The 111,788-nt window shown below is 63.3% G+C and carries 112 protein-coding genes and 1 tRNA gene (1 of these 113 running past the window's edge); 47 read left to right on the top strand and 66 right to left on the bottom strand.

The genetic code is table 11. The features are described from left to right. Positions 1-184: 184 nt before the first annotated feature. Together LZ016_RS10950 and LZ016_RS10955 are read left to right on the top strand one after the other, a co-directional pair. The gene (locus LZ016_RS10950) at positions 185-805 is read left to right on the top strand and encodes a hypothetical protein (RefSeq protein WP_241447516.1); all 621 of its coding nucleotides are present in this window, start codon (positions 185-187) and stop codon (positions 803-805) included. A gap of 383 nt (positions 806-1,188) precedes the next feature. Continuing rightward, positions 1,189-1,707 (top strand): tyrosine-type recombinase/integrase, encoded by a 519-nt coding sequence (locus LZ016_RS10955; protein WP_241447517.1) that lies wholly within the window; start codon positions 1,189-1,191, stop codon positions 1,705-1,707. A 419-nt stretch (positions 1,708-2,126) separates the two neighbouring features. Here LZ016_RS10955 and LZ016_RS10960 read toward each other — a convergent pair whose 3' ends face one another. The 7 genes from LZ016_RS10960 to LZ016_RS10985 form a co-directional block, all read right to left on the bottom strand. Next, positions 2,127-3,626, bottom strand: coding sequence for a CoA-acylating methylmalonate-semialdehyde dehydrogenase (locus tag LZ016_RS10960; RefSeq protein WP_241447518.1), 1,500 nt, complete (start codon positions 3,624-3,626; stop codon positions 2,127-2,129). 127 nt (positions 3,627-3,753) lie between these two features. Continuing rightward, complete coding sequence (locus LZ016_RS10965; RefSeq protein ID WP_241447519.1) at positions 3,754-4,104, bottom strand: RidA family protein; 351 nt, start codon at positions 4,102-4,104, stop codon at positions 3,754-3,756. A 23-nt stretch (positions 4,105-4,127) separates the two neighbouring features. Further along, positions 4,128-4,562 (bottom strand): alpha-isopropylmalate synthase regulatory domain-containing protein, encoded by a 435-nt coding sequence (locus LZ016_RS15720; RefSeq protein ID WP_366512913.1) that lies wholly within the window; start codon positions 4,560-4,562, stop codon positions 4,128-4,130. 5 nt (positions 4,563-4,567) lie between these two features. After that, positions 4,568-5,800, bottom strand: a complete 1,233-nt coding sequence (locus LZ016_RS10970) for an NAD(P)/FAD-dependent oxidoreductase (protein WP_241447520.1) — start codon at positions 5,798-5,800, stop codon at positions 4,568-4,570. 158 nt (positions 5,801-5,958) lie between these two features. After that, complete coding sequence (locus LZ016_RS10975; RefSeq protein WP_241447521.1) at positions 5,959-8,181, bottom strand: TonB-dependent receptor; 2,223 nt, start codon at positions 8,179-8,181, stop codon at positions 5,959-5,961. Between the two features lie 179 nt (positions 8,182-8,360). Then, positions 8,361-9,641 (bottom strand): spinster family MFS transporter, encoded by a 1,281-nt coding sequence (locus LZ016_RS10980; protein ID WP_241447522.1) that lies wholly within the window; start codon positions 9,639-9,641, stop codon positions 8,361-8,363. Beyond that, the gene (locus LZ016_RS10985; protein ID WP_241447523.1) at positions 9,638-11,356 is read right to left on the bottom strand and encodes a DUF885 domain-containing protein; all 1,719 of its coding nucleotides are present in this window, start codon (positions 11,354-11,356) and stop codon (positions 9,638-9,640) included. The genes LZ016_RS10980 and LZ016_RS10985 overlap by 4 nt, the downstream gene beginning before the upstream one ends. A gap of 111 nt (positions 11,357-11,467) precedes the next feature. On the opposite strand from LZ016_RS10985, the gene LZ016_RS10990 reads away from it, so the two are divergent. Beyond that, complete coding sequence (locus LZ016_RS10990) at positions 11,468-12,079, top strand: TetR/AcrR family transcriptional regulator (RefSeq protein ID WP_241447524.1); 612 nt, start codon at positions 11,468-11,470, stop codon at positions 12,077-12,079. Here LZ016_RS10990 and LZ016_RS10995 read toward each other — a convergent pair. From LZ016_RS10995 to LZ016_RS11015, 5 genes are all read right to left on the bottom strand, one after another. Then, positions 12,076-13,254, bottom strand: coding sequence for an alpha-hydroxy acid oxidase (locus tag LZ016_RS10995; protein WP_241447525.1), 1,179 nt, complete (start codon positions 13,252-13,254; stop codon positions 12,076-12,078). The genes LZ016_RS10990 and LZ016_RS10995 overlap by 4 nt on opposite strands. Before the next feature lie 61 nt (positions 13,255-13,315). Continuing rightward, positions 13,316-14,245 carry an alpha/beta hydrolase gene (locus LZ016_RS11000; RefSeq protein WP_241447526.1) on the bottom strand — a complete coding sequence of 310 codons (930 nt, stop codon included), beginning with the start codon at positions 14,243-14,245 and terminating at the stop codon, positions 13,316-13,318. Positions 14,246-14,295: 50 nt separating this feature from the next. Further along, positions 14,296-15,543 carry an NAD(P)/FAD-dependent oxidoreductase gene (locus LZ016_RS11005; RefSeq protein ID WP_241447527.1) on the bottom strand — a complete coding sequence of 416 codons (1,248 nt, stop codon included), beginning with the start codon at positions 15,541-15,543 and terminating at the stop codon, positions 14,296-14,298. After that, complete coding sequence (locus tag LZ016_RS11010) at positions 15,540-16,781, bottom strand: metal-dependent hydrolase family protein (protein ID WP_241447528.1); 1,242 nt, start codon at positions 16,779-16,781, stop codon at positions 15,540-15,542. Before LZ016_RS11010 ends, LZ016_RS11005 begins: the two co-directional genes overlap by 4 nt. Next, on the bottom strand, positions 16,778-18,292 hold the full coding sequence (locus tag LZ016_RS11015; protein ID WP_241447529.1) for a M81 family metallopeptidase: 1,515 nt from the start codon (positions 18,290-18,292) through the stop codon (positions 16,778-16,780). The genes LZ016_RS11010 and LZ016_RS11015 overlap by 4 nt, the downstream gene beginning before the upstream one ends. 217 nt (positions 18,293-18,509) lie before the next feature. Here LZ016_RS11015 and LZ016_RS11020 point away from each other — a divergent pair, with 217 nt between their 5' ends. Then, entirely contained in the window at positions 18,510-20,102 is a 1,593-nt protein-coding gene (locus LZ016_RS11020; RefSeq protein ID WP_241447530.1) for a serine hydrolase domain-containing protein, read from the top strand. Positions 20,103-20,510: 408 nt separating this feature from the next. Further along, positions 20,511-22,529 carry a serine hydrolase domain-containing protein gene (locus LZ016_RS11025; protein WP_241447531.1) on the top strand — a complete coding sequence of 673 codons (2,019 nt, stop codon included), beginning with the start codon at positions 20,511-20,513 and terminating at the stop codon, positions 22,527-22,529. A gap of 151 nt (positions 22,530-22,680) precedes the next feature. On the opposite strand, the gene nrtS is transcribed toward LZ016_RS11025, so the two are convergent. Beyond that, complete coding sequence (gene nrtS, locus LZ016_RS15725; protein ID WP_366512914.1) at positions 22,681-22,902, bottom strand: nitrate/nitrite transporter NrtS; 222 nt, start codon at positions 22,900-22,902, stop codon at positions 22,681-22,683. A 333-nt stretch (positions 22,903-23,235) separates the two neighbouring features. Between nrtS and LZ016_RS11030 the strand changes: the two genes are divergently transcribed. Beyond that, positions 23,236-24,069 carry an alpha/beta hydrolase family protein gene (locus LZ016_RS11030; RefSeq protein WP_241447532.1) on the top strand — a complete coding sequence of 278 codons (834 nt, stop codon included), beginning with the start codon at positions 23,236-23,238 and terminating at the stop codon, positions 24,067-24,069. A gap of 66 nt (positions 24,070-24,135) precedes the next feature. On the opposite strand, the gene LZ016_RS11035 is transcribed toward LZ016_RS11030, so the two are convergent. The 8 genes from LZ016_RS11035 to LZ016_RS11065 form a co-directional block, all read right to left on the bottom strand. Then, positions 24,136-25,014 (bottom strand): sigma-70 family RNA polymerase sigma factor, encoded by an 879-nt coding sequence (locus LZ016_RS11035; protein WP_241447533.1) that lies wholly within the window; start codon positions 25,012-25,014, stop codon positions 24,136-24,138. After that, the gene (locus LZ016_RS11040; RefSeq protein WP_241447534.1) at positions 25,004-25,474 is read right to left on the bottom strand and encodes a carboxymuconolactone decarboxylase family protein; all 471 of its coding nucleotides are present in this window, start codon (positions 25,472-25,474) and stop codon (positions 25,004-25,006) included. The genes LZ016_RS11035 and LZ016_RS11040 overlap by 11 nt, the downstream gene beginning before the upstream one ends. Positions 25,475-25,850: 376 nt before the next feature. After that, on the bottom strand, positions 25,851-26,651 hold the full coding sequence (locus tag LZ016_RS11045) for a YagK/YfjJ domain-containing protein (protein ID WP_241447535.1): 801 nt from the start codon (positions 26,649-26,651) through the stop codon (positions 25,851-25,853). A 168-nt stretch (positions 26,652-26,819) separates the two neighbouring features. Beyond that, on the bottom strand, positions 26,820-27,074 hold the full coding sequence (locus LZ016_RS11050) for a hypothetical protein (protein WP_241447536.1): 255 nt from the start codon (positions 27,072-27,074) through the stop codon (positions 26,820-26,822). 420 nt (positions 27,075-27,494) lie between these two features. After that, entirely contained in the window at positions 27,495-27,671 is a 177-nt protein-coding gene (locus LZ016_RS11055; protein WP_241447537.1) for an excisionase family DNA-binding protein, read from the bottom strand. A gap of 249 nt (positions 27,672-27,920) precedes the next feature. After that, a complete protein-coding gene (locus LZ016_RS15730; RefSeq protein WP_436286363.1) occupies positions 27,921-28,799 on the bottom strand; it encodes a tyrosine-type recombinase/integrase in 879 nt (292 codons plus the stop codon). Beyond that, a complete protein-coding gene (locus LZ016_RS15735; protein ID WP_366512916.1) occupies positions 28,733-29,092 on the bottom strand; it encodes an Arm DNA-binding domain-containing protein in 360 nt (119 codons plus the stop codon). Before LZ016_RS15735 ends, LZ016_RS15730 begins: the two co-directional genes overlap by 67 nt. Positions 29,093-29,241: 149 nt before the next feature. Then, a tRNA-Ser gene (locus tag LZ016_RS11065) sits at positions 29,242-29,332 on the bottom strand. An 87-nt stretch (positions 29,333-29,419) separates the two neighbouring features. Between LZ016_RS11065 and LZ016_RS11070 the strand changes: the two genes are divergently transcribed. Genes LZ016_RS11070 through LZ016_RS11080 form a run of 3 tightly spaced genes read left to right on the top strand, consistent with a single transcriptional unit; the run spans position 29,420 to position 31,001 of the window. Further along, positions 29,420-29,818 (top strand): metallopeptidase family protein, encoded by a 399-nt coding sequence (locus LZ016_RS11070; protein WP_241448356.1) that lies wholly within the window; start codon positions 29,420-29,422, stop codon positions 29,816-29,818. Next, complete coding sequence (gene ccmA, locus LZ016_RS11075; RefSeq protein ID WP_241447538.1) at positions 29,815-30,366, top strand: heme ABC exporter ATP-binding protein CcmA; 552 nt, start codon at positions 29,815-29,817, stop codon at positions 30,364-30,366. Before LZ016_RS11070 ends, ccmA begins: the two co-directional genes overlap by 4 nt. After that, complete coding sequence (locus LZ016_RS11080) at positions 30,363-31,001, top strand: heme exporter protein CcmB (RefSeq protein WP_241447539.1); 639 nt, start codon at positions 30,363-30,365, stop codon at positions 30,999-31,001. The genes ccmA and LZ016_RS11080 overlap by 4 nt, the downstream gene beginning before the upstream one ends. Here LZ016_RS11080 and LZ016_RS11085 read toward each other — a convergent pair. From LZ016_RS11085 to LZ016_RS11115, 8 genes are read right to left on the bottom strand one after another with little or no spacing between them, the layout of a single operon-like run. Next, positions 30,998-31,858 (bottom strand): class I SAM-dependent methyltransferase, encoded by an 861-nt coding sequence (locus tag LZ016_RS11085; protein ID WP_241447540.1) that lies wholly within the window; start codon positions 31,856-31,858, stop codon positions 30,998-31,000. The two genes, LZ016_RS11080 and LZ016_RS11085, sit on opposite strands and share 4 nt — an antisense overlap. Further along, positions 31,855-33,084, bottom strand: a complete 1,230-nt coding sequence (locus LZ016_RS11090) for a M16 family metallopeptidase (RefSeq protein ID WP_241447541.1) — start codon at positions 33,082-33,084, stop codon at positions 31,855-31,857. The genes LZ016_RS11085 and LZ016_RS11090 overlap by 4 nt, the downstream gene beginning before the upstream one ends. After that, the gene (locus tag LZ016_RS11095) at positions 33,081-33,683 is read right to left on the bottom strand and encodes an SURF1 family cytochrome oxidase biogenesis protein (RefSeq protein WP_241447542.1); all 603 of its coding nucleotides are present in this window, start codon (positions 33,681-33,683) and stop codon (positions 33,081-33,083) included. The genes LZ016_RS11090 and LZ016_RS11095 overlap by 4 nt, the downstream gene beginning before the upstream one ends. Continuing rightward, positions 33,680-34,036: a DUF983 domain-containing protein gene (locus LZ016_RS11100; protein ID WP_241447543.1), complete on the bottom strand. Its 357-nt coding sequence runs from the start codon at positions 34,034-34,036 to the stop codon at positions 33,680-33,682. The genes LZ016_RS11095 and LZ016_RS11100 overlap by 4 nt, the downstream gene beginning before the upstream one ends. Before the next feature lie 14 nt (positions 34,037-34,050). Further along, positions 34,051-34,881 carry a cytochrome c oxidase subunit 3 gene (locus LZ016_RS11105; RefSeq protein WP_241447544.1) on the bottom strand — a complete coding sequence of 277 codons (831 nt, stop codon included), beginning with the start codon at positions 34,879-34,881 and terminating at the stop codon, positions 34,051-34,053. A 35-nt stretch (positions 34,882-34,916) separates the two neighbouring features. After that, positions 34,917-35,462, bottom strand: coding sequence for a cytochrome c oxidase assembly protein (locus LZ016_RS11110; RefSeq protein ID WP_241447545.1), 546 nt, complete (start codon positions 35,460-35,462; stop codon positions 34,917-34,919). Continuing rightward, positions 35,459-35,590 carry a cytochrome c oxidase system small membrane protein gene (locus tag LZ016_RS15560; protein ID WP_277622767.1) on the bottom strand — a complete coding sequence of 44 codons (132 nt, stop codon included), beginning with the start codon at positions 35,588-35,590 and terminating at the stop codon, positions 35,459-35,461. The genes LZ016_RS11110 and LZ016_RS15560 overlap by 4 nt, the downstream gene beginning before the upstream one ends. After that, a complete protein-coding gene (locus tag LZ016_RS11115; RefSeq protein WP_241447546.1) occupies positions 35,587-36,492 on the bottom strand; it encodes a heme o synthase in 906 nt (301 codons plus the stop codon). The genes LZ016_RS15560 and LZ016_RS11115 overlap by 4 nt, the downstream gene beginning before the upstream one ends. A 70-nt stretch (positions 36,493-36,562) precedes the next feature. On the opposite strand from LZ016_RS11115, the gene LZ016_RS11120 reads away from it, so the two are divergent. Beyond that, positions 36,563-37,153 (top strand): peptidylprolyl isomerase, encoded by a 591-nt coding sequence (locus LZ016_RS11120; protein WP_241447547.1) that lies wholly within the window; start codon positions 36,563-36,565, stop codon positions 37,151-37,153. Between the two features lie 3 nt (positions 37,154-37,156). Here the strand turns inward: LZ016_RS11120 and LZ016_RS11125 are convergent, their stop codons facing one another. The 4 genes from LZ016_RS11125 to coxB form a co-directional block, all read right to left on the bottom strand. Further along, on the bottom strand, positions 37,157-37,951 hold the full coding sequence (locus LZ016_RS11125; protein WP_241447548.1) for a PEPxxWA-CTERM sorting domain-containing protein: 795 nt from the start codon (positions 37,949-37,951) through the stop codon (positions 37,157-37,159). Between the two features lie 96 nt (positions 37,952-38,047). Continuing rightward, positions 38,048-39,034 (bottom strand): L,D-transpeptidase family protein, encoded by a 987-nt coding sequence (locus LZ016_RS11130; protein ID WP_241447549.1) that lies wholly within the window; start codon positions 39,032-39,034, stop codon positions 38,048-38,050. 119 nt (positions 39,035-39,153) lie between these two features. Continuing rightward, a complete protein-coding gene (gene ctaD, locus LZ016_RS11135; RefSeq protein ID WP_241447550.1) occupies positions 39,154-40,827 on the bottom strand; it encodes a cytochrome c oxidase subunit I in 1,674 nt (557 codons plus the stop codon). Between the two features lie 24 nt (positions 40,828-40,851). Next, positions 40,852-41,949, bottom strand: coding sequence for a cytochrome c oxidase subunit II (gene coxB / locus LZ016_RS11140; protein WP_241447551.1), 1,098 nt, complete (start codon positions 41,947-41,949; stop codon positions 40,852-40,854). Positions 41,950-42,115: 166 nt separating this feature from the next. Between coxB and pyrE the strand changes: the two genes are divergently transcribed. The 5 genes from pyrE to LZ016_RS11165 are packed head-to-tail and all read left to right on the top strand — an operon-like array spanning position 42,116 to position 45,826. Then, the gene (pyrE, locus tag LZ016_RS11145) at positions 42,116-42,700 is read left to right on the top strand and encodes an orotate phosphoribosyltransferase (protein WP_241447552.1); all 585 of its coding nucleotides are present in this window, start codon (positions 42,116-42,118) and stop codon (positions 42,698-42,700) included. 29 nt (positions 42,701-42,729) lie between these two features. Beyond that, positions 42,730-43,440 carry a pyridoxine 5'-phosphate synthase gene (locus LZ016_RS11150; RefSeq protein ID WP_241448357.1) on the top strand — a complete coding sequence of 237 codons (711 nt, stop codon included), beginning with the start codon at positions 42,730-42,732 and terminating at the stop codon, positions 43,438-43,440. Then, complete coding sequence (gene acpS, locus LZ016_RS11155; RefSeq protein WP_241447553.1) at positions 43,437-43,844, top strand: holo-ACP synthase; 408 nt, start codon at positions 43,437-43,439, stop codon at positions 43,842-43,844. Before LZ016_RS11150 ends, acpS begins: the two co-directional genes overlap by 4 nt. Next, the gene (lepB, locus tag LZ016_RS11160) at positions 43,845-44,723 is read left to right on the top strand and encodes a signal peptidase I (RefSeq protein WP_277622768.1); all 879 of its coding nucleotides are present in this window, start codon (positions 43,845-43,847) and stop codon (positions 44,721-44,723) included. A gap of 2 nt (positions 44,724-44,725) precedes the next feature. Further along, positions 44,726-45,826, top strand: a complete 1,101-nt coding sequence (locus tag LZ016_RS11165; protein WP_241447554.1) for an AI-2E family transporter — start codon at positions 44,726-44,728, stop codon at positions 45,824-45,826. A gap of 1 nt (position 45,827) precedes the next feature. Here LZ016_RS11165 and LZ016_RS11170 read toward each other — a convergent pair whose 3' ends face one another. Both LZ016_RS11170 and rpsU read right to left on the bottom strand, forming a co-directional pair. Then, positions 45,828-46,418, bottom strand: a complete 591-nt coding sequence (locus tag LZ016_RS11170) for an FKBP-type peptidyl-prolyl cis-trans isomerase (RefSeq protein ID WP_241447555.1) — start codon at positions 46,416-46,418, stop codon at positions 45,828-45,830. A gap of 29 nt (positions 46,419-46,447) precedes the next feature. Then, positions 46,448-46,654 carry a 30S ribosomal protein S21 gene (gene rpsU / locus LZ016_RS11175; protein ID WP_187478788.1) on the bottom strand — a complete coding sequence of 69 codons (207 nt, stop codon included), beginning with the start codon at positions 46,652-46,654 and terminating at the stop codon, positions 46,448-46,450. A 332-nt stretch (positions 46,655-46,986) separates the two neighbouring features. On the opposite strand from rpsU, the gene LZ016_RS11180 reads away from it, so the two are divergent. Next, on the top strand, positions 46,987-47,610 hold the full coding sequence (locus LZ016_RS11180) for a murein L,D-transpeptidase catalytic domain family protein (RefSeq protein WP_241447556.1): 624 nt from the start codon (positions 46,987-46,989) through the stop codon (positions 47,608-47,610). Positions 47,611-47,686: 76 nt separating this feature from the next. Next, complete coding sequence (locus tag LZ016_RS11185; RefSeq protein WP_241447557.1) at positions 47,687-48,358, top strand: alpha/beta hydrolase family protein; 672 nt, start codon at positions 47,687-47,689, stop codon at positions 48,356-48,358. On the opposite strand, the gene LZ016_RS11190 is transcribed toward LZ016_RS11185, so the two are convergent. Further along, a complete protein-coding gene (locus LZ016_RS11190; protein WP_241447558.1) occupies positions 48,355-49,719 on the bottom strand; it encodes a L,D-transpeptidase family protein in 1,365 nt (454 codons plus the stop codon). The genes LZ016_RS11185 and LZ016_RS11190 overlap by 4 nt on opposite strands. A gap of 248 nt (positions 49,720-49,967) precedes the next feature. Between LZ016_RS11190 and LZ016_RS11195 the strand changes: the two genes are divergently transcribed. From LZ016_RS11195 to LZ016_RS11205, 3 genes are all read left to right on the top strand, one after another. Continuing rightward, entirely contained in the window at positions 49,968-50,219 is a 252-nt protein-coding gene (locus LZ016_RS11195) for a PilZ domain-containing protein (protein WP_241447559.1), read from the top strand. Positions 50,220-50,243: 24 nt separating this feature from the next. Continuing rightward, positions 50,244-50,552 carry a PilZ domain-containing protein gene (locus LZ016_RS11200; RefSeq protein ID WP_241447560.1) on the top strand — a complete coding sequence of 103 codons (309 nt, stop codon included), beginning with the start codon at positions 50,244-50,246 and terminating at the stop codon, positions 50,550-50,552. Between the two features lie 141 nt (positions 50,553-50,693). Then, positions 50,694-50,933, top strand: a complete 240-nt coding sequence (locus LZ016_RS11205) for a hypothetical protein (RefSeq protein ID WP_241447561.1) — start codon at positions 50,694-50,696, stop codon at positions 50,931-50,933. A 1-nt stretch (position 50,934) separates the two neighbouring features. Here the strand turns inward: LZ016_RS11205 and LZ016_RS11210 are convergent, their stop codons facing one another. Continuing rightward, positions 50,935-51,819 carry a peptidylprolyl isomerase gene (locus LZ016_RS11210; RefSeq protein WP_241447562.1) on the bottom strand — a complete coding sequence of 295 codons (885 nt, stop codon included), beginning with the start codon at positions 51,817-51,819 and terminating at the stop codon, positions 50,935-50,937. Between the two features lie 66 nt (positions 51,820-51,885). Between LZ016_RS11210 and purT the strand changes: the two genes are divergently transcribed. After that, complete coding sequence (gene purT, locus LZ016_RS11215) at positions 51,886-53,058, top strand: formate-dependent phosphoribosylglycinamide formyltransferase (protein ID WP_241447563.1); 1,173 nt, start codon at positions 51,886-51,888, stop codon at positions 53,056-53,058. A gap of 47 nt (positions 53,059-53,105) precedes the next feature. After that, on the top strand, positions 53,106-53,501 hold the full coding sequence (locus LZ016_RS11220; RefSeq protein WP_241447564.1) for a hypothetical protein: 396 nt from the start codon (positions 53,106-53,108) through the stop codon (positions 53,499-53,501). On the opposite strand, the gene LZ016_RS11225 is transcribed toward LZ016_RS11220, so the two are convergent. From LZ016_RS11225 to LZ016_RS11245, 5 genes are all read right to left on the bottom strand, one after another. Continuing rightward, complete coding sequence (locus LZ016_RS11225; RefSeq protein WP_241447565.1) at positions 53,498-53,782, bottom strand: hypothetical protein; 285 nt, start codon at positions 53,780-53,782, stop codon at positions 53,498-53,500. The two genes, LZ016_RS11220 and LZ016_RS11225, sit on opposite strands and share 4 nt — an antisense overlap. 138 nt (positions 53,783-53,920) lie before the next feature. Next, positions 53,921-54,046, bottom strand: coding sequence for a type B 50S ribosomal protein L36 (gene ykgO, locus LZ016_RS11230; RefSeq protein WP_006833921.1), 126 nt, complete (start codon positions 54,044-54,046; stop codon positions 53,921-53,923). A gap of 107 nt (positions 54,047-54,153) precedes the next feature. Next, complete coding sequence (locus tag LZ016_RS11235; protein ID WP_241447566.1) at positions 54,154-55,764, bottom strand: M20/M25/M40 family metallo-hydrolase; 1,611 nt, start codon at positions 55,762-55,764, stop codon at positions 54,154-54,156. Beyond that, a complete protein-coding gene (galE, locus tag LZ016_RS11240) occupies positions 55,761-56,762 on the bottom strand; it encodes a UDP-glucose 4-epimerase GalE (protein ID WP_241447567.1) in 1,002 nt (333 codons plus the stop codon). The genes LZ016_RS11235 and galE overlap by 4 nt, the downstream gene beginning before the upstream one ends. Before the next feature lie 80 nt (positions 56,763-56,842). Beyond that, positions 56,843-66,379, bottom strand: a complete 9,537-nt coding sequence (locus LZ016_RS11245) for a cadherin-like domain-containing protein (RefSeq protein ID WP_241447568.1) — start codon at positions 66,377-66,379, stop codon at positions 56,843-56,845. Positions 66,380-66,805: 426 nt separating this feature from the next. On the opposite strand from LZ016_RS11245, the gene LZ016_RS11250 reads away from it, so the two are divergent. Next, positions 66,806-67,948, top strand: coding sequence for a M14 family metallopeptidase (locus LZ016_RS11250; RefSeq protein WP_241447569.1), 1,143 nt, complete (start codon positions 66,806-66,808; stop codon positions 67,946-67,948). Between the two features lie 2 nt (positions 67,949-67,950). Then, entirely contained in the window at positions 67,951-68,643 is a 693-nt protein-coding gene (gpmA, locus tag LZ016_RS11255) for a 2,3-diphosphoglycerate-dependent phosphoglycerate mutase (RefSeq protein WP_241447570.1), read from the top strand. 9 nt (positions 68,644-68,652) lie between these two features. Here the strand turns inward: gpmA and LZ016_RS11260 are convergent, their stop codons facing one another. Further along, positions 68,653-69,231 carry a GGDEF domain-containing protein gene (locus LZ016_RS11260; RefSeq protein ID WP_241447571.1) on the bottom strand — a complete coding sequence of 193 codons (579 nt, stop codon included), beginning with the start codon at positions 69,229-69,231 and terminating at the stop codon, positions 68,653-68,655. A gap of 156 nt (positions 69,232-69,387) precedes the next feature. Between LZ016_RS11260 and purE the strand changes: the two genes are divergently transcribed. The 5 genes from purE to LZ016_RS11285 all read left to right on the top strand — a co-directional run bounded on the left by purE (position 69,388) and on the right by LZ016_RS11285 (position 72,514). Further along, complete coding sequence (purE, locus tag LZ016_RS11265) at positions 69,388-69,870, top strand: 5-(carboxyamino)imidazole ribonucleotide mutase (RefSeq protein WP_241447572.1); 483 nt, start codon at positions 69,388-69,390, stop codon at positions 69,868-69,870. Beyond that, positions 69,867-70,931, top strand: a complete 1,065-nt coding sequence (locus tag LZ016_RS11270; RefSeq protein ID WP_241447573.1) for a 5-(carboxyamino)imidazole ribonucleotide synthase — start codon at positions 69,867-69,869, stop codon at positions 70,929-70,931. Before purE ends, LZ016_RS11270 begins: the two co-directional genes overlap by 4 nt. Continuing rightward, positions 70,928-71,665 (top strand): glutathione S-transferase family protein, encoded by a 738-nt coding sequence (locus LZ016_RS11275; RefSeq protein WP_241447574.1) that lies wholly within the window; start codon positions 70,928-70,930, stop codon positions 71,663-71,665. Before LZ016_RS11270 ends, LZ016_RS11275 begins: the two co-directional genes overlap by 4 nt. 56 nt (positions 71,666-71,721) lie before the next feature. Continuing rightward, positions 71,722-72,174 carry a PilZ domain-containing protein gene (locus LZ016_RS11280; protein WP_241447575.1) on the top strand — a complete coding sequence of 151 codons (453 nt, stop codon included), beginning with the start codon at positions 71,722-71,724 and terminating at the stop codon, positions 72,172-72,174. Positions 72,175-72,313: 139 nt separating this feature from the next. Further along, complete coding sequence (locus LZ016_RS11285; protein WP_241447576.1) at positions 72,314-72,514, top strand: hypothetical protein; 201 nt, start codon at positions 72,314-72,316, stop codon at positions 72,512-72,514. 6 nt (positions 72,515-72,520) lie between these two features. Here the strand turns inward: LZ016_RS11285 and LZ016_RS11290 are convergent, their stop codons facing one another. Further along, on the bottom strand, positions 72,521-73,345 hold the full coding sequence (locus tag LZ016_RS11290; RefSeq protein WP_241447577.1) for a hypothetical protein: 825 nt from the start codon (positions 73,343-73,345) through the stop codon (positions 72,521-72,523). Between the two features lie 170 nt (positions 73,346-73,515). Here LZ016_RS11290 and LZ016_RS11295 point away from each other — a divergent pair, with 170 nt between their 5' ends. Both LZ016_RS11295 and LZ016_RS11300 read left to right on the top strand, forming a co-directional pair. Next, complete coding sequence (locus tag LZ016_RS11295; RefSeq protein ID WP_241447578.1) at positions 73,516-73,659, top strand: hypothetical protein; 144 nt, start codon at positions 73,516-73,518, stop codon at positions 73,657-73,659. A gap of 27 nt (positions 73,660-73,686) precedes the next feature. After that, complete coding sequence (locus LZ016_RS11300) at positions 73,687-74,040, top strand: hypothetical protein (RefSeq protein WP_241447579.1); 354 nt, start codon at positions 73,687-73,689, stop codon at positions 74,038-74,040. Between the two features lie 21 nt (positions 74,041-74,061). On the opposite strand, the gene LZ016_RS11305 is transcribed toward LZ016_RS11300, so the two are convergent. From LZ016_RS11305 to LZ016_RS11320, 4 genes are all read right to left on the bottom strand, one after another. Further along, entirely contained in the window at positions 74,062-74,658 is a 597-nt protein-coding gene (locus LZ016_RS11305) for a transglycosylase SLT domain-containing protein (protein WP_241447580.1), read from the bottom strand. Next, positions 74,655-74,858 carry a DUF350 domain-containing protein gene (locus LZ016_RS11310; RefSeq protein WP_241447581.1) on the bottom strand — a complete coding sequence of 68 codons (204 nt, stop codon included), beginning with the start codon at positions 74,856-74,858 and terminating at the stop codon, positions 74,655-74,657. The genes LZ016_RS11305 and LZ016_RS11310 overlap by 4 nt, the downstream gene beginning before the upstream one ends. A 640-nt stretch (positions 74,859-75,498) precedes the next feature. Beyond that, complete coding sequence (locus LZ016_RS11315) at positions 75,499-78,351, bottom strand: M16 family metallopeptidase (RefSeq protein WP_241447582.1); 2,853 nt, start codon at positions 78,349-78,351, stop codon at positions 75,499-75,501. A gap of 117 nt (positions 78,352-78,468) precedes the next feature. Continuing rightward, positions 78,469-79,671, bottom strand: a complete 1,203-nt coding sequence (locus LZ016_RS11320) for a hypothetical protein (protein ID WP_241447583.1) — start codon at positions 79,669-79,671, stop codon at positions 78,469-78,471. Between the two features lie 77 nt (positions 79,672-79,748). On the opposite strand from LZ016_RS11320, the gene lepA reads away from it, so the two are divergent. After that, complete coding sequence (lepA, locus tag LZ016_RS11325) at positions 79,749-81,566, top strand: translation elongation factor 4 (protein ID WP_241447584.1); 1,818 nt, start codon at positions 79,749-79,751, stop codon at positions 81,564-81,566. Between the two features lie 141 nt (positions 81,567-81,707). Here lepA and LZ016_RS11330 read toward each other — a convergent pair whose 3' ends face one another. From LZ016_RS11330 to LZ016_RS11360, 7 genes are all read right to left on the bottom strand, one after another. Beyond that, on the bottom strand, positions 81,708-83,420 hold the full coding sequence (locus LZ016_RS11330; protein WP_241447585.1) for a DUF3732 domain-containing protein: 1,713 nt from the start codon (positions 83,418-83,420) through the stop codon (positions 81,708-81,710). Between the two features lie 193 nt (positions 83,421-83,613). Further along, positions 83,614-84,123 (bottom strand): three component ABC system middle component, encoded by a 510-nt coding sequence (locus tag LZ016_RS11335; RefSeq protein ID WP_241447586.1) that lies wholly within the window; start codon positions 84,121-84,123, stop codon positions 83,614-83,616. Continuing rightward, entirely contained in the window at positions 84,116-84,550 is a 435-nt protein-coding gene (locus LZ016_RS11340; protein WP_241447587.1) for an ABC-three component system protein, read from the bottom strand. Before LZ016_RS11340 ends, LZ016_RS11335 begins: the two co-directional genes overlap by 8 nt. After that, a complete protein-coding gene (locus LZ016_RS11345) occupies positions 84,474-85,265 on the bottom strand; it encodes a hypothetical protein (protein ID WP_241447588.1) in 792 nt (263 codons plus the stop codon). Before LZ016_RS11345 ends, LZ016_RS11340 begins: the two co-directional genes overlap by 77 nt. A gap of 7 nt (positions 85,266-85,272) precedes the next feature. Then, positions 85,273-85,611 (bottom strand): hypothetical protein, encoded by a 339-nt coding sequence (locus LZ016_RS11350; RefSeq protein WP_241447589.1) that lies wholly within the window; start codon positions 85,609-85,611, stop codon positions 85,273-85,275. 91 nt (positions 85,612-85,702) lie between these two features. Continuing rightward, complete coding sequence (locus LZ016_RS11355) at positions 85,703-85,867, bottom strand: hypothetical protein (protein ID WP_241447590.1); 165 nt, start codon at positions 85,865-85,867, stop codon at positions 85,703-85,705. Beyond that, complete coding sequence (locus tag LZ016_RS11360; protein ID WP_241447591.1) at positions 85,864-86,823, bottom strand: hypothetical protein; 960 nt, start codon at positions 86,821-86,823, stop codon at positions 85,864-85,866. The genes LZ016_RS11355 and LZ016_RS11360 overlap by 4 nt, the downstream gene beginning before the upstream one ends. A 277-nt stretch (positions 86,824-87,100) precedes the next feature. Between LZ016_RS11360 and LZ016_RS11365 the strand changes: the two genes are divergently transcribed. Beyond that, a complete protein-coding gene (locus LZ016_RS11365; RefSeq protein WP_241447592.1) occupies positions 87,101-87,502 on the top strand; it encodes a hypothetical protein in 402 nt (133 codons plus the stop codon). Between the two features lie 101 nt (positions 87,503-87,603). Here LZ016_RS11365 and LZ016_RS11370 read toward each other — a convergent pair whose 3' ends face one another. Together LZ016_RS11370 and LZ016_RS11375 are read right to left on the bottom strand one after the other, a co-directional pair. Further along, a complete protein-coding gene (locus tag LZ016_RS11370) occupies positions 87,604-88,527 on the bottom strand; it encodes a calcium-binding protein (protein ID WP_241447593.1) in 924 nt (307 codons plus the stop codon). 278 nt (positions 88,528-88,805) lie between these two features. Further along, entirely contained in the window at positions 88,806-88,970 is a 165-nt protein-coding gene (locus LZ016_RS11375) for a hypothetical protein (RefSeq protein ID WP_241447594.1), read from the bottom strand. A gap of 144 nt (positions 88,971-89,114) precedes the next feature. Here LZ016_RS11375 and LZ016_RS11380 point away from each other — a divergent pair, with 144 nt between their 5' ends. From LZ016_RS11380 to LZ016_RS11395, 4 genes are read left to right on the top strand one after another with little or no spacing between them, the layout of a single operon-like run. Continuing rightward, positions 89,115-92,654, top strand: coding sequence for a hydantoinase B/oxoprolinase family protein (locus tag LZ016_RS11380; RefSeq protein WP_241447595.1), 3,540 nt, complete (start codon positions 89,115-89,117; stop codon positions 92,652-92,654). Beyond that, on the top strand, positions 92,651-93,322 hold the full coding sequence (locus LZ016_RS11385; protein WP_241447596.1) for a DUF969 domain-containing protein: 672 nt from the start codon (positions 92,651-92,653) through the stop codon (positions 93,320-93,322). Before LZ016_RS11380 ends, LZ016_RS11385 begins: the two co-directional genes overlap by 4 nt. Further along, positions 93,319-94,272, top strand: coding sequence for a DUF979 domain-containing protein (locus LZ016_RS11390; protein WP_241447597.1), 954 nt, complete (start codon positions 93,319-93,321; stop codon positions 94,270-94,272). The genes LZ016_RS11385 and LZ016_RS11390 overlap by 4 nt, the downstream gene beginning before the upstream one ends. Then, a complete protein-coding gene (locus tag LZ016_RS11395) occupies positions 94,269-95,270 on the top strand; it encodes a DUF2891 domain-containing protein (protein WP_241447598.1) in 1,002 nt (333 codons plus the stop codon). The genes LZ016_RS11390 and LZ016_RS11395 overlap by 4 nt, the downstream gene beginning before the upstream one ends. Here the strand turns inward: LZ016_RS11395 and paaD are convergent. From paaD to hppD, 3 genes are read right to left on the bottom strand one after another with little or no spacing between them, the layout of a single operon-like run. After that, a complete protein-coding gene (paaD, locus tag LZ016_RS11400) occupies positions 95,257-95,718 on the bottom strand; it encodes a 1,2-phenylacetyl-CoA epoxidase subunit PaaD (RefSeq protein ID WP_241447599.1) in 462 nt (153 codons plus the stop codon). The genes LZ016_RS11395 and paaD overlap by 14 nt on opposite strands. A gap of 10 nt (positions 95,719-95,728) precedes the next feature. Then, on the bottom strand, positions 95,729-96,931 hold the full coding sequence (gene pcaF, locus LZ016_RS11405) for a 3-oxoadipyl-CoA thiolase (RefSeq protein ID WP_241447600.1): 1,203 nt from the start codon (positions 96,929-96,931) through the stop codon (positions 95,729-95,731). Positions 96,932-96,936: 5 nt separating this feature from the next. Continuing rightward, positions 96,937-98,025, bottom strand: a complete 1,089-nt coding sequence (hppD, locus tag LZ016_RS11410; RefSeq protein ID WP_241447601.1) for a 4-hydroxyphenylpyruvate dioxygenase — start codon at positions 98,023-98,025, stop codon at positions 96,937-96,939. A gap of 92 nt (positions 98,026-98,117) precedes the next feature. Here hppD and LZ016_RS11415 point away from each other — a divergent pair, with 92 nt between their 5' ends. Together LZ016_RS11415 and LZ016_RS11420 are read left to right on the top strand one after the other, a co-directional pair. Further along, on the top strand, positions 98,118-98,603 hold the full coding sequence (locus tag LZ016_RS11415) for a hypothetical protein (RefSeq protein ID WP_241447602.1): 486 nt from the start codon (positions 98,118-98,120) through the stop codon (positions 98,601-98,603). A gap of 97 nt (positions 98,604-98,700) precedes the next feature. Further along, positions 98,701-99,309, top strand: a complete 609-nt coding sequence (locus LZ016_RS11420) for a DUF6445 family protein (RefSeq protein WP_241447603.1) — start codon at positions 98,701-98,703, stop codon at positions 99,307-99,309. Here the strand turns inward: LZ016_RS11420 and LZ016_RS11425 are convergent. The 3 genes from LZ016_RS11425 to LZ016_RS11435 all read right to left on the bottom strand — a co-directional run bounded on the left by LZ016_RS11425 (position 99,306) and on the right by LZ016_RS11435 (position 101,671). Beyond that, on the bottom strand, positions 99,306-100,697 hold the full coding sequence (locus LZ016_RS11425; RefSeq protein WP_241447604.1) for a HAMP domain-containing sensor histidine kinase: 1,392 nt from the start codon (positions 100,695-100,697) through the stop codon (positions 99,306-99,308). The two genes, LZ016_RS11420 and LZ016_RS11425, sit on opposite strands and share 4 nt — an antisense overlap. A gap of 17 nt (positions 100,698-100,714) precedes the next feature. Further along, positions 100,715-101,395 (bottom strand): winged helix-turn-helix domain-containing protein, encoded by a 681-nt coding sequence (locus LZ016_RS11430; RefSeq protein ID WP_241447605.1) that lies wholly within the window; start codon positions 101,393-101,395, stop codon positions 100,715-100,717. A 117-nt stretch (positions 101,396-101,512) separates the two neighbouring features. Beyond that, on the bottom strand, positions 101,513-101,671 hold the full coding sequence (locus LZ016_RS11435; RefSeq protein ID WP_241447606.1) for a hypothetical protein: 159 nt from the start codon (positions 101,669-101,671) through the stop codon (positions 101,513-101,515). 113 nt (positions 101,672-101,784) lie between these two features. On the opposite strand from LZ016_RS11435, the gene LZ016_RS11440 reads away from it, so the two are divergent. Continuing rightward, positions 101,785-102,039 (top strand): 4a-hydroxytetrahydrobiopterin dehydratase, encoded by a 255-nt coding sequence (locus LZ016_RS11440; protein ID WP_241447607.1) that lies wholly within the window; start codon positions 101,785-101,787, stop codon positions 102,037-102,039. Here LZ016_RS11440 and LZ016_RS11445 read toward each other — a convergent pair. Both LZ016_RS11445 and LZ016_RS11450 read right to left on the bottom strand, forming a co-directional pair. Continuing rightward, positions 102,036-102,809, bottom strand: coding sequence for a sulfotransferase family 2 domain-containing protein (locus tag LZ016_RS11445; RefSeq protein ID WP_241447608.1), 774 nt, complete (start codon positions 102,807-102,809; stop codon positions 102,036-102,038). The genes LZ016_RS11440 and LZ016_RS11445 overlap by 4 nt on opposite strands. A gap of 66 nt (positions 102,810-102,875) precedes the next feature. Then, entirely contained in the window at positions 102,876-104,786 is a 1,911-nt protein-coding gene (locus LZ016_RS11450; protein ID WP_241447609.1) for a potassium transporter Kup, read from the bottom strand. Between the two features lie 125 nt (positions 104,787-104,911). On the opposite strand from LZ016_RS11450, the gene LZ016_RS11455 reads away from it, so the two are divergent. Together LZ016_RS11455 and LZ016_RS11460 are read left to right on the top strand one after the other, a co-directional pair. Beyond that, on the top strand, positions 104,912-106,243 hold the full coding sequence (locus LZ016_RS11455) for a DUF4118 domain-containing protein (RefSeq protein ID WP_241447610.1): 1,332 nt from the start codon (positions 104,912-104,914) through the stop codon (positions 106,241-106,243). A gap of 77 nt (positions 106,244-106,320) precedes the next feature. Beyond that, on the top strand, positions 106,321-106,869 hold the full coding sequence (locus LZ016_RS11460) for a flavin reductase family protein (RefSeq protein ID WP_241447611.1): 549 nt from the start codon (positions 106,321-106,323) through the stop codon (positions 106,867-106,869). Here LZ016_RS11460 and LZ016_RS11465 read toward each other — a convergent pair. After that, positions 106,866-107,819 carry a DUF808 domain-containing protein gene (locus LZ016_RS11465; protein ID WP_241447612.1) on the bottom strand — a complete coding sequence of 318 codons (954 nt, stop codon included), beginning with the start codon at positions 107,817-107,819 and terminating at the stop codon, positions 106,866-106,868. The two genes, LZ016_RS11460 and LZ016_RS11465, sit on opposite strands and share 4 nt — an antisense overlap. Positions 107,820-107,873: 54 nt before the next feature. Between LZ016_RS11465 and serS the strand changes: the two genes are divergently transcribed. From serS to LZ016_RS11490, 5 genes are all read left to right on the top strand, one after another. Beyond that, on the top strand, positions 107,874-109,133 hold the full coding sequence (gene serS / locus LZ016_RS11470) for a serine--tRNA ligase (protein ID WP_241447613.1): 1,260 nt from the start codon (positions 107,874-107,876) through the stop codon (positions 109,131-109,133). A 212-nt stretch (positions 109,134-109,345) separates the two neighbouring features. Next, complete coding sequence (locus LZ016_RS11475; RefSeq protein ID WP_241447614.1) at positions 109,346-109,831, top strand: alpha/beta fold hydrolase; 486 nt, start codon at positions 109,346-109,348, stop codon at positions 109,829-109,831. A gap of 48 nt (positions 109,832-109,879) precedes the next feature. Beyond that, complete coding sequence (locus LZ016_RS11480; RefSeq protein WP_241447615.1) at positions 109,880-110,704, top strand: alpha/beta hydrolase family protein; 825 nt, start codon at positions 109,880-109,882, stop codon at positions 110,702-110,704. 71 nt (positions 110,705-110,775) lie between these two features. Continuing rightward, entirely contained in the window at positions 110,776-111,474 is a 699-nt protein-coding gene (locus tag LZ016_RS11485; RefSeq protein ID WP_241447616.1) for an ImuA family protein, read from the top strand. After that, positions 111,398-111,788, top strand: partial view of a DNA polymerase Y family protein gene (locus LZ016_RS11490; RefSeq protein ID WP_241447617.1) — the 5' end (the start) only. 1,118 nt of this gene lie beyond the right edge of the window; only the first 391 of its 1,509 coding nucleotides appear in the window; the start codon lies at positions 111,398-111,400; the stop codon falls past the right edge of the window. Before LZ016_RS11485 ends, LZ016_RS11490 begins: the two co-directional genes overlap by 77 nt.

Here is a 111,788-nt window from a genome sequence, read left to right on the forward strand (position 1 = left end):
GAACTTGCTTGTGCAGCTCGCGGCTCGTTACGGCTTTTCCAACACCAATGTCGCCCAAGAGTGGTTGGACGCTGACGCCGCAGCGCAGAGGGCGATAGAACTGGCGCCGCAACTTGGCTCCGCATACTCCGCTCTCGCCGAGCTCCAGATCGGCCGGCTCGATTTCGCGAATGGGCTCGCAAATTTGAACCGCGCCATCTCGCTTGTCCCAAACAATGCGGAAGTGCTTGCCATTGGCGCTCGTGAGCTGCCTTGGCTCAGCGACGCGAAGGAGGGCCTTCGGCTTGCAGATCAGGCCATTGCCCTCGATCCACTGAACGGGCCAACTTACCAATGGCGAGCATATGCACTGATCGTGCTTTGCCGCTTCTCGGATGCCATCGCCGCCGGAAGGAAGGTCCTGGAGGTCGCGCCCAAACAACTCACTGCGCACGCCCAGATCGGCAATTCGCTTATCGCGCTGAACCAGCTCGAAGCTGCAGCGGCTGAGTTCAAACAGATGCCAGTGGACCATCCACTGCGCATGGCCGGTGAGGCAATGATCGCCGCACGCAGAGGGCAGATCCAACAAGTCGACCGCATGATTGCGCACATGCGCTCGCTGGTGGGCCCAGCTCGGTTCCAATACGGACAGGTTTACACCCAGACAGGAAATCTGGACCGCGCGTTCGCCGAGTTCGATAAAGCAGCCGCGGCAAAGACGCCGGGAATGATCTACCTTCGGGCAGATCCGCTGATTGAGCCAATCAGACGAGATCCCCGGTATTTCGCTCTGCTTAAGCGGCTGCGCTTCCCGACCGTCTGAGAGCCTAGCGGCAGCTTTCCACCGTTGCGGACAGTCGTCATGACCGCCACGATGATCGAACGATGTCCTTCTCGTTTGCAGCGAAAACCGGCTGCGCAGTCCAACGGCCGAGCAAACTTTTGCCTCTCACCCTGGTATCAACGTCGCGTCAGCCGGGACGAACGCCGACGCCGACATTCCTCGAAAGGACGAAGGTCTGGTCCGTCTTTTTGAGGGCTCGGGTCACTCGCTTCCTTCCGATCTGAGTGGCAGCTTTCGACCCATTCCTGCCACTAGACGGTTGAACGAAGCTCCTAGCTAGGAGCTAACCCATGTACCGACCTCCGCAAGTCATAGTGGGGGCGAAGCTTCCACTCCGGCCGATGCACGTTTGGGCGGTCCGCGTGCGCCTTCAGATCGAGCGGCGCGTTCGAGACCTGGCGCTGTTCGACATCGCTTTGGACAGCAAGCTGAGAGGCTGCGACGTCGTGTCGCTATGCCTGCCCGATGTTCTTAGGGGCGGAGCATTGCGGCGGCGTGCGATCGTTATCCAGCAGAAGACCGGCAGACCCGTGCAGTTCGAGATTACTGAGCAAGCGCGGCGCTCCCTGGCGGAATGGCTCAAGGTTAGACGCGGAAATGCGAGCTGGCTCTTCCCGAGCCGAATGCATCCCGACGCCCACCTGTCCACGCGCCAATACATCCGGCTCGTGAAGTCGTGGGTTGCTCGCATCGGCCTGGAAGCAGCCGACTACGGGAGCCACAGTCTCAGGCGAACCAAGGTTTCGATGCTCTACAGGAAGACTGGCAACCTGCGGGCGTGCCAGTTGCTGCTTGGCCATACCAAGCTTGAGAGCACCGTCCGCTACCTGGGCGTCGAGTTGGATGATGCGCTGGAGCTGTCGGAGGCACTGGAAATTTAATCGTCCGGCCGATTCCTGACTAGCCATGTGTTCGCTGTCTGTTCCATCGATCCAGCGATGCGAATCGAGGATCCTTCCGACAACGGCGGCCGGGGCTGGCGGCGATTGAACGCGGAAGAGGTCCGAGCCCTCGCCTATTTGGCGATACGACTGATCGGTAAAGGCGTGAGAGCCGACCTGGCTGGTCGTAATGCGCAGAAGGCTGACGAGGCCGCCAGGAAGCTCGCTGAAGCTGTTTCAGCTCGGCTCGCTGCATACCCAATCTTTGGACCCGCGCGAGCCGCTAGAGGCCATTCGGCTGGCTCACAGCCTGACGAACACTCCTAGTGGCAGGAATGGGTGGAAAGCTGCCACTAGCGAACCGTCCGACCGAGCGAGTAGAACACGCTCGAAACCTTGGCTCTCTAGCGCGAAGCCGATCAGGCGAACGTCGGGATGACGAAGGCGCTCTCGCCATGCGCTTCGCCGTCGGGCCAGCGCTGGGTGACGATCTTGTTCTTCGTCCAGAACTTCACGCCTTCCATGCCGTACTGGTTGATGTCGCCGAAGCCCGAGCGCTTCCACCCGCCGAAGCTGTGGTAGCTGACAGGAACGGGGATCGGCACGTTCACTCCGACCATGCCGACGTTGACGCGCGCGGTGAATTCCCGGGCCGCGTGGCCGTTGCGAGTGAAGATCGCGACGCCGTTGCCATATTCATGCTCGGACGGCAGCCGCACCGCCTCCTCAAAGTCCTTGGCGCGGACCATCTGCAGAACGGGGCCGAAGATCTCTTCCTTGTAGGTCTGCATCGTCGGCTTGACGTGGTCGAAGAAGGTCGGGCCGATGAAGAAGCCTTCCTCGTGGCCTTGGAGCGTGAAACCGCGGCCGTCGACGACCAGCTCCGAGCCTTCGTCGATCGCCATCTGGATGTAGCGTTCGACCTTTTCCTTGTGCGCCTTGGTGACCACCGGGCCATAATGAGCCTCCGGGTCCGTCGAGACGCCGACGCGCAGCTTCTCGATCGCCGGGATCAGCTTTTCGCGAAGGGCGTTGGCCGTTTCCTCGCCGACCGGAACGACGACCGGGAGGGCCATGCAGCGCTCGCCCGCCGAACCGAAGGCCGCGCCGGTCAGGTCGGTGACGACCTGGTCGAGGTCGGCGTCGGGCATGACGATGCCGTGGTTCTTGGCGCCGCCGAAAGCTTGCACGCGCTTCCCGTTCGCCGTGCCGCGCGAGTAGATGTACTGCGCGATGTCGGACGATCCGACGAAACTGACCGCCTTGATGTCAGGATGGTCGAGAATGGCGTCGACCATTTCCTTGTCGCCGTGGACGACGTTGAGGATGCCGTCGGGAAGGCCTGCTTCCTTCATCAGCTCGGCAAGGCGGATCGGAACGGTCGGGTCGCGCTCGGAGGGCTTCAGGATGAAGGCGTTGCCGCAAGCGATCGCCATTCCGAACATCCACATCGGGATCATCGCCGGGAAGTTGAACGGCGTGATGCCCGCGCCGATGCCGAGCGGCTGGCGCATCGAATAGACGTCGATGCCGGGGCCGGCGCCCATGGAATATTCGCCCTTCAGCGCCTGCGGGATGCCGGTCGCGAATTCGATGACCTCGAGGCCGCGCTGAACGTCGCCCTTGGCGTCCGCAATGACCTTTCCGTGCTCGGACGAGAGCGCGTGAGCGAGCTCGTCCATGTGCGCTTCGACCAGTTCCTTGAACTTGAACATGACGCGGGCGCGGCGCTGCGGGTTGGTCGCGGCCCATGCGGGCTGGGCGGCCTTGGCGGCATCGATCGCACGCTCGAGATCGGCGGCGGTGCCGAGCCTGACCTTGGCCTGCACCTGACCCTGGTTGGGGTCGAAAACGTCGCCGCTGCGTTCGCCCGAGGAAAAGCTCTCGCCGCCGATGAAATGGTCGATGCTTCGAAGCATGTGTGAAACTCCTAAACCGCGACCGTACCCGAACGCGCTCGCGCTTCGGCGATTGTTTTGCGTGCGAGGTCGTCCGCCACGATGTTGGTCGCGCTTTCAAGCTGGCGGGCGTCCCACCAAATCAAGCTCAGCGCTTCTCACTCGGCTTTTTTGCTACAAACTCAATTTCAATGAGGGCGCCCTCGAGAACCAGACCTGCAACCGTGGTCGAGCGTGCGGGTCGATGGTCGCCGAAGTACTGTGCGTAGGCTTCGTTGGCGGCCTCAAAGTTTTGCGCGTCTGTAATCCAGATGGTCGTCTTCACCACGGTCTCCCGCGTCATGCCGAGTTCGGCAAGATAGACATCGAGATTGCGGAAGATCTGCTGCGCTTGGGACGTTATACCGCCTTCAACTAAAACACCTGGTGCCTCGAAGCCAATTTGGCCTGAGAAAAACACGAACTCATCGGCGACTACGAACTGAGATAAATGAGCCACTTAATCTCCTCTTCCATCAAATCCTAAGCGATCGCCGCCTTCTCGATGTTCATCTCTGCGGCACGGCCAAGCGCGTCTAAGTAGGCACCGCAGGAAGCCGTCAAAGCGTCAGGGCCACTATACCACCCGGTCATTTCTACAGTACCGAAGCGAACACTCACGCAGGCGCTTACGTGCCATTCGCCGTTGTTCCTCCGACCGCCCGAAACGTTGAGCCTTTCCAGCCTTCCATTGGTCCCCAATATCTGATTGATCGCGCGGAACGCTGTCTCGACACCTCCTTCGCCACTTGCGAGATCCGTCAGCTTGCCTCGGATTTCGTGAAGGAGCTCAATCCTGACGGCCACGTCATTCCCGCGTACCATCCGTGTCCGAATGTCGACACGTTTGAACTTCCACGGTGACCGAGCGTGCTTGGGGCCGGTCCCTCCGAGATTGCGATGAATCACCGGAGCCACGTCGCCTAGGCCAGCACGCTTTGCTGAGCTAATTCGATTGGCCTGCGATCGAAGCTCAGAAAGGTTCTCGGAACGGCCGTATCGAAGGCATGCTTACTACCCGCTATGGCTTGGGCAATAAGCGACCCGATGGCAGGCGCCAGCTTGAAACCATGGCCGCTGCACCCGTTAGCGACGAAGAAGCCACCGAGTGGTGTTTCGCCCACAATTGGATGAACGTCAGCCCAGTTCATGGTGTACAGACCGCTGTACCCGCGAACACCGCGCAGCGGGCCAATTGACGGCATTCGATGTTGAACGGCGTGAAGCTTCGAGCGAACAAAGCTGTCATCAGCGGAACGGTCAAATTCGTCCGGGTCGTCCACCGTCTCGCGTTCGTCTTCTGGCAATACGGAGCCAACGATGATGTGCTTCCGCTGACCTTGGGTTCGAAAGTAAATTCCTCCGGCCAAATCGGCACACACGGGCATGCTTCCGGGCAGATGCGGGGGCATGTCAAACTGGGCCATCTGAATCCGGGTGGGTCGTAAGGGCCAGCGATCTGCCAGCCCCACCTTGGCCAGGAGTTGATTACACCACGGGCCACTCGCGTTTACTACTAGGCCGCACGCGTACCCTGACCCGTCCGCAAGCGTCACGCCCGCGACCCGATCAGAGATTGTTTCTATACCAGTCACCCGCGCGCCGAACTGCACTTCGACACCATTGTTACGAACAGCGGTCAGCAGATCCTGAAGGGCGTCCGTCGGCTCGATATACCCACCCTCACTTTCAAGGATGTATCTCTCACCTGAGCGACACTCGTGAGGTTCGCCAGCCAGAAGATCAGGCGGAATTGTGCAGGGGCTCAGGGCTGGGAAATTATCCTGAACATCGGCGTCATCGAGCAAGGTGGCTGCGACCCCCAGACGCTGCAGCCGAGCAACCTCGGCGCTGCTGCCTATGCCGCCGCCCAGCCAAATGACGCCCGTTTGATGGAAGCGAGCAACCGGCGCTGTCAGCTCAAGGAAATCGCTCCAGTTGCGGTAGGCTCGTATGCCGTCTTTTGCGAGCTCGACCATCTCGTCGCGAGAATATCGGAATCGACAGACAGCCGAGGATGCACCTGTCGAGCCTTCGCCCAGTCCTGCCCCCTTCTCTAAGACAAGAATCCGGTCCGAAGTTCTCAGCGCCAGTTGGTACGCTACACTCAGGCCAATAACGCCTGCGCCAACAACGACGATGTCCGTAGATTGCATTTCGCACCTTCACGCATGAGACGGACAACAACGAACTCGTTCGGCGGTGACGATTCCGACTTGGCCGATGAGATTCCGACGACGTGTGAGCCGAGCCTGACCCAGACAGAGCTACCGCGTCGCTATTCGGGGCAGGCCCAGGCTTCCTAACCCTCCGGTTAGAAAGCGTATTCCGCAGCAAGACCGAACGTGCGCGGCTGAACTGGAATCACGGTGTATTGAATCGGAAGTCCAAGCAGCAGCGTCCGTGAAACCGCCCCTTTCGAACCCGTGAGATTCCGACCGTAGATACGCACGGTCCAGTGCTGATCCACCGTAAGTTCACCGTGAGCATCCAGGGTTGTGTAGGCGGCTGCGGGTACGGACCCGGGACTACTCTCCACAAGTGACAGGCGCCGCCCGATATGGCGAACGCCAGCGCCTACGTTCGCGCGGTTGGAGCCGACGTCAAAGCTATAATCCGCGGTGAGCGACCCGCTCCATTTGGGAGCATTCGGAAGGCGGTCCCCGTCAAGCCCTCCGATCGGCGGCGCATCTTCGGTCAGGTATGCATCCACATAGGAGCCATTTGCCGCGAGGCTAAGAGCAGGCACGGGATGAAAGATCAGTGAACCCTCGATGCCCCGACTTCGGGCACGGCCGCCGTTAACCGCGGCGCTGACCCCGCCGATGACCTCGGTAAGCTGAATTTTTTTCCACTCCAGATCATAGGCAGCAAACTCGAAAGAGAGGCGGGGGTCGATGAGAGTTCCCTTGATCCCGATTTCATAGCTGGTGAGCCTGCTTGACTGAACCTGTGGCGGCACGCCCGGAACTGCGACGTTCGGGCCGCCGGGGAGATACCCGGTCGCAATCCGCCCGTAGATCATCGCAGTCTCGCCGAGATGAATTTGCGGGCTCACGCTGAAAGTGAACACGTCCTCGTCTGATTGGCCGGGTATATTCTTCGGAGTTCCGAAAAGCAGACCACTCGTGATCTGGCGGAAGTCCTGCTTATTTCGCGCCCAACGCATGCCGCCTGTAAAGTCAAACGAGTCCGTGAGGTGGAAAGTACCGTTCCCGAAAATTGCGAACTCGCGGTAGGTCGTGGGAAGAGAAACCTCTGCCAGCGGATTGAGCGCTGGGATCGGCTCTTCATTCATGGTCAAGGCGGGTACGACCTGGCGGTTCTCTGTCTCTTCATGAGTATAGAAGCCGCCGACCAACCATTCGAAGCGGCCGCCGTTTGGCGAGGTGAGCCGGACTTCTTCCGTAACCTTATCCAGGTCGAGGCTGAGGTCGAATGGCGCTAATCCGGCTGGAATCGCACCTCCCGTGAGCAGCGGATACAGCGACCCGTAAACCCGGCTCGCATCGATCGTCTGGCGGATTTTCGTACTGCTGTAGCTTGTCGCGGAAGTGAGTGTCGCAAAGCCGAAGTCATAATCCAGGGTGCCTGAGTAGAACTGGAATTTCTTGGTGAAAGGCTCGTCGAGGTAGTTGTTATTCGCATATCCGTCGCCGAGACGTTCGCCAGTGGATATTTCCTCCACGACCTGCGCATTGTTGTCGGAATCGACCTTCTGGTAGATTGCCGAGAAACGCGCCGAGAAACGATCGTTGGGCTTGACCAGCAGGCTGAGTCGGCCGCCCAGCTGATCATAATCATTCTGGTCGCGGCGCCCGGTCTGGACGTTGTTAACGTAACCCGGCGATTTCCGATAGGCGATGCTCGCGCTGAGCCCGACGCGGTCCTGCACCACGGGCGTGTTGATGAGTGCTTGACCCGCGTAACCGAAGCCGTGGGCGTGATCGATGTCGAAGACCTCTCCACCGACTACCCCGCTGGTACGAGTTAAGCTGGGAGTCACCGTGACATATTTGATGAGGCCACCGATCGAACTCGCGCCGTACAGCGTCCCCTGTGGTCCGCGGAGGATCTCGAGCCGATTGATGTCGTAGGGCAGCAGATCGAGAGAGAAGATGCTGCTCCGTGCGTAAATGCTGGACGACCCAACCGGCGCATCGTCGACATATATCCCGACGGTCTGGGCTCCCGTTAGAGGAGTCACGCCACGCAGAGTCACTGTGGTCTGCCCGGGAGTACCGGCACTGTCGACCTGCAGACCCGGAACGTAACCGGAAAGGTCGACGAGTTGCGTCGCGCCAGCCTTGCGCATCTGGTCACCGGCGACAACGCTGATCGAGATCGGCACGTCCTGGAGGATCTCTGGCCGCTTCTGCGCCGTGACCACGATCTCGCCCTCGCTGCCAGCGAGCGACGGCTGATCGGGAGACTTCGGTGCGCTAGCGTCGGCAGGCTGGCTCGACGACGCCTGTTCTGACTGCGCGTGTGCAGCTGTACCGGCACACAATGCAGCCGCAGCTGTCGTCAGGCTCATCCACCGAAGGCGAACTTGGACACTACGCTTCATGCTTTCCCTCCCACTTTTCCAAGAACGCGAAACACGGCTACGGCGGCGGCATGGCCCACGAGATGGACGGTTCGCCCCAATCGTCTCCCCAGGATGTATGGGCACAGCCTCTCCCAAAGCGGGATAACATGCAAGACCGTATTTTATTAGTCCTCGGTGTCGCGTTCGACGGACGTGGCGGCCGCCCATAGGGCCATCCCGGAAAGCACTAGGGCCGCGAACGCGATCATGAGCGAATATCGTAACCCAACCGGACCGTAGGCCGCGCTGAAATGATCGCTGAGCACACCGGTGAGAACTGGGCCGAGGCCGAGACCTACCAAGTTCGCGAAAAAGAAGAGGATTGCGACTGCCATCGAGCGCCGGGGTGACCCACAAATCCGATGCAGCAACGTAAAGAAAGCAGGCACTGCGGCACTAAGGCCCACCGCTCCAACAAACGATGCCGCATAAAAGAGGACGGGTTCGTTACTGAAAAGCGCGAGCTCATAAAAAGGAACCACGCCAATCATGATCAGTGATGGCACGCGCGCAGCGTAAGCCCCACCGCGCCTCGTCGCGAAATCGGTAATAAGACCGCCGAAGACACTGCCCACGAGAGAAGCGACGGCGCCGAGTGCCCCGAAGATGGCACCGACCGACACGAGGTCGAGATGGAGGACCCGCACCAGATAGGAAGGGAACCAGATCACCGCCCCATAGGCGACAAGAAAGTAAAGTATGGTGGCGACGCAGAGGAGTACGAATGTGCGCTTGCCTGCCAATGCTGCCAGTGTCGTGCGAAGCGACTCCTGCTGCGGCCTTTGATCCTTCTGCGTTCGCAGCCTCGGTTCTCGAAGTCCAAACAGCGTTAGGACACACAGGAGCAAACCGGGTGCTCCAAGCGCAACGAAGGCCGACCGCCAGCCATGAGTCGCTGCTAGCCATGCACCTAAGGTGAAAGCCAGCAGGTAGCCGGCCGTTGACGACGAAATGAATACGCCAAGTGCACGCGCGCGTTGATCGGGAGGAAAGTAGTCCGCGATGAGCGACTGCGCGGGAGGCATCGCCCCCGCCTCGCCTGCTCCGACACCGACGCGCGCCAGGACAAGCTCGGGCAAAGTTCGTGCCATGCCGCAGAGGAGCGTCATTATACTCCAGACGGCCAATGCCGCAGAGATGACCAGCTTACGGTCACCGCGATCGGCAAAGCGCGCCACCGGGAGGCCGAGTGTGGCGTACAAGGCGGCGAAAGCGAAGCCGCCAAGTAAGCCCATCACCGTGTCGGAAGCGTGAAATTCCGCCTTTATCGGCTCAATCAGTACCGACATGACATGCCGATCGATGGAGCTCGACGCGGAAGCGAGAAACAGGATACCAAGAAAACCCCAGCGCTGCGACGGACGGTACAAAGTCCACGCAGGTGCGCGGTCAGCCTCGCCGCTCATGCAACCAACTGCTCCGTAGCGCTGGCAATATTCTCGGCGACCAGCGGGAGCGGCAGGGCGCCAGGCTTGAGCACCGCATCGTGAAAGTCGCGAAGATCGAACCGCTCCCCAAGACGCGCCCGCATCTCTTCACGCCTCGCTGTAAGAAAGTGCTCGCCAATCTTGTAGGCGAGCGACTGTCCCGGAATGTCGCATGAGTAACGGATGCTCTCGGAGCGGATCTCCGTCTCGGGCACGAAAGCGTTCTCGCGCATAAACGTGCGCGCCTCTTCCAGCGACCAGCCCATGGCATTCATCCCCGTGTCGACGACCAGGCGACAAGCAAGAAATGCGTCCATCATGAGCCGCCCAAAACGCTCCTCCGGCGCCTGGTACATCCCCAGCTCCCCCGCAAGGGTTGCGGCATATTCGGCCCAACCCTCATTGAACGCATTGAACAAAGCGTTGGCCCTCACGGGATGCAGAGCCTCGTTCTCCCGCTGGGAGGCCAAATGAAAATGATGTCCGGGAACAAGCTCGTGGTAATTTAGGGACGCGATATTGCCGAGCGGACCGCCGGCCAAGTTGGTGGCGTTGAAGAGGTATCGGCCAGCCGGCTGGTTCGGCCCGGGTGCGTCATAATATCCGAACGTCATCGAACCGGCGAGCATCTCCGGGAGCGGCGCTGCGGCGTGCGGTGCATTCGGCTTGAAACGAAACACGTCGTCCAGAAGAGGCGCGATTCGTTCGATGTAGCGATTGAAGAACGCCTCAATTTCCTCGGAACTTTGTGCACGCCACGCGGGATCCCGCCCGGTAGCGGCCAGGTAATCGGACGGAGAGCCCTCGAATGGTACTTCGCGGATCAGTTCCGCCATCGCCGCGCGGACGGCCGCCACTTGCTCGAGACCTTGAGCGTGCACTTGCTCCGGGGAGACGTCGAGCGTGGTGTGCTCGTGAACCAGCTCCCGGTATAGTGCTTCACCGCCTGGATACTGGGCTATGCCGACGGTTTCGGGCGCGCGTGCGTCGTAGTCCGCTTCGGAAAGCAGCGAGAGTAATGTTTCGAAGGCGGGGTCGACGGCGCGATCCAACCGCTCCCGGATGAGGTCCGCGGCTCTGTCTGAGCCCGCCCCCTGGAGCCGATCGGACGATGGTACCAGGGCGGTCACCCCACGGCGGAACCGCGAGACCAGTTCGCGTGACTGTTCGAGCTGCGGGCGGGGAATTCGTATGCCACGTCGGGCCTGACCGGCGGTCCGTTCCCGCAGCTGATCGATCAGGCGCGCATAGTCCTCCAGCAATCCGAGATAACGATGAAGATCGCCCTCCGTCTCGAAGGCGAACTTGGCAAGCATTCCGCCGACGTGCCCGAGCAAAAAGCCCCCGCAGTAGGCCGTGGGCGCGAACATCGCGAAGAACCCGATGCCGAGCGGATCAAAGGCCAGCCAGTAGCGATCTGCCTCAGCTGCCATCCGCGCTGCGGTCAGCCTGGCGACGGTGTGCGTTAACTTCAGTTCGCGAGGCAGAAACGCCTCGTTGGCGCGGTCGAGAGCGTATAAGGCCTCTGCTGCGCGACGACTACGAGCGGCAACGGCAGCCTCGCCGATGTCCGGAAGCCTATCAACTGGCAGTCCTAAATCGCGCTCGACCCAAGGCGTGCGTCGAACCTCTGCCCACACCTTGTCGATGCCGACTAGCGCCAGTGCAATCGCCTCTCCCGTGGCATCGTCCATTCACCGCTCCCGATTTTGTACACTAGTGTATCTCGTAGGCGAGTAAAGCTTGGCAGGACAAGGCACGGGTGGCAGGGTGAGAGAAATGTTCGCTCATATGGAGAGCCCTTAGTGGGACGCGCCCAAAAAGTTTCATCTGAGACGTGGGTCGACACAGCACGACAGGTGCTGGTTGAGGAAGGGATCGCGGGGGTTAAAGTTGATCGTCTGGCCCAGCGGCTGGGGGTAACACGCGGAGGTTTCTACCATAATTTCCGCGACCGCGAGGACTTGCTCGATGCATTATTGCAGCGTTGGGAAGAGGAATGTCGCTTCCTGCCTGATTTCCCAACTAGCCGAAGCTTAGCAGCGGTTGGCGCTTGGTTTGACAGGGCCGTAGCCAGGTTAATCGAGGAAGACGGCTACGACCACGATTTCGATATGTCAGTCCGCGAATGGGCGCGGTCAGATCAGCGCGCGACTTGGGCCGTTGAGCGATCTGATCGCGAACGCATGGCAACCCTGCAACGCTTCTTCGACGCGCTCGGCTATTCAAAGGACGAAGCGCTGATGCGCGCTCGCGTTTTCTACTATCATCAGATTGGATATTACGCGATCGGCGTTCGCGAAAGCACGGCCGTTCGCAAGCGAATCGCGCACCTTTATATCGATATTCTTTGCGGCCAAGACGTGATGGAACGCGTCCGCTCCGCCGTGCGCCGAGAGGCCAAACTGAGCGCCTAACGCGTACGTTCGATTAGGTCGCCGGAGATATCGCGAACAGAGGTGCTTCCCAAGAGCGCCATCGTCCGCGCGACTTCGTCGGCGAGCAAAGTCAGTGCACGAACGACACCCGCTTCTCCTCCGGCAGCAAGGCCGTAGAGGTAAGCGCGGCCCAAGGAGCAGGCATTAGCGCCGAGAGCGAGCGCTTTGACCACTTGGCTTCCACGACGCACGCCGCCGTCCACGATGAGCTCAGGGGCGTCTCCGACCGCATCGCGAATCCCAGGCACGAGGTCGACGGGCGCGACGGCTCCGTCGAGTTGGCGACCGCCATGGTTCGAGATCATTATTGCATTTGCCCCAATCTCGACCGCCCGCTTCGCATCGACGATAGATTGCACGCCTTTGATAACGAATGGTCCGGGCCAAAGCGCACGAAGCGCGGCAGCATCGTCCCACCCCACTGTCCTATCGAACTGCCCGTTGACGTAGTCGATCAGGCTGACGCTCTTTCCTTGGAGCGCGTCCACCCGATGTGCGACGTTCTTGATATCGAAATCGGGATTGCGCAGGAAGGCTAGCAGCCAGGCGGGATGGCTGGCGAAACTGACCAAGCTTCTTAGGGTGAAGCGCGGCGGCATTTCCATGCCCGTCACCCGGTCCCGCTCCCTGTTCCCAGCTACCGGCGTGTCGATGGTGAGGCAAAGCGCGTCGTAGCGCGCCGTCACGCACCGTTGAACCAGCTCCGCCGTCAGTCCTTTGTCCTTGAACAGATAGACTTGGAACATTTTCGGGCCAGCAGTCGTGATCGCGATGTCTTCCAGCAAGGTCGTGGCCATGGTGGACAATGAGTAGAAAGTCCCGGTCTTCCCCGCTGCGCGCGCGACCGCCGGCTCCGCGCCATGATGAAACAGCCGCGACATGCCCGTCGGAGACAGAATGAAAGGGACCGCGATGCGCTGGTTCAGGAGAGTTGTGGACGTGTCGATCGCTGAGACGTCGCGAAGCGTTCGCGGCAGAAAGCTGTAGTCATCGAAAGCCGAGCTGTTTCGTCGAAGCGTAACTTCGTCGTCCGATCCGCCGTCGATGTAGTTAAACAGAGCAGTTGGCAGCTTGCGCCAAGCCAGAAAGCGCAGGTCCTCAATACTAAAGCAGCGCTTGAGCGACCTGGGGCGGCGGGCGGGTTCCAGCGTCATGCAACTGTGTCTCCCGCGTAGGCGCCGGCGCCAAAGGATGGATTGACCTTACGAAATCTCATCATGCCGCGAGCGGCGATCGACCCGGCTGACCTGGGAGGCAGGTACGCAAATAGTCGGCCCAGGATGCAAGACCACCCGTCGCATGCGATTCCAAAGGAATAATGCGACTGGTCAAGGTCAGTCCCTTGAGGGGCTGCGTGCCGGCGAGCATCAGGAACTCGCTAACCCCTGCGCCGATCGCCGCTTGATAGTACCCGGGCACGGTGAGTTCGGTCTCGCAGACGGTGAGATGCAAACGGCGACCTCCATGATCGACGTCGTCCTCGCGATCCTTTCTGTACAGGTCGAAAATCCGCGAACTGCCTGCCAAGATTCCTGGACTGCCAGCTCCAATGCGAGTGACGAGCGTTGGCCGCCGAAGGGCGGCATAGGCGGCGAACAGGCCGCCGTAAGAATAGCCGAAAAGACCGTGATCGCCGGGTTTCACGCGCCATTGTGCCGCAATCATCGGAAACAGTTCGTCGGTGATGAAAGCGAGGAATTTGTCGGCAGCGGGCGCGCGCAGATGGCGTAGATACAGGTCCGCCCCCTCCTGATCCAACAGCCCCATAGCCACGATTTTGCTCATGCTCTGCTCCACACCCTCGGGGAGAGCCTCGCCGGGCGGGAGGAGATCCCGTGCTCTCACGGCGAGCGTGCGGCCGGCATCCTTACCGCAATACCCAATGCACACCAGGATGAACGGTTCGATCGGGGCGATCGGGTCGGTGGAGAGCATCTGCATACGCGGCGCCGCTCCAGGGGCCATACCGTTACCGTCGGGCGCGAAGACAAGAGTGTAATGCTCTTCGCCGTTCAACTCATATTGGGGCGGCACAGTCACCCACACAGCGTAGCGAGCGCCAGCGCGGGCGGAGTCGACTTCGAAATAACGCGTGTTTGGAAGAAGTGCCCATTCCGGGAATTGCTGTTCGACGAGACCGCTCATCGCCTTGCCTTCATGGTGAGAGCCAATTTCGAACTCCGCTGCACAGAACGCTAATTAAAGAGCCGCGAAGGAGCGAGAGACGAAATGGTGTGAGCGGAACCCTTAGACATCGCGTCCGCCAAAAGTTCTCCAGTTGTCGGTCCGAGTGTGAAACCTTGATGACCATGCCCGAAGTTGAACCACAACCCACGATGTCGAGGCGCTGCTCCTACAACTGGCATCATGTCCGGCATGCACGGGCGCACGCCGGTCCAAGGTGACTTTTCGATCGGTTCGCCGATATCCAGTAATTCACGGGCGGCGGCTTCAGCGCGTCGAAGCTGCCGTGGCTGACAATTGCTTGTCGCTGACAGGTCAGCCCCTGTGGCAATCCGCAGTCCCGCCCGCATCGGGGAATAGATCGCGCCGAAAGCGGCGTCCAAGAGCGGGAGATTAAGACGCGGGACACTCTCATCGGTCGGATAGTCGAAATGCAGGTGGTAGCCACGCTTTCGAACCATCTCGACCTTGTAGCCCAGTGGGGCGAGCGCTTGCGGCGCCCAGGGCCCTAAGGCCACCACCACATGCTCGGTGTCGAAGGTACCCTCGCTGGACCGCAACTTCCACCCGATGGCACTTGGTTCGAAACCAAGAAGCTCCACCTTGAGCAGTTCTCCGCCCTGCTTCTCAAACAGTGCAGAATAGGCTCGGACCAGCGCGCCAGGGTCGCTGCACGTCCAAGCATCCCGCCAGTGAATGGCCCCGACTAGCGGCTGGCGCAAAGCAGGTTCAGCGGCAGCGAGAGTTGCGCTTTCTTCCCGCTCAAATTCGATGCCATAAAGGTCCCGTAGTCGTTCTGCCTGGCGCGTTTGCAATTCGAAGGCAGCGCCGTCACGAAATGCAATGCGATACCCGTCCCTTCGGATCAGGGTTTCAGCCCCGGACGCCGCAATCCACCTCGCATGATCGTGCGTCGCACGGCGTGCTAGCGTTGAATATTGCGCGCCAAGTGTCCGATGGTAGTTGGGCGCTGAATGGCGCCAGTACGACACGAGGGACGGCGCCGAACGCCAAAGGCCGGCAACGTCCCAATCTACGCTGTTGTCGTCCTTGAACGCGATACGGCACAACGTTTTGATGTCGCGCGGTAATGAATAGGGTTCGCAGGCCTCTCCTTGGATGACGCCTGCATTACCGTAACTCGTCTCGCTGCCAGGTGCAGAGCGGTCCACAAGCACGACGCTAAAACCGCGGGCCTGCAGGGCGAGGGCGGTTCCTGTCCCCACCATCCCGGCGCCAAGAACCACGACGTTCTTCACGGACGAAGTTCGTTCTTGTGGAAGGCGCCAGCCTTCATGATGACCGAAAGATTACTGCCCCCGCGGCCGAGGATGCGCACGTCCTCGAGCGGATTCCCGTCGACCAACAATATGTCCGCATGAGCTCCGGGTGCGATGACCCCGAGGCGCCCTTCCTCCATCAGAATTTCAGCAGCGACCGACGTCGCGGAGATCAGGACGTCGAAGGGGTCGAGCACTTCCGCTCGGATGTCGAACTCAATGCCTTGTCGTTCGTGATGTTGCGCGAGAAGGTCGGTACCAAAGCCGATCTTCACACCGGCTTCCTTCATGATCGTCAGCCCGGCAAGCATGGCATCAAACAGGTTCGCCAACTTGTCTATGCTGGGCTGCGGCAACCCGAACTTGGCGCCGTCATCGTTGAGGGCCTTCACGACGGCCAGCGTGGGCACCCCGTAGGTGCCATTCTTCGCCATGATGGCAGCGGTATCCGGTGTGAGCATGCTTACATGTTCAATGCAACGCACCCCGAGTTCCGAGCACCGGCGGATCGCTGCGTCGGGATGACAATGCGCAAAGACGTAGGAGCCGCGCCTGTTTGCTTCGTCGACCGCGGCCAGGATCTCCTCGTCGGTGAACTGGAGCTTGTCGAGCGGGTCCGTGGGGCTGGCGACTCCGCCGGATGCCATGATCTTGATGGCTCTCGCCCCGCGACGGAACTCTTCCCGGACAGCCTTGCGGACCGCATCCGCCCCATCGGCAATTGCGGTGAAGCGCTCGTGCCTTGGCGGGCAGCACATGCAATCCGTGAACGCCTGCTCGTGACCGGCTCGGAAGTCGCCATGCCCCCCGGTCTGGGAGATGTAGCGCCCGCTGTGGTAGAAGCGAGGACTCGGGATCCACCCCTTCTCGATCGCCATTGCGAAGCCGGCATCCGTGCCACCGGCGTCGCGCAGGGTGGTGAACCCGCGATTCAGGCTCGACTGAAGAAAGTTTGCGGCAAACAGGCTATAATACTCGGCCGGCATCTGGCTGAGCTTCACAACGTCCATGTCGGCGGCCCAGATATGAACATGCAGGTCGATGAGACCCGGCATGAGGGTGCGCCCGTTAGCTTCGACCCGGACATCGACGGGGGTGTGGATTGGGGCGTCCGACACTTCCCTGATGAACCCGTCCTCGACCAGGACGTGACCCTCCTGAAGCGCGCGGGATACACCATCGAAAATCAGGGCGTCTGCGAAGAGGACTCGCGTCATCGGTTGTGCGCCGCGAGGCTCGAGGCACGGACTGCATCGCGACTAAACACCTCCGGCTCAGGGGCGCCGCTGGCCCAAGGATCCGCCTCCCGTGGGAAGAAGTTCAGGTTCCTCTTGGTGTATGGCATTCGTGCGAAGTCGAGCCGCAGCGTCCCTGGCGAGGTCACATGCCAGAGGTGATCAGCGTCGGCTCGAAACCCGGCCTGGTAGTGGTTGCTCGACTTCACGACGATCAGCCGCCTGTCCTCGAGCGGGATGCCGAGCCCGGTGAAAGCGTCGCGCTCGTAGACTTGGGTTCTGATCGAGCACACGGCGATGTCGATCCCCCGCGAATGCAGCCAGACGGAACGGCCCATCGGCTGCCTCTGCCCAAACACTCCGGCGCTATGGTTTTCGACGACACCTCTGACCTCGACTTCGAGATCGATCGGCTCCCCCGAAGTCGGGCCGCATTTCCCGCCAAGTCGCACATCAAGGATCGCCCCAACGCCGGCCTCTGCGCAGACCTGCGCGACGAGCGGATCCCAGAAAGCGCCGATGACGACATCACTCAGTTCACGCTCCAGCAGCGCGCGGAGGATGAACGTGCTGTCTCCCGGAGCGCCGCCGCCCGGGTTGTCGGCGAAATCGCCCAGCACGACCTGTCCGTTCGACTGACGAAGCCGATCGATGGAGTCATCGACCCCCGGGTAGTCGGGAAGCAGCGCGTGGCGTTGCTCGTAAAGCGTGGCGGCGACGTCCCGGGCCACGGTCACGGCCGCGTCTTCATCCTGATCCGCGTAGACCAGGACCCTGGTCCCAACGTCCTCCACGTCGGCCCAAGGGAAACCGTGAGCGAGGCTCATCGACAGGATTGGACCTGTTTCAGCCGCCGTCAGCCCGTCAACGATCTGGCGCATCGGCGGATCGAAAGTCGGATAAAAGCCGACCATCTTGGTGTCCAAGAGGACCGCGACCGGGGCGACCTCGCCGAGCGCAATGCGGCGGCAGAGCGCGTAGAGTTCCCGCGCGCGATCGTCGAAATCGATGTGCGGATACTCTTTGGCGATGATGATGACATCTGCCTCTGACACCATCTGCGAAGTGAGGTGACAGTGAGGATCTAACTCGACCCCTACGACGGCATTCGGAGCGATCCCGCGTACGCGCGTTATGAGATCGCCCTCACAATCGTCGTAACCCTGCGCGACCATTGCGCCGTGAAGCATCAGGACGACGATATCGACAGCACCGGCGGCGCTTAGATCGTCCAGAATTGTGTCGCGGAGACGCTCATAAACGGCGCGCACCGTCGGGCCGCCCGGCTGTGCGAAGCTCGTGATCGTCTCGACCACGTCGCATCCGTCGGCCTCGGCACAGCTACGGAAGACTTTCAGAGGCCCACCCAGCGGCGAGCTGTCGTTGAGCGACGTATCGCGTCCAATGCCATATTCCTCGAAAGCGGACAGCGCCGTCGGAAACGGTGCGAAGGTGTTGGTTTCGGTCGCGAGACCGCCGATGAAGACGCGCATGGATGCTTCCCGATCAGTCTTCCAGCGCCCGCCAGGTGGGCGCGGCGACTAGCACGGATGTGGAGCCTGGCTTTGTAGTGCTCATACGAATGGCGAACTCAGCATCGGTCAGGATCAAGCCGTTCATCCTCAGCTATGCAGAAATATCATACAGTAGTGTATATTGACTTGACCCGGATCAAAAGGGAAGACGCAATCTGCGCGAAGGAGGATGCCCATGACCGACGTCCTAACTGAAGAGATGTCGTTGCAGCCCGGTTCGCGGGGAGCAGCTCGCGTCGATCCCGCCGAACTAGATAAGCTGCTCGATCCTTTTGACCGGACTGGTCAGCCAGGATTCGCGGTCGGAGTCAGCCTTGGAGGGGTGCCGCTATATCGCCGTGGAGTGGGCACCGCGAGTGTAGAGCTCCCGATTGCCCTGTCCCCACAAATTCGGATGCGCATCGGATCGACAACCAAGCAGTTCTGCGCCCTCGCCATCATGCTTTTGGCCGAAGACGGGCAGCTCAGTATCGAGGATACGCCGCGTAAGTATGTCCCGGAGCTGCCGGATTGGGCGGATGAGTTCACCATCCGCCAGCTCCTCTCCCACACGAGCGGAATGCGGGACAGCTTCGATCTTCTGTTTCAGACATGCGGACCCGGAATAGTGACGCCGCCCGACACACCGCTGAAGATGCTGCTCGATTTCGATGACCTGAATTACACGCCGGGAGCCAGCTGGCGCTACAACAATAGCGGCTATGTCCTGCTCAGCGAGATCGTTGAACGCGTAAGCGGACAGACTTTCGGTGATTTCCTCCGCACCCGCATCCTCGAGCCCGTTGGAATGTACCAAAGCCTCCTCCGCCCCCTCGACACGGACATGTTGTCGAACAGCGCCTCGCTTCACTCGCCCCTGCCGGGTGGCGGTTGGTCGAGGGGCGTGTTCGGCGTCCCACTCCGCGGCGAAGGGGGCCTGGTGTCGACCGTTGACGACATGCTCCAGTGGCTCAGGCACATGTCTGACCCAGTGGTCGGCAGCCATGACAGCTGGCAGCAGATGCGCACGGCCTGCTCCACCCACGGCTATGGGTTCGGACTGTTCATGCAGAAGCATCGTGGTCTCGACACGGTACATCACGCCGGCGCAGTCGCGGGCGGAAGCAGTCAGGCGCTCAAAGTTGTCGACTACGACCTCGACATTGTCGTGCTGAACAATAACGGCCTGAACGTCCTGGCGATGTACCAGCTCGTGGACGCCATCATCGACGCGTGCGTGCCAGGCCTGCCTCCCATTCCGGCGGATAGCGGAGCAACCCCGTTAGGTGGGACTTTCTACTCAAAGGCCACTGGGCGCGTGATGGCCCTCATCCCGCACGAGGGAGCTCAACTGGTGAACCTTTCCGGAATGATGCTGCCGACCAACCGGGACTCGGACGGCGGGATCACGGTCCAGATTGTTCCTACTGACCTTGTCATTCGCCCAGACACCGAAGGGTCCAGGCTGGAAGTTCGTGAGTTTGGATCCGACGATATACTTGACCGAATAGAGCCTTCACCGGGCGAATCTCTCGACGAGTGGGTCGGCGACTACAGCATCGTTCCCGGAAAGATTTCGGCTGCCTTGTCCCGTAGCGGCGACGGGTTCCAACTCAGTCTCGTTAACGGCCTGGGATCTCTGACCTATCCTCTTGTGCCCTTGGGCCCGCGACTCTGGCAAATGGTGTCGCCAGTGCCGATGCCGCTAGGTGGGACTCTGGAATTCGAAGAAGGAGCATTCCTGTTCTCAACCGCTAGCACCACACGCCTGCGGTTTCATCGTTCCTAATGCTTTACGGAATGCCGTCCCGGTCTTTGCCCATCGAAGGAATTGCAGATGGCGAATAAGCGAGAGCCCTGGCAGACCCGCTGGGGATTTGGCGAACCAGACACCCCGGGCGAGGATGACGCCAAGCTATGCCCACATTGCGGATCAGATCTCGGCGATCCTTCAAACAAATGTCACAACTGCCAATCCCGGCGATCACCTGACTGAACCTGCGAGCGGTTTGAAAGACCTGTTAGCAATCTCCTCGCCAGATAAATCAGTAGATTGCGTCCGCTTTGCATCGAAAACAGACACTGTGCTGACCTTGGGAAACTGCCCTGCTTGGCGCTCTTGTGTCTGCACTGGACCGGGTCAATACAGCGGATCGCGACGGTAGCTGGGCTGGCAGCTTGTCGAGGGGGATTTGAGATGGCGCTATCGATTTCGCGCTGGGCCAAGGAACTCGTTAGCAAGGCCGCTGTGGGTGCGGCGGGACTGATTGCAGTTATTTCGCTTCCGCTGCTCGCGCAAACGCGAACTCCGCAGCCGCTGTCCCCCGTTGCCGAGACGGCGAGGCCAGACGTCGCCGTTCCTACAAGCGAACCGTCGCTGCCTACGGGCCGGTCGTTAACCGCCGACGACGTCAATGCCTGGCTTGACGGCTACATGCCCTATGCACTCGGCAAGGGTCAGATCCCGGGCGCCGTTGTCGTGGTCGTCAAGGACGGCCAGATCCTTACTCAGCGCGGATACGGCTTCTCTGACGTTGCCAAACAGAAGCCGGTCGACCCGCGCATCACCCTGTTTCGGCCCGGATCGATCTCCAAACTGTTCACCTGGACCGCGGTCATGCAGCAGGTCGAGCAGGGCAAGATCGACCTCGATGCGGACGTCAACAAGTACCTCGACTTCAAGATCCCGCCCTATCAGGGCAAGCCAATCACGATGCGCAATATCATGACGCATACGTCGGGCTTCGAAGAGCAGATCAAAGACCTGATCGTGACCGATGAAAAACAGTATGTTCCGTACGAGAAGCTGCTGAAACGCTGGGTGCCGCACCGCATCTATGCGCCGGGTGAAGTGCCGGCCTATTCCAATTATGCCACCTCGCTTGCCGGCTACATCGTGCAGCGCGTCTCGGGCGAGCAGTTCGATGCCTATGTAGAGCGGCACATCCTTGCGCCCCTGGGAATGACGCATTCCACCTTCCGCCAGCCCGTGCCGGCCAATCTGAGGCCATTCGTTTCGGAGGGTTATGTTCCTGGGCAGGACAAGCCCTACGGCTACGAATATGTCAGTTCGGCTCCAGCGGGCGCCCTTTCGGCAACCGGCGAGGATATGGGCCGCTTCATGATCGCCCATCTGCAGAACGGCGCAGGTCTCCTGAAGCCGGAGACGGCGCAGCTAATGCATTCGCCCGCCAACCGGTCGATTCAAGGGCTCCACGGCATGTGCCTTGGCTTTTACGAGGACGATATCAACGGGCGCCGGATCATCGCGCACGCCGGCGATACGAGCGCCTTCCACAGCGACCTTAACCTGTTCCTCAACGAGGGCGTGGGCATCTACATCTCCATGAACAGCCCGGGCAAGGAGGCTTCCGCCTATTCCGTGCGCGGCACTCTCCTCCAGGAGTTCGCGGACCGATACTTCCCCGCTGCGAAACCCAAGCCGCAGGCGCTCGATAGCAAGACGGCTCGCGAGAATGCCGAGAAGTTGGCGGGCACCTGGACGAGCTCGCGCCGGATAGATTCGAGCTTCCTCTCGGTCGCCAATCTGTTCAGCCAAAACAAGATCAGCGTGGGCAAGGACGGCCAATTGATTGCGCCCGTCGCCGACATCCTCCAGGCGAGACCATCAAAGTGGATCGCGGTAGGGCCTATGCTTTGGCGCGACGCCTACAGCCATGAACTGCTCGGCGCGAAGCTGTCGGACGGAAAGGTCACGCAGATCAGCGTCAGCACCATCGCGCCGTTCACGGTCTTGCTGCCGACGCCCTGGTACCTGAATTCGGCCTGGCTACTGCCTCTCCTGTATCTAAGCCTTGCAGTGCTTGTGATCACCATGCTGCTATGGCCGACCCGAGCGATCGTCCGTCGGCGCTTCGGCGCCACGCTGGCGCTCGAAGGCCGCGACCTTCGCGCGTTCCGGTGGAGCCGCATCTCGGCGGTCGCGATCATTGCCGTTCTGATCAGTTGGTTCATCACCGTGTCCCTGATCTTCAAGGACATGGATCTCAGCGCGCTTATTCTGTTGATGGGATTCCTCAGCCTGGTCGCCTTTGTAGGCGGTTTCCTGGCAATGCTCTGGTATGCCTTGAGGGTCTGGCAGAGCGGCGCGCGCTGGCCGGCCAAGGTGTGGAGCATCGCGCTGGTGATTGCCTCCGCGACTGTCCTTCACATCGCGATCAACTTTCACCTGATCGGCTTCAGAACGAACTTCTGATCGGCGTATACTCCGCTGATGTCCTGATCTCGAACCTAGCGATCGGCTCTATCTTGGCTCTCGACCGCAGCGGTTTTGATAGGACCCAATCATAACCGCCGGTAAATAAGTCGCGGCATTCGCGATGACCGCTTTGGGTCGAAAGCTACCGCTAAGAAGGGTTTCGAAACGCGGCGAAGCTCCCATAGCTCGCGACTAGGAAGGGCACGACATAGGTGAGCCCAAGCTTCCAAATGACCGGCCACTTGCCTGAGAGCATCTCGGGACCTTGGTTTATGAGATTGAGCGCTGTCCCGACAACAAGCGCGACCATGAGCGAGCGCCTGAGGGAGTTGCCGGTCAGAGTGCGCCTTGCAGCTTCGCGAACTTCCATGCGCGACCTGATAGGTCCGGCGCGTGCGACCGCAATGGCCGTCAGCCCGCTCTAGGCTTCAAGGTTGAACTGTCTGCGAAGAGATGACAGCTTCGATTTCGTTTGAGGCAACGACTGGGAGGGGCAGTGCGGCGCTTATCTTTCGGCTTGATCGCCGCGATCGCAGTAGCATCGGCAAGCCCTGCAACAGCTAATACTGACGCAAGAGACGGGACACTTCTCGGCTCACGACCGTGTCCCTCGAACTCCGTGAGGAGCTACGAAGACTACCTAAGATCTGTGGGCGCAGAGTTGGACAGTGAAGCAGCGTACGCTCGGCAAGAGAGCAAGGACATGCCGAGGATTAGCGAAGCGCGCCTTGTAGCTTCGCTACCCACCCGCGAAGAGGTCGAGGAGCACCTCGCATTTCGGGGTTTCGAGTGCCGGGTCATCACCTACGCGAGTGGGGGGCTGAAGATTGCCGGCCTCCTCTGGAAGCCGATCGATACGACCGGAAAGAAGCATCCGCTCATTATCGCCTTGAGGGGCGGCAATAATAAATTCGGACCCATGGAGCCTTGGCGGTACTGGGGCTGGCACGATTTTCTCAAAGCCGGCTACGTCGTGCTTTCCTCTCAATACCGTGGCGGTCCTGGAAGCGAGGGCAGCGACACCTTTGGCAGTGAAGCAGATCTAAACGATGTCCCGAACCTGATCCCACTGGCGAAGAGCTTGGGCTACGTGGACACGGATCAAGTCTTTGCTCACGGCGGCTCTCGCGGCGGTATGGAACTGTATATGCTCGCGCACACGGGCCTTCCGTTAATTGCGATGGCCATCCGTGCCGGCCTGGCCGATATTCGAAGGGCTTTTGAGGCAAGACCTAAAGGCCTCGGCTCGCTGACCGAGATGATGACCGATTACTCGGCTGATCCCGATGCCGCCTTGGACCGTCGATCTGCCGTCAAATGGGCGTCTGAACTGAAGGTGCCGACGATCATCTTTCACGGCACAGATGATTGGCGGCTATCTCCACAAGACTCCCTAGACGTGGCCAATGAATTGCAGCGGGCGCACATCCCTTACGAGTTACACCTCTACGAGGCGGACACCCATGCAATCGACCTAAACCAGGCTGACATGATCAAGCATACACTCGCTTTCTTCGAGAGTAGGCAAACGCGCTAACGCCTTTGCTATGTCTGCTTTGGGTGGAAGGCGGACGTTCCCTCGGCGGCTGCCACTTTCGCATTGTCAGGCCATTTGCTCGGCCAGTATCGCTTCGACATGGCGCAACTTATCCGGGTTGCGTACGATGTAGAGCGCGGTGATCTTTCCGCCGCGGACTTCGAGCGCCGTGGTCTGCAGCACCTCTCCTCGATCGATGCTAACGAAGCCGGGCAGGCCATCGATCATCACGTTGCGTAGCAGTTGCGGCCGATACGCAGCCTTTCGCGCCAGCCCTTGAAAAAGGCGCAGGACCCGGTCAATTCCGCGGACGACGTTGCGGAAGGCAAGGACCTTGCCGCCCCCGTCGGAAAAGACAGCGACCTCGTCGGCAAGGATACCGCTCAACATCTTGATGTCGCCTTTAGTGCTGGCCTCATGGAAGGCCCGCACGAGTTCCGACGCGCTTTGCGGCGAAAGCGTAAAGCGCGGTCGCGCCTCGCGGACGTGGCGGCGGGCGCGGGATGCGAGCTGTCGAACCGCTGCAGGCTCGCGTTCCAGCGTAGCCGCGACTTCGTTCAGCGGTGTTTCGAAGATGTCATGCAGCAGGAAAGCGGCGCGCTCGAGGGGGGAGAGCCTCTCCATGGCCATCATGAGCGTCAGGGTAACGTCGTCCGCGATGGCCTCCTCGCCGGCTTGCTGCAACAGCGGCTCCGGCAACCAGGCGCCGACATATTCCTCGCGCCGCGCCCGCGCCGATTTCAGCTGGTCGAGGCACAAGCGGGTCACGATCCGGGTGAGATAAGCCGCCGGCAAGTCGACTCCGCCGCTTATTGCTGCCCAGCGCGGCCAGGCATCCTGCACCACATCCTCGGCCTCGCTCAGCGTCCCTAGCATGCGGTAAGCGAGGCGCAGCAACCGCGGCCGCTGCGCCTCGAAATCGGCTAGGCGCTGGTCAGGCGGCATCAGCGCGCATCGCTGCACCACGCGGCGGATGAGCGACGTGGAAGCCGACCTGAAGCCGATTCCAGACGTTGATCGCGCCAATGGCGAAGGTCAGCTGCACTCGCTCTTGATCACTGAAATGTTCGGCGAGCGCATTGTACTCGTCATCGGGTGCGCCTTCATTTGCGACACGGGTCAGGACTTCAGTCCACGCAAGCGCCGCTCGCTCGCGTTCGGAAAAGAGGTACGAGTCCCGCCAGGCATTCAGCAGATACAGCTTCATCTCGTCCACTCCGCGCTTACGCAAGTCGCTGGTGTGCATGTAAATGCAAAAGGCGCAGCCGTTCATCTGGGACGCGCGTAACTTCACAAGTTCCAGCAATTCCGGATCGATCGCTTGGGCCAGCGCTTGCTCGAGCGCGACCATTGCCTTGAAGCCGGCGGGGAACAGTGCAGACGGGTTGTCGAGGCGAGGGGTCATCAGGGGTCTCCTTGTAACGAGCATCGAAGCGCTCGGAACAATGACGAGACAGGCCCGACCGGTGTGACATCGGTTCGGGAAATGTTGAAAGAAGCATTCTCACATCAGGTGCCAGCAATGTCGGCAATGGGTCGAAAGCTGCCACAAGACACTTAGATGGACAGGGGGTGTCGAAATCCTTGAAATCTTTGGACCGGAGAGCGGTCCAAGACGGCGGCTTAAACGCTAACTGGAGATTTTCCCCTCGCGCGCGCCCGCGCGTACGGGGCATCCAATTACCGGGAAAAAACTGGTTTAGCGTTGAAACGGCGGACTGGAGCCGCTCTCCGCTTCGAAGGGCGCAGGGATCCGGACACCCCCTCCCCTCTATTCTTCACTATTTTATTCCGCCGAAGCGGAGCCGAGCGGCTCGGCCGATGTTCTCGGTCGTGCCACATCGCTTACCCCAGAGCTCGCCGCCATCCTGGCGCTTGCTGATGCGATGCGCGGCCCTTGCATGGGTGTCCGCGCCTTTCAGCAGGTAGTGCAACGCACCTGTTAGCGCCCGTTTATACAGGTCGGTCGTGGCTTGATTAAATGCGAGCTTGTGGCTCCCGCCGATCGGCCGGCTCTTATAGACACCCCTTTTCCAAGCGGCCCCGATCTTCTTGAACCAGCCTCGCTGCATGCGCGTAAACGAGCCTAAGACAGGCGGAGGGATGCTGAGCAGGATATGCACGTGCTCGCCTTTGGTGGAGCCTGCCTCACGCACCCACACCGCTGTTATGCCGGTGTTATAACACCGGAGCCAATCGCCCATGAGCTTCAGCAGTTGGCCCGTGGCTTTGACTGGGTCGCAGATGCCCGCCGCATCGAAGTGGACCGTCAGCATCCGGTTCAAGGGCTTGCCGATGCCGATTGCATGCTCGGCAGCGAGCAGCAGGTTCTCGCAGTCCCTCAACCGTAAGGCGGTGGAGCGGCGTCCCTTTCGATAGGGCCGAGCAGAGCCATGCAGCGCACCCTTACTATTACTGTAAATTGCAACGACCGTGCCAAGCGGTCGGCTGGACCAGTCAGCTTGATTTTTTGATTGTTTTTCAAAGCTGTTGCTGCGCGCCGGAGGTGCCCCGTTGGCATGCGCGCGTAATGCTTTCGAAACTCTGGAGCGAGCGGGGGAAAAAGCGGCTGTACGAGGCACCCGGACACCTGACGGCTCGCGCTTGGCTAGTGGCCATTCGCAAGTTTTGAATGCTGTGAGATGACGGCCGGATCGACTGTATCTTGGCTGTTGAAACAGCCATGCCGCAGATACGCGCTCGCGTGCGCGCGTCACCTGCGCAACCGACCCGGGCCGCCGTCGTTAAGGCTAGGCTGCCATCGACCCACGAGTGGCGCGAACGTGCTCAGCCATGGCGCTCAGCGCTTCAGCCAGTTCTTCCACGCGCTCGATGGGAACGATGCAGCCATTGGCATCACGCCAACCGCCGCACGGCTTCCAGTCACCGCTCTGTCGATCCTGGTAATGCGCCCAGATCGAAAGCCGTGGCTCGCCGCGAAACTCTGACAAGGCGATCCGCCACAGCTTGTCCCGATAGATGACCTCGAAGGCTGCACTGCTCATGCTGCCCTCCCGAGGTCCGGCGTGCCGTCGTTAAAACCAATTGTCGGCGCTAAGAACGCGTCCAAATGGTCATTGGCTGCCTCAGGTGCCAATTCGACGTCGCGCCCGTCCTTGGCTGATTTTGTGGCCCTTACGGGCAACGGGCGAACGGGATGCAGCGGACAGTTGCTCGATGAGCAGCCCTGGACCTGTTCTCGCCAAGCACCATTGCCGTTGCCGGGGTCGTACAGGCAGCTCTTGCACATGGCGTTGATCGCAGCTCGAAGCGAGGGGCGACTCATATGGCACCTCCCCGCCGTTCGAACGTGCTAGCGTCACGTCCGGGTTCCGGGCTATGGAGCACTGTCGACTTTCCTGAGGCGACATCACCGGCCTTCGGAGCGGCGGCAACCGCTTCGGAGGCCATTTGCTTTTCGGCATTCATCCGGCAGTCCCTCCGCTTGCAATTGCGCGAACGCTGTCGGCGCGGACCAGCCGCCGCCGCCCGATATTCACCGTTAGCAATCGGCCTTCGCTGATCAGCTGATAGGTCTTCGACCGGCCGATGCTGAGTGTCTCGGCTGCCTTGTCGATTGAGATAAGGATAGGCTCGTCCATACTCGTCCTTCCATTGCTGAGTGCACGTGTCGGTGCGCGTTGAAGATGGAGCACAACTGGCCACCCTCCAACGAGAACAATTGTACGTCAGACATCATCAGCTGTGGATAGAATGTGGGCCCTTAGCGGTCTGCGTGAGAGGCCGTCACTCAGAATGCACAGACCGGGACATCCACAGAATAATTAGCCGGAAAATCGCCTGCCGGAATCGCAGTTCTTCATATTGAAACTCGTTGCTGACGAGACGGCCTAGGCTGAGGCAAGCCTCACGACGGTCGCGTTCGATGCCGAACAGAAGGCGGCCCAACTGTCCATCAGCTTGCGGCGTTTTTCGAGAAAGTTAGTCCGCCGATATGCCGCTTCGACCTTGTTCGGAATTGCATGTGCCAAGGCGGCCTCTGCAACTTCTCCGGAGAAGCTGGTTTCCTCCGCGCACCAGTCACGGAACGATGACCGGAACCCGTGGACCGTGGCGTCCACCTTCATGTCGCGAAGGATCTTCAACAGGGTCATGTCGCTGAGCGGGCGCCCCCGTTTCGCACTCGGAAACACGAGGTCTGTCCCACCTGTTCGAAACTCTGTGGCGCGCTTGAACACGCTCAGCGCCGCTTCTGACAATGGCACAATATGGGTCTTGCCTGCCTTCATGCGCTCAGCCGGAACGGTCCATGTCGCCTTGTCCATGTCGATCTCGCTCCAACGCGCCAACCGCACCTCGCCGGAGCGGGCAGCTGTCAGGATCAGCGCTTCAAGCGCCAGCCGCCCAACGCTGACCCGCTCACGCAGCTTGGCGAGGAAGGGTGGAACATCGGCATAGGGCAGCGCCTCGAAGCGACCGGACTTGCGCGGCTGCTTGGGAAGAGCCTTGTTCACCGCTGACATCACGAATGGCTCGCGCCAGCCCTTTCCGTGGGCGTAGTCCATCACGGTGCCGATGCGTTGCCGCACGCGCCGCGCAGTCTCGGGCTTTGTGAGCCAGATGTCCGCTAGAAGGTCTCGCACGTGACCAGTCGTCACGGCATCGACCCGAAGAGGCCCAATTGTAGGGAACGCATAGGTCTTCAATGTGGAGAGCCACTGAGCGCCATGCTTGCCGTTGCGCCACCCGCGCTTGTGCTCTTCGTGCACGGTCCCGGCCGCCTCAGCAAAGGTGGGCGTCCTGCTAACGGTGCGCCGCGCGGCAACGGGTCCAGCCCAAGCCGCAACTTCTTCCTGTAGTCTCGCGCCAGGTCGCGGGCTTCCGACAGCCCGATATCCTTGAAGGAGCCAAGGCCGTAGTCGCGGCGCTTGCCGCCTGCCTGGAGCCGAACCACCCAGCTTTTTGATCCGCTGGGTTTCACTTCCAGCATCAAACCGTCGCCGTCCATGTAGCGGCCAGGTGCAGTCAGGCTCTTTACTTGGATCGGATTGAGCTTCCCCATTGCCGCGGCTCCGTCATCCCAACGTCTCTCCCCACACTTTGCGTCGGATGCCTACAACTGTCAATGGACGCCGGCAAACGACGCTCCGCGTCTTCCTCTTGATAAATCTTGATTGTTTTCATGTCCGCGAACATCAGCGAATAAGTAGTTGGCGGAGCGGGAGGGATTCGAACCCTCGATACGGTTTTGCCGTATACTCACTTTCCAGGCGAGCGCCTTCGACCACTCGGCCACCGCTCCGCATTCGCTGGAAGGCCGCCCCTGTAGGCAAGGCTGAGCGCTCTAGCAACCTTGCCGCGCTCGCCCGTCAGCCCCTATGCCGCGAACATGCGGCCGTTCGGACCCCCGCCCTCCGCCGAGGAGATGGAAGCACTGGCGCGGCGCGCCCTTTCCGCGCTGCCCGAGCCCTTCGCCGAACACCTCAACGACGTCGTACTTCTCATTGAGGATTTCGCCGATGATGAGACCCTCGACACGATGGGCATCGAGGATCCGTTCGACCTGACCGGCATCTACGAGGGGATCCCGATTACCGAGCGCAGCGTCGATCACAGCGGCACCCTGCCCGACCGCATTCGTCTCTTCCGACGTCCGATCCTGGACGAATGGGCCGGAAGCGAGGACACGCTCGAACATCTGATCGCGCACGTCCTGGTACATGAGGTCGGGCACCATTTCGGCCTATCGGACGAGGACATGCACGCGCTCGAGGAAGCCGTGGAGTGAGTTCGCTCCTGCGGTTCGAAGGCGTGACGTGCCGGCGCGGCGGACGCATCCTGTTCGAAGATCTTGATCTGGAGCTTCGGCAGGGAGAGGCGCTGCATCTTTCAGGACCCAACGGCAGCGGCAAGTCGAGCCTGTTACGCCTCGCCGCCGGTCTGCTCCATGCGGAGAACGGTGGAGTTCATCGCGGTAGCGTCGCGCTTGCAGACGAGCATTTGGCGCTCGACCGCGAGTTGCCGCTGGCCCGGGCGCTCAGCTTCTGGAGCGGGCAAGTGGATGAGGCGATCGACGCCATGGGCCTGCGCCGGCTCGAGGCGGTCCCCGTGCGCCTCCTGTCCACCGGCCAAGCCATGCGCGCGACACTGGCTAGGGTAGCCGCGTCAGACGCTGCGTTGTGGCTTCTCGATGAGCCGCTCAATGGCCTGGATGCGGACGGCGTCGAAAGGCTCGACGCGCTCGTTGCCGCGCATCTGGAGCGGGGAGGCGCAGTCCTCGCGGCCTCACATGGACCGCTCGGCGGGACCTGGTCCCGGATGGAGCTCAGCGCTTGATCGGAAAGCTGATCGCCCGCGACGTTCGGCGCGCGATCGGCGGTGCGGCGTGGCTGCCCGTCGGCTTCTTCCTCGTCGTCGCGACGCTCGTGCCGTTCGCGGTGGGTCCTGACGCCCGCCTGCTGGAACGCATTGCAGCCGGTGGTCTGTGGATCGCGGCGCTGACAGCGGCTCTCCTGCCGATCGAACGCCTCGTCGAGCCGGACAGGGCCAATGGAACGCTGGACCAACTCACCATCCACGGCGTCTCTGAAGAAGCGGTCGGCGCAGCCAAGGTGGTGGCGCACTGGCTGACCTTCGGGCCGCTCCTTCTCGTTGCTGCTTTGCCTGGATCCTTCATCCTCGGAATCGCGCCGGGCGCATTGGGGCGAACGCTGATTGCATTCGCCGTCGGCACGCCAGGGCTGGCCGCGCTGGCAGTCATGGTTGCCGCGTTGACAGCGGGACTTCCCCGCGCGGGCGCGTTGGCCGGTGTCCTGCTGCTGCCGCTGGCGGTTCCGCTCCTGATCTTCGGAGCCGCCGCGGCCGGCGACGCGACGTCCGGCGCGCTGCTCCTCGAAGCGGCGATTTCGCTTTTGCTGGTCGCCCTATCGCCCTTCGTCGTGGGCGCCGCGATCCGGGCGTCGAGGACCTAGCGCGACCAGCGCGCGAAGATTGCCGTCGGCAGCAGCAGCCCGCGCGCTTCCTCGCGTACGGCCATCTCACCGAGCTCCACCTTGCCACCGAGGTCCGAGAGCATCTGTTTGACCAACTCACCGATCGCGAGCGCGGACATCCGGACGGCATAGACGGTCAGCACGAGGAAGCGGCTATTCTCGTCGAGCAGCCTTCGACAATCCGCGAGCAGCGGCGCCAGATTTTCCTCCAGCCGCCACACCTCGCCGGTCGGCCCGCGTCCGAACTTCGGCGGATCGAGCAGGATACCGTCGTACCGCCGCTCGCGCCGCACCTCACGCGCGGTGAACTTGCTCGCATCATCCACGATCCAGCGGATGGGCTTGTCCGCGAGGCCTGAAAGCACGGCGTTCTCCTTGCCCTGCTCGACCGATTTCTTCGAGGCGTCGACATGGACCATGCGCGCGCCCGCTTCGCTGAGAAGGAGCGTTCCGACGCCGGTGTACCCGAACAGGTTGAGCACGTCGGCGTCGGTGGCGCGTTCCCGCATCCAGTCCCACTGCGGAGCCATGTCCGGGAAGAAGCCAAGGTGACGAAACGGAGTGAGCGATGCGTTGAAGCGGACCTTCCCTCGCGACAACTCCCATTGCCTCGGCACGGGGCGATGCTGGACCCAGCGCCCGCCGCCCTCTTCGTCCGATCCGGGAACGAAGGTCGCGTCGGCAGCCCAACTTTCCCTTGACGGGGCCCACATGGCCTGCGGTTCGGGCCGGACTACCGTGTGGGGGCCGTAGCGTTCGAGCTTCTCGCCGTTGCCGCTATCGATCAGGCCCCAGTCGCTCCAGGGCTCGGCGACCAGCGTTTCGAGGTTGCTCACGCGACTGCCGCCAGGCGCGCTCCCACCGAAGCGATGGCGATGCGGCCGTCCAGCAGCGATGCACCTGCGGCCTTCGCTGCTTCCGCATCCACGGCTCGAAGGTCGGCAAGCAGCTCTTCCAGCGGCACGATGCGGCCGAACACCTCGACCGAACGCGCCATCTGGTCCGCGCGTCCCTGAGGCGTTTCCATCGCCATCAGCATGCCGGCTTCCATCTGGGCGCGGGCGCGGCGTACCTCGACCTCGTCGAGGGTCTCGATAGCCTCGGCCAGGACGTTGCGCGCAAGGTTCATCGACTCCGCTGCCCGGGCGCGATCCGCGGCACAGCCGATCGTGACCATGCCCGTGTCGGCATAAGCCTGCTGCCAGGCGCCGACCGAATAGGCCATTCCGCGTTCCTCGCGCAGTTCCTGGAACAGCCGTGAGGATGTCCCGCCGCCCAAAGCCTGAACGAAGGTCGACAGCGCGGACATGCGCGGGTCGGACGCCTGCATTCCAGGCAGGCCAAGGCACCAGTGCGCCTGTTCCGACTGGCGGCGGTCGTTGCGCACTCCGCCGGTGAAATGAGCCGTTCCAATCGGCGTGCCGGATCTGTCTTCCATGTCGCCGAACAGGTGCTCCGCGAGCTTCAGCAACTCGTCGGCGTCCACCTTGCCGCTGGCGGCAAAGATCAGGCGCGACGGCACCAGCTCTCCAGCCATCCAGGCTACGCAGTCCTCGCGCGTGATCGCCTGAAGGCCTTCTTCGCGGCCGAGCACGGAGCGGCCGAGCGGCTGGTCCTTGAACGCCGCCTCGAAAAGGTGGTCGTGGACGAGATCGTCCGGGGAATCGAACGTCTCGCCAATCTCGGAAAGGATGACGTCCTTCTCACGCTCGAGATGGGTCTCGTCGAGGTGCGGCTCGCGGACCAAGTCGGCGATCAGCTCGGCAAGCAGAGCGGTGTCGCGGCCGAGCACGCGGCCGTGAAAAGTCGTCTGGTCGCGCGAGGTCCAGGCGTTCATGAAGCCGCCGACGTCCTCGATCGCTTCGGCAAGCTCGCGCGTGTTGCGCTTCCCGGCGCCCTTGAAAACCATGTGCTCGACAAGGTGGGCGAGACCACACAGATGCTCGGGTTCGGAACGCGAACCCACCATGGCGTAAAGGCCGAGCGACGCGCTCTCCGCGCCGGCGAGCGGATCGACGGCGACGGTCAGGCCATTGCCCAGGCGATGCATCACAGCGCTCACGCCCTCGTCTGCTCCTCTTTCTTCCACCTCAGCCGCAACGCCAGCACATAGATGATCGCCGCGATGGCGGCGAATGCGAACCACTGGATGGCATAGGACATGTGGTTGTTCGGTACGGAGCTGAGCGAGGGGGGTGCTACCGTCTCCAGTCCTGGCGGCGCGCTGCCCGCGACCAGCCGCATGCGCGATCGCGAATCCGGCGCGATGATCCCGCTCACCGGCCCGCCGCTCCAATTCACGGCCGCATTCGGATTCTTCGACCAGCCGACGGCGACGCTCATCCCAGGCCCTTCGGCGCCGGTTGTGCAGTCGACGATGTGGACGTAGCCGGGCTCGCCCGAGACGCCCTCGCCCGCGACGGTGCGCTTGCCGACCGGTCGCAGGCAGACGCCGGTCGCATGTCGGAACAAGGGCAACTGGTCGTCGGCCACGGGAAGCGTCGGCCACGCGATCGGCGGAAGCTTCTCGGCCTGCGCATAGCGGGCGATCAGGCTGTCCTTCCACTTAGCGCGCTGCAGCTGCCAGACACCGAGGCCGATCATCACCGCGATGGCGCCGATGACGAGGATCGTCGGAATGAGGGGGATACGCTTGCTCATGACGCGATCCTGCCTTCCGCCGCGCGGTGGCGATACTCTTGCGCGATCAGCCATGCCTTACCCGAGCGAAGGCCGCCGATGGTAAGGGCGAGGCCGACCGGCAGCCAGACGAGATGTACCCACCAAGGTGGCGAGGCAACCTGATCCACCACAACGGCCAGCACGGTGAGCACCGCGCCGACGATCAGGATCAGGAAAGCGGCTGGTCCGTCGCCGACGTTGAAGCTGTCGAAGTCGAGGCCGCACGCATTGCAGCGCGGCGCGAAACGAACCCAGCCGGCAAAGAGACGGCCCTGCCCGCACCGCGGGCAGAGGCCTTTGAGGGCAGCGACAAGAGGCGTGGGCTCTTTCACCCCGCCCAGGCCCGTCACCCGGCGTGCGGCGCGCCCCAGCCGCCCCACACGTAGATGGAGACGAACAGGAAGAGCCATACGACGTCGACGAAATGCCAGTACCAGGCGGCCGCTTCGAAGCCGAAGTGCTGCTTCGGCGTGAAGTCGCCCTTCCATGCGCGGATCAGGCAGACCGTCAGGAAGATGGTGCCGACAATCACGTGGAAGCCGTGGAAGCCGGTCGCCATGAAGAAGGTCGAACCGTAGATGGTGCCGCCGTTCGCCTGCTTGAACGCGAAGGGCGCGTGCATGTACTCGTACGCCTGGATGCTGGTGAACAGCACGCCGAGGAGCACGGTCATCAGCAGGCCGAGCTTCAGCCCTTCGCGATCACCGTGGATTAGCGAGTGGTGCGCGTAGGTCACCGTCGTGCCGGAGCACAGCAGGATCAAGGTGTTGAGCAGCGGGAAGCCGAACGGGTCGAGCACGTTCTGGCCCTTGGGCGGCCAGACTCCGCCGATCACTTCGGCGCTCGACGGGAACAACGACGCATCGAAATAGGCCCAGAACCAGGCGAGGAAGAACATCACCTCTGAGGCGATGAACAGGATCATGCCGTAGCGCAGATGAAGTTGAACGACCGGCGTGTGATACCCCTGGTGCGCTTCCTTGATCGTGTTGCCCCACCAACTGGCCATCGTAATGAGGACACCGATCAGGCCTGCGATGCAGACGAACGGTCCGAACCGGTTGTCGTGAAGCCACATCACCAGCCCGCCGAAGAGAGCGAACGCGGAGAAGGAGCCGATCAGCGGCCAGGGATCCGGATCTACGAGATGATAATCGTGGTTCTTCGTTGCGGCCATGCGCGGGGCTTTCCTCGTCTCGTTTGAATCGGCCTCTAGCGAGCCGTTGCGGGAGTTTCCACTGGGTAAAATGTATAGCTTAGAGTGATCTCGTCGATGTCCTTCGTATCCGGGTCATCCTTGATCTTCGGATCGACGTAAAACACGACGGGCATGTCGACGGATTGGCCGCCCTTCAGCGTCTGTTCGGTGAAGCAGAAGCACTCGATTTTCGAGAAGTAGGGGCCGGCCGTTTCCGGCGTCACGTTGAATACCGCCTGGCCCGTCGTGGTCCGCGCAGTCAGGTTCGTTGCACGATACAGGATCTGGGTCCGCGCACCCGGCGCGATCCGCACGGTTTCCTGGACCGGCTCGAACTTCCACGGCAGCGCGGCATTGATGTTGGCGTCGAAGCGGACACCGATCTGGCCCGCGACGGCGCCCGGCGCTCTTTCGGCCCGCAGCGGAGTGCCGTCGAAGCCGGTGAGCTGGCAGAAGGCGCGGTAGAGCGGGACGGCTGCGAAGGCCAAAGCCAGCATGCACGCTGCCACCAGCGCCATCATCCGCGCGGTGCGGACGTTGCGGCTTGCGACGGCCGTCACCTGTGCAGCCCGATTTTGGCGACCGTGATCAGGAACAGCAGGATCACGAACGCGCCGAGAAGCCAGGCCATCAGCCGCGCACGTTCGCGCTGCCGCTTGAGCAGTTCGTCTTCCGGCATCGGGTTCATGCGGCCATCCAGCGATCGAGGACAAGCGCTGCGAACAGCGCGAAAAGATAGAGGATGGAGAAAGCGAACAGGCGCCGCTCCGGCTTCATCCCGCTCGGCTCCGAAGCCCGATTGGCGAAGACGGCGACCGCCAGGGCGAGGAAAACGATGCTCAGGACGGCGGCTGCGATACCGTAGATCGCGCCCGTCAGGCTGAACGCCCACGGCGCCACGGCCGCGACCGCGACGGTCAGGCTATAGAGAAGGATCTGCAGCCGCGTGTTCTGGATGCCCGCGACCACCGGCAGCATCGGCACATTCGCAGCGGCGTAGTCCGACTTCACGAACAGCGACAGCGCCCAGAAATGCGGCGGCGTCCACAGGAAGATGATGGCGAACAGAAGCACGGGCAGCAGTTCGATCCGGCCCGTCGCGGCGACCCATCCGATCAGCGGCGGGAAGGCTCCGGCGGCTCCGCCGATGACGATGTTCTGGGCCGTCCGCCGCTTCAGCCAGACGGTGTAGACCAGCACATAGAAGAGGATCGAAACGGCCAGCAGCAGGGCAGCGAGATGATTAGTCGCGAGGTCCATAAGGACGACCGAGAAGACCGACAGGCCGACGCCGAAGTGCAATGCCGACTGCCGATCCATCCGCCGCGCGGGCAGCGGGCGATTGGCCGTGCGGCGCATCTTTGCGTCGAGGTCCGCTTCGTACCACTGGTTGAGCGCTCCCGCCGCGCCTGCACCCAGCGCAATGCACAGGATGGCGGTGAAGCCGAGAACGGGGGGCAGGCTTACCGGAGCCGCGAGTAGTCCGCACAGGCCGGTGAAGACCACCAGGCTCATGACGCGCGGCTTGGTCAGCGCGACGAGGTCGCGCCAGTCGGCGGGCAGGGTTGGTTGCGCGATCGAGGGAGTCATGACTCGCGCCGGGCTATAGAGGGGAGAAGCGGAGACTGGAACCCTCGGCGGCCATGGTTAGATTCGCAGAATGATGATCCGATTCGCCTTTGCGCTCAGCTTGTTGCTCGCCTCCCCCGTCGCAGCCCAGACCGCCCCGGCGGCACCGGCTCCGGCTGAAGACCAGGTCAAGGTCGCGCTCGACACCAGCGCGGGCCGCATCGTCCTCGCGCTGGACCGCGCCCATGCGCCCATCACGACCGCGAACTTCCTGAAATATGTCGATGCCGGCCGCTTCAACGGCGAGAGTTTCTACCGCGCAATGAAGTTCACTGACGGCGGCGGGATAATCCAGGGTGGCATCACCAGCGACGCCCGCAAGCTCTATCCGGCGATCAAGCACGAGCCGGTCAGCGAGACGGGCATCAGGCATGTCGCGGGGACGGTCTCGATGGCCGCCTTCTCTCCCGGCTCGGCTAAGGCCGACTTCTTCATCCTGACGACCGACATCCCGTCCTTTGACAAGAATTTCGCGGCGTTCGGCCACGTCGTCGAAGGGATGGACGTGGTGAAGTCGATCCTCGTCGCCCCGACGTCGCCGACGAAAGGCGAAGGTGTAATGCGCGGCCAGATGCTCGACCCGGTGGTGAAGATCACGAAGGCGACGCGCGTCGCCGGATAGGAGCTACGCGAGTGCTGGCTGGGCCGCGGCGCGCCGACGCCGCATCGCGAAACCGACCGCGCCGAACCCAAGCAGCATCATCGCCCAGGTTGCAGGCTCCGGAACGCCGCCGCTCGTGCTTCCACTGACGTAGCTGAACGCATTCACGCCCTCGATGTTGGGCGGGTCCTGCAAGAACTGCGTACTCCCAAGAAGGTACCCCATCTGGGTGCCAGCGGTGTCCGGTAGCGCCAGGGTCAGCGTTCCCTCGGAATCGAGGAAGCTCTGGCCGTGGATAAACTCGAACCGGATTTCGCCGGATGAAGCGTCGATCAGAAGATGGATGTAAGGCGTCGGGAAGCCGCCGCCGTCCAGCGAGCTGAGGAACGTTATCACCGCGATGTCCGTGCCGAAGTTCGGCTGCGTTTCGGGGAACGTTCCCGCGCTCATCGTCCCGAAGAAGGCGTCGTACGGGCCCGCCGTGCCGGTGTTGCCCGGCGCATAGAGCGGCGCGATCACCGGTACGCCGAAGGTCGTGAAGTCGGCGTTGGCGTCCACGCCGAGCGGGATCTCCTCGCCGAACGAGACAATCCCGCGATCGTAGATGTAGGCCTGGTCCGTGAGGCCGTTGCCGAAGTCGAAGCTGAATCCCAGCGATGTCCCGGTGCATGCAACACCGATCGTGCAGGGCGTGATCTCAGTTCCGATGTCGATGAACTGCCCCTGGTCGATCACCGTACGACGGGCCGATGCAGGAGCGGCGAGAAGGCTGGCCGAAAGGGCGACAGCAGCAATCAGAGAGAGAGCACGCCGCGACATTCTCATTCCTTCCGTGAGACGTGTGCAGGGGAGCGACTCGATTGATGTAAGTTTATCATTAACCAGGAGCAGATCGAAGCCGCCTCTCCCGCAAAATCAACGCGGCGGCATGTCTTCTTCCAGTACAGTCTGCGATCGGCCGGTGCTTCCGGCGTGCAGGGACTCCGGCGTGACGATGATCACGCTCCCTGGCCGGAGCGCCGCTCCGACGTCGTATCGAAACTTTTCCGGCGCCTCGAACCGCTTCGCTTCGGACTGGTCGACTTCCATGCTTTCGCCCGCTCCAGCGAACTGCAGCTTCAGCCAGTGCCTGCCGGTGGAGTCCCACGCGCGGAGCACGTAGGCCATCGGCCTGGTCTCGCCAGTTACGCGGACGGGAGCCGACCCGATCTCGATCCCGTTGCGCATGACCACGGCTTTTCCGTCCGCGACGCTGATGACCACGGACACGATGCTGTCCTCATGCGCCGGCGAGCGCTCCGGATGCCATTCATAGGGCGCGTTGGAGAGCGGCACGGTAGGCGTGGCGGCCGCCATGGTCGCGAGCGCCGGCGCATCCGATCCACTCGGCACGGCGGGGATGCTGGTGATGACGACCGTCATGCCCATCTCGGTCGCGCCGAACAGCAAGGTCGAGAAAGCATGAGGCAACCGGATGCAGCCATGGGAGGCCGGATATCCCGGCAGTTTGCCCGCATGGAGAGCGATCCCGCTCCACGTTAGGCGCTGCATGTTGGGCATGGGCGCATTGTTGTAGGTCTTCGAATAATGCTCCTTGCGCTTCTGCAGGATGGTGAAGACGCCGGTGGGAGTCTCGTTTCCGGCCTTTCCCGATGAGATGGTCGTCGCCGCGATGGGCACGCCGTTGCGGAACAGCACCGCCCGCTGCGTCTCCAGATTGACCACGAAGAGAGCCGGCCCCGTGGGGCTGAGCTCCGGCGCCCAGACATATTCGCCGTTCTTCAGCTGGCTGCCGACGGTCAGGATCGGACGATCGCCGCGCGCGACCTCCTGCGCCGATGCGGGGGCCGTCAGAAGGGCGGCGGAAGCGGTGCAGGCCAGCACCAGGGCAAGTCTCTTCATCGGGCGATGATTGCCGCGTGCCGTGAGGGAGTCAGTCGGGGTTTTCCCGAAGACACACCGCACAAACAAAAAACGCCCCGGCGCGAACCGGGGCGTTTCTGTCTCGTATCTCGAACCGCTTACTTGATGACCGGCAGGGTCGAGAACTGGTGGAACGGCGGCGGGCTGGACAGCGTCCATTCCAGCGTGGTGGCACCCTCGCCCCATGGATTGTCCGGAGCCTTCTTGCCGGCCGCGAGCGACCAGATCAGGTTGACGAAGAAGATCGCCATGCCCGCAATCGTGACCATGTAGCCGTAGGTCGCGATCTGGTTGAAGTGCGTGAACGCCGGCGTGTAGTCCGGGATACGCCGCGGCATGCCGTCCAGCCCAAGGAAGTGCATCGGGAAGAAGACCATGTTCACGCCGACGAACATGACGAAGAAGTGCAGCTTGCCGAGAAGCTCGTTGTACATCTTCCCACTCATCTTCGGGAACCAGTAGTAGAAGCCGGCGAAGATCGCGAACACCGCGCCGAGGCTGAGCACGTAGTGGAAGTGCGCAACCACGTAGTAGGTGTCGTGCATGTAGTTATCGACGCCGCCGTTCGCGAGCACGACGCCCGTAACGCCGCCGACCGTGAACAGGAAGATGAAGCCGATCGCCCACAGCATCGGGGTCTCGAACGTCAGCGAGCCGCCCCACATCGTGGCGATCCAGCTGAAGATCTTCACGCCGGTGGGAACCGCGATGATCATCGTCGCGGCGGTGAAGTACATCTTCACTTCCATGGAGAGGCCGACGGTGAACATGTGGTGGGCCCACACGACGAAGCCGACGACGCCGATGGCGACCATCGCATAGGCCATGCCGAGGTAGCCGAAGACCGGCTTACGGCTGAAGGTCGCGATGATCTGGCTGACCATGCCGAAGCCGGGCAGGATCATGATGTACACTTCGGGGTGGCCGAAGAACCAGAACAGGTGCTGGTAGAGCACAGGGTTACCGCCGCCCGAAGGATCGAAGAAGCTGGTGCCGAAGTTGCGGTCGGTCAGCAGCATCGTGATCGCACCGGCAAGGACCGGGAGCGCGAGAAGAAGCAGGAACACCGTCACCAGGATCGACCAGACGAATAGCGGCATCTTGTGCAGCGTCATGCCCGGTGCGCGCATGTTGAAGATGGTCGTGATGAAGTTGATCGCGCCGAGGATCGAGCTCGCACCCGCAAGGTGGAGCGAGAAGATCGCCATGTCGACCGCGGGCCCCGCGGAGCCTGTCGTTGATAGCGGTGCGTAGACCGTCCAGCCGGTACCCGCGCCGAGCCCCGTTCCACCCGACACAAAGGTCGAGCCGAGGAGCAGGAGGAAGGCCGGGACGAGCAGCCAGAAGCTGATGTTGTTCATGCGCGGGAACGCCATGTCCGGCGCGCCGATCATCAGCGGAACGAACCAATTGCCGAAGCCGCCGATCATCGCCGGCATGACCATGAAGAAGACCATGATCAGGCCGTGCGCGGTGATCAGCACGTTCCAGTGGTGCGTCCATTCGTCGAAGTTCGCGGTGCCGGCGCCGATCGGCCAGGCGCGGTTAAGGACCTGGATGCCCGGCTCCATCAGCTCCCAGCGCATGATGCCGGAGATGCCGCCGCCGATGATGCCCGCGATGATCGCGAAGATCAGGTAGAGCGTGCCGATGTCCTTGTGGTTCGTCGACATGAACCAGCGGGTGAAAAAGCCCGGCTTGTGATCGGCATCGTGATGCGCGTCATGCGCCTCGTGCGACTTCAGCGGGAGGGTGTCAGCGGTCGTTGCCATTGGCTCTCGTTCCGATCGTAAGCTTTAACGCGCCGCGGGCTGAGCGGCTGCAGGTGTCGTGGTGGCAGGCGCCGCGGCCGGCGTCGGCGCAGGCGTTGCGGCGGCCGCGGGAGCTGCGGCAGGCTGCGCACCCGGCATGGTCCCGCCCTTGGCAGCGATCCACTGCGCATATTTCTCAGGTGAAACGACCTCGACGACGATGGGCATGTAGCCATGGCGCGCGCCGCAAAGCTCGGTGCACTGGCCGAAGTAGACGCCCGGACGGTCGACCTTAGCCCAGATCTGGTTCACCTGACCCGGGTTGGCGTCGATCTTGCTATAGAAGGCAGGCACCCAGAAGGCGTGGATCACGTCGTTCGAGGTAACCAGGAACTTCACCACCTTGCCGGCCGGGAGGACCATGCGCTCGTCGACCGCGAGCAGCGGCGGCCCGTCCGCGTCGGTGCGGAAGCGCTCGCCGGGCTTCACGTCCTTCTGCTCCTTGAGCAGGTTGGAGACGATCTCGAACCCGCCGTTGTCGGGATAGGAGTAGGTCCAGAACCACTGGTTGCCGGTGACCTTCACCGTCACGTCGGCCTTGGGGAAGGTGTACTGCGTGCGCAGCAGCCGCATCGACGGAATGGCGATGGCGACGAGGATGACGACAGGAACGAGCGTCCAGGCCACCTCGAGCCACGTATTGTGCGACGTGCGCGACGGCGTCGGGTTCGCTCCGCGTCGATAACGGACGATGGTCCAGCCGAGGAGCACCAGGACGAACAGGCTGATCACGGCGCAAAGCAGGAGGAGCCAGTTATTGTGGAAGCTGGCGGCCGTGCGTCCAACCTCAGTCACCTGCTCCTGGATGCCCGTGCCCGCCTTGATCGGCATACCGATGCTGCTTTCCGGCAGCGCATGGCCGACGCCCGTCTCCGTCGTCGTCACCGCAGCCGGATTGGCCTTGTCGGGAGTCGACGGGGCCGGCGCATTCGCGGCGGCCGGCGACTGCGGTCCGGGCTGAGCGGACGCGGGCTGAGCGGCCTGCGTCTGCGCAGCCGTCGGCTGGGCAGCTTGCGGAGCTTGCGCTGCTGCGGGTGTAAGGCCGGCGGCAGCGAGGGCGAGTGCCCATGCAATCAGTTTCATTTTCACCCCGGTGACTTGGGTATGGGACTGGAGCACCAGAGAGGGACCCCCTGAATCAGCGGCCTTATAGGCATGGCTTTTCGCTCTCTCAAGCGCCTCATCTACAGGTGTTGAAGGGCGTGCCCCAGCGGCCTATTCACGCGGTCGTTCAGGAAGAGGATCGCCAATGACCGACGAGGACGTGCTGGCCGAATTCAGGGCCGCGGACGCGCTGCTCGAGGGCCATTTCATCCTGTCGTCGGGCCTGCGCAGCCCCCGGTATCTGCAATGCGCGCGGCTGCTGATGGACCCCGCTCGGGCGGAGCGGATCGCCCGCGCGCTCGCCGCACGGATTCCGGAACAGACGCGCAATGCGATCGACATCGTCGTCTCGCCGGCGATGGGCGGCGTCATCATCGGCCATGAAATGGGCCGCGCGCTCGGCAAACCGGCCGTTTTCGTCGAGCGGCCGCAAGGCACGTTCGAGCTGCGCCGTGGCTTCCGCCTCGATCCGGGCAACAAGGTCCTGATGGTCGAGGACGTCGTGACGACCGGGCTCTCGTCCCGCGAGGCGATCAATGCGATCGAAGGAGCCGGCGGCGAGGTCATCGCCGCCGCGTCCATCGTCGACCGCTCCGGCGGGACGGCGGACCTCGGCGTCCCCTACACCTCGCTGATCCGCATCGACGTGCCGACATACGAAGCGGACAAGGTCCCGCCCGAGCTCGCGGCAATTCCGGCGGTCAAGCCCGGGAGCCGCGCGGCCGCGTGACTGGCAAGCTCCGTCCGAATTTGCTCAGAATGGGCGTCAACATCGATCACGTCGCGACCATCCGGAACGCGCGCGGGGGCGATCATCCCGACCCGGTGCGCGCCGCAGTCCTGGCCGCCGAAGCTGGTGCTGACGGCATCACCGCGCATCTTCGCGAGGACCGTCGCCACATCACCGACCGCGACATCGACCGGCTGATGGCGGAGATCGACCTGCCGCTGAATCTGGAGATGGCCGCAACGGAGGAAATGCTGGCGATCGCGCTTCGCCATAAGCCGCACGCGGCCTGCATCGTCCCGGAGCACCGCGAGGAGCGCACCACCGAAGGAGGGCTCGACGCCGCGGGGCAGCACAACCACCTCGCGTACTTCACCGATAAGCTCGGTGCTGCGGGCATCCGCGTCAGCCTGTTCATCGAGCCGTCCGAGCGTCAGGTCGAAGCCGCATTGCGGCTCGGCGCGCCGGTCGTCGAGTTCCACACCGGGCGCTACGCCCATGTGGAGCGCGAAGTCCGTGCAGCGGAGCTCAAGCGGATCGCGGATTGCGCCGCGCTGGCCGTGAAGAACGGTATCGAGCCGCACGCCGGCCATGGCCTGACCTTCGACAATGTCGTGCCGGTCGCGGCCATTCCGCAGATTGCGGAGCTCAACATCGGCCACTTCCTCATCGGCGAGGCGATCTTCACGGGCCTCGACGCCAGCGTCCGCCGCATGCGCGAACTGATGGACCAGGCGCGGTGATCGTCGGCATCGGATCCGACCTCTGCAACATCGAGCGGATCGAGAATTCGCTGAAGCGGTTCGGTGACCGTTTCCTCAACCGCGTCTTCACCGACGTCGAGCGGCGAAAAGCAGCTTCCCGCCCGCACACCATCGCCGGCACGCTCGCCAAGCGCTTCGCCGCGAAGGAGGCCTTCTCCAAGGCGGTCGGCACCGGCTTCAAGCGCGGCGTCTACATGAAGGACATCGGCGTCGTTAATGCGCCGTCAGGGGCGCCGACATTACAACTCGCGGGCGGAGCAAAGGCGCGGCTTGACGCTCTTGCGCCGGAAGGCCACGCCATCGACATCCATTTGACCATGACCGACGATTATCCTTGGGCGCAGGCCTTCGTTATCCTGGCCGCCCGCAAGCTGGAGCCCTGATTGACCGATACTGTTCCCGAAGCGAGCGCCGACCCGGTGGTCGCGCCGCCGGTCGAAAAGAAGGAAAGCCACGGCTCCGCCATCTGGCGCGAGGTGAAGGGACTGCTGTGGGTGCTCGTTGCGGTGCTGCTGTTCCACAGCTTCGTCGCCAAGCCGTTCTACATCCCGTCCGAATCCATGATGCCTGCATTGCTCAAGGGCGACCGGCTGGTCGTCAGCAAGTATCCGTACGGCTGGTCCTGGGTGTCCCCTAGCTTCCACGTCTTCCCGCACTGGGATGGACGCCTGCTTGGCAAGATGCCGGAACGCGGCGACATCGTCATCGTCACTCCGCCGGGCCAAAGCGACGACTATATCAAGCGGGTCATCGGCCTTCCCGGCGACACCATCGAGGTGCGCGACGGCCGCCTCGTCATCAACGGCAAACCCGTGAAGTCGGAGCGCCGCGCGCCGGTGATGGTGCCGGTCGACGCCAACGTCCCGTGCGGCATCGAATTCTCAGGCTTTCAGGTGGAGACTGCCGACGGCAAGGCCTTCTGCCGTCTGCCGATCGTCCGTGAGACGCTGCCGAACGGCGTCACCTACGACACGATCGACCTCGGCCAGAGTCCGGGCGACAATTACGGCCCGATCACCGTTCCCGCCGATCACCTCTTCCTGATGGGCGACAATCGCGACCGGAGCGCCGACAGCCGGTTCGATCTGGGTCCGCCCGAGAACGGCCTCGGCGGTCCGGTGCCGTGGGAGAATATTGGCGGGAGGGCCGAGTTCATCACCTTCTCGCTCGATGGAACGGGGCAGGTCCTGAACCCGCTCAGCTGGTTCGAGGCGCTTCGCTCCGGCCGCGCCGGGACCTCGCTAAGAGGTCACAAGGAGTAAGCGTGGCCCGGCCGCCGACGACCGAACCGCACGTCGAGCGACCAGGCCCCGCCGAATTCCGCGACCCTCTCGTTCGCCGCGAGCTTCAGAAGGCGGCGGTCTGGTTCGGCCTCGCACTCCTGATTGTCGGCGTCATTGTCCTCGCTCAGCCGCTCCTCCTGATTGTCGGCGGCATGATCTTCGCCGTATTCCTCGATGGTGGCGCCCGTCTCCTCGGTCGAGTGCTTCCGATCCGGCGCGGCCTCCGCCTCCTGCTCGTCCTCATCCTCGGCTTCGGCTTCCTGGCCTGGGTCATCTGGTTCGCGGGCACCACCATTGCTGCCCAGTTCGAAGCCCTGCGCGGCGTGGTGACCCTGCAGTTCAACCGATTGATGGAGTTCGCGGCGTCGCTGGGGCTGATCCCCAAGGGGCCGCCGACGAATCTCGGGTCGCAGCTGCTGGGGTCGGTCGGCCGCCTGACGAGCGCGGTAGGCAGCGCCATCGGCGCCCTGACTAGCGTCATCCTGATGATCGTCATCGGAATCTTCTTGGCGATCGAGCCGCGCATCTACGACCGCGGCATTGCGTGGATGCTGCCGATCCGCCATCGGGAGCGCTTCTACCGGATAGCCGCACACGTCGGCTTCACGCTGCGCCGCCTGCTCTTCGGGCGCCTGCTCGGCATGGTCTTCGAAGGTGTGTTCACGTGGATCATGCTGTCGCTGGGAGGCGTGCCGATGGCCGCGCTGCTCGGCCTCATTACCGGCCTGTTGGCCTTCATCCCCAATATCGGCGCGATCACCTCGGGCGTGCTGATGGTGGCAGTCGGATTCAGTGCCGGCCCGCATCAAGGCCTGTGGGCGATCTTCGTCTACTTCTTCGTTCAGAACGTCGACGGCTATCTGGTCATCCCGTACATCGCCCGGCGGACGGTGGACCTCGCGCCGGCCATCGTGCTCGCCATGCAACTGCTGATGGGCGCTTTGTTCGGGCTCCTCGGCGTCCTGTTCGCCGACCCAATTCTAGCAACGCTGAAGGTCATGCTCGTCGATCTCAGCGGCGCGCACGCCGAGGATGAAGGCGAAACTCCCGAGGTCGTCGGGAAGAAGCCGAAACCGGCCTAGTTTACTGCTGCGGCTGGGGCTGAGCCTCAGGTTGAGGCGGCAGTTGCGCTTCGGGCTGCGGCTGGCCTTCCGGCGGAGCGGCCTGAGGCTCGCCGCCAGCGCCCGGAGCGCCGGCCATCAGCGCGGCGTTGGGCACGATCTGGACGATGTGCACGTCGAAATCGAGGTCGGCATTCGGTCCGAACGGGCTGCCCGGCGGCGGGTTCTCGCCATAGGCTTCCTTGCCCGGGATATGGATCTTGTACTTGCCGCCCTTCTGCATCTTCGAAAGGGCTTCAGCGAAGCCGGGGATCACCTGGCCCGCAATCATCGGCTGCGGACCGCCGTGGCGGGCGCTGTCGTCGAACACGGTTCCGTCGGGCAGGCGGCCCTCATATTCGACCATCACGCCGTCCTGCGCCTGGATGAAGGGGCCTTCGCCCGCCTTCACCGTGCGGATGACCACGCCGGTAGGCGTCGTCTCGCCGCGCAGCGGGCTTGCGCCCAGCCACGCCACGGCAACGCCAGCTACGATGACGGCAAGCAGAGCCAGCCAGGTTTTCAGGCCGCGCCCTCTGTGCTCGGGGCGGTTAGCGGTCTCACTAACGGACATGCTCGTCGCCCCGTGTTCTGGAGTAAAGCTTAACGCGAACCTTCGCGCTCGGCGCGCTTGCGCTCGAGCTTGCGGGCGCGGCGGATGGCAGCGGCACGCTCCCGCGCACGCTTTTCCGACGGCTTCTCATAATGGCGGCGCAGCTTCATCTCGCGATAGACGCCTTCACGCTGCAGCTTCTTCTTCAGTGCGCGAAGCGCCTGGTCGACGTTGTTGTCGCGAACGATGATCTGCATAAATGCCCTGTCGAAACTCCGAATTTTGCTGTTGCGGCCAGAACGACCGAATCGTTCCGCCCAATACATCTCGCCCGGCGCAGCAGGGCTGTGTCGGGGCGCGGCCTTTAGCAGCGTCCCCAGAGGCATGCAAGGCGATTCCCGGGCGATGAACCGTTCAGTCCTGCGGTGAAACGAGTTCTTGGCACGATAAGCTAAATATCTGCATAGTCTCGGTTATCGGCGATTAACCTTCCCAATGGTACAAGGCCCGCTTCATCGAGAGTGGGGAAGTAATGGGGTTGAATCGAAGGGAAGTCCTGCGTTGGGGGGCTGTTGGTGCTGCGGGGGCAATGCTCTCGTCGGCCGCGAGCTCGGTTGGGCTCCCATCCATCGTTTATGCGCCGCCGCCGGTTCCGAAGGATCCGCTTGCGCCGCTCGTCCCGGCTCAGCCGGCGCCTTACGGTGTCGACCAGCGCCTGTTCGAGAAGGCCAAGGCTGCGCTCGATTCACACCGTTATCAGGCCCGCGCGCGCGACGTGATCGGCATCGTCGATTTCTCGAAGCCGTCGAGCGAACCCCGTTTCCACGTCGTCGACCTCATGAATGGCTCGGTCGAAAGCCACATGGTCGCGCATGGCCGCGGCTCCGATCCCGATCATTCCGGCTTCGTCGAGCGCTTCTCGAACGAGTTCGGTTCCTACGCGACTTCGAACGGCACTTACGTCACCGGCGATTATTACGACGGCAAGTACGGCCTTTCGATGAAGGTCGCAGGCCTGGATTGGACCAACAACAATGCCGAGGCGCGCGCCATCGTCATCCACAACGCCTGGTATGCCGAGCCCGACATGATCGCGGCCCACGGCAAGCTCGGCCGCTCAGAAGGCTGCTTCGCCTTCAGCCGAAAGAGCCAATGGGACGTGATGCGGAAGCTGGCCGGCGGCCGCATGATCTACGCGGACAAGCTCGCCTAGGAGCACCGGACAGAATCAGCAGAGGGCCCCGGAAGCGATTCCGGGGCCTTTTCTTTTGCGCTAACGGTCGGCGGCCATGGACCCGCTGAACGTCTCCATTCCCGTCGGCGAGGATGAGGTGTCCGGATTGTTGCTTCGGCCCCCGAACGCACGGGCGCTGTATCTCTTCGCTCATGGCGCCGGCACCAACATGACTCACCGCTCGTTGGCCTCGAATGCGGCAGGTCTCGCGGAGCGCGGCATCGCCACCCTGCGCTACAACTTCCTTTACACGGAGAAGGGCGGGAAGCGCCCTGACCCCCCGAGGCTCGCCCATACGGCAGTTCGAGCTGCCGCGGCGAGGGCCGCCGAACTTGCGGGAGACCTGCCGCTGTTTGCGGGCGGACGCTCTTTCGGAGGGCGGATGACTTCACAGACTCAGGCGGAGGAGCCGTTGCCCAATGTCCGCGGTCTCGCTTTCCTCGGCTTTCCTCTGCACCCCGCAGGCAAGCCAGGCGTCGATCGGGCGGACCATCTGACGAACGTCCGCGTGCCGATGCTCTTCATCTCGGGGACCCGCGATGCGCTCGCGGAACTCGACCTTCTGCAGCCGGTGATCGCGAGGCTGGGCGGTCGCACCAGCCTCCACCTCGTCGATGAGGCCGACCATTCGTTCAAGGTCGCCGCCAAGAGCGGCCGAACCAATGCCGAAGCCGAAGCCGAAGCGCTCGATGCGCTCGCGAACTGGGCAATCCTACTAGCGAACTAGCGCGAAGCGACCTTGTCCTTGGGCTTGGCGGCCGACTTGGGAGCCCTGGGCATGTCGTTCAGGGCCGCCAGGACCTTGCCGTCCTTCTTGTAGATGTCGGCATAGTCCTTGATCGATCCGTCCGCGAGCGCGGCCGACGACATGTAGACGATGTAGACCGGCAGCGGCTTCGGGAAGTTCGCCTGGATCGTCTTGCGGCTGGCGACCGTCTCGCGAACTCTCTCGGGCGTCCAGATCGTAGTGCCCTCGGGGGCGGTTGCCGGATCCGGGGCGCCCTCCGTCAGCAGCCGCTCGGCGAGCAGCATGATGTGCTCGGTGCGGATGCAGCCGTGGCTGTAGGCACGCGCCTTGGCATCGAACAGGCTCTTTGCGGTCGTGTCGTGCAGATAGATGTTCTGCGGATTGTACATCACGAACTTGATCTGCCCGAGCGCGTTGCGCGGCCCCGGCGGCTGCCGCCAGCGCAGAAGCTTTCCGTCTGGGCTCTTGAGCGCGACGTAGCCCGGCTTGCCCGCGACCTCTTTCGAGATGCTGGGCGGCACTTCCCACCAAGGGTTGAGGATCACGCCGACGGCGTTCGCCATCAGCTGCGGGGTCGGCGTCTTCACCGCCCCCGACACCGCGCGGTGGCGCGAAACCGTGACGCCGTTCTCGACCAGCGCCGCCGTATAGGCCGGCACGTTCACGATGATGTAGCGCTCCCCAAGATCGCGCGGCAGCCAGCGCCAGCGGTCCATGTTGAGGCGGATGCGGTCGACCTTCGCAGTCTCGGTCTTCGGCGTCACCTCCAGCGCATGCCGGAGCGCCAGATATTGCGGATGCGTCGGCAGCAGTCCCGTGAGCGCCTCGCCAACGCGGTGCGTGGCCAGCGATGCGCGGAGGAGCTGGTCCTGACGAGCGGCATCGAGGTCCGGGTCCGGAATATGCCAGTTCTGCCGGTCGTCACCGCGCACGTGGCCTAGCGCCAGGTCCGACGACAGCTTGTTGAACCGCTCGGTCGCGGCCGCAGATAGCTGCACCGGATCGTTCGTGCGCATCGCAGCGATCAGCCCGGCAGCATCATAATCGATCGGGTCGAGCCCCTCCTTCGCCGACGTCAGGATCGTCATCAGGAGCTGGTTAGCATCCGCGGCGGTCCAGAGGGGCGGCGGTGGCGGAGGAGGAGGAGGCAGTGCCGGCTGCGGCTGCGCTTGCGGGACGGCCCCCTGCGGGGCGGGCTGCGCGACTGGCGGCGACGCTGGAGTCGGCTGGACCGGAGTTGCCGCCACCGGCGCCCTCACGGGCTGCGTCGGCTGCGCAAGCGCCAGGCCGGCCGGAAGCGCCGCGAGCGCAGTGAACATCAGGATGCTTTTCGACCCCACTCTTACCACCTCAAGAAAATCCCGTGTTTTGAGACGAGTAGCTGCGCCTTGGCACGGGCGGGATGCATGGTTCACCCATACACATGCTAAACTAGCGGTGCCAGTGACGCCGGAGCAACAGTTAGGTTGCTTCTGCAGTCCGGGCGACACGAATCCTTAAGTCCCGGGCATTTAGCCTTGGTTTCGACGTGAGTTGGAGTGGGAACGTCATGCTTCATGGGTCGATGATACCGCGCAACGTGCGGCGAATGTTCGACGAACGGGCCGAGCCTCGCGAAGAGGTGGAATCGCAGACGGCGGTGCTGGAGCTTCGTGGCCGCAAGCACATGGTTCGCATCGCCAACGTATCGCCGTCGGGAGCTATGGTAATCTTTTCCCTCATGCCGCATATCGGTGAAGGGGTTGTACTGCATTTGCTCGGCCGCGGCCGGGTCTATGGAACGGTGTGTTGGGTGCGCGACGGACGTATTGGCGTGAACTTTGCCGCGGCTGGAGAGTAGCGGCTCATGGAGATGAGTTTTTCCATGATTAAGGCGCGCATCGGCGAGACCTCGGATGTCGAGGAAAGGCGGCGGGAGTCGCGCGTTCCGGTAGAACTCGAGGCGCGCGTAAGAGAACTGGGTGCGGAGGGCGTCGAAGCGCGGGTCCTCAATATTTCCGAACGCGGCTTCATGGCCGAGACCGACGGCGAATTCGTGGTCGGCACGCGTGTCTGGCTGATGCTGCCCGGGAAGGAGCGCGTAAACGCGCTCGTCAAATGGGTCGCGGGAGACCGGATCGGCGCGGAATTCTCGGAACCGGTCCCAGTCGAAAACATCCACTCAGACGACTAACCGCCTGCAGGCCGCCGCTCGCAGGACACTTCCTGCCGTTCCCCACGTTCTTGTTAACTCACTGAAGTTAACGGCAGTTCTCGTCGTTGCATGCAACCGCGCTTCCTTTCGCTCGTTAGGCGCTGTCGAAAGGAAGAGTATATGCCGACGGACTCAGTCAGCTATTTGACCGGCAGAGGCTATCACGCCGTCTATCGCGAGCACGAAGTCAACCATTGCCCAGGCTGCGGCCGCACGCACTGGCTGATCGGCCGCATGTCCGCCGAATGCGCATTCTGCGCGACCGCTCTTCCGCTCGCCGAGGCGAGCATGCGCTCGCATAACGCTCCGGTCATCATCCAGCACAAGAACCGGCACCACGACCGGGCTTGGGCGGCCTAGCCTAGGAAGGCTTCCGCCTTATCGGCACCGGTGCATTGCACAGGTCGACGCCGCCCGCCGGACGGATGAAGAAATCGTCGTTCCGATTGGCGCGGCCGCGCAGGTAGGCCGCAAAGGTCGCGCTGTTCGTGTCCATGACCTGGAAGGCCGGACGCTCCGCCGCCGGGATCTCGCTTCCGAGCCGCACCATGGAGATCGGCACGTTCTGCCTCTCGGACTTGTAAAAGCCGAGCGCCTCCGTTCCGCGGGGCAGCGAACTCATCCGCTCAATGCCTTCGATCACTCGTCCGACGACGGCGATGTTCCTGTCGAGGTGTCGTGGCGCATGGCCGATCACGGCATATAGCTCACCTCCGGTGCCGGTGTCTGGGGAGAGGTCGCGCCCCACACCCACATAGCCATAGCAGTGCGTAAGGTTGGCGGTCCCCGCCTTGGCGTCGTAGCCAACCGGCCAACCCGACGCGTAGCCCGCCTGCGGCGCATAGTCGTCGGGATAGCCGAGCGGCCTGACCGTGAGGCCTTTTAGCGCCCGATGATATTCCGCCGGCGGCTTGGCCACGACGCCGGTCGGGAGAGGCTTCTTGCCCTCGTTGTTTCCCCACTGGACGACGTAATTGTCCTGGACGCGGTAGATGGTCGAGCCGGTCCACCAGCTGCCTTTCGCCAACGCCCGTATGTTCGCCACGTGGACCGGTGCGAATTCTGGAGCGAGCTGGATGACCACACGTCCGCCGCTGCCGAGATCCATCACCAGCAGATCGTCGGGGTCGATGTCGCGCCACACGCTGGCGGGGGCCTGCGCGACGATCTCCGAGGGCGTCTTCGGCTTCTGTGGAGGAGCGGCCCCGATCAGCACAGCCGCGGACAGCAACAGCAACGCTCGCATCGACACCTCCCCCTTGCGAATGGCCCGGTCTAGCCGACGATTGCGCGTGCGGCTATCGGCGCAACCATGCACATTGCCACTTTGATGCTCCTCGGCTCGGGCGAGCTCGGCCGAGAATTCGCCATCGCCGCCAAGCGCCTCGGATGCCGCGTCGTCGCTTGCGACCGCTACGAGAATGCGCCGGCCATGCAGGTCTCCGACGCATTCGAGGTGTTCTCGATGCTCGACGGCAAGGCGCTGCGCAGGGCCGTGGAGAAGCACAAGCCGGACGTCATCATCCCCGAGATCGAGGCCATCGACACGGCGACGGTTGCGAAGCTCGAAAGCGAGGGCTGGCGGGTCGCTCCCTCCGCCAAGGCTGTGCAGCTGACCATGAACCGCGACGGCATCCGCGAGTTCGCCGCCCGCGAGCTGAACCTCATCACGTCGAAATATCGCTTCGCGGAATCGCGCGAGGAAGCTCTGGCGGCGGTCGAATATGTCGGCCTGCCCTGCGTCGTGAAGCCGGTCATGTCGAGCTCCGGCAAGGGCCAGAGCACGGCGAAGACCGCTGAGGAAGTCGGGGCTGCGTGGGACTATGCCGTCGCGAACATGCGCGGCGATCGTCCCCGCGTGATCCTCGAGGAATTCATTGCGTTCGACAGCGAGATCACCTTGCTGACGGTCGCGACCGAGGCCGGCGTCCTGTTCTGCTCGCCGATCGGTCACCGACAGGAGGCCGGCGATTATCGCGAGAGCTGGCAGCCGGCCGCGATCCCCGACGAGGCCCTGCTTTCGGCGCGCCGCCAAGCCCGCAAGGTGGTCGAAGCGCTCGGCGGCTACGGCATTTTCGGCGTCGAGTTCTTCATCAAGGGCGAGCAGGCGATCTTCTCCGAGCTCAGCCCCCGCCCGCACGACACGGGCATGGTGACGCTGATCACGCAGTTCCCGAACGAGTTCGAGCTGCACCTGCGTGCCGTGCTCGGCCTCCCGGTGCCGGCGATCGAGCATATGCGCGCGGGCGCGTCGGCGGTGATCCTGGCCGACCGCGAAAGCATCGACTTCAGTTTCGAGGGCGTCGCCGAAGCGCTCTCGCGCGGACGACCCGGAGCGCCGGTGGACCTGCGCCTGTTCTGCAAACCGAACACGCTCAAGAACCGCCGCATGGGCGTCGCCCTTGCTGGAGCGAAGGACGTCGAGGATGCGCTGGCAACGGCCAAGGCTGCCGCCGCCGCCGTCCGGATCCGCTACGCCGAGTAGAACCGACCGGGCGCTGCGTTGTTGTAGCTGTTGAAGGAGAAGAGGCGATGCGAGCGTTTATCCTGGTCCCGATCGCCCTGATCGCCGCCACGGCGGCTTGCGGCGACCCCACTCCGCGCGGGCAGCCGCAGCAAACCAAGTCCATCCAGGTCCGCAGCGCCGAGCAGAATGCGATGCACAAGCTCAGCCCGATGAACCAGAAGATCGCACTTCGCCGCGCGATCTATGACAGCGGCAGCGCCTGCCGCACGGTCACCAAGGCCGGCTACGTCCAGGAATATGGGAACCTCTCGATGTGGACCGCCAGCTGCAATAGTGGGCGGAGCTTCGCCATTTTCGTCGGGCCGGACGGGTCAGCCCAGGTGCGCGACTGCCGGGAGATGGAACCGCTGAAGCTTCCTGCCTGCGTCATCAAAGGCGAAGCCAAGCCGGCGGCCGGTTAGTCGCAGCGGCGGCTTTCCTTATATTCGCCCGACGCAGTCTTTTCCTTGACCGTCACACAGCTTCCCTGACGCGATTCCTCGCGCCAGCTGCCGTCCGAATTGACGATTCGATTGCCGCCCTTGGGGACGCGCTTGCCGTCGCGAATCTCGTAGTTCCAGTTCTTCGGCGTGGATTGCGCCTGCGCACTGCCACCTGCGGCCTGAGCGTATGCGGCACCCGCAAAGCCGGCGCCGATCAAGGCGACCGCGGCCATCAGGGCTCGTTTCGACACAGGCATCATCCGCAACTCCTCATTCCCTGCCTAAAATGGGAGAGGTGAACCGAGAGTGAAAGATGAATTGCGACGAATCCGCGCCGAATCGCCGCGGAAGTCCCAAGTTCCAGCAATGTTGGAGGGGCTTGGCCCCGCCGGGCGAGCTTAGCCCTGGCGAGCCTTGAAGCGCCGGTTCGTCTTGTTGATGACGTACGTGCGGCCACGCCGGCGGATCACGCGGCAATCGCGGTGGCGCGACTTGAGCGACTTCAAGCTGTTGCGGATCTTCATGGCGCGCGCCTGTCTCTTCGTCTTATCTGGTCAAAATAAAGGAAGGCCGCCCGCAGGGGCAGCCGCTCGCGGGCCGCTTAAGCGAGATTCGGCCTTCTCGTCAAGGTTCAGCGCTTCGCCTTGGGCTGGTTCGGAGCGAAAGTGTCTCCGAAATAATCGCCTGAGTACCACATCGGCCGCTGGTCGGCGTCCGCCATCGTCCGCGCGATCCGGTAGTTGAGCTCCGCAAACCGGGCGCCTGCCCGCCAGTCGATGGGCTGTGAGACGTCGTCCTTCGCCGTGTGGTAGGTGTTGGCGAGCCAGCGCTGCCAGATCGGCTTTCCGCCGTTCGCCCAGCCGGTCATCAGGAAGACCGCCGGAACGCCCCGCTTCACGAACGGATAATGGTCGGAGCGGACGAACAGGGTCTCGTCCGGCATGGGGTCCGGCGAAACGGCGACATTCATCCCCTTCCCCGCCTCGGCAACCGCCTTCGCGATCGTCGAATGCTCGAACCCGAAAGCTACGACGTCGGTAAAATCGTAGAGCAAGAGCGGCATGTCGAGATCTACGAGGCCCACGATCCTCTCCGCCGGCACCGTCGGATGGGCCGAGAAATAGTCCGCCCCGCGCAGGCCCAGCTCCTCGCCCGTGTTGGCGATGAACATGACCGAGCGCCGAGGCGGCTTGCCCGACTGCACGAACTCGCGCGCAGCCTCGATCAGGGTCGCCACGCCCGCCGCATTGTCGAGCGCACCGTTGTAGATCGCGTCCTCGCCGGACTTTGCGGACGCGTTCACGCCGAGATGGTCGAGGTGCCCCATCAGGACGATATGCTCGGCCGCAAGCTTCGGGTCTGACCCCGGCAGGACCGCGACCACTTCCGGACTCGTGAAGTCGTGCCAGTCGCTCTTCGCCGCCACGCTGAGCCGAGCGTTCAGGTTGAAGCCGCGGACCGGCTTGTTCTGGTTCGCGAGCGAGCGGACCTGCTGCAGCGACATAGGCGCGCCCTGGAACAGCTTCTCGGCCGTTGGAGAAGACAAGGCGATCGCAACGCCACCCGCTCCGGACCTGCCGGTCTGCCCCTGCGCATCGACCCAGTCGACGACAGGGCGGGTGGCGAAGCGTTGCACGTCCCCGGACGCGGAGACCGGATCGTCGATCGAGATGAATCCGACGGCCCCGTGCGCGACCGCCGTTTCTGCCTGGATGGAGCGCAGGTGCGAAGCGATGTCGCTTGCAATGCCTGGAGCCGACTCCGCGAGGCCGACGGCGATTTTCCCACGCACGTCGAGCCCGGCATAATCGTCGATGCCGACGCGCCGGTCGCTCACGCCGCGCCCGACGAACACGAGCGGTGCCGCGACGGCCACATCCTTCTGGGTCAGGCTCGGACGAACGGCAGCATCCTTGCCGGCCGCAAGCGTGCTCGTCTTGCCGCCGACGCTCAGCGAGATCGTCGGCGTGCCGGAAAGCGTCGCCTTGCGGAACGGAACGCGCAGGAACCAACTGCCCTTCTCGCCGCCAGGCGTCAGGCCCAGCTGGCGAAACTCGCTGGCGACATAGTTCGCGGCAATCTCATGCCCGCGCGATCCCGTATCGCGGCCTTCCAGCAAGTCGCTCGCAAGAAACTCGATGTGCGCGCGAATGCGGTCCGCGGAGTGCGTGTCGGCAGGCGCAGGAGCCGCGCCGACAAGGGCTGCGGCAATCGCCAGGAGCCGCAGCGGCTTCGAAATCACTGCCAGTTCCGCGCCAGCAGCTTGCGCTCCCATTCCAGGGCGTGGCCGAGGATCACGTCGATGTCGGCATAGCGCGCGGACCAGTCGAGAGTCTCGGTCAGCGCCCGGTTGGACGAGATGAGCATCGGCGGATCGCCCGCGCGGCGGCCTTTCATCTCGCGCCGGATCGGCTTGTCGAGCTTGCGGTCGAGCGCGTCGAGGACCTCCAGAACCGAGAGCCCGCGACCGTAGCCGAGGTTGAGAATCAGGTTTTGCTCAGGCTTCTCGATCAGCCGCTCCAGCGCCTTGACGTGCGCCGCGGTCAGGTCGCTGACGTGGATATAGTCGCGGACGCAGCTGCCGTCCGGCGTCGGATAGTCGGTGCCGTAGACGTCGATATGATCGCGCTTCCCGACCGCCGCCTCGACGGCGACCTTGATCAAATGGGTCGATCCCTTTCCGACCTGGCCCGACCGTCCCTCCGGGTCCGCGCCCGACACGTTGAAATAGCGCAGGGCGGCATAGTTCAGCGGATAGGCGAACGAGGAATCCTCGAGCATGCGCTCGGTCATCAGCTTCGATGCGCCGTACGGGTTGATCGGAAGCTTCGGATCGCCCTCCTGCACCGGCACGCGCTCGGGCTCGCCATAGACGGCGGCGGTCGAGGAGAAGACGAAATGCTTCACGCCCGCGGCGACGGCGGCGGTCAGCAGCGCGTGGCTGGAGAGCGTGTTGTTGCGGTAATATTCGAGCGGCTGCTCGACGCTTTCCGGGACCACGATCGATCCCGCGAAATGCATGATCGCGCCAATGCCCTGCTCGGCGAAGATGCGGTCGACGAGCTCCCGGTCGGCGACATTGCCTTCATGGAAGGGCACGTCGTCCGGAACGACGTAGCGGGTTCCCGTCGAAAGGTTGTCGATCACGGCGACCTGCCAGCCGGCATCGCGCAGAGCGAGGACGGCGTGGCTGCCGATATAGCCGGCACCGCCGGTCACGAGCACAGGACATTTCGTCATGCCGCGGCGCTAGCCCAGCGCCTGCGCCCGCGCCAGAGGCTATCTAGACCTGGCTAGGGCCAGGTGCGGCCCTCGGTCGATTACGGACCGAAGAGGAAGTCGCCGTGGTCGACCGTTCCCGTCGGGCTCGTCAGGGTTGCGATTAGGATCCTCGCTCCTGCGCCGTTGCCGTCGGCGTCGTAATACAGGTTGCCCGTCGTCGTGTCGTAGAGAATGAAGTCATTTCCATCCTGCGCCGTCCCGCCCGCGTTCGCGGCGAACTCGGTGGCGTCGAAGGCGGCCCCGAGCGCACTGAATGCGGTTGAGTTCAGCGAAATCTTGTCCACGCCATTTGCATCGAAGTCGGTGATCGTATCGACGTTGTTCAGCGGCGAGGTGAAGACGAAGATGTCATTGCCTGCACCACCGGTGAGCTGGTCTGCACCCGTGCCACCGGTGATCGTGTCGTTGCCGTTGCCGCCGTTGATGACGTCGTTTCCTCCGCCCCCTTGGAGGATGTCATTGCCCGCGCTGCCGGTGAGCGAATCGCTGAAATTGGTGCCGATAACGCCTTCCATGTTCTTGTAAGTGTCGGAGCCCAGGTTTGCCGCACCCGTGTTGAAGACGGTGTTCGAGCTACTTTGAACTAGGGCAAAAGTGATTCCCGCCGCGCCGTCCGAGAAGTCGATCAGGTCGCCAGTCCCGGCTCCGCCGTCCAGCGTGTCGTTCCCGCCACCGCCGCGAAGGATGTCGTTGAGGCTGCTACCGGTGATTGTGTCGGCCTGACTGGTGCCGATGACGCCTTCCATGTTCTGGTAGGTATCTCCATTGCCCAGACCGCCAGTTGCATTGGCGATCGCATGGCTGCCCGCAGTCTGATCCAACGTGAACGTGATCGCGGTAGTGCCATCCGAGAAATCGAGAAGATCGGTCCCGGCACCGCCGTCCATCTTATCGTTATTTCCGATCCCGCCACGCAGGATGTCGTTGCCGGCTCCGCCCTGCAGATCGTCCGTATTATCGCCACCAATCAAAAGGTCGTTGCCGGCATTACCGATCAAAGTGTCATTATTGTCGCCACCGATCAGAGTACCCAAACCGGAGCCGTCAGTAAGGCTATCGTTGCCGCCGAGACTGCTGATGTAAGAGGCTTGGTAAGCACCGACGACCGCCTGCGAAAGATCGATTGTATCGGCATTGTTCAAGTCAGTCGTCACGACCTTCAGCGTGATAGTACCCGTGCTCGTGTTCCCAGCCCCATCCGACTCAGTGTATGTCAGAGTGATGACCGTTGGCGCGGAAGTCGTGCCGCCTGCCGCTCCTGTCGTGAAGGAGAAAGTCCCGTCGGCATTCACCGTGACGTTGCCGGATCCTCCCAACGCGCCCGCAGGTGCGCTCACGCTCACCAGCGTAAGCGCAAGCCCGTCAGTATCCGTATCGTTGCCAAGCAGGACGTCGCTGGACAGCGTTACGACGGTGTTGTTCGACGCCCAAATTACGTCGTTGGTGGGAACGGGCGGCTGATTCCCCGCCGTGACGTTAATCGTCGCCGTCGCGGTGCCGGTGTCGTCTCCGCCGTTCGCAACGCCATCGCCGTCGACCAGCGAATAGGTCACCGTCTTGGTCGCAGCGCCGCTCGTTGCGTTCGAGTAGCGGATGTCCTCGACCAACGCGCTCACCGCCGCCTGCGTCGCGCTTGCGTTGAAGTTGATCTGAAGCGCTGTGCCGCCGGAGCCGCCGCTGAACGTGCCGATGACGACGCCGCCATATGTGACGTTCGAACCGCTGATGCCGATCTGCCCGGCGCCGGTGCCCTGGTTGAAGATCGTCAGCGTATCGGCTGCCGTTGCGCCCGAGATTGCCACGTTGAGCGAACCGGTATCGAAGTTCGCGGAGTCGCGATCGGTGACGATGCCCGCCGGCGCGATCACCGCCGCGGCGCTTCCCGCCGTATAGTTGAGCGTTGCGCCCGTCCCGCCCGTCGCGCTGCCGTTCAGGTCCACGACAGGCTCGTCGTTCACGGCGTTGAAATTGATGGTCAGCGTTTGCGGCGCGCTGTTCGCGGTCCCATCGTTCGCTGTGAAGCTGAAGCTCGTCGACGTGGCCGCCTGCAATCCCTCGATCGCCGCGTCGTTGGGAACGAACTTGTACGCCCCGCTCGAGCTGTTCAGGTAGAGCGTGCCGTACGCATTGCTGACGGACTTATCGAAGCCGGTCTGGCTAAGATCGCTCACCTGACCCGTCGCGGAATAGGTCAGTGTGTCGTTATCGCGATCGCTTCCGCTGAGCGTGCCCGTCACGTTCGCAAACGTGTCGTCAGCGGCGGTGTCATTGTACGTCGCGGCGGTGATCGCCGCGAGCTGCGGTGTGTCGTTCACGCCGTTCAGGTTGATGGTCAGCGTCTGGCTGTTGCTGGTCGCGGCGCCATCGCTCGCGGTGAACGTGAAGCTGGTCGACGTGCCCGCCTTGAGCGCCTCGATGGCCCCATCATTCGGCACGAACTTGTAAGCACCGCTCGTGCTGTTGAGATAAAGCGTGCCGTACGTATTCGCGACCGACTTGTCGAAACCGGCCTGGGTCAGGTCATTGACCTGTCCCGTGGCCGAGTAGGTCAGTGCATCGTTGTCCCTGTCGCTGCCGTTCAACGTCCCCGTCACGTTGACGAACGTGTCGTCAGCGGCGGTGTCATTGTACGTCGCCGCGGTGATCGCCGCGAGCTGCGGCGTGTCGCTCACGCCGTTCAGGTTGATGGTCAGCGTCTGGCTGTTACTGGTCGCAGTGCCATCGCTCGCGGTGAACGTGAAGCTGGTCGACGTGCCCGCCTTCAGCGCCTCAATCGCCGCGTCGTTCGGCACGAACTTGTAAGCACCGCTGGTGCTGTTGAGATAGAGCGTGCCGTACGTATTCGCGACCGACTTGTCGTAACCGAGCTGAGTGTTGTCGTTGACCTGGCCCGTGGCGGCGTAGGTGAGCGCATCGTTGTCCCGGTCGGTCCCGGCCAACGTCCCCGTCACGTTGACGAACGTGTCGTCGCCGGCGGTGTCATTGTACGTCGCCGCCGTAATTGCCGCGAGCACGGGCGTATCGTTCACGCCATTGAGATTGATGGTCAGCGTCTGGGGCGCGCTGGTGGCCGATCCATCGCTGGCCGTGAACGTGAAGCTGGTGGTGGTGCCGGCCTTCAGCGCCTCGATCGCCGCGTCGTCCGGAACGAACTTGTACGCACCGCTCGTGCTGTTGAGGTAGAGCGTACCGTACGAATTGCTCACGGACTTGTCGAAGCCGAGCTGGGTTGCGTCGTTCACCTGCCCAGCAGCCGCGTAGGTCAGCGTATCGCCATCGCGGTCACTACCGCTCAGGGTGCCGGTATGATCGGCGAACGCGTCGTCAGCGGCCGTGTCGTTGTAGGTCGCCGCCGTGATCGCGGCGAGCTCCGGCGTGTCGTTGGCGCCGTTGAGATTGATCGTGAGCGTCTGGCTGTCCGACGCCGTTCCATCGCTGGCCGTGAGGGTGAAGCTGGTGGTCGTGCCAGCCTTCAGGATCTCGATCGCTGCATCGTCCGGCACGAACTTGTACGCACCGCTCGTGCTGTTGAGGTAGAGCGTACCGTAGGCGTTGCTGACCTGCTTGTCGAAGCCGGGCTCCACCGAGGCGCTCTGGCCCGCCACCGAATAGGTCAGCGTATCGCCATCGCGATCGCTTGCGCTGAGCGTGCCGGTGTGCACCAGGAACGTGTCGTCACCGGGTGTGTCGTTGTACGTCGCCGACGGGATCGCGGCGAGCAGCGGCGTATCGTTCACGCCGTTCAGGTTGATGGTCAGCGTCTGCGGTGCGCTGGTCGCTGTTCCGTCGCTCGCTGTGAAGGTGAAACTAGTGGTTGTCCCTGCCTTCAGCGCCTCGATCGCCGCATCGTCCGGAACGAACTTGTACGCACCGCTCGTGCTGTTCAGGTACAGAGTCCCGAAGCTGTTGGTGACCGACTTGTCGTAGCCGACCTGGCTCGCGTCGTTCACCTGCCCAGCAGCCGCATAGGTCAGCGAATCCCCATCCCGGTCGCTGCCGCCGAGCGTTCCAGTGTGATCGGCAAACGTGTCGTCACCCGCGGTGTCGTTGTAGGTCGCGGCCGTGATCGCGGCGAGGTCCGGCGTATCGTTGGCGCCGTTGAGATTGATCGTGAGCGTCTCGGTGTCAGTACCGCCGGACGCGTCCGTGACGGTCAGGGCAAATCCGAGGCTCGTGCCGGTCTTCAGCTGCTCGATCGCGCCATCGTTCGGAACGAACGTGTACGCGCCGCTCGCGCTGTTCAGATAGAGCGTGCCGTAAGCGCTCGTCTTGGAGACGTTGTAGCCCGCTAGGCTGTTGTCGGCCCCGCCACCCGTAATGCCGTAGGTCGCGGTGTCGCCCGTGTCGCGGTCGGTCGAGCTAAGCGTGCCGTTGGCCGCGGTGAACGTGTCGTCCGCCGCCGTATCCGTGTACGTGGCGCTCGTCAGCGACGCGGTGAGTTCGGGATTGTCATTCGCGCCTGTGATGTTGATCGTCAGCGTTTCGCTGTCGCTGGCGCTCGATCCGTCGGTGACCGTCAGGGTGAAACCGACGCTCGTATCGGCCTTGAGCCCTTCGATCGCACTGTCGTTCGGAACGAAGGTGTACGCACCGGTCGCGCTGTCCAGATATAGCGTTCCGTAAGCGCTCGTCTTGGAGACGTTGTAGCCGGCCAGGCTGTTGTCCGGGCTGCCTCCGGTGATGCCGTAGACCGCGGTATCTCCTGCGTCGCGATCGACCGTGCTGAGGGTGCCGTTGACGGCGGCGAACGTATCGTCGGCGGCCGTATCCGTCAGCGTCGCCGCCGTGGTCGATGCGGTCAGTTCCGGAGTGTCGTTTACGCCGTTCAGCGTGATCGTCAGCGTGTCCGTGTCGAACGCGCCGGAGCCGTCGGTGACGCGGACCGTGAAGTCGACCTGATCGGTCGTTTTCAGGCCCTCGATGGCGGTGTCGTTCGGCACGAACTTGTACGCGCCTGAAGTGCTGTTCAGGTACAGCGTGCCGTACGTCGTCGCCAGCTCGCGATCGAAGCCAAATTCCGAGGAGGCAGACGAGCCGTCGATCGCGAACGTCTTCGTGTCAACCGTGTCGCGATCGGTCGCCGTCAGCGTCCCTGTGGTGTCGACGAACGTGTCGTCGCCTGACGTGTCGGTGTAGGTCGCCCCGGTGACCGTCCCGAGCTCGGGCGTATCGTTCGCGCCGTTGAGGTTGATGGTCAGCGTCTCCGGCGCGCTCGTTGCGGAGCCATCGCTGGCCGTGAAGCTGAAGCTCGTCGTCGTGGCGCTCTTCAGCCCTTCGATCGCCGTGTCATTCGGAACGAACTTGTACGCACCCGACGTGCTGTTGAGGTACAGAGTCCCGAAGCTGTTCGTGACCGACTTGTCGAAGCCCAATTGGCTAGCATCATCGCCCTGTCCGGCGACGGCGTAGGTCAGCGTGGTATCGTCGCGGTCGCTTCCGCTCAACGTCCCCGAGTGTGCCAGGAACGTGTCGTCGCCGGCGGTATCGTTGTAGGTGGCCGCCGTGATCGCGGCGAGCTCCGGCGTGTCGTTTGCGCCGGTCAGATTGATGGTCAGCGTTTCGCTATCGGTTGCCGACGATCCGTCGGTCACCGTCAGCGTGAAGGTCGCGCTGGCATTTGCCTTGAGCGCCTCGATCGCGCCGTCGTTGGGAACGAACGTGTACGCACCGGTGGACGTGTTGAGGTACAGCTTGCCGTACGTGCTTGACTTCGAGACGTCGTAGCCTGCCAGGCTGTTGTCAGCGGCTCCGCCATCGATGCCGTAAGTGGCGGTGTCGGAGGCGTCGCGGTCGGTCGATGTCAGCGTTCCGTTCACGGCGCTGAACGTGTCGTCCGCAGCGGTGTCCACATAGGTGTGGCTCGTCAGGCTGGCGCTGAGCTCCGGCGTGTCATTCACCCCGTTGAGCGTGATGGTCAGCGTGTCGATGTCGGTCGCGGATGAGCCATCAGTCACCGTGACGACGAAGTCCACGTGATCTGTGCTCTTCAGGCCCTCGATAGCCGCGTCGTTGGCGACGAACTTGTACGCACCCGACGTGCTGTTGAAGTACAGGGTGCCGTACGTGCTGAAGACCTTCTGGTTGTAGTCGGGGTCGCCAACGACGGCGGTTTGGCCGGGAACCGAAAACACACGGGTGTCGCCGCTGTCGCGATCGGTCGACGTGAACGTGCCGGTGATGTCGGAGAACGAGTCGTCGGCCGCCGTGTCCGTGTAGGACGCATCGGTGATCGTGCCGATCTCCGGCGTGTCATTCGCACCGTTCAAGGTGATCGTCAGCGTGTCGGAATCGCTTGCCAACGAACCGTCGGTCACGCGAACAGTAAAGTCGACGTGCTGCGTCGACTTCAGTCCCTCGATCGCACCGTCGTTGGGGACGAACTTGTACGCGCCGGTGGAGCCGTTGAGGTAGAGCGTGCCGTAGGCGGTCGCATATTCCTGGTCGAAGCCGCTTTCCAAGGTGCCCACTGCGCCATCGATCGAGAAAGTCTTCGTGTCGACGGTGTCACGGTCGCTCGAGGTCAAGATGCCCGTGACATTGCCGAACGTGTCGTCATTGGCGGTATCGGTGTAACTCGCGCCCGTGACCGTCCCGAGCTCCGGCGTGTCGTTGACGCCGTTGAGATTGATGGTCAGCGTCTGCGGCGCGCTAGTCGCCGTGCCGTCGCTCGCGGTGAAGCTGAAGCTCGTGGTCGTTGCCGACTTCAGGCCCTCGATCGCAGTATCGTTTGGAACGAACTTGTACGCACCGGTCGTGCTGTTGAGGTACAGAGTCCCGAAGCTGTTGGTGACCTGCTTGTCGAAGCCCGGTTCCACCGAGGCGCCCTGGCCCGCGACCGAATAAGTCAGCGTGTCATTATCGCGATCGCTTCCGCCGAGCGCGCCCGTAACATTTGCAAACGTGTCATCGCCGGCCGTGTCGTTGTAGGTCGCCGACGGGATGGCCGCGAGCTCTGGCGTGTCGTTCACGCCGTTGAGATTGATGGTCAGCGTCTTGCTGTCGCTGGCTCCCGATCCATCCGTCACGGTCAGTGAGAAGCCAACGCTCTCGGTACTCTTGAGATGCTCAATCCCACCGTCATTGGGAACGAACGTGTAAGCCCCGCTCGTGCTGTTGAGATACAGCGTTCCGTAGGTGCTGGACTTCGATACGTCGTAGCCCGCCAGTGTGTTGTCTGCCGCCCCGCCAGTGATGCCGTAGGTCTTGGTATCCCCCGCATCGCGGTCGGTAGAACTCAAGGTACCGTTGACGGCGCCGAATGAATCATCGCCGGCCGTGTCGTTATAAGTCGCGTTCGCCAGCGACGCGGTCAGCTCGGGCGTGTCGTTCGCGCCATTCAGCGTGATCGTGAGCGTATCGTTGGCCGTAGCGCCAGAGCCGTCGGTCACAGTGACCACGAAATCGACGTGATCGGTGGTCTTCAGGCCCTCGATCGCCGTGTCATTGGCAACGAATTTGTAGGCACCGCTCGAGCTGTTGAAATAGAGCGTCCCGTATGCGCTGACGACCTGCTTGTCGAAGCCGAGCTCTGCCGACGAGGCCTGCCCCGGAACCGAGAACACGCGCGTGTCGCCCGTATCGCGGTCTGCTGACGTGAATGTACCCGTCACATCGGAGAAGGTGTCGTTGGCCGCCGTGTCGGTATACGACGCGTCGGTGATCGTCCCAATGGTCGGCGTGTCGTTCACGCCGTTGAGATTGATGGTCAGCGTCTGGCTGGGGCTTGTTGCCGACCCATCGCCCGCCGTGAACGTAAAGCTGGTCGTTGCGCCGGTTTTCAGCCCTTCGATCGCTCCTTCATTCGGGACGAACTCATAGGCGCCACTGGAGCTGTTGAGATAAAGGGTTCCGAACGCGTTCGTGACGGACTTGTCGAACCCGGCGTGGCTGCCGTCGGCCACCTGCCCAGCAACCGAATAGCTCAGCGTGTCGCCGTCCCGATCGGTTCCGCTCAAGTTGCCGCTAACGCTGTTGAATGAATCGTCACCGGCCGTGTCATTGTAAGTCGCGCTCGTCAGCGAAGCAGTCAGCTCGGGCGTGTCGTTCGCGCCATTCAGTGTAATCGTGAGCGTGTCGTTCGCATTCGCGCCGGAACCGTCGGTCACGGTGACGACGAAATCGACGTGATCGGTGTTCTTCAAACCTTCGATCGCCGCGTCGTTGGCGACGAACTTGTAGGCACCGCTCGAGCTGTTGAAGAACAGTGTGCCGTACGTGCTCACGACCTGCTTGTCGAAGCCGAGCTCTGCCGACGAGACCTGCCCCGGAACCGAGAACACGCGCGTGTCGCCGTTATCGCGATCGGCCGACGTAAATGCCCCCGTGATGTCGGAGAAATTGTCGTCCGAAGCGGTATCCGTGTACGACGCATCGGTGATGACGCCGATGGTCGGCGTATCGTTCGCGCCGGTGATGTTGATCGTCAGCGTTTCGCTGTCCGTGGCGGCATGACCGTCAGTCACAGTGAGCGTGAAGCCGACGCTCGTGTCGCTCTTCAGGCCTTCGATCGCACCGTCATTCGGGATGAACGTGTACGCGCCCGTCGAGCTGTTGACGTAAAGCTTCCCGTATGCGCTCGTCTTCGAGAGGTCATAGCCGGACAGGCTGTTGTCCGCCACGCCTCCGTCGATGCCGAAGGTCCGGGTGTCCCCGTTATCGACGTCGGTCGAGCTCAGCGTGCCGCTGACTGCACTGAACGTGTCATCGCCCGCCGTGTCTGTCAGAGTCCCGGAGGTGATTGCCGACAGGTCCGGCTGATCGTTCGTGCCCGTGACCGTGATGGTCAGCGTCGCGGTGGTACTCGCGCCGTGCGAATCCGTGACGGTGTAGGTGAAGACGTCGGTCTTCGTTTCGCCCTCGGCGAGCTTGTTCGTGTCGACGTCATTGTTGTCGAGCGTATAGGTGTACGCGCCGTCGGCACCGATGATCACCGAGCCGTACGTACCGGCGACGCTACTTCCAACTGAGCCGCCCTGGACGGCGCTCACATGCAACGTGTCGTTGGAATCGACGTCGCTGTCGTTCGTCAGCACGTTACCCGACGCCGATGAATCGCCCGGCTTGGGCGTATTTCCGGGGCCAACGCCTGCCTCGATCACGGTATCGGTCGAATTGGTGTCGTTCTGCGCGACGGGCCCGTCGTTCGCTCCCGAGTAGACGACGGTCACGGTCGTCCAGCTCAGCGTCCCGTTCGACATGCGAATTGCGTACGTGAAGGTGTCGGGCAGGGTCTGTCCGGCATTGAGCGTCTGGAGCTGCGCACGGAAAGCTGCGGTAAGCGTCCCCGCATCGTAGCCGACCTTGCCGTCGGACGTGATCCAGATCTTGGCGCCATTGGCGCTCTTGTCGCCGGACATGGCTTCAACCCGGGCTGTGTCCTGGGCGATGAGGTCCGTTGAGGAGCTACCGTCGTCGAGGGACCACAGGATCTTGGCATTCCCGGCCAGATCGTTCGACATGACATCAAAAATTCTGATGCCGACGAAGTCCTCGGTCTGGCCGGTGTAGATGTCCGTTTGCGCTTGTGGCGTGTTGTTCAACGACGCAGTGGTGCCGCCGCCCGTGTTTGTCGCCATGTCAGCCCCCCAAGGCTACCGAGCGTCGCCCCGACGACTCGGTTATCTTTCGTTAACTATTAGGATTTTTCGCGGCACGACAAGTGCTTAACGGCGCGCTCGTTCAAATATTTTGTTGATCTCGTCTCAAAACGAGACTCACGCCTCGCCGATTCCTCTGGACTCAGCGGGTAATGTTTCATTTACAATCCGTTTTATGCCGACCTAGGCGCACGCACCGGTGGAGAGAGCATTCGGCCGGGTTCCCGTGCCATGCGCCTCAGCCGCCGAAGGGTTCTGGCACTCGTCTGCCCCATCGATCTTGAACGAATAAGGCAGCGCCCGCCTCCACGGGCGCTGCCTTTCCTTTTGGCTTGCGCACCGTTTGCCTGATCGGCAGCCCCGCTCTATCAGCGCCGCGATTCACGAAATTTATAAGCAGGTTCCATGGCACTGACGATTTCGAGCGCATTCGACGCCGGCAATATCCGCGTTGTGAAACAGGACGGCGACAAGGCTGACCTGGAAATCGTCAAGGACCACATGTCCGACTTCTACCAGTGGTTCTACTTCCGGGTTGCCGGGGGAGAAGGCCGCGAGCTGACTCTGCGCATCACCAATTGCGCGGGCTCAGCCTATCCCAACGGCTGGCCGGACTACAAAGCAGTCGTTTCCCCTGACCGCGAGGAGTGGTTGCGGGTCCAGGACACGAGCTACGCCGACGGCGTCCTCACCATCCGCTTCACTCCCGACACCGACTGTGTCTGGGTCGCCTATTTCGCGCCTTACTCGATGGAGCGTCACCACGACCTGATCGCGACCTACGCGTCGCTTCCGATCGTCGACTATGCGTCGCTCGGCAAGTCGCTCGACGGCCAGGATATCGACTGCCTCAAGGTTGGTGACGGCGCCCTGAACGTCTGGCTCTACGCGCGCCAGCATCCGGGTGAGTCCATGGCCGAGTGGTGGATGGAAGGCGCGCTCGAAAAGCTGTGCGACCCTGAAGACCCAGTCGCCCGCGTCCTCCGCCGCGACTGCACCTTCCGCATCGTTCCCAACATGAACCCTGACGGGTCGCGGCGCGGCCACCTGCGGACCAACGCCGTCGGCGTGAACCTCAATCGCGAATGGCATGCCCCGACGGCCGAAAAGAGCCCGGAAGTCCTCGCCGTCCGCAACGCGATGGACGAGACGGGCGTCGACTTCGCCATGGACGTGCACGGCGACGAAGCGATTCCGGCGAACTTCCTGGCCGGTTTCGAGGGCATCCCCTCGCTGACCGACCGCCAGCTGGGTCTCTTCAACAGCTTTTCCGACGCGCTGGAACGCATCTCGCCCGACTTCCAGACCAGCCAAGGCTATGAAATCCCGGCGCCGGGCCAAGCGAACATGTCCATGTCCACGACGCAGCTGGCCGAACGCTACGGCTGCGTCTCGATGACGCTCGAAATGCCGTTTAAGGACAATTTCGACCTTCCCGATCCGCTCTACGGTTGGAGCCCCGAGCGGTCGAAGTTCCTGGCCTTCGCCTGCCTCGATGCGCTGCACGCGATCCTGCCGGACCTCGCGAAGGCCAAGTCGGAGAAATAGGAATGCCGCAGCTCGTCCTCATCCGCCACGGCCAGTCCCAGTGGAACCTCGAGAACCGCTTCACGGGCTGGTGGGACGTCGATCTTTCTGATCAGGGCGTGGCCGAAGCGCGCGCCGCCGGCGCGTTGCTGAGGGAGCGCGGGTTCGAGTTCGACCGCTGCTTCACCAGCGTCTTGACCCGCGCGATCCGGACGCTCCACTTGGTCCTTCATGAGCTCGACAGCCTGTGGCTTCCGGTCGCCAAGGACTGGCACCTGAACGAGCGTCACTACGGCGGGCTGACGGGCCTCAACAAGCAGGAGATGATCGACAAGGTCGGGGCTGAGCAGGTCAAGACCTGGCGCCGATCCTACGACATCCCGCCGCCGCCGCTGCCCAGCGACAGCCCCTACGACGTCTCCACGGACCGCCGCTACAACGGCATCCCCGTCCCGGTTACCGAAAGCCTCAAGGACACAATCGCTCGCGCGCTGCCCTATTACGAGCTGGAGATCGTGCCGGCGCTCCGGCGCGATGAGCGCGTGCTTGTCGCCGCGCATGGCAATTCCATCCGCGGCATCATCAAGCATCTCTCGAAGATCGGCGACGACGAGATCGTCGGTGTCGAGATCCCGACGGGCCAGCCGCTCGTTTACGAGCTGAACGAGGACCTAAGCGTCCGGGAAAGCTATTATCTCAGCGAGCGCGCGGCTTAAGGCAGCACGTTAGGCAGCGACCGAGCTGCCGCCCTTCTGCAGGTACATCGACTCGTCGGCGCGGGCCATGACGCTTTCCGGCCCGTCGTTCGGCTCGATGGTGGCGATGCCGATGGCAACGCTCAGCGGCAGGCACGTCCCCTCGAAGCAGAATTCGCATCCCGCGACCAGCGACCCGAGTCTCTGCGCCGTTTCCCGCGCGCTGGTCTCATCAGCGCGCTCCAGCAGGATCGCGAATTCGTCGCCACCGATTCGGGCAACGCAGTCGCTCTTCCGCACCCCTTCGGAGAGAAGTTCGGCGACCTGGATGAGCGCTTGGTCTCCGGCTAGGTGGCCGAAGCAGTCATTGATCATCTTGAGACCGTCGATGTCGACGAAGAGCACCGCCGAGCAGTCGTCGTAACGAGCAACGCGATCGATTGCGGCCTCAAGCTGGCGCATGAATCCGCGGCGGTTGGGAAGCTCGATCAGGACGTCCTGGTGAGCTAGCAGATCAAGCAATTGGACCCGCTGCTGCAGCTGAGCGACCTCACCGCGCAGCCGGCGGAGTTCCGCGAGCAGCACTTCCGGATCGGTCACATCGATCACGACATCATCCATAGCCGAACCGGATTCCCCTTGTTCATGTGAGACATAGCCTGATTCGGGCCCTGTTTAAATCCTGACTTTGCCCGAGGCGTTGCACCCGTCCGTCCATGTTCCTAAACGGCACAGCTCCGGAGGCAGAGGGAAACAGGCTCGGAAATGGCGCAGCCGCTCGTCGGGATCATCATGGGCAGCAGCTCCGACTGGGAGACGATGCGCCACGCCGCCGACACGCTGAAAGCGTTGGGCGTCGAGCATGAGGTAAAGATCGTCTCGGCCCACCGCACTCCGAAGCGCCTTTACGACTATGCGGCCTCGGCGAAAGAGCGCGGGCTAAAGCTCATCATTGCAGGTGCCGGGGGCGCCGCACACCTGCCCGGGATGGCCGCTTCCATGACCAGCCTTCCCGTCCTCGGCGTTCCAGTCGAAAGCCAGGCGCTGAAGGGTATGGATAGCTTGCTTTCCATCGTCCAGATGCCCGCCGGCGTGCCGGTCGGAACGCTGGCCATCGGACGCGCGGGGGCGGTCAACGCGGGTCTGCTCGGCGCCTCGATCCTGGCAATTACAGACGACCAATTGGCCGCTCGCGTCGAACGCTACCGCGAGGAACAAACCGCCGCGGTGGCCGATAGTCCGGAATGATCGTCCCGCCAGGTTCATCCATAGGCATTGTCGGAGGCGGCCAGCTCGGCCGCATGCTCGCGGTCGCGGCGGCGCAGCTTGGGTACAAGTGCCATATCTTCGATCCGCATGAGGACCCGCCAGCCGCGCACGTCGCCGCCGGATTTACGCGCGGCGCCTATGAAGATGCGGAAGCGCTCGCGGAGTTCGCGACCCAGGTCGATGTTATCACCTATGAGTTCGAGAACCTGCCTGTCGGACCGCTCGCCGTCCTCGGCCCGAAGTTGCGCCCCGGCACCCGCTCGCTCGCGGTGGCGCAGGACCGCGCCGTCGAAAAGCAGTTCATCGAGGAATGCGGGGCCACAGTCGCTGCCTGGCGGTCCGTCGACAGCGCGGACGACGTCGAGCGCGCCGTCGCCGAGCTCGGCACGCCGATCGTCCTCAAGACCCGCCGCTACGGCTATGACGGAAAGGGCCAGGCGTGGATCCGCAATCCGTCCGAGGCGCAGTCCGCATGGGATTCGATCGGCCACGAGCCCGCCGTCGCTGAGGCAGGCGTCGAGTTCGACGCTGAATTCTCCGTCATCGTAGCGCGCTGGGAAGACGGACGGACGACGTTCTGGGACAGCCCGGACAACGTCCACCGTGAAGGCATCCTACGCACGTCGACCGTGCCGCCGCCACCGGTAATCGCGGGGCAGGTCGAGCACGCGCGGACGGCCGCCGCGAACATCGCGAGCGCACTCGATCACGTCGGGGTCCTTACCGTGGAGTTCTTCGCCTCGCGCAACGGTCCCATCGTCAACGAGATCGCGCCGCGCGTTCACAACAGCGGCCACTGGACGATCGAGGGCGCCTTCACCTCGCAGTTCGAACAGCACATCCGCGCCGTCTGCGGCCTTCCGCCGGGCTCGACCGATCTCGCCTGTCACTCGGCGCGCATGGACAATCTCATCGGCGACGAGATCGCGGACTGGCAGGGGCTGCTCGCCGACCCCCACGCGCACGTGCACATTTATGGTAAGGGCGAGGCGCGGCCCGGCCGCAAGATGGGCCACGTGACGAGGATCGACGTCGGATGAAGATCATCGGGAGCTTCGTCAGCCCCTACGTCCGCAAGGTGCTGGCCTGCATGCACCTCAAGGGGCTCAGCTACGAGATCGATCCGATCACGCCCTTCTTCGGCAACGACGAGTTCCGCCGCCTCAGCCCGCTCTGCCGCATCCCGGTGCTGATCGACGGCGACTTCACGACCAGCGATTCATCGGTGATCTGCGCCTATCTCGACGAGGCCTATCCCGGCCATCCGCTGTTGCCGGCCGACCCGAAGGATCGCGCCCGCGCCCGCTGGCTGGAGGAGTTCGCCGACACGCGCCTCGGGGACCTCTTCATCTGGGGCCTGTTCTACCAGAAGATCGTTCACCCGCTCGTTTGGGGCGAACCTGGCGACCAGGCGCGCATCGCCAAGACGCTGTCGGAAGATGCGCCGGCGGCGCTCGATTATCTCGAAGGCGAACTGCCCGAGACCGGCTGGCTGTTCGGCGACTTCGGCCTCGCCGACATCGCCATCGCCAGTTTCTTCCGCAACGCCGCCTATGCAGACTTCGAGCCCGACGCCGGCCGCTGGCCGCGTGTGGCCAGCTTCGTCGCTCGTGCCTTGGCCCACGACGCGTTCGCGTCCACGTTCCCGTTCGAGAACATCCAGCGAAGCGTCGACATCAAGGGCCGACGTCAGGCTTTGCTCGATGCTGGAGCCCCGCTTTGCGAGCTGACCCTCGGCGAGCCGGTCCCGAGGCGCGGCATGATGAGGCTTTAGCCGGGCCGATTTTAACCTTTCGTTAGGCACGATCGGCGACCCTTCGGGCCGATCTCATGTCGCTCCATGCACACCTCGACTCCAGCCAGCGGACCAACGAACGCCGCGGCTCTCGCCGTCGCAAGCTTTGGCTCGAAGCGGAAGGCGCCGGGTCGGCGAAGGGCGCCGACGTGGTCATCCATGATTTGTCCGAAGAGGGCATGCTCCTCGAATGCTCCGTCTCGCTGAATGTCGGCGAGCGGCTCGAAGTGCACATTCCCGAAGCGGGCGAGACGCTGGCCGCGATCGTGTGGACCAGCGGCAAGTTCTTCGGCTGCAAGTTCGACGACCCGCTGTCCTCGGCGGCCGTCAGCGCAGCGCTTCTTCGCAGTCCCTCCCCACCGTCTGAGACCGAACGGTCGACGGCGCTCTACGTGGCACTCGTGGAGCTGAGGGCGCTTGCGAAGGAGATCGAGCGGATCACCGATCGCGTCGACAGCGCGATCAACCGGTTGAATACGGAACGGTAATTCTCGGGCTCGGGGATGACGTCAAAGTGACGTCACTTCGGGTGAAACCACTAAGCGACCCCTGTGGACAGTCGGGATGGGACGCGCCCGGCGCTCGCATATTCTTCCGTCCGCGGGGATCAGAGCTCGAGAGGCGCAGATGGAATCTGATGCCGTCTATTTTCGTCGCCGCGCGAGCGAGGAGAATCTCGCGGCGATCCGTGCGGATCACCCGCGGGCGCGCAAGGCGCATCTGGAGCTGGCCGGCCGCTACGATGACCTGGCCGACGCCATCGATGAGCAGGAACGCAGCGCCCTCCCGCGCAGAAGGAGAGGCAAGCGGACCGGCATGTGGCTCTAGTCCCGTTCAGACACCCATGATCTGACGCGCCGCCGCATGCCACGCCGGCGTGTTCCACAGCAGGTTGATCAGGATTGCGAGCGGCACGTTGATCGCCAGCCAGATCCAATAGGCTTCGTGCACTCGCCGATTCCGCACCACGTCCCAGACGAACAGCGGCGACACGGCCAGCAACACGTACAGGTCCGTCGCGATCGGGCTCGCGGGCAAGGTCGTCGGCAGCCAGCTCATGCGGTCGATCGCCGCCGGCAGAGGCATGGCCGTCGCGAGGAAGATCATGCGTTTGTGTAGCCCCGAATTCCCGCGCCGGGCCTTCAACCCCATAGCCATGAAGAGGGGAAAAGCGATCCCGATCCGCATCTGCAGCAGCAGGATGTTGTCGAGCGCCAGCAGCCGCTCTTCCATCTGCGGCCGCACGTCAGCCGGTGCAGTCTGAGCGAAGTTCCACACCTGGTGATACATGGTCGGCGCGAGGATCAGGCCCACCACGACGAGGGCGGGGACAAGCGCGAAAGCCGCCATCCCGAGGCGCATGTGCAGCTCCGCCCGCCCTGTCGCCATCAGCAACGACTGCGTCAGCAGCAGGAGCAGGAAAGAGCCCATCAGCACGGCATGGAAGTGGAGCACCGTCGGGAAAGGCGGCCTCTGCCCAGCTTGGACGGCGGCTACCTTCATCAACGAGTCGGGAATGAAGCCGGTGAGCACGATCACGATGAACCAGGCGGCCGTGAAGACGAAGATCCAACGATCGATCGCATGCGCTCGCGGCGTGCCCGAAAGCTCGTCCCGTCGTTGTTCCTGAGAAGAAAAACGCCCCGCTACAGTCGCCATGGCGTGTCCCCTTCGCCTCAGACCGTTCCACGGCGTTAACATATTTATCAGGTCGCGGCACCCCTGCCGCCCGCAGCCGGGGATCCGTTCGGACTTTCTAAACGATCTCCCCATATTCGCTTTGATTGTGGGGGCGGTGGACCAGCGACAGTTGGTCAAAGGACACGTCCATGAGGTTATCGAAGCGGGACACCGAGGAGGCGCTCTTGAGCGATTCAGCCCTTGCCCAGCGGCTGGAGACGATCGTTGGCCGCACCCTGGTCGAGAAGGCCATTCACGAACGCCGGCAACCAATTCCGTCCGGCCGCGACTGATTGCCTAGCGCTGAAGGGGAGGCGCTCATGCCACACTACAATGTTTACGCCGGGAGCGGCGAGGGCGGCCGCACGTCGCGCGTCTACAGCTTCACCGCCGAGGACGACCTGGCCGCAGAGAAGTTCGTTCTCGCACGGCTCACCGACAAGCCGGTCGCTCTGGTGCTTCTCGAGGCGGATCGCGCGCTACGAAGGAAAGAAGGCATGAACCGTCTCCTTCCGCTCGGGCTCATCGCGGCCGCGGCATTGACGATCACTGGCTGCGGGCAAGCGGACCAGGCCACCGCGCGGTCTACGGTCACCGTCAAGCTCCCGCCGGCGCAACCGGCTGCGGCCAAGCCTGGCTTTTCCAACGCCTCGGAGACTGGGTTCCGGCCGTGACGGGCTAGTGGCAGCTAGGGCTCATCTGCCCACGCGGCCCTCTTCATCCATGCTCGCGGCATGCTTATCAATTTTAGCGACGTAGTTGAGTGTTTCTTCGTGCCGCCACTTCGGAACATTGGGGGCCACGGACTGGATGCTCGGCCAGATACTCGGGTCAAGCATGCTCGTGCGTGCCGCCTTCTGAGCACGCAGAAGCGTCCCGCGCCCTGCGTTGTAGCTGGCGAACATGAAATGGTTCCGATCCTGACTGCCAGAGCCCCTCTCCCACTGGCCCCATAACTGCCGATCGTAATAAATCCCGGCGGCTATGTTCCACTCGGGCTGATCAATCGCAACTATTTCGGGGTTCTTGGATCGGATTTCCTTGAACGTCGCCGGCATCAATTGCATGATTCCGCGGGCACCGACCCAGCTCTTGGCGTCCATGCTGATGTTGCTTTCCGTCATGGCTTGGGCCTTGAAAATCCGCCAATCGTATCCCGGACCGAAAAAGCGCTTCGTATATTTACGAAACGTGTCGTCGTATCTGTCGGAGACTGTCTCTGCTCCAGCTTGTGCTGATACAGTCAGTCCCACGAGCACGATCAGTAGGTTTGCCCTAGAGCTCGTCGTCAATTGAGAGCACCTCCTATGATCAGCGCGATGGAGACAAAGATGGCCGCAATGAATATCGCTACCGCGACATTGCCTTGTTTCAGTTCTACCGGGAAATCGACCTGAGGGGTCAGCCAATCAAAGACACGATAAGACAGGAACATCATTACGACACCCATGGTGGCGTACGCAAAATTCAGAAGAATGATTCTCCATTCCATGTGCCGTCCTTTGGTCGTTCGATGAGAGGCTTCCTGCGGACGGGCCTCACAACCACTTCATTATCGCAGCGGAGAATTGGCTTCTTCGGGGTTGGCTGCGGCGCGTTCGTCCTGGCAGGAAGATCATCCTGAACTGGTATTCTGCACCACCGCAGCATGGCTCCTCTCGCGCGAGGTCCTATGAGGCGGAAGCGCTCATTTGAGGATCGGGCTTTCTACCCAGCCTCCCCTCAGGTCATCCTAATGGGGGCTTCCGACTCATTCCGGACATTACCTGATCGCGCCTGTGACGAAGTCCTGCTCTCTTTTTTAGATGGACCGCTGTCCCAAGAACCCGTCCGGTCGGCACTTCGGGCTGGAGAACCCTGATCAGGCGTCAAGGCGAGCCAAGCGGCATCGCTGCCGCGACTGCGCGAGCGAGACGCGCGATCAAGGCTGGCCGACGCGGAACGAGCCTGACGGCTCATAGGTCGAGGACGTCCTAGAGGTCGCGACCTTCCCGAAGGTCCTTTGATGGGAGCGCCGTCGCTAATCGCAGCTTTCGACCCATTCCTGCCACTAGCGATGTCAGCGACTAGTCGACTCTCTGATAGCTAACGGCCGCTTTCGCGGCCGCTTCGCTATCCTCGGCGGCTCTAGCTTACCTCGGCTGGACTTCCTCGACCGGCAGGCCGAGCTTTGCCAGCTGCGGCTTCACCTTCGCAGCATCGCCCACGACGACCCAGACGAACCCGGCCGGATCGACCGCCTTGCGCAGGGCGGCATCGAGGCTCGCCTGCGTTTGCGCCCGATACTTGTCGGCCAGCAACTCGTAATAATTGTCCGGACGGCCGTAGAGCGCGTTCGTCTGCATCGCGGAAAGGACAGCGACCGACGTCTCGAACTGACCCGGCAGCTGCTGGATACGGTTGGCGATCGTGCGCTGCAGTTCCTCTTGGGTGACGCCCTTGGTCGTCAGGAACTCACGGATGTCGGTCCGCAGGGCCGCGATGGAATCGCCTGTGCGATCCGCCTGCACCGGAGCGCTGAGGATGTACGGCACGGCCTTGGCGTTCAGCTGCGCCGTTCCGCGCACGCCGTACGACCAGCCCTTGTTCTCGCGCAGGTCCATGTTGATGCGCGAAAGGAACTGCCCGCCGAGCACGTCATTGCCGCCGGTGATCGGCGCCATCTCGCCGCGCGGATCGATCTGCGTGACCTGGCCGGCGAGGATGTACGACTGCGGACTCCCCGGACGGTCGATCAGCACGATGCGTTCGTTGTGCGGACGCGACGGGGTTGCGCCGAATGTCTTCTCGCCCTTGGCCACGCCGGCCGGCGCAGTCCACGTACCGAAGCGCTGCTCAAGCTGCTGCTGCACCTCTGCCAGAGGCAAGTTCGACACGACGAAGATCTGGAGATTGTCGGGGCGCAGCCAACGCTGCTGGAAGCCTACGAGATCGTCCCGCGTGAACGCCTTCACTGCGTCCGGACTGCCCGACCCCGTCGCCGCGTACGGATGGCCTTCGCCATAGAGCAGCGTCGGCAGCTCGCGCGCGGCCATGTTCTGCGGATCCTTCTGCTCCTGCGCGATGCCGGTAAGGATCTGCGTGCGGACGCGCTCCACTTCGGCCTGGTTGAAGTCCGGCCGCTGCACGATGTCCGCCAGCAGGTCGAGCGACGGGCCGAGGTTTGCGCTGAGCGCCGACAGAGTGACGTTGCTGATGTCCGCGCTGCCCTGCGCGGCGATCTGCGCGCCGAGCTTCTCTTCTTCCTCGGCGATCTGCTGCGAGCTCTTGCCCGCCGCTCCCTCGTCGAGCAGCGCCAGCGTCATGCCCTGGAGGCCGCGTGCGTTCGCCGTATCGGCCGAATAGCCGGCGTCGAAGCCAAGCGCGATCTGCGTCACCGGAACTGTCGTACGCTGCGCGTAATTCAGCTTCACGCCGTTCGACAGAGCAACATGCTGGACGGTGGGGAAGTCGAGCTGCGGATTGCTTCCGACGTTCGGCATGTCTCGCTTCACGATCGGCGTCTTGATGTCCGCGCTCTTGCCCTTCTTCGGCTTGAACTTCGTCTCCTCGTACGGGGGACGGTCGCCGGGCTCGAGGCGGATCGCGAAGACCGGACGCGACAGCCACTGCTGCATCGCCGCCTTCACGTCGGCGGGTGTCAGCGCCGCATAAGCGTCGAGGTTTTTCTTGTAGAAATCGGAATCGCCGACGAAGACCTGACCTTCGGCAAGCGCGACGGCCTTGCCGCCGAAGCCGCCGACTTGCTCGAGGCCGCGGATGCGTCCGCCAACCTCGCGCGTTGTCGCGCGGCGCACTTCATCCTCGGTCGGGCCGTTGGCGACGAAGTCGGCGATGATCTCGTCGAGGCGCTTCTCGACAACCGCCGGATCGACGCCCGGCTTCACCGTCGCGTCGACCTCGAACAGGCCGATCCGCTGGAAGGGCTGCAAGCCAGCACTGACGCTGACGGCCAGCTTTTCCTCGCGCACCAGGATGCGGTCGAGACGCGAGCTGGCGAGGCCACCCAGGATCGAACCGCCGATGTCGATCGCCGCAAGCTGGGGCGACTGCATGCCCGGAACCGCCCAGTGACGCTGGATCTGCGTCGCGGCGACCCGATCCTTCATCACGATCGACTTGGGTGCGGCGAGCGTCGGAACGTCCGCTGCGGCGGGCGTGTTCACCGGGCCCGACTTGATCGTGCCGAAATACTTCTCGACCAGCGGCCGCGCTTCCGCCGCAGTGATGTCGCCGGCGAGGACGAGCACGGCATTGTTCGGGCCGTACTTGTCGATGAACCATTCCTTCACCGTGGCCAGGCTCGCCGCGTCCAGGTCCGCCATCGAACCGATGGTCGAGTGTTGATACGGATGGCCGTTAGGGAAGAGGTTGCCGAGCACCTCATATTCGACGAGGCCGCCCGGCTGGTTGTCGCCTTGGCGCTTCTCGTTCTGGACGACGCCGCGCTGGTTATCCAGCTTCTGCTGGTCCATGACGCCGAGCAGGTAGCCCATGCGATCGGACTCCATGAACAGGGTCCGGTCGAGCGCCGCCTTCGGCACCGTCTCGAAATAGTTGGTGCGGTCGAACCAGGTGGTCCCGTTGTAATCGGTCGCGCCGATCTGCTGCAGATACGTGAAGTAGTCGCCCGGCAGATTGTCTGACCCGTTGAACATCAGATGCTCGAACAAGTGCGCGAAGCCGGTCTTGCCCTTCGGCTCGTCCTTCGACCCGACATTGTACCAGGTGCTGACCGCAACCACGGGCGCCTTGTGATCCTCGTGCACGAGGACGGTGAGGCCATTCTCGAGCTTGAAGGACGTATGCGGGATCGCGACTTCCTGGACCAAAGCGGAAACCGGCGCCGGCTCGGCGGGAGCAGCTGGTGCGACGGCAAGCGGCGGTTCCGGCAGCGGCGCGACGGCTGCGGTTTGCGGCGCGCTCGCGCAGGCGGCGAGCGCAGCGGCACTCGTCAGCAGGAAGGTCAGGCTGCGAAATCGCATGGTCTTGGAACTCCGGGAATAATTCGAAAATCGGCGGGACCTTAACGGCGAAGCCCCGCCGCGCAACTGCCGTCGACAAACGGCGGTTGGTTATCGACGAACGGCAGGAACGTTTCGTCATTCGCTCGGAATTCCGACCGCTCCCTTGAGCACGTCGCCGAGGCCGAACTTCTTTTTTTTCTTCGGCTGCTGCTGTTGCGTCCCTGGCTGTCCGGCGCCGCTGTCCATGCCGCCCATTTGCGGCATTCCGAGCATCAACGAAGCGGTCGTCTTGAAGCGCGCCTTCGCGACCCACTTCGGCGCCTTCGGAGCCTCGGCAAAATTCGCTTCCGGGCCGTAGCCGATCGCCATGATCATGCCCGCCGGAGATGCGGTCACGACTTCAGCGGGAAGCACGCATTCGCTCGTTGTCGGCGGCATGACGTGACCCGTGCCGATCAGCCGCTTCACTTCCGCAGGCGGCAGGTAATCCATCAAAGGCGTCATCGCGGGGCTCTTTGACGAGCTCCACATGAGCACGTCGCCGTTGCCGTTCGACCCGAACATCGCGAGCGCATAGCCGGTCGCGGTGGGCGCCGGAGTCCAGGCTAGCCGGGCCGCGCCCGACGGAAGCGATCCCGCCTGGTGCAGGTTCAGCCCAGGCATGAAGTCCTGCGCCAGCGTGAAGGCGATCGGCGGCGAGTAATTGCCCTCGACCTTGTGCGCGCCGAGCAGCGATCCCGTCGCCGGCACCTGGCGGTTGTCCTTGTTGTTCGGCCACTCACCAAAGCCCGGCGCCGTATGCGGCACGTTCGCCATCCGCGCGGCATTGGCCATTGCCGCCATTCCCGGAGGCACTTGCCCGGCGGCAAGCTTCGAGAAGTCGATCACCGTCGGCTGGCCCGCGCCCGCGTGCTCGCCGCAGCCCCAGTAGATCAGCATCCGGCCCTTCGGCTTCTCGTAGCCCTGCGGCATGCCGTAGGTTTCCTTCACCGGCTTCGCGACTTGCGGCGTGATCAGCGGCAGGCTCGCGCCCATCTGCAGTCCCGGCGGAATCAGGTGGTTGGCCTCCGGCGCCGTCGTCGGCTTCGTCTTCGAGGCGAGGCGGAGGTCCAGCGTGTGCATCACAGAAGGCGCACTGCCGCTCATCATGCCCATGATCTGGCTCATGCTCGGCCGTCCGCCGCCTGGCGTCATGCCCGCGCCGAGCCCGCCCGCCGTCGAAACGTCCATCCAGTAGCTCGCGATCGGAGGCGGCGCGCTCGCCGGCGCTGCCGCATAAGCCATTGCACCGCACGCGGCCGCAGACACACCCGCAGCCAAGATGCTGATCTTGTTCATCGATTTGCCCCCTGTTGAGCGGCCTTTATCCAACGGCCTCGCGCTCGCATCAATCCCCTGCTAGCGGCGACCCTGAAATGAAAGACATTACTAAGATCCGCAATTTTTCGATTATTGCGCATATCGATCATGGGAAGAGCACGCTTGCCGACCGGCTGATCCAGCGGACGGGCGGGCTGACCGAGCGCGAGATGACGCACGGGCAGATCCTCGACAACATGGAGATCGAGCAGGAGCGCGGAATCACCATCAAGGCGCAGACCGTGCGGCTGGAATGGAACGGCTATGAGCTGAACCTGATGGACACGCCCGGGCACGTGGACTTCGCGTATGAGGTCTCGCGGAGCCTCGCGGCTTGCGAGGGCGCGTTGCTGGTCGTGGACGCGGCGCAGGGTGTCGAGGCGCAGACGCTCGCCAACGTCTACCAGTCGATCGAGCACGACCATGAGATCGTGCCGGTCATCAACAAGATCGATTTGCCGGCCGCTGACCCGGAGGGCGTCAGGCAGGAAATCGAGGAAATCATCGGCCTGGACGCGAGCGAGGCGGTCCTGGCTTCTGCGAAGAGCGGCATCGGCATCGACGAGGTTCTTCAAGCCATCGTCGACAAAATTCCGCCTCCAAAAGGAGACAGGGACGCGCCGCTGAAGGCGATGCTCGTCGATAGCTGGTACGACCCGTACCTAGGCGTCGTCATCCTGGTGCGCGTGATGGACGGGGTCATCCGCAAGGGCGCGCAGATCAAGTTCATGGCCGCCGGCACGATGCACCTGGTCGACCGCGTCGGCTGCATGCGCCCGAAGATCGAGCAGCTGCAGGAGCTCGGCCCCGGCGAGATCGGCTTCATCACCGCGCAGATCAAGGAAGTCGCGGAAACCCGCGTGGGCGACACGATCACCGATGCGAAGCGCCCCGCCGCCGAGCCGCTTCCCGGCTTCAAGGAAGTCCAGCCGGTCGTCTTCTGCGGCCTGTTCCCGGTCGACGCCAACGACTTCGAGAAGCTGCGCGACAGCCTCTACAAGCTGCGCCTCAACGACGCCTCGTTCAGCTTCGAGATGGAAAGCAGCGCGGCACTCGGCTTCGGCTTCCGCTGCGGCTTCCTCGGCCTATTGCACCTCGAGATCATCCAGGAGCGGCTGACCCGCGAATACGACCTGGACCTGATCACCACGGCGCCGAGCGTCGTCTACAAGATCCACCTCAGCCATTCGAAGAACGAAGCGGCGAAGGTCATCGAGCTGCACAACCCCGCGGATATGCCCGACCCCAACCGGATCGAGATGATCGAGGAGCCGTGGATCGACGCGACCATCTACGTCCCCGACGAATATCTCGGCTCCATCCTGAAGCTGTGCCAGGACCGCCGCGGCATCCAGAAGGACCTGACCTACGTCGGCACCGGAAGCCATGCGCGGGCGATGCTGCGCTACGAGCTGCCGCTCAACGAAGTGGTGTTCGACTTCTACGACCGGCTGAAGTCGATCAGCCGCGGCTACGCCAGCTTCGACTATCACCAGATCGGCCACCGCGAGGGCGACCTCGTGAAGATGAGCATCCTCGTCAACAACGAGCCCGTCGACGCGCTGAGCATGATCGTCCACCGCGGCAACGCCGAGGCACGCGGCCGCGGCATGTGCGAGCGCCTGAAGGACCTGATCCCCAGGCACATGTTCAAGATCCCGATCCAGGCCGCGATCGGCGGCAAGGTCATCGCCCGCGAAACCATCGCCGCTTTGCGCAAGGACGTGACCGCCAAATGCTACGGCGGCGACGCGACGCGGAAGCGGAAGCTGCTGGAGAAGCAGAAGGAAGGTAAGAAGCGGATGCGGGAGTACGGCAGCGTCTCGATCCCGCAGGATGCGTTTATCGCGGCGCTGCGGATGGGGGAGGAGTAGCCGAGCGCAGCGCCGCCGACGCGAAGCGTCGCCGAAGCAGCGCGTAGAGACTACGACGACCCGGCCGGCGCGCGAGCGAACGGCCTAAGCCGAGAAGCGAGACGCGTCCGACGTCACGGGATTTAATCCCGTGACGATTGTTCATCCCTCTATCCAGTCGTCCGGGATGAGTTTGTTTCCACCTCTCCATCGTTCGACCACCGACGATTGGAACCAATCTCCGGCTTCGTCGGCGTGGTCCACGACAATGATTTGAAAACCATCAGTAGCGGCGCGATCCCACAAGAACCGGAAAAGCCGGACCACCGCCTTACGATCATCGTCCTCAACAGCCAGCTGATCTAGTTGATCGTCGCTCACCGGGTAGTGAGCCTTCGACGGCTGGTCCAAAACCAAGAAAGCTGGCACCGGTCGATTACGAATCCTAAACCAAAGGTGGAGCGCCACATGGGTGATGATATGGCAACCGACCCAATTGTCGCCGCTACCCATCTGTTCGAGGCGAATTGCACCATTCGGAGTGTCCGCGACGACGGTTAGCCGCTTGAAATCCAGCCTGGTTCGCCCTTCGGAATGTTCAAGCTCAAGGGCGCGTGCATAGTCCGTCATGAAGTTCGAGAGATTTGTCTCAGCATTGCGCAGACGGTCTTCAAAAGTGTCGCCGGCGAGCTTTGATTCAAGTTGCTCAATACGATAGCGAAGCAGTTCAATTTGAGAGTGCAGATCGCCCTCATTGCTTTCGCTTCGATTTTCCAAAAACGAGGTGATCCGACCCTGCACTCGCGACCGCTGCAGTGCCTCTTCTCGTAGACGCTTAATCGCGTCTTGCTGATCCACGACCGCATTGACCTGCGCTTGGTTCGTTGAAAGACGAGACTCCAAATCCCGCCTTTGTTTCCGAAGTTCAGCCACATATGACTGGAGGCGGGGGTTATTCTCATGCAGTGCCGATATTCGCGCGCCTACGTCAGATAGCTCGTTCTTTAGATCCGCAAGCGTCGAAGTAAGCTGAGGCACGTGAGAATCGCACAAGGGACAGATGGTAACACCATTGCTGTCCGTCGCGACAATCGAAAGAGCCCTCAGTCGCGCTGTTTGTTCGGAGAGTTCTCGCTGATATGCGTCTCTATTAGACGCGAGGAGAAGCGCTTCCTCTATCTTCTGTCCGATATCAAAGAATTCGCTACGGAGAGCTTCACGTTCCAGCATCAACTCGTCGAGTTCGGTTCGCTCACCGCTAGTTACGTCATTCCTGATCGGCGCCTCCGCGGCCAGTGACAATAGTTCGAAGGTCTGATCCGCACTGGACGGGCGAGCTTCGAGAGCAATCAAACCAACGTCGCGAGCCTCAGCGAGCAGTGAGCCTGCTCTAGCTAGGCTTGTTTCTTCCCAACTGATCGTCGCATCGAGTTGTCGCTGGATGAGCCGGAGATCTCTACGCAGCTGATTGAGTTCGAGCTGCTCTTGTAGCTCAGTTTCCGAGACCGCACCGACGAAGAAAGGAAGAGTGTCTTTGATAGCTTGAGCTACAAAGCTATCTTGTTGATTGAAGAATAACTGATTCTTGTTGTCGATCAGACTCTGGTCCTGAAAGCAGTAAATCCGAGAATGTGAGAAGTTCGCTTCTAGCGGCGGACGGTGATAGCCTTCTGGTGCAACAAAGAGGTTTTCAGGGAGGCCTACGTATCTGGACAGCGTGAGCTTGAGTGAATCTATGGTCGCGTTCTGTGAGAGATTCTCAAGCGCTGGTGCCTCATCAGAGTCTTGAAAGCGCACGTCGATTTCGGAACTTGTTGCCTTACCTCCAGTGGGATTGCGGCGCGCTATTAAGAGGTATTTTTCGCCGTCGGTCAAAACGACCGCATACCACGCAACCTTCCGCCGGATGACACCCTGAGGAACGTGACATTCACCGGAGCCCAAACAGTAATCGATAATGTGAATTAGGGCCGATTTACCGGTCTTTGACTCACCAGTGATTATGCTCAGCCCGTGAGCGTTGAACTCGACGGAGCGGACTTCTCCTTGGTGGCCGTAGACGAGCAATTTACTTATAGTGATCTTCAAATCTAACCCCCAACGCCGTGAACACTGTTGCGGGAGTTCCAGCGGCGGCCAGCCACTTTCCTACAAAGTGCGATTTTTTCAGGATGTTCTCGACTTCGGTTGAGCCGCTTTGCCCAGTGTACCTCTTTAACGAGGCATTCGGCTTGGCGAAAAGAGAAGCGTCCCCTGAGAGTTCTGCCAGTCCCCCGAGTGTCGCGAGAAGAATGCCTTTGGAAGAGTAAGGTGAGAGTTCTGCAACTCGCTGAGGGAACGTAGCAATGACCTCCCCGAACTTTTCAGTCCAAGGCAAGAGCCTGGTCGCAAGCGAACCAGGCAATTTTGATCGGGTTTCCGAATGCAGAACAAATGGCGCGATCAGATATGCGTAGGCGAAAGGAAGCCCGGAACCCGTAACTTCAACATATCCTTCTGTTGCCCGCGCAATTGTCGCGCCGGTGAAGGCGGGGTTGAGCAAACGTATGCGTTCGCGACCTGCCCATTGATCAGCCATCTTTGAAAAGCGCCTCATAGTCTGGGTGCCAGCCAACCTTCATCTGATCGGCGAGCGCGTGATAAGATCCACTCGTCAGGAACTGTGCTCTTGCGTTTCGAATGGGCACTTCCTGCTCTTCGGCCCAGCCCAGCAGAGTCCGGCCCCATTTGCATTTCGCGACGTCATCCGCGCTGCTATCTAGCTCGTCGCGAAGAATGGCAGATTTTCTTTCCCATCGCTCAGCCAGCGATTGGTCGTAAGCGGCCAGTTCATCAGGATTTACCTTGAACTCGCGAACCCATTTTGACCGTTGAGCGCCGGACTTGAAAAAGTCCTTCTGCGCCCGGCGAATTCTAGAAGACCCAGCGTTAAGAGCCTTGATCTGCCTGACGAAGATCCGACCATCTAGCGGTTCCAGCGCCTCTTCGTCCTCGACGTCTTTCACGAAGATAATCGATGCGTCCGCTCAGATCCAAAAGCTGTATCTTCGCTCCTGACCCTTTCGCCCATTCGCTGAAGACTTTGTCCGTCCACCAGCCTTCCAACTCATTCCGAAAGCGCGGCAATTCTTCCTGCGTGCAGACGAACGCAATTTCTTGTTCGATCTCGTCGCCGAGCGCAGAAAGTCCGGCGAATCCATGCACGGCGGTGACGACGCTGACCATTGCTTTCCGAACTGGCGGTGGCAGTTGGAGGAAATCACGTCGGTCATTCTTAGTGGTTTGATTCGTGGAGGAATTGGCGGCTTCAATCAGCTTTGTAAGCGCCGCTACTTCGTCATCAGTCGTTCGGTCCGGTCCGAGCAGGGCCATTCCGGAAGTCGGCACGAGTTGACCGTTTGTCACAAGAAACAGACGACTGCCGGGCACAATCGCACCGTCTCGAATCTGGCGACTCCAGTTGCCGAGAGTCCGCCATACGGCGGCGTCGACATCCGAATATTCCTTATCTGTCTGAAGCGAGTGCTTGAGCTGCTCGAGGTCGGACTTCCCGGATTCATATTCAATGGCCACGTCCTCAAGTCTCTCGATCGAGACCGCGGCTGTGGGATGTCTTTTTAGTGCCCTCAGCGCCCGCAGGAGCGCGTAACGGAGCTGGTAATAATATCCGGCCGCAGGACCTGACGCCTCGGAAGGCAGTGTATTTGGATTTACGGGCACCAGTCGCCTACGATCCGCGATCCGTACTCGACGTCGACCCGATCTCAGAGAGCGGATTACGGCTGATCAGCCCCCACAGCCGCCCGTCTGTTTCAGAGCCTCTCGCGCCGAGCTCGATCAGATATTCTTTGGCATGCTTCTCACTGAGACCTGTCACGCTCGCTAGCGTTTCGAGCTTCCGCCACCTCGGTCCGTCAGCAAGCATTTTCTTGAGCAGTTCTTCGACTGCGCGATCAAATTTTGGATATTTGCTCTGACGGCTGAGATGTGACGAAAGCCATGTGGTCGACAATGATCCTAATGTGCCAAGGGCTGCACCCAAAAGCACCCAAACGCCTTCGGCCATGTCCCCTCCCCAGGAAACAAGTCGTCACTCGGCACGAACGCTTCATGGCCGTTATTTAGATTTTGTTCAACCAGCGGGGTTTGCGGGAATCTCACCCAATCCGCCCCGCCTCCACATGCGCCAGCCATCGGCTGAACGCATCCGCCTCCTCCAACCCGTCCTCCGGCAGCTTCGCCCCGCCCGTCGCCAGCGGCTGCGGCGGCGGGTTGTGCGGGCGGCGCTCATATTCCGACGGCAAGGGCTTGCGGTTCTTCATGCCTGCTCTCCCTGCCGGATGAGGAAGTCCGCCTGGGCTTTCGCTTCCCATTCGATCTGTCTCGCCGCCTCCGCCGCCAGCTCGTCTCGTCTCGCCTGCCGCTGGGCCTCCGTGGTCATCTCGCTCCATTGTTCCTCGCTGTAGCCGGCGGCGGGCGGGGTGGTTGCTCCGACGTGGGCTCGGCTCGGTTCCAGGGCGTAATCGAAGAGATGCTGAAGGAAGCGCCGGGGCGGGTGTTCGGGGCGTTCGGGCTTGCCGGCCGCCGCCCATAGCTTGCGCCGCTGCTCGTCGAGCGCCGCGCTGAACGGTGTCTCCGCAATCCGGATCCAGCCGTGGCCGTCGCGGCGGAAGCTCGCCAGCAGGTCGAAGGCGGAGATGCTCAGCTCCGTCGCGGCGAGGTCGAGGCCGATCTCGATGAAGGTGATCTGGCGCAGGTAGAAATCGGCGGCGACGATATTGCCGGCGAGGCGCTCCTCCCGCTCCATGCGGACCTTGCCGAGATATTTGCGGACGATGTTCTCGATCACCTCCAGCTTCTGATCGTCGCTGATGGCGGGGTCGGGCTCCGGCTCGGCGCCGCGGAGGCGCGAGGGCGGGGCGAGCTGCGCATTGCGGGCGGCGGCATCGGCGACGCCCTGGGCGATCTTCATGCTGCCGTTCGCTTTCGCGATGGCCTTTGCGCGGTCGTAGGCGATGCGCAGGCTGGTGCTGCCGGGGCGCTTCAGAAGCTGGTCCATGCCGTAGGCGTTGCGGCCGATGGCGAGGGCGGCGCGGCGCTTCGACCCGGTGCTGGCGAGCAGGGCGATGAAGGCGCGCTGCGCATCCGCGTCCCAGCCGTTGACGCGCTGGCGGACGGGGACGGGCTCGAAATCGAGGAGGTCGCCGAGGTGGGAGAAGTCGCCCTGGCGGGCGGTGCCGGTGGCGCGACAGCGGTCGCAGATGACGGGGATGCTCATCCGCGAGGGTGGATCAGACGAAATCCAAATAGGACAGCGGAAAGTGGCGTGAAGCTGCCCTACGGAGCGCTGCGGCTCAACACGCCAAGACAAACCGAAGTCGCGATTCTGTATCATCGCGGGACATTTTAATGGAGTGCCCGGAAACAGCCGTTATGGTAAATAAATCCCGCTCGGTACCGTGCAACGCGTGAAGTTCCGCCAAGGTGAACACCGCGTCCCAACCGGGCTCCACGGCACGATCCTCTGCGGCTTCACTCTGCAGAGGAGACTGGAAATGGCTACTGTTTCTAACGTCACCCTACAGATCGGGCGCGAGGAGGGCGATCGTCGTAGAGTGACGGTCAACTACCGCATCTGCTTTTCGGGATGCGAGGCGCTCGCTGGAAGCACATTCGTCGAAAAGGTCACGCTTCGCGGCGACGATCCGATCTGGGACGACCATCTCATCACGCTTCGCAACGCGTGCGTCAAAGCGGAGCGGGGCTGCGTCGACCGGTCGGTCTCGACGATGGTCAGCGAAAGCACGCTGGACGAGGACGGGGACACGATCATCCTCGGCTGGGTCATCAACCGCGACCGCGACGAGATCTACGCGCGGGTGACGCTCGTGCCCTTCGCGCCCACGGGCTCGGAAGCGGATTCGAACATCGTGACGGGTCAATTCGGCCCGGATTGATCGGCGAGTGCACTTCGGAACGCACCTGCGCCCCCGCGTGACAGGTGCGTTCCGGAGTGGCGGCCGGGCGCGCCCCAACAGGCCCGGCCTGGGTGACTTGGCTAACCCGGCATTCCTGTCATCGGATCGAAGCCCTGCACAATCACGTCGGCCGCGTTGGCCATCGTCAGGCCCTGCAGCACCACCTCCCCCAGCGGGCTCGGGTAGTAGTCGACGCCGTAAACGATCTTCAGCGTGCCGTTGGCCGCCGCCTCGAAATGCCAGTCGAAGTCCTGGTTGATCCAGATGCGGTCGAACGACGCGTCCGCGTCGCCCGCGCGGGTGTCGAAGTCGTCGACGGTCGTCACATAATAAGCGCCCGTCGTCCCGCCGCCGAGCACCAGCGTGTCGTTGCCCGCTCCGCCCGAGACGAGGTCGGTGTCCGCGCCCGTCAGAATGAAGTCGTTGCCGGCGCCGCCGATCAGGCGATCGTCCCCGCGCTTTCCGGTGATGTAGTCGTCGCCGGCGCCACCCTCGATGTAATTGGCGCCCCAGTCGCCGCTGAGGAAATCGTTGGCCGAGCCGCCGATCAGTCCCTCGATGCTGACGGTCACTCCCCGAAGGTCGTTCGCTTCGTTTAGCGCGATGTTGAGGCCGGTCGGGCTGTCCATCGAGAAGTTGGTGTAGAAGCGGTCGCGGTCGCCCGAGATGTTGGTCGTCCCAAGGTCGATCGCAACGCCCTGCGTCCACAGGCTGAAGTCGAGAATGTCCCGATCGAGCCCGCCGTCATAGGCCGCCGTGCCAGAAGGAGTTCCGAGGATGTCCTCGGATTGCGCCCTGATAATGTCGAAGCCCGAGCCGCCGCTGATGCGATCGACGCCGATCCCGCCAGCAAGGACGTCGTCGCCGTTGCTTCCGTCAATGACGAAGCCGCGGTTCTGGTCTGCTGTTGAATAGACGTACGGGCTCTCGCCGATGACGATGTGATCGGCACCCTTGCCGCCCTTGATGCTGATCGGCCCGAGGCTGGGAGATGGCTTCGGCATGTGCGTCCCCTTCGATGCGGGCGGCCGCGGCTCACCCGATGGCGCGACACCGGTGTCCGGCGCGAGAAAGCGAGACGCGCCGCAGGATCGTGAGGTTAAGGCGGGCTGGAAACGACGTTACGCATACGCGCCCCTCTGCGAGTCGTTATGCTATGGCTTTTAGCACAAGGGATGTTGACCCGCAGCGTTGCCGCACGCGTGTCGCCACGTCGAAACAAGTTGGCAGAATCACGAAAGAAATGGATTATTGATCTTCGGCAACTCAGCGGTCCCAAGACTTAATGGTGATTGCTCCGCGTAATCATTCCCGCGGATGCCGCGATGCTCCGCGAGATGGTCACACCGACTATGGTGAACCAGATCAGCGTCAGGATCACCGCGAGGATCCAGACGCGCCCGCCTTCCTGCGATTCCCGGATCGGACCGCTGCGCTCTTCCCTCATACCTTCGCCCCCCGGCGCAGCGCTCACTTCGCGCGAAGGCAGAGTACGCGACTCGCGAGCGGCAACAATTTAACTTTGGATAGCCATCCCGCTCTGGGACAGGCGGCGCTTGCTCTTGCCGCCCCCGCCTGCTTGTGAACGCAGGTGGCGTGGCATTTCGCGATAGACCGGGGCGGGACGTTCACGGACGTCATCGCCTGGGACGAGAGCGGCAACTTCCGGACCGAGAAGCTGCTGTCGGAGAACCCGGGTCAGTATGACGATGCCGCGCTGGAAGGCATCCGGCGCATCGTCGCGGAGGAAAGCGGAGAGCTCGGCGAAGTGCGCATGGGCACGACGGTCGCGACCAACGCCTTGCTGGAGCGTAAGGGCGCCCGGGTGGCGCTGGCGATCACGCGCGGGTTCGGGGACGCCCTGCGCATCGGATACCAGGCGCGGCCGGACATCTTCGCGCGGCATATCGTATTGCCGGATCAGCCCTATGAGGCCGTGATCGAGATCGCGGAGCGGGTCGGGGCAGGCGGCGAGATCGTCACGCCGCTCGATGAGGAGGCGGCGCGGGCGGAGCTGAAGCGCGTGCGTGACACCGGCATCGACGCGCTGGCGATCGTGCTGATGCATGGCTGGAAGTTCGGGGAGCATGAGCGGCGCGTGGCCGATATCGCGCGGGAGCTCGGCTTCGAGCAGGTCTCCGTCAGCCACGAGGTCGCGCCGCTGATCAAGCTGATCGGACGCGGCGATACGACGGTCGTCGACGCCTATCTCTCGCCGATCCTGCGGCGGTACGTCGACCGGGTCGCGGGAGGATTGCCGCCAGGAACGAAGCTGCAGTTCATGCAGTCGAACGGCGGCCTGACCGACGCGGGCGCCTTCCGCGGTAAGGACGCCATCCTGTCCGGCCCGGCCGGCGGCGTTGTCGGCATGGTCACGGCGTCCGGCGAAGACCGGCTGATCGGCTTCGACATGGGCGGCACGTCGACGGACGTCTCGCATTTTGCCGGCCGCTACGAGCTGGCGGACGAGAGTACGGTCGCGGGCGTGCGCATCCGCGCGCCGATGATGCAGATCCACACTGTCGCTGCCGGTGGCGGATCGGTGTGCCGTTTCGACGGCATGCGGTTTCGCGTGGGCCCGGAGTCCGCGGGCGCGAAGCCGGGACCCGCGTCTTACCGGGGCGGTGGGCCTTTGACCGTTACCGACTGCAACCTGTTCCTGGGCCGCATCGTCCCCAACGAATTCCCGGCCGTGTTCGGACCGCAGGGCGACGAGCGCCTCGACCCGGCAGCGTCCGAGGCGCGGCTGCGGGAAGTCGCGGACCATGTGGAGCGGGCGCTCGGGCGGCGCATGGAGCTTGCCGAGATTGCGGAAGGCTTCCTGCGCATTGCCGTCGACAACATGGCCAACGCGATCCGCAAGATCTCGATCGCGCGCGGCCATGACGTCAGGCGCTACACCCTGGTGAGCTTCGGCGGAGCGGGCGGCCAGCATGCGTGCCGTGTGGCGGACTCGCTCGGCATTGAGCGCATTCTCGTGCACCCGCTAGCGAGCCTCCTGTCGGCCTATGGGATCGGCCTGGCGGACGTGAAGGCGATCCGCGAGGCTGGCGTCGTGAAGCCGCTGAGCGAGGACTTTTCCCTGCCCCTGCAGGTGCTGGAAGATGCCGCGACCGAGGCACTGATCGAGCAGGGCGTCGAACGCGACCGCGTCGAGCTTCATCGTCGTGCGCGGCTGCGGCTCGCCGGAAGCGACACGACGCTGGAAGTCGAGGTCGGACCAGAGACGCAAATGCGCGAGACCTTCTCCGATCTTCACCGCAAGCGGTTCGGCTATGTTGACGAGGCGGGCGAGGTCATCGTCGATGCGCTGATCGTCGAGGCGGTCGCACCTACCGGGACCGAGGCGGTTTTCACGCAGCCGCCGGGCGGTGGCGCTGAACCGCGCGACTTTGGCGATTGGAAGGTCTTCGCGCGTAACGGCTTATCTGGCGAGCAGCGCGTCGAAGGACCGGCGCTCGTCACGGACCGCTCGTCTGTCACCGTGGTCGAACACGGCTGGAGAGCCGCACGGATCGAGGACGGAACGCTCGTCCTCACGCGTCCCACGCCCGTCCAACGCGCGCATGCGATCGGCACCGACGCCGATCCGGTGATGCTTGAGATCTTCAACAATCTGTTCATGGCGATCGCCGAGGAGATGGGCGTTGCGCTGCAGTCCACGGCGACGTCTGTGAACATCAAGGAGCGGCTCGACTTCTCCTGCGCGATCTTCGACGCAGAGGGCGCGTTGATTGCCAATGCACCGCACATCCCCGTGCACTTGGGGTCGATGGGCGAGAGCATCCGCACGATCATCGAAACGCGCGGCGGCAATCGCGACGGCCGCGGAATTAGGCGCGGCGATGCCTATGTGCTGAACGACCCCTATCGCGGCGGGACGCACTTGCCCGACATCACGGTGATCGTGCCGGTGTTCTACGGCGGCGAAGACGAACCGTCGGCGTTCGTCGCGGCACGCGGGCACCATGCCGACATCGGCGGGATCGCGCCGGGATCGATGCCGCCGGACAGCCGCTCGATCGACCAAGAAGGCGTGCTGATCGACAATGTGCTGCTCGTGGATGAGGGGCATTTCCGCGACCCCGAGATCCGTGCGCTGCTCGGCCTGGGCGAATGGCCGGCGCGCAACATCGATCGCAACATTTCCGACCTGAAGGCGCAGCTGGCGGCATGCGTGCGGGGCGCGGAAGTGCTTGCGGCGACGGCGCGCGATTACGGTCCTGACGTGATCGCCGCCTACATGCGGCATGTCCTCGCGAATGCCGAAGAATCCGTGCGGCGGTTGCTGGACAGACTCGACGATGGCGGGTTCGAATATGAGATGGACAATGGTGCGCGCGTCGCCGTGAAGATCGCCATCGACAAGGCAAGCCGCTCCGCAACGTTCGACTTCACCGGAACGAGCGCACAGCTGCCTGACAATTTCAACGCGCCTTATTCGATAGTGCGCGCGGCCTCGCTTTACGTCGTGCGCACGCTCGTCGACGATCCAATCCCTATGAACGACGGGTGCCTTCGTCCGATCAGGCTGGTCGTGCCGGACGGCTGCATGCTGTCGCCTCGCTATCCGGCGGCAGTCGTCGCCGGGAACGTCGAGACGAGCCAGGTGGTCACCGACACCTTGTTCGCCGCGACCGGGCGGCTCGCGCCGAGCCAGGGGACGATGAACAATTTCACCTTCGGCAACGCGCGCCACCAATATTATGAGACGATTGCCGGCGGGTCGGGTGCCGGACCTGACCACGACGGGACGAGCGCCGTGCAGACGCACATGACGAACAGCCGGCTGACCGATCCCGAAGTGCTGGAGACGCGCCTGCCGGTCCGGCTGGAGCGGTTCGCGATCCGGCGTCGCTCCGGCGGCGAAGGGCTGCACCGGGGCGGCGACGGGGTCGTGCGCGACGTACGTTTCCTTGAGCCGATGCGCGCGAACATGCTCGCCAACCGCCGGCGCGTTGCACCGAAGGGCCTCGCCGGCGGCGGCGATGCACTGCCAGGCCGCAACTGGGTGGAGCGTGTCGACGGGAGCAGCGAGCAGCTGACGGCCACCGACGCGGCGGAGATGCAGCCGGGCGACCGCTTCGTCATCGAGACGCCGGGCGGCGGCGGCTTCGGAGCGCGCGCATGAGCTATTGGCCGCTGCTGGGCATATTGCTCGTCGTCCTCGGCTTCGCGCTGCGGATGAACGCGATGCTGGTGGTGACCGTGTCGGCCATCGTCACCGGGCTGCTCGGCGGCATGGACCTGCACAAGGTCATTGCGACTTTCGGCAAGGCGTTCAACGACAACCGCATCATCGCGATCGTGTGGATCGTCCTGCCGGTCATCGGTGCGCTCGAACGCTACGGGCTGCAGCAGCAGGCGGCGGCAGTCATCCGCAAGATGAAGGCGGCCACCGTCGGGCGATTGCTGCTGCTTTATTTGGGCCTGCGGCAGATCACCGCTGCGCTGGGACTGACGAGCATTGCAGGTCACCCGCAAACGGTTCGGCCACTCGTGGCGCCGATGGCCCTTGCCGCGGCTGAGCAGCAGCATGGCGAAGTGGATGAGGAGACCGCCGAGAAAGTGAAGGCGACGTCGGCCGCGACCGACAATATCGGCCTGTTCTTCGGCGAGGACATCTTCATCGCGATCGGCTCGATCGTCCTGATCCAGCAGACGCTGATCACTTACGGATACAATCTGTCGCCGCTGCACCTGGCCCTGTGGGCGGTCCCGAGCGCGATCGCGGCCTTCATCATCCACGGGACGCGGCTTCTGCTGCTCGACCGCAAGCTGGGCCGGACGCGCAAATGATCACGCTGCACTGGCTCTATGCGCTCGCCGGAGCGATGTTCGCGGCCTTTGCCTTGCTCAGCGTCCGCGACAGGTCGAACCCCAAGCGGCTGGGCAATTCGGCGTTCTGGGGATTGATGGCGCTGAGCCTGCTCGGCGGCGATGTCATCGGCGATTTCGGCAACGGCCTGCTGGTGCTCGGGCTGGCGGCGCTGGGCGGCTTCGGCTTCATCGGCCGAAGCCATCCGGCGACCACCAGCGAAGGAGAGCGCGTGAGCTGGTCGGCGGAGCTGGGCAACAAGCTTTTCCTGCCCGCGCTCATCATTCCCGCGACCGCGCTGATCGGTACGCTCGTCTACAACTACACGTCCGTGGGCTCACTCGGCTGGATCGAGGCGAAGCGCGAGACGTACGTGTTCCTCTGCCTGGGCGCCTTGCTGGCGCTCGCAACGATCTATGCCTGGCTTCGCGCGCCCGTGCTGGCGCCCTTGCAGGAAGGCCGCCGTCTGATCGACGCGATCGGCTGGGCCGCGGTGCTTCCGCAGATGCTGGCGGCGCTGGGCGTGCTCTTCGCCGCGGCGGGTGTCGGGACGATCATCGGGGACCTGACACAGTCGGTCATTCCGAAGGGCAGCATCTTCCTGACGGTGCTCGTGTTCGCGTTTGGAATGGTCCTGTTCACGATGATCATGGGGAATGCCTTCGCTGCTTTCCCGGTGATGGCGGCGGCGATCGGCGTGCCGCTGCTCATTCAGGCGTATGGAGGCGATCCCGCGGTGGTCGGAGCCGTCGGCATGCTCGCGGGCTTCTGCGGGACGTTGATGACCCCGATGGCGGCCAACTTCAATCTGGTGCCCGCGGCGTTGCTGGAGCTGAAGGATCAGTATGGCGTGATCCGGGCGCAAATCCCGACCGCGCTGCCGCTGCTCGCAGTAAACATCCTAATCCTGTATTTCGCGGCCTTCCGATGAGCCGCTTCAGCCTCGACTCGGACACTGCCGCGCGTTTCGCGAGGATCGCGCTCGGCCACGTGCGGCAGGAATATCCGCACAAGCTCGACCATGTGCTCGGGTCCGACGAGGACGCGCTTCCGCCGCACGTGCTGCACCCCATCTTCTACGGCAGCTTCGACTGGCACAGTTGCGTTCACGGCTGGTGGACGCTGCTGACGCTGCGGCGTCTGTTCCCCGATACGGACGAGGCGCGGGCGATCGAGAAGCTCGCCGACCAGAGCTTCACCGCGGAAAAGGTGGAAGTCGAGCGCGCCTATCTCGACCGGCCGCTGAGCAAGGGGTTCGAGCGGCCCTATGGCTGGGCGTGGCTGCTGCAGCTCCATCTCGAAGCATCGCGGCACGCCGATGCAAGCTGGGCTGCCGAGCTGGAGCCATTGGCGCGGGCGTTCGCCAATCGGCTTCGCGAGCATCTGCAGGTCCTGACCTACCCCATCCGCGTCGGCACGCATTTCAATACCGCGTTCGCGTTGGTGCTCTCGCTCGAATGGGCGGAGGAGTTCGACGAGCCGCTGGCGGAGGCAATCTGCGAGCGATCGAAGCACTGGTTCGAGAACGATCGCGACTGCCAAGCGTGGGAGCCGGGCGGCGACGAGTTCCTGTCGCCCGCGCTGATCGAAGCTTTGTGCATGGCGCGCGTGCTGACGGAGCCGGAGTTCCACGGCTGGTTCAGCGGCTTCCTGCCGCGCGTCGATTGCGGGGAGCCGGCATCGCTGTTCATGCCTGCGACGGTCAGCGACCGCAGCGACGGCAAGATCGCGCATCTCGACGGGCTGAACCTCAGCCGCGCCTGGTGCTGGATCAGCCTCGCGCCGCTGCTGCCGGAGGACTCACAGCTCGCCTACGACACCGCCGAAGCGCATCTCGCCTCGGCGATGCCGCACGTGGCGGGGGATTATATGGGCGAGCACTGGCTCGCAACGTTTGCGCTTCTCGCGCTGCTCGCTAGTGACACTTGAAGCGGTCGAACGGCTCCAGGCAGGCATTGCACCGCCACTGAGCCTTGCACGGCGTCGAGCCGAAGCGGCTGACCTCCACCGTGTCGCTTGAACCGCATTGCGGGCAGACCGCCTGCGCCTCCGGATGTGGGGGATCGATCCCGTAGGCCCTGAGCTGCCGGCGCCCGCGCTCGCTGATCCATTCGGTCGTCCAGGGCGGGAAGAGCACCCGCTCGATGTGAACGTCGTCGAGCCCGGCCGCATCCAGCGCCTCGCGCACGAGGTGCTCGATGGCGATCGTCGCGGGACAGCCGGTGTAGGTGGGCGTCAGAAGGACTCGCGGCGGGTTGGGTGCGAAACCGCGCACGATGCCGAGATCGGTGATCGAGACGACCGGAATCTCCGGATCCATCACATGATCGAGCACGGCCATGATCGCCGCCTCGTCCCGCACAGCGACGTCGCTCATGGCGCAGCTATTACACCCGTTCGAGCGCCAGCGCGATGCCTTGGCCGACGCCAATGCACATGGTCGCGAGGGCGAGCTTCCCGCCGTTGCGCTGAAGCTCTTCGGTCGCGGTGAGCGCGAGGCGGGCCCCGGACATGCCGAGCGGATGGCCGAGGGCGATGGCGCCGCCGTTGGGGTTCACGCGCGCATCGTCGTCGGCAATGCCGAGCTGGCGCAGGACGGCCAAGCCTTGGGCGGCAAAGGCTTCGTTAAGCTCGATCACGTCGAAGTCGGCGATCTTGATGCCAAGGCGCTTGGTCAGCTTCTCGGAGGCTGGTGCTGGGCCGATGCCCATGATGCGGGGCGGGACGCCAGCGACCGCGGCACCGAGGACGCGGGCGCGGGGGGTAAGGCCGTTGCGCTTGGCCGCTTCTTCGGAGGCGATGATGAGCGCCGCGGCACCGTCGTTGACGCCCGACGCGTTGCCGGCGGTCACGGTGCCGTCGGGACGGACGATCGGCTTCAGCTTTGCGAGCGCTTCGAGCGTGGTCGCGCGGGGGTGCTCGTCTCGGTCGACGACGACGGGATCGCCTTTGCGCTGCGGGATTTCGACGCCGACGATTTCGGCAGCGAGGCGGCCGTTGGCCTGGGCCGCGGCGGCCTTTTCCTGGCTGCGGAGCGCGAAGGCGTCCTGGTCCTCGCGGCTGACCTGGAAGTCCTGCGCGACGTTCTCGCCGGTGCTCGGCATGGTGTCGTCGCCGTACGCGGCCTTCATCTTCGGATTGACGAAGCGCCAGCCAATGGTCGTGTCGTACATCTCCGCATTGCGGTCGAAGGCGCTGGTCGCCTTGGCCATGACGAATGGGGCGCGGCTCATGCTTTCCGAGCCGCCGGCGATGATCAGGTCGGACTCTCCGCCGCGGATGGCCCGCGCAGCCATCGCGACCGCGTCGAGGCCCGAGCCGCACAGGCGGTTGAGCGTGACGCCGCCGGAGCTGTCGGGAAGCCCGGCGAGCAAGCCCGCCATGCGCGCGAGGTTGCGGTTGTCCTCGCCCGCCTGGTTGGCGCAGCCGAGGATCACGTCGTCGAGCTCGCCCCAGTCGACGCCCGAGTTGCGGTCGATCAGCGCCTTGATCGGAATCGCGGCGAGGTCATCGGCGCGAACGGACGAGAGAGCGCCCGCATACCGCCCGATCGGCGTGCGGATGGCATCGCAAATAAAGGCTTCGGTCATCCGGCTCAAATCACTCCACGGCGCATCTGGTCGAGCTCGATGCTTTCGAAGAGCGCCTTGAAGTTGCCCTCGCCGAAGCCCTCGTTGCCCTTGCGCTGGATGATCTCGAAGAAGATCGGCCCGATCACGTTCTGAGTGAAGATCTGCAGAAGCAGGCCCTGTCCTTCGGTCGGTGCGCCGTCCATCAGAATGCGGCGCTTCTCGAGCTCGGGAATGCTTTCCTCATGGCCTTTGATGCGGTCCGGAAGCATCTCGTAATAGGTGTCGGGCGTGTCCTGGAAGGGAATGCCGCGGTCGCGGATGACGTCTACGCTCGTGTAGATGTCGGAGGTCCCGAGCGCGATGTGCTGGATGCCCTCGCCCTTATACTCGCGCAGGAACTCCTCGATCTGGCTCTTTTCGTCCTGGCTCTCGTTGAGCGGGATGCGGATCTTGCCGCAGGGCGAGGTCATCGCCTTCGAGAAGAGGCCGGTGACCTTCCCCTCGATGTCGAAGTAGCGGATCTCGCGGAAGTTGAAGAGCTTCTCGTAGAATTCGGCCCACGTCTTCATGTTGCCGCGGTTCACGTTGTGCGTGAGGTGGTCGATGTAGGTGAGCTTGGAATCCGCCTGCGCCATCCGCTCCCGCCAGTCGGGATGGAAGTCGAAGTCGACGTCGTAGATCGAGCCGTTGCTGCCGTAGCGATCGACGAAGAACAGGCGCGAGCCGCCGATGCCCTCGATGGCCGGGATGTCGAGCTCGCCGTCGCCGACGTTCACATCGACGTTGGTCGCACCGAGGCTCAGCGCGCGCTCGTGCGCGGCCTCCGCATCCTTGAACCGGAACGCCATCGCACAGGCGCTCGGCCCGTGGTCGCGGGCATATTGCTCGGCATAGCTGCCGGGCTCGGCATTGATGATGAAGTTGCAGTCGCCCTGCTTGTGCAGCGTGACGTCCTTGCTCTTGTGCCGGGCGACCTCGGGGAAGCCCATCTTCGTGAACAGGTCGCGCAAAAGAGCGATGTCGGGGGCTGTATATTCGACGAACTCGAAGCCGTCTGTGCCCATCGGGTTCTCAAGGCCGAGAGGACCCTTCTCGGCGACTTGGGTAGCCATGGATGATCTCCTTCGCGGCCCAACTGCTCTTGCGGCCGTTCCATTGCAAGATTGGCTGCGAGCAGTAGTTTTCAACGAAAGGGGACTTGAGAATGCGCACACTGACCATCGGACTGCTCGGCATACTGGCATCGCCGGCCGTTGCGGGCGTTCATCCGCCCGAGGTGGAGCAGCAGCTGTCGTTCATCGCCGGCGACTGGACCATCAGCGGCTACGAAGGGAAATATCGCGACCATTGCACCTGGTTCGACAGCCGCAGCTTCGTCGTCTGCGACACGGACGACCGGCGCCACGGAACGCACCACAGCATCGCCATCCTCGGCTATTCGGCCGCCGACGGCCGCTACACCTATCAGCAATATGACGATTCCGGACGGGGGCGGACGGAGCCCTGCTACGCCAATTCGGAGAAGGGCCTCACCTGCCTTGGGCAGATGCAAACCAAGGACGGTTTCGTGCAGACCCGCAGCTACATCTGGCCGACGACAACCGGCGTGGGCATCCGCCAGGAAAAGTCGGTCAACGCCGGTCCATGGACCGACGTCGGGCAGGTCGCGTACATCCCGAACAAGAAGTGATGCCGTTCGTCGAATGAGCCGGACGTTCATCGGCGGCGAACCGACATTGGTCTAATTCCGCTCAGCGCCAAGCAGGCCTCACCTATGCCTTTAAGGCATGGGTACCGCGTTGGTGGTGGTCGACGATTTCCTTGGCAATGCCGAGGCACTCCGAGCCGCTGCGCTCAAGCTCGACTACTCGCTGAAAGGCCCCTATCCCGGCCGCAATTCGGTCGAGCAGATCCCCATTCCGGGCCTCGACGATGCGGCATCGGCGATCCTGCGCGAGCCGGTTCGGGCGATGCGGCCGCCGGGCTCGCACGGCCATTGCCGGCTAGCGCTGGCGTCCGATTCCGAGCCGGGGAAGATCCACATCGATCCCAGCCACTGGTCGGGCATCCTCTATCTCAGCCTGGACGAGGATAGCCGCGCCGGGACGGAATTCTACCGTCACCGCCGGACCGGCATGGAGAGCGTGCCGAAGACTCTCGAGGCGCTTCAGGCGGTCGGCTTCCATTCGTACGGGCATCTGCAGCGCGAAGTCGTGGACAAGGACGCGCTCGACCCGTCCGAGTGGGAGCGGACGACATCCATATCGATGAAGTTCAACCGGCTCGTCCTGCTTCAGCCGCAATATTGGCACACGTCCGGACCGGGCTTCGGCGACAGCGTCGAGAACGGACGCCTGATCTACGTGATGTTCTTCCGCCGCGCCGACGAGGTCTAGCGCGGCGGAATCGCCCCCGGCGGTTCGACGTTTTCGCCCCGTCCACGGATCGGAAGTTGAAGCAAAGCAATCAGTCCGGGCGCGTTGTCAGCAAGCACCAGCTCGCCCTGATGGAGATGGGCGATCGCCTGAACCAGCGAGAGGCCGAGGCCTGCGCCTTCGGCGGTGCGGCTCGGGTCGAGCCGGCCGAAGCGCCGGCGCGCCTCGCTGCGCAGCTCCTCCGGAATGCCGGGACCGCGGTCGGCAACTCCAAGGCTGAGGGTGGAGTCCTCGTCTCGCACGACCACCGCGATGGCCTCGCCGGACGAAGCATATTTGATGGCGTTCTCGATAAGGTTGCTGAGCGCCTGGGCGAGCAGCTGGCGATGCCCGAAGATCGGCAGGATCATCTTGGCGCGGTCGAGCGTGACCACGGCGCCGCCCTCCTCGGCGAGCGGCTCGTACATCTCGACCAGCTCCTCGGCGAGCTGCGCCGGATCGAACCAGGAGAACTGGTTCTGGCTGGTGAAGGCCTCGGAACGCGCGATCTCCAGCGCCGTGGACAGAATGCGCATCAGCGAGTCCGACTGTCGAATGACCGCGCCGAGCATTTGGTCGCGCTCCTCGCCGGTCTTTGCCGACAAGGCCGCGTCGGCAGCCGCACGGAGCCGGCCGACTGGCGAGCGAAGGTCGTGCGCCAGACTGTCGGTCAGCATCCGCAGCTCGCTCATCAGCGTCGAGATGCGGTCGAGCATGTGGTTGATCTGGCGCCCGAGCTCTTCGAACGAGTCCTTCGCGCCCGTCTCAGGCACGCGGCGGGACATGTCTCCGCCGCTGATGCGGTCGGCGACACGAGCGATCTCGCGCACTCGGCGGTCGACATATTGGCCGAGCAACAGCCCGCACAGCAGGCCAAGGACGACGGAAACGACGAGCGCTACCCACAAGGAACGTTCCAGCGTGTCGCGCAGGCTGACTCCCTCGGGCACGGTGCGTCCGTTCAGGAGCCATGCTCCGGCCGACAGGCGGCGCAGGCTGACGGTGGCTTCCAGTGGGGTCTGCTCGTCGCTGATCTTCAGCAAGGCGGTGCGGACGCTTGCCGATAGCGGGGCTTTCGGCTGCAGCATCGCATCCACGTTGCCGAAGACCGGCCGTCCACTGCGGTCCAGGACTGCGACCGCGAGCTGCGGATCGCCGACCTCCACGGAATTGGAGATTTCCTGCTTTAGCCCCGCGAGACCGTGCGCCTCGTACACGTCGGCCATCGACGCGGATTCTTCGGCCACCTGCCGCCGCAAAGTGCCGACGATCTCATCGCGCGTCTGCAGGTGGATGAAGCCGATGATCGCCAGGTTCGACGCAAGGGCGAGCAAGCCCGCCAGGAGGGCGATCCGAAGCGTCGTCGACATTGAGCGCCAGCCTACGCTCAGGCGGCGAGCATGTAACCCGCGCCGCGTACGGTGTGCAGCAGCGGCCGTTCGAACCCGTCCTCGAGCTTGCGCCGGAGGCGGCTGACGTGGACGTCGATGACATTTGTGCCAGGATCGAAGTGATAGTCCCAGACCTGCTCCAGAAGCATGGTCCGGGTGACGACCCGACCCTCGTTTCGAGCGAAATATTCGAGGAGGAGATATTCCCTCGGCTTCAGCTCGATCTTCTTGCCCGCGCGCTTCACGGTTCGGGCCATCGGGTCGATCTCGAGGTCGCCGACGGTGAGCCGCGGATCGGCGGCGACGCGCGCCTCGCGGCGGCGAAGGAGCGCATTGGTTCGCGCCAGCAGCTCGGCGAAGGAAAAGGGCTTTACGAGATAGTCGTCGGAGCCGGATTCAAGGCCCTCGATGCGATCGCCGACCGAGGCGAGGGCGGACAGGATCAGGACGGGCGTTTCGACCTTGGCGGCACGAAGCGCCTTCAGGAGGGAGAGGCCGTCGAGGACCGGAACCATCCGGTCGAGAATGATGAGGTCGAAGCTTCCATCCGTCGCGAGGTACAGGCCGTCCTGGCCGTTCCCGACCTGCTCGACCGAATGGCCTTCCTGCGTCAGCCCGCGCGACAGGTAGTCCGCGGTTTCGGCGTCGTCTTCGATGATCAGGATCTTGCGGCCCATGGGCACTCCCGCGGTTTCATACGACGCAGCCGGCCGCCCCGGCAATATGGGGGGCCGCCCGGCGCCTCGAGGAGAAAGGGGGGTAGCGCCGGGCGGAGAGGAATTGCGCGGACGGAATTACTTGGCCTTGGACGTGTCTTCTTTGACGTTCTGCTTCTTGGCGTGGGAGTGCTTGGCCTTCGCCGTGGTCGTCGGAGCCTTGGCGGTGTTGGCCGCGAGGGCCGGGCCGGCCATCAGGCCGAGCGCGACGAAGGAAGCAATGAGCGGTTTATTCATGTGCTACTCTCCTGGTGCCGGCACGTCGCCGGTGGAAAGCTGACTAAAGCATCGGCTATTTCGCGCGGGTGGCGGGCGCATGAAAACTTGTTCATGCGTTTTGGCGGGAAGGAATGAAGATGGAAGCTCCGGACGGCTGGTCGATCGAAGAGGGCGGCAAGGCACTCGTCAGAACCATAAAGTTCAAGGACTTCTCCGAAGCGTTCGCCTTCCTCACGCGCGTGGCCCTGCATGCGGAGAAGGTCGATCACCATCCCGAGTTCACGAGCGTGTGGAATCGCGTCGACTTCCGCCTGATCAGTCACGATTCGGACGGGGTTACCGAGCGTGACGTGAAGCTGGCGGAGGCGATCAACCGCCTGGTCTAGGCCAGCGCCGGCTGCGATTTCTGAACCGAGGATTCCAGCTCATAGTCGCGCTCGTAGAGGTCGTGGATCATGCGCGACGTCTCATTGTTCCTGAGCGCGCGCACGCCCGGGAGCTCGCCTGTACGGTCGTAATGCTGCCGGAGCTCGCGCACCGGAACGTCCTCGCTCGGGTCGTTGAAAAGATGCTCTGAAGATTGGTTGGCGGGCATCAGGAAATAGCGGTCGGCGATCTCGCGGCCGAAGATCTCGCGGGCATGGTCCTGGAGACACGCCATCGACCAGGCGCAATTGTAATGGACCGGCAGCAGGTGATCCGACTGCGCCCAGACGTGCGGGTCGGCGTATTTGGCGGGCAGGTACCACCGCACGAACTCGGTGAAGGTCGCGTCTTCCGGGTCGCTGTGCATCACGCGGACGAAGTTGGCGAGAAGGTCGTCGGCGTCCTTCTGCATCACCAATTTGTTGCGGAAGAGCGACGCGGCGCGCTCGAACGGGTCGCGGTAGACGTAGACGCGCCAGCTGGCGGAGCGGACATCTTCGACCGACCCGACCCCGCAGTTCTGCTTCATGAACGCGAAGGCGCCGCTCCACGGACCATCATAGCCGTGCTTGTCGAGCATCATGCGTTTGAATGCGGAGGAGGCGTTCTTGCGGATATAGCAGTAAGCGATGGGCCGCCCATCAAGCTCAAACTTGAAGTGCGCGTTGACGCGCCGCCGCCATGATCGGCGAAAGGACGCGAGGAAGGGGACCGATGGTTGCGACACCATTTCGACCCAACAACGTTCGAGCCCGCGAAGCGACGCTTTCTCTAACCGATATTAACGCCGTGGCGCTCATATTCTCAGCTGGCTGCCGAGCTCGATGACGCGATTGATCGGAAGCTTGAAGAATTCCATCGCGCTCTCGCTGCTCTTCATCATCCAGGCGAACAGCTTCTCGCGCCACAGCGCCATGCCCGGCTGAGCCTTGGCTGCTATCAGCTTCTGGCGGCCGAGGAAGAAGCTGGTGCTCATCATGTTGAAGCCGCCGCCGCACGTTTCGATGCGGGTGAGGTCGGTGGGTATGTCGACCTCGTCCATGAAGCCGTAGTGGAGGATCACGCGATAGAAGCCCCTGCCGGCCTCATGCACCTCCAGCCGCTCCTTGGGTGGGACATGAGGTACGTCCTCGACCCTCACGTTGAGGATCAGGACGCGCTCGTGCAGCACCTGGTTGTGCTTCAGATTGTGCAACAATGCGGAGGGGATGCTGTCGGCGGAGGTGGAGAGGAAGACGGAAGTTCCACGCACCCGATGCACCGAAGCCGCCGACTTGATGAACACGTCGATCGGAAGCGCGTCCTCCTCAAGCCGTTCGCGCATCAGGCGGCGGCCCGTTGCCCAGGTGGAGAGCAAGGTGAAAATGACGAGGCCGACCACGATGGGGAACCAGGCCCCTTCGAACAGCTTCTCCGACCCCGAAGCGATGAAGACCAGGTCGATGGCAATGAAGAACAGGAATCCGACGCCTGCCTGCCACAGCGGCCGCTTCCAGATGCGGAACACCACGACATATTGCATCAGCGTGGTGATCAGCATGGTGCCGACGACCGCCAGCCCGTAGGCGGGCAGCATCGCGGAGGAATGGCCGAACGCTACGACGAGCAGCCCGACCATCGCCGCGAGCGCCCAGTTCACTCCGGGAAGATAAATCTGTCCGATCGCTTTCGACGAGGTGTGCAGTATGCGCATCCGCGGAAGGAAGCCGAGCTGGATGGCCTGGTGCGTCACCGAATAGGCGCCTGATATCACGGCCTGGCTGGCGATGATGGTCGCAAAGGTCGCAATGACAAGCAGCGGGACCGTCAGCGAAGGCGGCACCATGCGGAAAAACGGATTGTCGACGAATTCCGGATGCTGAATCAGCATCGCCGCCTGGCCGAGATAGTTCAGAACCAGCGCGGGCAGGACGATGTACAGCCACGCTGCCGTGATCGGCTTCCGGCCGAAGTGACCCATGTCCGCATATAGCGCCTCGGTGCCCGTGATCGCATAGACCACGGCCCCCAGCGACAGGAATGAATAGAGCGGGTGGGCCTGGAAGAAGCTCCAGATGTAGACGGGGTTCAGAGCGCGAAATACCTGCGGATGACCGGCGATGTGAGAGATCCCCATCGCGGCAATCACGGCGAAATAGAGCAGCATGACGGGGCCGAACAGCTTGCCTACGCGGTCGGTGCCGTGCCGCTGAATCGCGAACAGGCTGATCAGGATCGCGAGTGCGATCCAGACGATGTACGGCTTGAACGCACTGCTGACGACGCCGAGACCCTCGACCGCCGAGATCACGGAGATGGCCGGCGTCAGCATCGCGTCGGCATAGAATAATGCGGTCGCGAACAATGCGGCGACAAGCAGCCATCGCGGCAGGGCATCCGAACCAAGACGCCGCTGGATCAGCGAGTAGAGCGCAAGACTGCCGCCCTCGCCGCGATTGTCGCAGCGCATGACGATGAAGACGTATTTGATCGTGACGACAAAAACGAACGACCAGAAGATGAGGCTGGCGATCCCGTACAGGTCGGTTACCACCAAGTTGAGATGGTAGCGCGGATCTAGCGTAGCCTGGAATGCGTAGAGCGGGCTTGTACCGATGTCGCCGAAGACGACGCCAAGCGCACCGAGCGTAAGCGCGGCGCGGTTGTGCCCCTGGATTTCATAATGAGTGTCTGTCGGCGCATCGAACTTTTGTGCGAGAGTAGCCATGGCCGCTATGTGCGGTTCAGCCCCATAAAGATTCCATGTGGATTAAGGCCGTTCCCCCCTTAAGAAAGGGCGGTGGTTGGCGAAATCCACTCGACGCGGGCCACGGCGAGTATCACTTAGCGCCGATGGCCGATTTGCGCGCCACCCACTCCGCTGCCGCCCCGTCGCGCGGCTATGCCGAAGCCCTGCTCTTCGTTGCGGGCTCCACTTTGCTTGGCCTCGCACTGGCGCCGAGTTGGGGCAGTTCGGCAGTCGACATGCTCTATCTCCCGGCAGTCATCGCCACAGCCGTCCTGGGCGGCCTGTGGCCCGGCATGTTCGCGGCATTGCTTGCGGCGCTAGCCTACAACTTCTTCTTCACCGCGCCGCACATGACGCTGAGAATCGACAATCCGAACGACATCGTCACCGTGATCGTCCTGTTCGCCGTCGCCGTGGTGACCAGCCAGCTGGCGGCCTCCGTTCGCCGGCAGGCGCGTCTCGCGGAAGCGCATGCGGCACGCAGCGAGGCGGTGGCCGGCCTGGCCGGGCGGCTGCTCACCTGCACGACGGAGCAGGAGGTCGCGCAAATCAGCGTCAGCGAACTGGCCGGCGTGTTCGAGTGCAATGTGGCGCTTCTGACAGGGTCGCCTGAGCCGCGCTTGCTGGCGAGTGCGCCGGTGCCGATGCGCCTCACGCCCGGCGACATCGCCGTCGCCGCGCTCGTCATCGATTCCCGCGGCCGGGCCGGTCGGGGGGTGGACCGGGCGGTGCCTACCGAGTGGCAGTTTCATGCGGTGAAGTCCGGCAGCGGGGCCATTGCCGCGATGGGGTTCGCGCGCGACGATGGGGTGCCCGCGGTAGACCCGCGATTTTTCGCCTTGCTCGACAATTTGCTCGACCAGGTGGCGCTCGCGCTCGAGCGCGCGCGCCTGGAAAGCGAGGCGCGTGAGTTCGCGCGCACCCGCGAGCGAGACCGGGTGCGCTCGGTGCTCCTGTCCACGATCGGCCAGGACATCACGCCGTCGCTGAAGGCGATCGCCGGCGGCGTCCGCGCGCTCAGGCGTGACGGCGCGACCGACAAGGAGGTCGTGTCGGGCATCGGCTCGGAGGCGGCGAAGCTCGAGCGTTACGTTTCCAATCTGCTCGATACCGGGCCGGACTCCGACCAGCGGCCGATCGAAGTGGACGGGCTTACCATCGACCTCTTCCGGCGCCTCGTCCTTCGCGACGGGGAGGAGGTCCACCTCACGCCGAAGGAATATGCGGTGCTCGCGGAGCTAGCGAAGCATCCGGGGCGGGTCCTGACCCACGCCCATCTGTTGCGGACCGGTTGGGGCCCGGCGCAGGAAGGGCAGATCGAATATCTGCGCGTCGCCGTCCGCGCGCTTCGCCAGAAGATCGAGCGCAATCCCTCGCGGCCGGAGATCATCCTCAACGAGCCGGCCGTGGGCTACCGGCTCCAGCCCGGCTCATAGACCCAGCCGCATTCTGGCGGCGGCAGGGGCGAGTCAGGCCTTTGCGCATTGGTCTTGATCAGAGGCTGTTCGCTGGAATGACTGGCGCGGCCTGTTATAGCCTCGACACGATGGCCGACGACGAGACGTTACGGGAGTATCGCACGGGTTCGGACCCGCGCACTTTGCGCGATGCGCTGGGCTGTTTCGCCACAGGCGTGACGGTGGTTACCTGCTTCGACGAACAGGACCGGCCGGTCGGACTCACGGCGAACAGCTTCACCTCCGTCTCCCTTGATCCGCCGCTGCTGCTCGTGAACGTGCACAAGCACGCCGCCTGTGCCCGGGCTCTCACGACGGCCACTCACTTTGCGATCAACGTGCTGCAAACCGGCCAGCAGCCTGCCTCGATCCGCTTCGCGACGCGCCAGGAGGATCGCTTCGGGGCGAATGACTGGTCGCGCGGCGAGTTCGGAGCGCCGGTACTTCAGGAGTCGCTCGGCGTCTTCGAATGCGAGCGCTTCGCCGTGTACGAGGGCGGCGATCACCACATCCTTGTCGGGCAGGTCGTGAAGGCGAGCTTCAATCCCGAGCTCGACCCTCTCCTCTATTTCCGCGGACGCTACCGCAGGCTGCACTTCGACTAGTCGACGATCAGCTTCTCGGGATGCTTCGTCACCTGACGGACGATGGCGACGATGACGCCCCCGACGACCAGGCCGACGATCGCTCCTCCAACCGCGTTGACGAGCCATGCGACCAGGCCCGAGCCGCCGACAACCTCGCTGGCCGAATGCGACAGGCCATGGATCGTCTCGGGGATGAAGGTGAGGACGTGCATCTCCTCCAGGCCGTGGACGAGAATGCCGCCGCCGACCCAGAGCATTGCCGCGGTGCCGATTCCCGCGAGGCCGCTGAGCAGCGCCGGAACGACGCGCACCATGCCGCGCCCGACCGCGCGTGTTCCTGCACCCGGCTTCTCCGCGAGGTGCAGTCCGATGTCGTCGAGCTTCACGATCAGGGCGACGACGCCGTAGACGCCGGCAGTGATGGCGAGAGCCACCGCGATCAGGGCGAACGCCGTCGTCACCAACGAAAGATGTTCGAGGCTCGCCAGTGAGATGGCCATGATCTCACCCGACAGGATGAAGTCGGTGCGGATCGCGCTCTTCACCTGGAGCGCCTCGAGCTCGCGGGGGTCGTCGATGGAGTCCATCAACTTGTCCTCGTGATCGTGGTCGTGGAGCAGCTTCTCCAGGATCTTCTCGGTCGCCTCGAACGCCAGGTACGAACCGCCGATCATCAGCAGCGGCACGATCAGGAACGGGGCGAAGGCGGTCAGCAACAGCGCCACCGGGAGCAGGATCAGCAGCTTGTTCTTGAGGGACCCCCAGGCGATCTTGCCGATGATCGGAAGCTCGCGCTCCGGCGCCAGGCCGACGACGTAGCGGGGCGTCACCGCCGTATCGTCGATGACGACGCCGGCCGCCTTGGTGCTCGCCTTGCCGGCCGCTCCGGCGACATCGTCGAGCGACGAAGCGGCGAGCTTGGCGATGGTGGCGACATCGTCGAGAAGCGCAATCAAACCTGAAGGCATTCATGGCGCTTAGGCGAACTTGCGGTCCCGGCGCAATTCGCGCAGTGCCGCGCCATGCTTGGACTGGACTTCATCAGGGCGAACCGGGCGGCGGTCGAGAAGGCGATCGCCGATAAAGGCGTGACGCTCGACCTCGACAATCTGCTCTCGCTCGACAGTGAGGTGCGCGCTCTCAAGACCGAGATCGAGGCGCTCAGGGCCGAACGCAACGCGATCAGCGCCCGCTTCAAGAGCGTCCCTCCGGAAGAGCGCGCGGAGCTTGGGCGGCGGGCCAAGGAAGCGGGCGCCCGTGCAGGTGAGCTCGAGAACGCCCTCGCCGAGAAGCAGGCGCTGCTCACCGAGCTGCAGATGCGCGTTCCGAACATTCCGTGGAAAGGCGCCCCCGTCGGGCCCGACGAGACCTTCAACACGGTCATCCGCAGAGAGGGCGAGCCGCCCAAGTTCGACTTCGAGCCGCTGGACCATGTCGCGCTGATCGAGAAGAACGATTGGGCGGAGCTCGGCCGGATCGTCCAGGTTTCGGGCAGCCGCACCTATTGCCTCAAGGGCCGCCTCGCTTTGCTTGAGCTGAAGCTGATGGGCTGGGCGCTGCAGCAGATCGCCGATGCCGGATTCACCGCGATAAGCGTTCCGGCGATCGCCCGCGAGCAGGCCTTTATCAACCAGGGGCAGTTCCCGGGTCATGTCGAGGAAACTTACGCGCTTCCCAACGACGACCTTTATCTTGCCGGGACTGCCGAGGTGGCACTGACCTCGCTCCATTCGGGCGAAATCCTGGAAGGCGACAAGCTGCCGATCCTCTACGCCGGAATCTCGCCGTGCTTCCGCAGGGAGGCCGGCAGCGCGGGCAAGGACGTCCGCGGGCTGCTGCGCGTCCACCAGTTCTTCAAGGTCGAGCAATATGTGATTTGCGAGGCCGACGACGCTCAGTCTGCCGAGTGGCATGCAAAGCTGCTCCAGCTGGCGGAGAGCCTGCTCAAGGCGCTCGAAATTCCCTACCAGGTGATCGAGACCTCGACCGGGGACATGGGTCTCGGCAAGTTCCGGATGAACGACATCGAGAGCTGGGTGCCGAGCCTCGGCAAGTATCGCGAGACGCACAGCTGCTCGACGCTGCACGACTGGCAGGCGCGCCGGGCGAACCTCCGCTACCGCGGCAGCGACGGGAGGGTGCGGTTCGCGCACACGCTGAACAACACGGCGCTGGCCTCTCCGCGTATCCTCGTGCCGCTGCTGGAGAACCACCAGACTGCCGACGGCCGTGTGAAGCTCCCGCCGGTGCTGCAGGAGTTGATGGGGGGCGAGTTCCTCTGAGTGCGGCGTTCGAGGGTGACGACCGGCCGCCTCCCGCGTGGCGCCGGTTCTACGAGGGCGCGTCGCTATTCGCGCGGTTTTGGCATGGTTTCGGTCACCTTCGGCCGCGTGGCCCGGAGGATGGTCCGCCGGCACTTGTCATTCCCGGTTTCATCGCGACGGACCGGACGACCCTGGCCCTTCGCCGCGCGCTGGCCGAGGCAGGATGGCGCGTGCACGGATGGGAACTCGGGTGGAACAAGGGCGCTCGGGCCGATACGTTAGAGCGGCTGAAGGCGCGGCTGGATGCCATTTCGAAGGATCGGCCTATCCTTCTTGTCGGTTGGAGCCTTGGCGGCCTGTTTGCGCGCGAGCTTGCGCGAGTGGCGCCTGACCGTGTGCGAGCGGTCGTGACCCTCGGCTCTCCTTTCTCGGGCGACCCACGGCAAAACAACGTCTGGCGGCTCTACGAGCGGGTTGCGGGACATAGTGTCGTCAATCCGCCGCTTCCCCGCATCACGGACAAGCCAGCAGTGCCACACCTGGCGTTCTGGTCTCGCGGAGACGGCATTGTCGCGCCTCGTTCGGCCCGCGGCCTGGATCACGAACGAGATGAAGCTGTGGAGTTACGATGCACGCACATGGGTTTCGGCGTGTCGGTCCGGACCGTCCGGACGGTGGTGCACGAAATCGACAGGTTTCTGAAAAATCACGCTTAATTCACGAAACTTATTGTTTCGGAAACGGAAAGACCCAATCTTCGGGTCATGAAAGTCGCGCGTACGATTGCCGCCGCAGTTGCCGGTGAAGTTCATCCGGACGACCTTGCGCCGCCGGGCTGGCACCGGCTGCGCGAGATCGCGTGGCACATCCCAAGGCTTCTGGCGGGACTTGGCCCCGTCGGCCCCCGAGGCCCGGAGGACGGGCCGCCGGCGCTCGTCCTTCCAGGCTTCCTGGCCGGCGACCGGACGACGATGGACATCCGTCGTGCGTTGGCGCGAGCGGGCTGGCGCGTTCACCCGTGGAACCTCGGAACCAACCGGGGCGCGAAGCCCGACACGCTGAAGCTGCTCGGCAAGCGGCTGGACGAAATTTACGACGGACGTCCGATCCTGCTCGTGGGGTGGAGCCTGGGCGGCATGTTCGCACGCGAGCTTGCGCATGCGCATCCCGACAAGGTGCGCGCGGTGGTCACGTTATGCTCGCCTTTTTCCGGCGACTTGAAGAACAACACGAACGTGCGCGAGCTCTACGAGCGGATCGCCGGGCACGACGTCAATGAGCCGCCGTTCGCGCGCGGGATCGGCAAGCCGCCGGTCCCGACTTTGGCCTTCTGGTCGCGGCGGGACGGCATCGTCGCGCCGAGTGCAGCGCGTGGTCGTGAGGGCGAGATCGACCATGCGGTGGAGCTCGATACCTATCACACCGGCGTGGTGCTCTGGCGCCCGGCGCTGACGAGGATCGTGAACGAGATTGCGACCTTCATCGGCAAGATGGAAGGACGGCCGATCGAGCTTCGGCCGAGGGAGTCCGGTGCTCCGGATTCGGCCGGTTTCAAAACGGCTTGGGCGCGTCTCGATTCGCGCAATTGACTCTGTGACCCGACTCACGAGATAAAGAACAAAAGCAGAACAGAAGCGTTGTGAGTCGTGTGGCGAAAGGCTTGTCCCTCGTCGCCGGCGACGGAAGTCGTGCGGCCAAATCCCCCGCGTCCGGATCCCCGCCGGACGCGCCCCTGCCGGGTGCGCGCTGGCATTTGCCGGCGCCGCCCGGCCCCACCTTGTCCGAACTGTTCGCGGGTTCGCCGCGCGATGCCGGCTGGACGAATTTCCTGCTGGCCCAGGCCGACCGCGGCAAGCCCCTGCTGTGGATCCAGGACCGCATGGCGATCCTCGAAAGCGGGCGGATTTATCCCCCGGGGCTTGGACGCGGCGAGCTCATCCACGTCGAAGCGCGCGATGCCCGTGCAGCCCTCTGGGCGATGGAAGAAGGCGTAAGATGCTCCGGCCTAGCCGCAGTCATCGGCGAGTTGTGGGGCGACCCGCAGGCGCTCGACTTCACCGCCACGCGGCGGCTTGCGGTCGCGGCCGAGCGGTCGGGCGTGCCGTGCTGGCTGGTGCGTCTGGGCGGCACCGCGAACCTCAGCGGAGCGCGCATGCGCTGGCGCATCGCGAGTGGCCCGAGCCTCGCCAATCCGTTCGATCCGCGCGCTCCCGGGATCTCCGCCTGGGATGCGGAGCTGTTCCGCGCTCGGGGACATCAGCCCGGCCGCTGGAGCATCGCACATGAGGCGGGTGCTTTCCGTCTGGTTGCCGCACCTGGCAGTGGAGCGCTGGAGCAAGTCGAGCGACTTCGGGCCTGACGATCCGGTCGTCCTGACCGTCGAGGGCACGCACGGTCCAATCATCCATGCCGTGACCCGGGCGGCCGCCGAGCGGGGTGCGCGAGCCGGTACGCGGCTGACCGATGCGCGGGCGCTCGACCCGGCGCTGGTGGCGGTTCCGGCCGACCCTGCGGGCGATGCGGCGCTGATCGAGCGGCTGGCGCGCTGGGCCGGGCGCTGGTCGCCTCTCGTCGAAGTGGACGGCACGTATGCGCTGCGTCTGGACGTCACCGGCGTCGCGCATCTCTTTGGCGGCGAGTGGGAGCTGGTGGCGGACGTTCAGACGAAGTTCG

Origin of the sequence: Sphingomonas telluris (assembly GCF_022568775.1) — a bacterium.
GTDB lineage: Bacteria > Pseudomonadota > Alphaproteobacteria > Sphingomonadales > Sphingomonadaceae > Sphingomicrobium > Sphingomicrobium telluris.

Bases quoted from the DNA above. Each gene is read 5' to 3' on its own strand.
- LZ016_RS10960 (WP_241447518.1), bottom strand. From the start codon at position 3,626: ATGCTTCGAAGCATCGACCATTTCATCGGCGGCGAGAGCTTTTCCTCG.
- LZ016_RS10970 (WP_241447520.1), bottom strand. From the start codon at position 5,800: ATGCAATCTACGGACATCGTCGTTGTTGGCGCAGGCGTTATTGGCCTG.
- LZ016_RS10975 (WP_241447521.1), bottom strand. From the start codon at position 8,181: ATGAGCCTGACGACAGCTGCGGCTGCATTGTGTGCCGGTACAGCTGCA.
- LZ016_RS10980 (WP_241447522.1), bottom strand. From the start codon at position 9,641: ATGAGCGGCGAGGCTGACCGCGCACCTGCGTGGACTTTGTACCGTCCG.
- LZ016_RS10985 (WP_241447523.1), bottom strand. From the start codon at position 11,356: ATGGACGATGCCACGGGAGAGGCGATTGCACTGGCGCTAGTCGGCATC.
- LZ016_RS10995 (WP_241447525.1), bottom strand. From the start codon at position 13,254: ATGACGCTGGAACCCGCCCGCCGCCCCAGGTCGCTCAAGCGCTGCTTT.
- LZ016_RS11000 (WP_241447526.1), bottom strand. From the start codon at position 14,245: ATGAGCGGTCTCGTCGAACAGCAATTCCCGGAATGGGCACTTCTTCCA.
- LZ016_RS11010 (WP_241447528.1), bottom strand. From the start codon at position 16,781: ATGACGCGAGTCCTCTTCGCAGACGCCCTGATTTTCGATGGTGTATCC.
- LZ016_RS11015 (WP_241447529.1), bottom strand. From the start codon at position 18,292: ATGCGCGTCTTCATCGGCGGTCTCGCGACCGAAACCAACACCTTCGCA.
- LZ016_RS11020 (WP_241447530.1), top strand. From the start codon at position 18,510: ATGACCGACGTCCTAACTGAAGAGATGTCGTTGCAGCCCGGTTCGCGG.
- LZ016_RS11025 (WP_241447531.1), top strand. From the start codon at position 20,511: ATGGCGCTATCGATTTCGCGCTGGGCCAAGGAACTCGTTAGCAAGGCC.
- nrtS (WP_366512914.1), bottom strand. From the start codon at position 22,902: ATGGAAGTTCGCGAAGCTGCAAGGCGCACTCTGACCGGCAACTCCCTC.
- LZ016_RS11030 (WP_241447532.1), top strand. From the start codon at position 23,236: ATGCCGAGGATTAGCGAAGCGCGCCTTGTAGCTTCGCTACCCACCCGC.
- LZ016_RS11035 (WP_241447533.1), bottom strand. From the start codon at position 25,014: ATGCCGCCTGACCAGCGCCTAGCCGATTTCGAGGCGCAGCGGCCGCGG.
- LZ016_RS11040 (WP_241447534.1), bottom strand. From the start codon at position 25,474: ATGACCCCTCGCCTCGACAACCCGTCTGCACTGTTCCCCGCCGGCTTC.
- LZ016_RS11050 (WP_241447536.1), bottom strand. From the start codon at position 27,074: ATGAGCAGTGCAGCCTTCGAGGTCATCTATCGGGACAAGCTGTGGCGG.
- LZ016_RS11055 (WP_241447537.1), bottom strand. From the start codon at position 27,671: ATGGACGAGCCTATCCTTATCTCAATCGACAAGGCAGCCGAGACACTC.
- LZ016_RS15735 (WP_366512916.1), bottom strand. From the start codon at position 29,092: ATGGGGAAGCTCAATCCGATCCAAGTAAAGAGCCTGACTGCACCTGGC.
- LZ016_RS11070 (WP_241448356.1), top strand. From the start codon at position 29,420: ATGCGGCCGTTCGGACCCCCGCCCTCCGCCGAGGAGATGGAAGCACTG.
- LZ016_RS11095 (WP_241447542.1), bottom strand. From the start codon at position 33,683: ATGAGCAAGCGTATCCCCCTCATTCCGACGATCCTCGTCATCGGCGCC.
- LZ016_RS11105 (WP_241447544.1), bottom strand. From the start codon at position 34,881: ATGGCCGCAACGAAGAACCACGATTATCATCTCGTAGATCCGGATCCC.
- LZ016_RS15560 (WP_277622767.1), bottom strand. From the start codon at position 35,590: ATGAACCCGATGCCGGAAGACGAACTGCTCAAGCGGCAGCGCGAACGT.
- LZ016_RS11115 (WP_241447546.1), bottom strand. From the start codon at position 36,492: ATGACTCCCTCGATCGCGCAACCAACCCTGCCCGCCGACTGGCGCGAC.
- LZ016_RS11120 (WP_241447547.1), top strand. From the start codon at position 36,563: ATGATGATCCGATTCGCCTTTGCGCTCAGCTTGTTGCTCGCCTCCCCC.
- LZ016_RS11125 (WP_241447548.1), bottom strand. From the start codon at position 37,951: ATGTCGCGGCGTGCTCTCTCTCTGATTGCTGCTGTCGCCCTTTCGGCC.
- LZ016_RS11130 (WP_241447549.1), bottom strand. From the start codon at position 39,034: ATGAAGAGACTTGCCCTGGTGCTGGCCTGCACCGCTTCCGCCGCCCTT.
- ctaD (WP_241447550.1), bottom strand. From the start codon at position 40,827: ATGGCAACGACCGCTGACACCCTCCCGCTGAAGTCGCACGAGGCGCAT.
- coxB (WP_241447551.1), bottom strand. From the start codon at position 41,949: ATGAAACTGATTGCATGGGCACTCGCCCTCGCTGCCGCCGGCCTTACA.
- pyrE (WP_241447552.1), top strand. From the start codon at position 42,116: ATGACCGACGAGGACGTGCTGGCCGAATTCAGGGCCGCGGACGCGCTG.
- LZ016_RS11150 (WP_241448357.1), top strand. From the start codon at position 42,730: ATGGGCGTCAACATCGATCACGTCGCGACCATCCGGAACGCGCGCGGG.
- LZ016_RS11170 (WP_241447555.1), bottom strand. From the start codon at position 46,418: ATGTCCGTTAGTGAGACCGCTAACCGCCCCGAGCACAGAGGGCGCGGC.
- rpsU (WP_187478788.1), bottom strand. From the start codon at position 46,654: ATGCAGATCATCGTTCGCGACAACAACGTCGACCAGGCGCTTCGCGCA.
- LZ016_RS11180 (WP_241447556.1), top strand. From the start codon at position 46,987: ATGCTCTCGTCGGCCGCGAGCTCGGTTGGGCTCCCATCCATCGTTTAT.
- LZ016_RS11185 (WP_241447557.1), top strand. From the start codon at position 47,687: ATGGACCCGCTGAACGTCTCCATTCCCGTCGGCGAGGATGAGGTGTCC.
- LZ016_RS11195 (WP_241447559.1), top strand. From the start codon at position 49,968: ATGTTCGACGAACGGGCCGAGCCTCGCGAAGAGGTGGAATCGCAGACG.
- LZ016_RS11200 (WP_241447560.1), top strand. From the start codon at position 50,244: ATGATTAAGGCGCGCATCGGCGAGACCTCGGATGTCGAGGAAAGGCGG.
- LZ016_RS11205 (WP_241447561.1), top strand. From the start codon at position 50,694: ATGCCGACGGACTCAGTCAGCTATTTGACCGGCAGAGGCTATCACGCC.
- LZ016_RS11210 (WP_241447562.1), bottom strand. From the start codon at position 51,819: ATGCGAGCGTTGCTGTTGCTGTCCGCGGCTGTGCTGATCGGGGCCGCT.
- purT (WP_241447563.1), top strand. From the start codon at position 51,886: ATGCACATTGCCACTTTGATGCTCCTCGGCTCGGGCGAGCTCGGCCGA.
- LZ016_RS11220 (WP_241447564.1), top strand. From the start codon at position 53,106: ATGCGAGCGTTTATCCTGGTCCCGATCGCCCTGATCGCCGCCACGGCG.
- LZ016_RS11225 (WP_241447565.1), bottom strand. From the start codon at position 53,782: ATGATGCCTGTGTCGAAACGAGCCCTGATGGCCGCGGTCGCCTTGATC.
- ykgO (WP_006833921.1), bottom strand. From the start codon at position 54,046: ATGAAGATCCGCAACAGCTTGAAGTCGCTCAAGTCGCGCCACCGCGAT.
- galE (WP_241447567.1), bottom strand. From the start codon at position 56,762: ATGACGAAATGTCCTGTGCTCGTGACCGGCGGTGCCGGCTATATCGGC.
- LZ016_RS11245 (WP_241447568.1), bottom strand. From the start codon at position 66,379: ATGGCGACAAACACGGGCGGCGGCACCACTGCGTCGTTGAACAACACG.
- LZ016_RS11250 (WP_241447569.1), top strand. From the start codon at position 66,806: ATGGCACTGACGATTTCGAGCGCATTCGACGCCGGCAATATCCGCGTT.
- gpmA (WP_241447570.1), top strand. From the start codon at position 67,951: ATGCCGCAGCTCGTCCTCATCCGCCACGGCCAGTCCCAGTGGAACCTC.
- purE (WP_241447572.1), top strand. From the start codon at position 69,388: ATGGCGCAGCCGCTCGTCGGGATCATCATGGGCAGCAGCTCCGACTGG.
- LZ016_RS11270 (WP_241447573.1), top strand. From the start codon at position 69,867: ATGATCGTCCCGCCAGGTTCATCCATAGGCATTGTCGGAGGCGGCCAG.
- LZ016_RS11275 (WP_241447574.1), top strand. From the start codon at position 70,928: ATGAAGATCATCGGGAGCTTCGTCAGCCCCTACGTCCGCAAGGTGCTG.
- LZ016_RS11280 (WP_241447575.1), top strand. From the start codon at position 71,722: ATGTCGCTCCATGCACACCTCGACTCCAGCCAGCGGACCAACGAACGC.
- LZ016_RS11285 (WP_241447576.1), top strand. From the start codon at position 72,314: ATGGAATCTGATGCCGTCTATTTTCGTCGCCGCGCGAGCGAGGAGAAT.
- LZ016_RS11290 (WP_241447577.1), bottom strand. From the start codon at position 73,345: ATGGCGACTGTAGCGGGGCGTTTTTCTTCTCAGGAACAACGACGGGAC.
- LZ016_RS11295 (WP_241447578.1), top strand. From the start codon at position 73,516: ATGAGGTTATCGAAGCGGGACACCGAGGAGGCGCTCTTGAGCGATTCA.
- LZ016_RS11300 (WP_241447579.1), top strand. From the start codon at position 73,687: ATGCCACACTACAATGTTTACGCCGGGAGCGGCGAGGGCGGCCGCACG.
- LZ016_RS11310 (WP_241447581.1), bottom strand. From the start codon at position 74,858: ATGGAATGGAGAATCATTCTTCTGAATTTTGCGTACGCCACCATGGGT.
- LZ016_RS11315 (WP_241447582.1), bottom strand. From the start codon at position 78,351: ATGCGATTTCGCAGCCTGACCTTCCTGCTGACGAGTGCCGCTGCGCTC.
- LZ016_RS11320 (WP_241447583.1), bottom strand. From the start codon at position 79,671: ATGAACAAGATCAGCATCTTGGCTGCGGGTGTGTCTGCGGCCGCGTGC.
- lepA (WP_241447584.1), top strand. From the start codon at position 79,749: ATGAAAGACATTACTAAGATCCGCAATTTTTCGATTATTGCGCATATC.
- LZ016_RS11335 (WP_241447586.1), bottom strand. From the start codon at position 84,123: ATGGCTGATCAATGGGCAGGTCGCGAACGCATACGTTTGCTCAACCCC.
- LZ016_RS11350 (WP_241447589.1), bottom strand. From the start codon at position 85,611: ATGGCCGAAGGCGTTTGGGTGCTTTTGGGTGCAGCCCTTGGCACATTA.
- LZ016_RS11355 (WP_241447590.1), bottom strand. From the start codon at position 85,867: ATGAAGAACCGCAAGCCCTTGCCGTCGGAATATGAGCGCCGCCCGCAC.
- LZ016_RS11360 (WP_241447591.1), bottom strand. From the start codon at position 86,823: ATGAGCATCCCCGTCATCTGCGACCGCTGTCGCGCCACCGGCACCGCC.
- LZ016_RS11365 (WP_241447592.1), top strand. From the start codon at position 87,101: ATGGCTACTGTTTCTAACGTCACCCTACAGATCGGGCGCGAGGAGGGC.
- LZ016_RS11370 (WP_241447593.1), bottom strand. From the start codon at position 88,527: ATGCCGAAGCCATCTCCCAGCCTCGGGCCGATCAGCATCAAGGGCGGC.
- LZ016_RS11375 (WP_241447594.1), bottom strand. From the start codon at position 88,970: ATGAGGGAAGAGCGCAGCGGTCCGATCCGGGAATCGCAGGAAGGCGGG.
- LZ016_RS11385 (WP_241447596.1), top strand. From the start codon at position 92,651: ATGAGCTATTGGCCGCTGCTGGGCATATTGCTCGTCGTCCTCGGCTTC.
- LZ016_RS11390 (WP_241447597.1), top strand. From the start codon at position 93,319: ATGATCACGCTGCACTGGCTCTATGCGCTCGCCGGAGCGATGTTCGCG.
- LZ016_RS11395 (WP_241447598.1), top strand. From the start codon at position 94,269: ATGAGCCGCTTCAGCCTCGACTCGGACACTGCCGCGCGTTTCGCGAGG.
- paaD (WP_241447599.1), bottom strand. From the start codon at position 95,718: ATGAGCGACGTCGCTGTGCGGGACGAGGCGGCGATCATGGCCGTGCTC.
- pcaF (WP_241447600.1), bottom strand. From the start codon at position 96,931: ATGACCGAAGCCTTTATTTGCGATGCCATCCGCACGCCGATCGGGCGG.
- hppD (WP_241447601.1), bottom strand. From the start codon at position 98,025: ATGGCTACCCAAGTCGCCGAGAAGGGTCCTCTCGGCCTTGAGAACCCG.
- LZ016_RS11415 (WP_241447602.1), top strand. From the start codon at position 98,118: ATGCGCACACTGACCATCGGACTGCTCGGCATACTGGCATCGCCGGCC.
- LZ016_RS11420 (WP_241447603.1), top strand. From the start codon at position 98,701: ATGGGTACCGCGTTGGTGGTGGTCGACGATTTCCTTGGCAATGCCGAG.
- LZ016_RS11425 (WP_241447604.1), bottom strand. From the start codon at position 100,697: ATGTCGACGACGCTTCGGATCGCCCTCCTGGCGGGCTTGCTCGCCCTT.
- LZ016_RS11430 (WP_241447605.1), bottom strand. From the start codon at position 101,395: ATGGGCCGCAAGATCCTGATCATCGAAGACGACGCCGAAACCGCGGAC.
- LZ016_RS11435 (WP_241447606.1), bottom strand. From the start codon at position 101,671: ATGAATAAACCGCTCATTGCTTCCTTCGTCGCGCTCGGCCTGATGGCC.
- LZ016_RS11440 (WP_241447607.1), top strand. From the start codon at position 101,785: ATGAAGATGGAAGCTCCGGACGGCTGGTCGATCGAAGAGGGCGGCAAG.
- LZ016_RS11445 (WP_241447608.1), bottom strand. From the start codon at position 102,809: ATGGTGTCGCAACCATCGGTCCCCTTCCTCGCGTCCTTTCGCCGATCA.
- LZ016_RS11450 (WP_241447609.1), bottom strand. From the start codon at position 104,786: ATGGCTACTCTCGCACAAAAGTTCGATGCGCCGACAGACACTCATTAT.
- LZ016_RS11455 (WP_241447610.1), top strand. From the start codon at position 104,912: ATGGCCGATTTGCGCGCCACCCACTCCGCTGCCGCCCCGTCGCGCGGC.
- LZ016_RS11460 (WP_241447611.1), top strand. From the start codon at position 106,321: ATGACTGGCGCGGCCTGTTATAGCCTCGACACGATGGCCGACGACGAG.
- LZ016_RS11465 (WP_241447612.1), bottom strand. From the start codon at position 107,819: ATGCCTTCAGGTTTGATTGCGCTTCTCGACGATGTCGCCACCATCGCC.
- serS (WP_241447613.1), top strand. From the start codon at position 107,874: ATGCTTGGACTGGACTTCATCAGGGCGAACCGGGCGGCGGTCGAGAAG.
- LZ016_RS11480 (WP_241447615.1), top strand. From the start codon at position 109,880: ATGAAAGTCGCGCGTACGATTGCCGCCGCAGTTGCCGGTGAAGTTCAT.